Annotated in this window: 70 protein-coding genes and 3 pseudogenes; 26 read left to right on the top strand and 47 right to left on the bottom strand. The window is 60.7% G+C overall.

Annotated elements, in window-relative coordinates; all coding sequences use genetic code 11:
- Positions 1 to 1649 precede the first annotated feature (1649 nt).
- Positions 1650 to 1809: pseudogene (locus tag P3T20_RS32510) on the top strand (IS3 family transposase); the annotation flags it as partial.
- A gap of 156 nt (positions 1810 to 1965) precedes the next feature.
- On the opposite strand, the gene P3T20_RS32505 reads toward P3T20_RS32510, so the two are convergent.
- Positions 1966 to 2679, bottom strand: coding sequence for a GntR family transcriptional regulator (locus P3T20_RS32505; RefSeq protein ID WP_074267492.1), 714 nt, complete (start codon positions 2677 to 2679; stop codon positions 1966 to 1968).
- 662 nt (positions 2680 to 3341) lie between these two features.
- Here P3T20_RS32505 and P3T20_RS32500 point away from each other — a divergent pair.
- Entirely contained in the window at positions 3342 to 3674 is a 333-nt protein-coding gene (locus P3T20_RS32500; RefSeq protein ID WP_074296386.1) for an antibiotic biosynthesis monooxygenase family protein, read from the top strand.
- 223 nt (positions 3675 to 3897) lie between these two features.
- On the opposite strand, the pseudogene P3T20_RS32495 reads toward P3T20_RS32500, so the two are convergent.
- The 5 genes and pseudogenes from P3T20_RS32495 to P3T20_RS32475 form a co-directional block, all read right to left on the bottom strand.
- Positions 3898 to 4182: pseudogene (locus tag P3T20_RS32495) on the bottom strand (IS5 family transposase); the annotation flags it as partial.
- A gap of 196 nt (positions 4183 to 4378) precedes the next feature.
- Complete coding sequence (locus P3T20_RS32490) at positions 4379 to 5434, bottom strand: porin (protein ID WP_074267489.1); 1056 nt, start codon at positions 5432 to 5434, stop codon at positions 4379 to 4381.
- A 280-nt stretch (positions 5435 to 5714) separates the two neighbouring features.
- Entirely contained in the window at positions 5715 to 7013 is a 1299-nt protein-coding gene (locus P3T20_RS32485; protein ID WP_074267488.1) for an MFS transporter, read from the bottom strand.
- 91 nt (positions 7014 to 7104) lie between these two features.
- The gene (locus tag P3T20_RS32480; RefSeq protein WP_429288965.1) at positions 7105 to 7557 is read right to left on the bottom strand and encodes a cupin domain-containing protein; all 453 of its coding nucleotides are present in this window, start codon (positions 7555 to 7557) and stop codon (positions 7105 to 7107) included.
- Between the two features lie 120 nt (positions 7558 to 7677).
- Positions 7678 to 8454: a fumarylacetoacetate hydrolase family protein gene (locus P3T20_RS32475; RefSeq protein WP_253190080.1), complete on the bottom strand. Its 777-nt coding sequence runs from the start codon at positions 8452 to 8454 to the stop codon at positions 7678 to 7680.
- 161 nt (positions 8455 to 8615) lie between these two features.
- On the opposite strand from P3T20_RS32475, the gene P3T20_RS32470 reads away from it, so the two are divergent.
- Together P3T20_RS32470 and P3T20_RS32465 are read left to right on the top strand one after the other, a co-directional pair.
- Positions 8616 to 8891 carry a hypothetical protein gene (locus P3T20_RS32470; RefSeq protein ID WP_429288964.1) on the top strand — a complete coding sequence of 92 codons (276 nt, stop codon included), beginning with the start codon at positions 8616 to 8618 and terminating at the stop codon, positions 8889 to 8891.
- A gap of 63 nt (positions 8892 to 8954) precedes the next feature.
- On the top strand, positions 8955 to 9272 hold the full coding sequence (locus P3T20_RS32465) for a hypothetical protein (protein WP_074267484.1): 318 nt from the start codon (positions 8955 to 8957) through the stop codon (positions 9270 to 9272).
- A 151-nt stretch (positions 9273 to 9423) separates the two neighbouring features.
- Here the strand turns inward: P3T20_RS32465 and P3T20_RS32460 are convergent, their stop codons facing one another.
- Positions 9424 to 9888 (bottom strand): (2Fe-2S)-binding protein, encoded by a 465-nt coding sequence (locus P3T20_RS32460; protein ID WP_429288963.1) that lies wholly within the window; start codon positions 9886 to 9888, stop codon positions 9424 to 9426.
- 417 nt (positions 9889 to 10305) lie between these two features.
- On the opposite strand from P3T20_RS32460, the gene P3T20_RS32455 reads away from it, so the two are divergent.
- From P3T20_RS32455 to P3T20_RS32425, 7 genes and pseudogenes are all read left to right on the top strand, one after another.
- A complete protein-coding gene (locus tag P3T20_RS32455) occupies positions 10306 to 12567 on the top strand; it encodes a xanthine dehydrogenase family protein molybdopterin-binding subunit (protein WP_083611621.1) in 2262 nt (753 codons plus the stop codon).
- A 40-nt stretch (positions 12568 to 12607) separates the two neighbouring features.
- Positions 12608 to 13921: a c-type cytochrome gene (locus P3T20_RS32450; protein ID WP_074267482.1), complete on the top strand. Its 1314-nt coding sequence runs from the start codon at positions 12608 to 12610 to the stop codon at positions 13919 to 13921.
- Positions 13922 to 13995: 74 nt separating this feature from the next.
- Positions 13996 to 15279: an alpha/beta hydrolase gene (locus tag P3T20_RS32445; RefSeq protein WP_083611620.1), complete on the top strand. Its 1284-nt coding sequence runs from the start codon at positions 13996 to 13998 to the stop codon at positions 15277 to 15279.
- Positions 15280 to 15343: 64 nt separating this feature from the next.
- Positions 15344 to 15951: pseudogene (locus P3T20_RS32440) on the top strand (IS5 family transposase); the annotation flags it as partial.
- Positions 15952 to 16030: 79 nt separating this feature from the next.
- Complete coding sequence (locus tag P3T20_RS32435) at positions 16031 to 16768, top strand: gluconate 2-dehydrogenase subunit 3 family protein (protein ID WP_074267480.1); 738 nt, start codon at positions 16031 to 16033, stop codon at positions 16766 to 16768.
- A gap of 1 nt (position 16769) precedes the next feature.
- Positions 16770 to 18551, top strand: coding sequence for a GMC family oxidoreductase (locus tag P3T20_RS32430; RefSeq protein ID WP_074267479.1), 1782 nt, complete (start codon positions 16770 to 16772; stop codon positions 18549 to 18551).
- Between the two features lie 9 nt (positions 18552 to 18560).
- A complete protein-coding gene (locus tag P3T20_RS32425) occupies positions 18561 to 19937 on the top strand; it encodes a cytochrome c (protein ID WP_074267478.1) in 1377 nt (458 codons plus the stop codon).
- Positions 19938 to 21399: 1462 nt separating this feature from the next.
- Here P3T20_RS32425 and P3T20_RS32420 read toward each other — a convergent pair.
- From P3T20_RS32420 to P3T20_RS32390, 7 genes are all read right to left on the bottom strand, one after another.
- A complete protein-coding gene (locus P3T20_RS32420) occupies positions 21400 to 22086 on the bottom strand; it encodes a hypothetical protein (RefSeq protein WP_429288962.1) in 687 nt (228 codons plus the stop codon).
- A 340-nt stretch (positions 22087 to 22426) separates the two neighbouring features.
- Positions 22427 to 23047 carry a nucleoside/nucleotide kinase family protein gene (locus P3T20_RS32415; protein WP_429288961.1) on the bottom strand — a complete coding sequence of 207 codons (621 nt, stop codon included), beginning with the start codon at positions 23045 to 23047 and terminating at the stop codon, positions 22427 to 22429.
- A gap of 156 nt (positions 23048 to 23203) precedes the next feature.
- Positions 23204 to 24079 (bottom strand): sugar phosphate isomerase/epimerase family protein, encoded by an 876-nt coding sequence (locus P3T20_RS32410; RefSeq protein WP_429288960.1) that lies wholly within the window; start codon positions 24077 to 24079, stop codon positions 23204 to 23206.
- Entirely contained in the window at positions 24076 to 25107 is a 1032-nt protein-coding gene (locus P3T20_RS32405; RefSeq protein WP_429288959.1) for an ABC transporter permease, read from the bottom strand. Before P3T20_RS32405 ends, P3T20_RS32410 begins: the two co-directional genes overlap by 4 nt.
- On the bottom strand, positions 25104 to 26117 hold the full coding sequence (locus tag P3T20_RS32400; protein ID WP_429288958.1) for an ABC transporter permease: 1014 nt from the start codon (positions 26115 to 26117) through the stop codon (positions 25104 to 25106). The genes P3T20_RS32405 and P3T20_RS32400 overlap by 4 nt, the downstream gene beginning before the upstream one ends.
- A complete protein-coding gene (locus P3T20_RS32395; protein WP_429288957.1) occupies positions 26110 to 27648 on the bottom strand; it encodes a sugar ABC transporter ATP-binding protein in 1539 nt (512 codons plus the stop codon). The genes P3T20_RS32400 and P3T20_RS32395 overlap by 8 nt, the downstream gene beginning before the upstream one ends.
- A 70-nt stretch (positions 27649 to 27718) precedes the next feature.
- Positions 27719 to 28711 carry a substrate-binding domain-containing protein gene (locus tag P3T20_RS32390; protein WP_429288956.1) on the bottom strand — a complete coding sequence of 331 codons (993 nt, stop codon included), beginning with the start codon at positions 28709 to 28711 and terminating at the stop codon, positions 27719 to 27721.
- Between the two features lie 116 nt (positions 28712 to 28827).
- Between P3T20_RS32390 and P3T20_RS32385 the strand changes: the two genes are divergently transcribed.
- Positions 28828 to 30006 carry a LacI family DNA-binding transcriptional regulator gene (locus P3T20_RS32385; RefSeq protein WP_429288955.1) on the top strand — a complete coding sequence of 393 codons (1179 nt, stop codon included), beginning with the start codon at positions 28828 to 28830 and terminating at the stop codon, positions 30004 to 30006.
- A 95-nt stretch (positions 30007 to 30101) separates the two neighbouring features.
- On the opposite strand, the gene P3T20_RS32380 is transcribed toward P3T20_RS32385, so the two are convergent.
- Genes P3T20_RS32380 through P3T20_RS32365 form a run of 4 tightly spaced genes read right to left on the bottom strand, consistent with a single transcriptional unit; the run spans position 30102 to position 33024 of the window.
- Positions 30102 to 30938, bottom strand: a complete 837-nt coding sequence (locus P3T20_RS32380; protein WP_074267469.1) for an aldo/keto reductase — start codon at positions 30936 to 30938, stop codon at positions 30102 to 30104.
- 58 nt (positions 30939 to 30996) lie between these two features.
- On the bottom strand, positions 30997 to 31848 hold the full coding sequence (locus P3T20_RS32375) for a pirin family protein (RefSeq protein WP_074267468.1): 852 nt from the start codon (positions 31846 to 31848) through the stop codon (positions 30997 to 30999).
- 7 nt (positions 31849 to 31855) lie between these two features.
- Positions 31856 to 32278 carry a DoxX family protein gene (locus tag P3T20_RS32370; RefSeq protein WP_074267467.1) on the bottom strand — a complete coding sequence of 141 codons (423 nt, stop codon included), beginning with the start codon at positions 32276 to 32278 and terminating at the stop codon, positions 31856 to 31858.
- Between the two features lie 47 nt (positions 32279 to 32325).
- On the bottom strand, positions 32326 to 33024 hold the full coding sequence (locus P3T20_RS32365) for a pirin family protein (RefSeq protein ID WP_074267466.1): 699 nt from the start codon (positions 33022 to 33024) through the stop codon (positions 32326 to 32328).
- Positions 33025 to 33200: 176 nt separating this feature from the next.
- Between P3T20_RS32365 and P3T20_RS32360 the strand changes: the two genes are divergently transcribed.
- Positions 33201 to 34118 carry a LysR substrate-binding domain-containing protein gene (locus P3T20_RS32360; protein WP_074267465.1) on the top strand — a complete coding sequence of 306 codons (918 nt, stop codon included), beginning with the start codon at positions 33201 to 33203 and terminating at the stop codon, positions 34116 to 34118.
- Positions 34119 to 34147: 29 nt separating this feature from the next.
- Here the strand turns inward: P3T20_RS32360 and P3T20_RS32355 are convergent, their stop codons facing one another.
- Entirely contained in the window at positions 34148 to 34654 is a 507-nt protein-coding gene (locus P3T20_RS32355) for a TraR/DksA family transcriptional regulator (protein ID WP_254368975.1), read from the bottom strand.
- A 105-nt stretch (positions 34655 to 34759) separates the two neighbouring features.
- On the opposite strand from P3T20_RS32355, the gene P3T20_RS32350 reads away from it, so the two are divergent.
- The gene (locus P3T20_RS32350; protein ID WP_074267463.1) at positions 34760 to 35077 is read left to right on the top strand and encodes a DUF6566 family protein; all 318 of its coding nucleotides are present in this window, start codon (positions 34760 to 34762) and stop codon (positions 35075 to 35077) included.
- A gap of 130 nt (positions 35078 to 35207) precedes the next feature.
- On the opposite strand, the gene P3T20_RS32345 is transcribed toward P3T20_RS32350, so the two are convergent.
- The 15 genes from P3T20_RS32345 to P3T20_RS32275 all read right to left on the bottom strand — a co-directional run bounded on the left by P3T20_RS32345 (position 35208) and on the right by P3T20_RS32275 (position 84020).
- Positions 35208 to 36413 carry a porin gene (locus P3T20_RS32345; RefSeq protein WP_074267462.1) on the bottom strand — a complete coding sequence of 402 codons (1206 nt, stop codon included), beginning with the start codon at positions 36411 to 36413 and terminating at the stop codon, positions 35208 to 35210.
- A 704-nt stretch (positions 36414 to 37117) separates the two neighbouring features.
- Complete coding sequence (locus P3T20_RS32340; RefSeq protein WP_074267461.1) at positions 37118 to 38767, bottom strand: cyclic peptide export ABC transporter; 1650 nt, start codon at positions 38765 to 38767, stop codon at positions 37118 to 37120.
- 76 nt (positions 38768 to 38843) lie between these two features.
- Positions 38844 to 46883, bottom strand: a complete 8040-nt coding sequence (locus P3T20_RS32335) for a non-ribosomal peptide synthetase (RefSeq protein WP_074267460.1) — start codon at positions 46881 to 46883, stop codon at positions 38844 to 38846.
- 8 nt (positions 46884 to 46891) lie between these two features.
- Positions 46892 to 55447 carry an amino acid adenylation domain-containing protein gene (locus tag P3T20_RS32330; RefSeq protein ID WP_429288954.1) on the bottom strand — a complete coding sequence of 2852 codons (8556 nt, stop codon included), beginning with the start codon at positions 55445 to 55447 and terminating at the stop codon, positions 46892 to 46894.
- 116 nt (positions 55448 to 55563) lie between these two features.
- Complete coding sequence (locus P3T20_RS32325) at positions 55564 to 56427, bottom strand: YqcI/YcgG family protein (RefSeq protein WP_074267459.1); 864 nt, start codon at positions 56425 to 56427, stop codon at positions 55564 to 55566.
- Between the two features lie 216 nt (positions 56428 to 56643).
- Positions 56644 to 58074, bottom strand: coding sequence for a peptide synthetase (locus P3T20_RS32320; protein WP_429288953.1), 1431 nt, complete (start codon positions 58072 to 58074; stop codon positions 56644 to 56646).
- A gap of 378 nt (positions 58075 to 58452) precedes the next feature.
- Positions 58453 to 60582 carry a TonB-dependent siderophore receptor gene (locus P3T20_RS32315; RefSeq protein WP_429288952.1) on the bottom strand — a complete coding sequence of 710 codons (2130 nt, stop codon included), beginning with the start codon at positions 60580 to 60582 and terminating at the stop codon, positions 58453 to 58455.
- A gap of 382 nt (positions 60583 to 60964) precedes the next feature.
- Entirely contained in the window at positions 60965 to 62989 is a 2025-nt protein-coding gene (fhuB, locus tag P3T20_RS32310) for a Fe(3+)-hydroxamate ABC transporter permease FhuB (RefSeq protein WP_429288951.1), read from the bottom strand.
- Positions 62982 to 63992 carry an ABC transporter substrate-binding protein gene (locus P3T20_RS32305; RefSeq protein ID WP_143787660.1) on the bottom strand — a complete coding sequence of 337 codons (1011 nt, stop codon included), beginning with the start codon at positions 63990 to 63992 and terminating at the stop codon, positions 62982 to 62984. Before P3T20_RS32305 ends, fhuB begins: the two co-directional genes overlap by 8 nt.
- On the bottom strand, positions 63989 to 64780 hold the full coding sequence (locus P3T20_RS32300) for an ABC transporter ATP-binding protein (RefSeq protein WP_074267456.1): 792 nt from the start codon (positions 64778 to 64780) through the stop codon (positions 63989 to 63991). Before P3T20_RS32300 ends, P3T20_RS32305 begins: the two co-directional genes overlap by 4 nt.
- A gap of 29 nt (positions 64781 to 64809) precedes the next feature.
- On the bottom strand, positions 64810 to 70581 hold the full coding sequence (locus P3T20_RS32295; RefSeq protein WP_429288950.1) for an amino acid adenylation domain-containing protein: 5772 nt from the start codon (positions 70579 to 70581) through the stop codon (positions 64810 to 64812).
- Between the two features lie 118 nt (positions 70582 to 70699).
- On the bottom strand, positions 70700 to 81904 hold the full coding sequence (locus P3T20_RS32290) for an amino acid adenylation domain-containing protein (RefSeq protein WP_429288949.1): 11205 nt from the start codon (positions 81902 to 81904) through the stop codon (positions 70700 to 70702).
- A gap of 71 nt (positions 81905 to 81975) precedes the next feature.
- The gene (locus tag P3T20_RS32285; protein WP_429288948.1) at positions 81976 to 82950 is read right to left on the bottom strand and encodes a TauD/TfdA family dioxygenase; all 975 of its coding nucleotides are present in this window, start codon (positions 82948 to 82950) and stop codon (positions 81976 to 81978) included.
- Complete coding sequence (locus P3T20_RS32280) at positions 82938 to 83771, bottom strand: thioesterase II family protein (protein WP_429288947.1); 834 nt, start codon at positions 83769 to 83771, stop codon at positions 82938 to 82940. Before P3T20_RS32280 ends, P3T20_RS32285 begins: the two co-directional genes overlap by 13 nt.
- Before the next feature lie 3 nt (positions 83772 to 83774).
- Positions 83775 to 84020 (bottom strand): MbtH family protein, encoded by a 246-nt coding sequence (locus P3T20_RS32275; protein ID WP_074267452.1) that lies wholly within the window; start codon positions 84018 to 84020, stop codon positions 83775 to 83777.
- A gap of 404 nt (positions 84021 to 84424) precedes the next feature.
- On the opposite strand from P3T20_RS32275, the gene P3T20_RS32270 reads away from it, so the two are divergent.
- Entirely contained in the window at positions 84425 to 85078 is a 654-nt protein-coding gene (locus P3T20_RS32270) for a nitroreductase family protein (protein WP_074267451.1), read from the top strand.
- A gap of 135 nt (positions 85079 to 85213) precedes the next feature.
- On the top strand, positions 85214 to 85693 hold the full coding sequence (locus P3T20_RS32265; RefSeq protein ID WP_074267450.1) for a hypothetical protein: 480 nt from the start codon (positions 85214 to 85216) through the stop codon (positions 85691 to 85693).
- Between the two features lie 74 nt (positions 85694 to 85767).
- Here P3T20_RS32265 and kdgD read toward each other — a convergent pair whose 3' ends face one another.
- From kdgD to P3T20_RS32240, 5 genes are all read right to left on the bottom strand, one after another.
- On the bottom strand, positions 85768 to 86685 hold the full coding sequence (gene kdgD, locus P3T20_RS32260) for a 5-dehydro-4-deoxyglucarate dehydratase (protein WP_429288946.1): 918 nt from the start codon (positions 86683 to 86685) through the stop codon (positions 85768 to 85770).
- An 81-nt stretch (positions 86686 to 86766) separates the two neighbouring features.
- Positions 86767 to 88116: a glucarate dehydratase gene (gene gudD, locus P3T20_RS32255; RefSeq protein ID WP_429288945.1), complete on the bottom strand. Its 1350-nt coding sequence runs from the start codon at positions 88114 to 88116 to the stop codon at positions 86767 to 86769.
- A gap of 63 nt (positions 88117 to 88179) precedes the next feature.
- The gene (locus P3T20_RS32250) at positions 88180 to 89514 is read right to left on the bottom strand and encodes an MFS transporter (RefSeq protein ID WP_429288944.1); all 1335 of its coding nucleotides are present in this window, start codon (positions 89512 to 89514) and stop codon (positions 88180 to 88182) included.
- Positions 89515 to 89863: 349 nt separating this feature from the next.
- Positions 89864 to 90625, bottom strand: a complete 762-nt coding sequence (locus tag P3T20_RS32245; protein ID WP_429288943.1) for a FadR/GntR family transcriptional regulator — start codon at positions 90623 to 90625, stop codon at positions 89864 to 89866.
- A gap of 258 nt (positions 90626 to 90883) precedes the next feature.
- A complete protein-coding gene (locus P3T20_RS32240; RefSeq protein ID WP_429288942.1) occupies positions 90884 to 93172 on the bottom strand; it encodes an NADP-dependent malic enzyme in 2289 nt (762 codons plus the stop codon).
- Positions 93173 to 93309: 137 nt separating this feature from the next.
- On the opposite strand from P3T20_RS32240, the gene P3T20_RS32235 reads away from it, so the two are divergent.
- Positions 93310 to 94284, top strand: coding sequence for a LysR family transcriptional regulator (locus tag P3T20_RS32235; RefSeq protein ID WP_429288941.1), 975 nt, complete (start codon positions 93310 to 93312; stop codon positions 94282 to 94284).
- Between the two features lie 58 nt (positions 94285 to 94342).
- Here the strand turns inward: P3T20_RS32235 and P3T20_RS32230 are convergent, their stop codons facing one another.
- The 4 genes from P3T20_RS32230 to P3T20_RS32215 form a co-directional block, all read right to left on the bottom strand.
- A complete protein-coding gene (locus P3T20_RS32230) occupies positions 94343 to 95146 on the bottom strand; it encodes a phytochelatin synthase family protein (RefSeq protein ID WP_429288940.1) in 804 nt (267 codons plus the stop codon).
- A gap of 239 nt (positions 95147 to 95385) precedes the next feature.
- The gene (gene mmsB / locus P3T20_RS32225; protein WP_429288939.1) at positions 95386 to 96270 is read right to left on the bottom strand and encodes a 3-hydroxyisobutyrate dehydrogenase; all 885 of its coding nucleotides are present in this window, start codon (positions 96268 to 96270) and stop codon (positions 95386 to 95388) included.
- A gap of 45 nt (positions 96271 to 96315) precedes the next feature.
- Entirely contained in the window at positions 96316 to 97842 is a 1527-nt protein-coding gene (locus P3T20_RS32220) for a CoA-acylating methylmalonate-semialdehyde dehydrogenase (protein WP_074267442.1), read from the bottom strand.
- A 43-nt stretch (positions 97843 to 97885) separates the two neighbouring features.
- Positions 97886 to 99238 (bottom strand): MFS transporter, encoded by a 1353-nt coding sequence (locus tag P3T20_RS32215; protein ID WP_074267441.1) that lies wholly within the window; start codon positions 99236 to 99238, stop codon positions 97886 to 97888.
- Positions 99239 to 99462: 224 nt separating this feature from the next.
- Here P3T20_RS32215 and P3T20_RS32210 point away from each other — a divergent pair, with 224 nt between their 5' ends.
- The 4 genes from P3T20_RS32210 (at position 99463) to P3T20_RS32195 (ending at position 103072) form a co-directional block, all read left to right on the top strand.
- The gene (locus tag P3T20_RS32210; protein ID WP_074267440.1) at positions 99463 to 100392 is read left to right on the top strand and encodes a LysR family transcriptional regulator; all 930 of its coding nucleotides are present in this window, start codon (positions 99463 to 99465) and stop codon (positions 100390 to 100392) included.
- Between the two features lie 56 nt (positions 100393 to 100448).
- Positions 100449 to 100841: a nuclear transport factor 2 family protein gene (locus tag P3T20_RS32205; RefSeq protein WP_074267439.1), complete on the top strand. Its 393-nt coding sequence runs from the start codon at positions 100449 to 100451 to the stop codon at positions 100839 to 100841.
- Between the two features lie 134 nt (positions 100842 to 100975).
- Positions 100976 to 101440, top strand: a complete 465-nt coding sequence (locus tag P3T20_RS32200; protein ID WP_074267438.1) for a hypothetical protein — start codon at positions 100976 to 100978, stop codon at positions 101438 to 101440.
- A gap of 228 nt (positions 101441 to 101668) precedes the next feature.
- Positions 101669 to 103072, top strand: a complete 1404-nt coding sequence (locus P3T20_RS32195) for a tetratricopeptide repeat protein (protein ID WP_429288938.1) — start codon at positions 101669 to 101671, stop codon at positions 103070 to 103072.
- Between the two features lie 2 nt (positions 103073 to 103074).
- Here P3T20_RS32195 and P3T20_RS32190 read toward each other — a convergent pair whose 3' ends face one another.
- Positions 103075 to 103551: an OsmC family protein gene (locus tag P3T20_RS32190; RefSeq protein ID WP_429288968.1), complete on the bottom strand. Its 477-nt coding sequence runs from the start codon at positions 103549 to 103551 to the stop codon at positions 103075 to 103077.
- Positions 103552 to 103613: 62 nt separating this feature from the next.
- Positions 103614 to 104714, bottom strand: a complete 1101-nt coding sequence (gene dnaN / locus P3T20_RS32185) for a DNA polymerase III subunit beta (protein WP_429288937.1) — start codon at positions 104712 to 104714, stop codon at positions 103614 to 103616.
- 345 nt (positions 104715 to 105059) lie between these two features.
- Here dnaN and P3T20_RS32180 point away from each other — a divergent pair, with 345 nt between their 5' ends.
- Positions 105060 to 105923 carry an AraC family transcriptional regulator gene (locus P3T20_RS32180; RefSeq protein ID WP_429288936.1) on the top strand — a complete coding sequence of 288 codons (864 nt, stop codon included), beginning with the start codon at positions 105060 to 105062 and terminating at the stop codon, positions 105921 to 105923.
- Positions 105924 to 105947: 24 nt separating this feature from the next.
- Positions 105948 to 107408 (top strand): amidase, encoded by a 1461-nt coding sequence (locus tag P3T20_RS32175; protein ID WP_429288935.1) that lies wholly within the window; start codon positions 105948 to 105950, stop codon positions 107406 to 107408.
- A 42-nt stretch (positions 107409 to 107450) separates the two neighbouring features.
- On the opposite strand, the gene P3T20_RS32170 is transcribed toward P3T20_RS32175, so the two are convergent.
- Positions 107451 to 107903, bottom strand: a complete 453-nt coding sequence (locus P3T20_RS32170) for a MarR family winged helix-turn-helix transcriptional regulator (protein ID WP_254368971.1) — start codon at positions 107901 to 107903, stop codon at positions 107451 to 107453.
- 110 nt (positions 107904 to 108013) lie between these two features.
- On the opposite strand from P3T20_RS32170, the gene P3T20_RS32165 reads away from it, so the two are divergent.
- Entirely contained in the window at positions 108014 to 108973 is a 960-nt protein-coding gene (locus tag P3T20_RS32165) for a quinone oxidoreductase family protein (RefSeq protein ID WP_074267433.1), read from the top strand.
- A gap of 17 nt (positions 108974 to 108990) precedes the next feature.
- Here the strand turns inward: P3T20_RS32165 and P3T20_RS32160 are convergent, their stop codons facing one another.
- Positions 108991 to 109209, bottom strand: coding sequence for a GNAT family N-acetyltransferase (locus P3T20_RS32160; RefSeq protein ID WP_083611615.1), 219 nt, complete (start codon positions 109207 to 109209; stop codon positions 108991 to 108993).
- Positions 109210 to 109287: 78 nt separating this feature from the next.
- Here P3T20_RS32160 and P3T20_RS32155 point away from each other — a divergent pair, with 78 nt between their 5' ends.
- Both P3T20_RS32155 and P3T20_RS32150 read left to right on the top strand, forming a co-directional pair.
- Complete coding sequence (locus P3T20_RS32155) at positions 109288 to 109869, top strand: class I SAM-dependent methyltransferase (RefSeq protein ID WP_074267432.1); 582 nt, start codon at positions 109288 to 109290, stop codon at positions 109867 to 109869.
- Positions 109870 to 110027: 158 nt separating this feature from the next.
- A complete protein-coding gene (locus tag P3T20_RS32150; protein ID WP_074267431.1) occupies positions 110028 to 112025 on the top strand; it encodes a S9 family peptidase in 1998 nt (665 codons plus the stop codon).
- Positions 112026 to 112057: the final 32 nt, after the last annotated feature.

Genomic DNA, 112057 nt, shown 5'->3' with positions numbered 1-112057 from the left:
TCTGCTCGGTCCAAAAATTATAGATGCCCATCGTCGGTTTGCAAGAATTCGCGCAGAACGTATGGCAGCGAATCTTTGATGTTTGGATGCCGATAGCGCTGTCTTCAGTGAGTAACAAGCGGTTGATCGATTGCTTCACCGGTTACAGGTATGACATGTTCAGACGAACAGCTGACGTGCCGCCCATGCGGGATTTTCGAGCCGTCAGACGAACTACCGGTAGGTCTGGTGCATTGATGAACTTATCGTTTGCGGTGACCTACCAGGACAGCTCTCTTCAGCACAGCACCCAGTAAAAGATGGCATAAGCCATTTTGTGAGGACTCCGTGTGGCTTGTATTCCGATCCCCTTAAGTCAGATCTATGAACGACGATGGTGGCAGCGCAAACCGATTGCGGTAACAAGAGGGACCGCCGCCAGAAGAGGATTTCGCATTGGACTGCCAGCTAACAATATGATGATATCGACAAAAACACGTACCGATTCCGATGGATGATGGCGCGACGGGTATAGCTGGTATAACTGAACACTTCCCTCTCCCCATGTGCGCCCACCACCATAGGGGTGGCCGGACAAACAACTCCGTTGATTTCCGCGTAGACGAAAGGGGGGCGCTCACGCTCATGCCGCTCAGATACGAAACATCGCTCAGCGTCGCAATCGTGCTGCCGAAATCCTGCTGCAGTTGCGCCAGAGATGACGAGCCCGCGCTCGAACCTCGGTTCACCACAAGCATTGGCGTCGTGGTCGTCACCTCCATTGCGTAGCGGATCGAGCCGGCGGACATCGCGGAGGTGTCCCCCGTAAGCGTATGCCCAACGCCGCCAATGACATCATTGGCAACGCTACCGACTGGCTGTCCGGAAATGTCGGTCGAAGTCAATGTAGCCTGCAGCACTCCCGGTGATCCACCAAGGCCGAACATGAAACCGTTCACGCTTTGTGCCGCTAACTGCATGTCGTTGCCTGGATACAGCGTTCTGAAGGCCGCGGAACTCGTCACCAACGACATCTGTGTCAAGGTTGCGACGTACTGACCAATAGCCGCGCTGGTCTGTTCGTTGAATACCGTTCTGCTAACACTGGCGAGGGACAGTTAACTTCGCTAAAGCGCCCGAGAATAGCCGTTGCAGCTACACAGTGTTGCTCGAGGACAGCCTCTGGTTCGCACTCCTTGTGAGTCTGGAGACGGACCGGTCACCAGCCAATGACGACGCTTTCGTCGCCTTCACGCAAGCCCTCCAGACAAGCACTACTTAATATCTCATCAACCGGGGTAAGCGACGACGCGAACTCTCGCGATACAGTTTCCCCGAAAGCCGCCGTCGGCATTTCAAACGCTTGACTGCTTTCCCACGCGGGCTGTTCCCCCCGGCGACTCGGTGTGTAGGTTGTACCGGGTCTTACCCACGGCATGACGGTCGCGGCCAAGGAGGCGGCTGTGTTGCGCGAGGTGCTCAAGGCGCACGCTTCGAATTACGACCCACTCGACGGCGTCATCGTGGATACAAGGTGTCCATCATGCTTGAAGAATTGGGCGTACCTTACGATCTCGCCGCAAGCGTCGAACCTTATAATGCGCTAAACCTTTGACCTGCGAGATGTCGATCAAAACCTGCTTGCGCGCAGACGGAAAATGAGGTCATCAAACGAATGCTCTCCCGATAATGCGGCCTGCGAAGGTCTCTTTGGTCTGCTCAAGACGCAACTGTTCTATCCTCGTGACTGACGGCTACGACCGTTGATCAATTCATCGAAGGTAGTTGGCTCTTATCCAGTAGTACGACGCAAAGTGTATCGAGATCTAACTCGGTTCTCTCAGCCCACTTGAATACCGCGAGAGTCTTGAAATCACGGCGTAAGCCACTCCAGGATTTTAGCCGTCCTGCGTCACGATTCCTTGCAAATCAACAAGTTACGCTCTGCTTGGGCAGGAGCAACCGAGACACCGGCCAGCCGATGGATTAGCTATTTTCGCGAACGATTTGAGCCGTCAGCAAAACGTGTTGCTGGATAAGGCGAACAGCCTCTTCAACGTTTCTCGCGAGCGCCGCGTCCACCATGAGCTTGTGTTCATTTTCGCGCGGCAATACCACGGCATGCCGTGACAAATTACGGTATCGTTCGGCGTGGTCGAAAAGATGCATGCACGCGTCGATCATCCATTCTGACCCACATCCGGAAAACAGCGCCTTGTGAAATTCGCGGTGGGGACGGTCATATAGCGGGTTTACGACTCGAGGGTTCTCTGAACTATACCGATGGACTTTGGAAAGTCGATGATAGCTGAGAAGGACGCGCTCTTCCCATTCGTCGTCACCCCGCAGCACGGCTTCGCGCATGGCAACTTCCGATGTCCAGGCTCGCGCCTGCGCCAGATCCATAAGGCTTTTGGTACTGACGGGTGCTACCGCGAACCCCTTCTGATTTGAATAAACCACCAGCGCTTCGGCTGCCAGTCGACTAAGCGCCTCGCGGATAGGAATGGGGCCGCAGCCATATCGCTTGCTGATATCGTTCAGGCGCAGCTTGAATCCGGGAGGCAGTCCACAGGAAATAATGTCCACGCGAAGCCGCTCATATATGGCTCCAGCGGCGGTCTGCAGACCGAGACTTCCCGGTGTCCTAGCTTCGGCGTCGGCATTTTTGGAGCGATGGTTTTCGACAACTTCCTTCATATGTAACGTAGAACCCAGCGAGCGTCAGCTGACTATTTTTACACAGCAGCTCTTTATATACAAATTGATTTGTGAAGTCAGATATATATACTTTGTGGCGCAAGCTGTTTCCAAGAACCATGTAGAAACCGGACGGCCTGTTGGTCCCCATCGTCCCGAGTCGCTCGGACCAGAAAACTGCGACCTGGGGGCTAGTTCGGCGTAGCTGACGGCGAAAGCGTGAAGACTAAAGATCATCGCCTCCGTCGAGTCGCCCATGGGCTACCTGGTCAGCAAGTGCGTTGTAAGGAAACGGCAGATGTGCTGGATACGGTGTAGTACGTGCCAGCTACTTCAAACTCTCGTGCAGGTTCTGAACGGTGACTTGCTCGACATGTTCGAACGATGGTTTGCGAGGAACACGGCACCGGCGCAGGCGAACCCGAGGGAGGTCGCATAAAACTCCCCCTACGTCCTCCTGCTCTCCCAACAAGGGCGCCTGTAGTGGCCGTTCCTGACGAGGAGATTGAAGGAAAGAGTTAGAGGCGAATCGGGACTGCTGATCGACCACGTAAGGAGCACCGGGTCGAACAAGTCCAACATTCCATTTGCGAAAAAAGCGGATAAAGCGAAGCCTGTAGGCCCATGTTGAGAGTTCACTATCGCCTGTTGAAAAACTGATCATGACTACAATCTCTAAACATAACCAGCTTATTACGTTGATCAACGTATTCACCGTCGAGCCGTCCCGGCAACAGGAACTCCTCGATTTGCTTGACCGTGCAACCCAGATCGTGCGCCTGGAGCCCGGATTCATCTCATCAAGCCTTCACCGGGGCATAGATGGCAACAAGGTCACCATGTACGCGCAGTGGCGAAGTGTTGAGGCCTATCGGGCGATGCGTGAGAATCCCACCCCTTTAAGCTACTTTGAGCAGGCAGCAGCATTCACGGAATTCGAGACCGCAGTGTACGAGGTCGTCGAAACATATTCCCCCCCAGCCGGAGAGGCGTAGGGCGATCGGCGCACGAACGTGGGTAGAGAGAAGCTTCGTCGCCATAGCGTGTAGAAGTGACTTACAGAAATAGGCCCAATGCCCCTTCGGGGACGCGCGAAGCGGACCGGGGCGAAACTCGTTGTCGTCCGCGGGGGCCAGCTGACGAGCTTTGTTCTCATTTATTTGTCGCTGTGGTAAGTCTGCGATAAGTGCACCCCGTCACCGCACCGCGTTCGCACTACTGCTCCTGCGCCACGCGCAACACCGAGTGCGGATCGTTCACCATCTCCTCGAAACAGTCGGCAGTCAACCAGCGTTGCGTCTTCTGATAGACCCGTTCCCACGGCGCAAAGCTGATAGACAGCATTTGCGCGCCGGCTCGCACCCTCCAGCGCAGCGCGTCGAACACCACGCACAATTCGTATCGGCGTGGCGGCGCGTCTTCGTTCATCTGTGTCGGGCACGGAGCAACAAAACTCCATTTCTCATTCGAAACATGCGTTGGGTATCGCTTGCGACCTGGCATCCCGCCAGGTTACCAGGTCTGGCCAAGAATGTTCAACCCGCTTCAGGTATCCCGGTGTAAGGGCCGAGATGGCCTGCGCCTCTGCATTAACGCCGAAAGCAGGCGTATACGACCATACGTAACTCGTATCGCTGAACCGTGTGAGGTTCGCATAGCCGATATTGTTCAGCAGTGGCGCCCATCCGCCGCCGAGCCACTAAAAAAAGTGACGCATCCCGATATTTACACCGTACGTAGTCCCCGGTATTTCGGTAAGAATATCTTTGTACGTCAACGACAGGCCGGTGTCCATTGCTCCGTGGTTGTCGACACGTCCGAATTGCAAATAGACGGACGTGCGTCTCGAGAGGAAGTAGGTTGTACCCACCGCTGCCAATAGTGAGTGATTGGCGGTATCGTTGCGGTCACTAGTTACCCAAACGCCGCCGTTCAATTCAAGATCCGATCGGGCAAAGTAATCGACTCCCCCACCATAAACGTTCGAGTTAAATGCACCGGCCACCTTGTAATTGGTGAACGACACCTTGGTGGTCAGTGCCCCAAACCTGTACGCTACGCCTAGCATGCGACCCGTGAATTCTATATCGGTGGGAATAGGCGTGACCGCACCACCTGCATTGCTATCGTAGATCGCGGCGTCAACCATGAACGAGCCGTTGTCATATTTGAGGCCGCCCGACCACTGCCGTCCCGCTGAAAAATCACCGGCGACGCCGCCCGGAGCAAACATCACAGTGCCTGTGAGGCCAGCCAGGTTTGGGGTGGTGTACAACACAGCATTAGAGCTGATCATGCTTGTAAAGCGGACGTTGTTGTCATACGGCAAAATGGAGCTGCCAAACGTCGAGTGCCGTGGATCCAGATCGACCGCGGCTTGAAAGAATGGCGAGTGTTGTACGCCGAGCCTGATTTTGCCGAAATTGCCCTCGAGTCCGATCCATGCCTGGCGCCCCAGGAAATAGCCGTTCGAACTGACAATGCCTCCAGTGACCGTGCTGATCCCGCTTTCAAGATCAAATTCGGCCTTCATGCCGCCACCAAGATCCTCGCTCCCTCTCAGTCCGAAAACCGAAGGACCGAGGCCTCCATTATCAATCGCGAACGTAGGGCCGGCATTTTTCCCTGTCGAACCTGGGGTCCTGTTTGCATACAGGAACCCTGCGTCGAGCATGCCATAGAGCGTGACGCTACTTTGCGCGTGCGCGACACCAATTGGCACAAGAATCGCATTGACCACAACACACTTCCACATCGAGCGAAAAGATGATCTCACCCTGTCTCCTGCATAGTTAGTACTATTAATTTATTAAATTTATATTTTTTTCATTGCACTCAACACTTCATTCGGGCAAGTCGCTGCGCCGGTTAAGTTCATGCCGATCTGGTATGGCGGTCGCTTGATACGGGTAAGAACAACGTCATTTTCGTAACGCTTTACGCCGCTATGCTGCCTGGCCGGCGAACGTACGCCTGTAGCTCAGGTGCAGGCTGCCGGCGCCAGCAGGAGCACCTCCCCAACCTGTTCGGAAGAATCAGGCTTTCCGGATTCGAAGCATGACAAGGGCGCCCATGAAGGACGCGATTGCGAGCAGAAATAACCCATACTCTGGCCGCCCGCTTATCTCGCGCAGCCAGCCAATGCCAAAAGGGAAAACGTATCCACCCGCATTTCCTATCATCGAAATCATGCCGATACCGGCGGCGGCAGCCGTGCCCGACAGGATGCTCCCAGGCACGACGAACAGCACCGCATTCGCGCTGATCAAGCCAGCCGCAGCAAGCGTCAGACCGATCAGCGACAGCACCGGAATATGTGCAAACGCGCCGCTGAGCAGGAGGCCACTCGATCCGATTATGGCCGTGCAGGCTACGTGCCATCGTCGCTCGTTTACGCGGTCTGAATGCCGGCCGACAAAGATCATCGTCAACGCCGCGAAACCGAATGGGATGGCAGTTATCAGACCTGTGTGGAGCAAGCTGGCAACTCCGAGTTCGCGAATAATTTGCGGCAACCAGAAAGCAAGTCCGTAGATGCCGCCGATCTGAGTAAAATTCACGCAAGCCAGAGCCCAAACATCTAGATCCCTAAAGGCGTGCCCAAGTTTGTGGCCCATGCCAAGAGCATCCCGCGCAGCGCGCTCCTGAACTAGCGTGTCGATGACACGTTCTCGTTCGTTAGCCGTCAGCCATCGCGCTTTCGCCGGACCGTCATCAAGAAAGAAAATCGTTGCGATGCCAGCCATGACAGCTGGGATTCCCTCGATCAGAAACAACCATTGCCAGCCATGCAGGCCACCCTGTCTGTCTAATGTCTGCATCAACCATCCGGAGAAAGGACCTCCGATTACGCCAGCGAGTGCGATGCCCAGGAGAAAATAACTGATCGCCTGAGAGCGCTGACGAGTGGGAAACCAATATGTCAGGTACAGAATGATCCCTGGGAAAAAGCCTGCCTCCGCAACGCCAAGCAACACTCGCATCACATAAAATTCCACTGGCGATGTAACGAACATCATGCCTGCGGACACCAGCCCCCAGAGGAGCATGATTCGTGCAATCCATATTCGCGCGCCCACACGCGCGAGAATAAGATTACTCGGGATTTCACAGATACAGTAAGCGACAAAGAAAACGCCAGCGCCAAAACCGTAGGCAGCATCGCTTAGTCCAATGTCGGAGGCCATACGCAGTTTTGCAAAACCGATGTTGACCCGATCCAGAAACGAGATCACGTATAGCAGGATCATGAATGGCAGTAACCGGCTGGCTATCTTGTTATATAGTCGCCACTCTGATTCATCGCCGAACCCTGCACGCGCTAAAAGATTCACTGTCTCCTCCACTGCTTCTTATAATCGCGTGCGCAAGCACGCGCTGACTTTGCACGCCGCGAGCGGCGCCAAGAGTCACAGGATCATGCTGTCATCCAATGGCATTGAGCGATTTCGCGCCGACGCTGTACGGCTCGGCATCAATCAGTACAAAAGCGATCACGCACGGCTCGGTACCCCGGTTTATCCAATCGTGAATCGTGCCGCGTTGAACCAGCACATCGCCGGCCTTCAGGTGAACCTCGACGCCATCCACATCCATATCGATCTCTCCAGATATCACCACGGCGTAGTCGATCGAGTCCGTACGATGGTTTCGCGGTTTGACACCCGGTGCATATTCGATGACGCGGAACACCGTACCGTTGGAATGACTGGTTGCTACCTTGCGTTTGGCACCGTCGAAGTCGTCGTTGTTATCGATCGGGAAGCCTTCGGTAGTCCAGATGACGGTAGCCTGTGCCCCTTCGCGCAACGAAGCGACATTTTTCACAAGCTCGTCGATGGCGACAACTGCTTTTCCGTTGGCATCGTGACCGGTCACAACGCGGCGCACAGAGAGTGTCATAGCTGCTCTTCTCGTATATTAGGTAAGGTGATTTTCACATTCGCGACTGCAACGACGATGGGGCACACGTGTTGTGGGCGACCAGATCGTGGACCGTCAAGCGGCGGTGGCGATGAGATTACGCAACAGCCCCAGCCCCGCAACCTCTGTTTCCAGAACATCTCCAGGCTTCATAAATTCCGGAGGCGTACGGGCATGTCCCACGCCCGGTGGCGTACCGGTAGCAATCACATCGCCCGGTTCAAGCGTAAGTCCATGAGATAGCTCCGCAATGATCCTCGGAATCTTGAAGTACATGTGACGTGTGTTCGACGTCTGCTTGCTCTCACCGTTCACTCGACTGGAGAGATCGAGACTCTCAGGATCGATCTCATCTGCGCTGGTAATCCAGGGGCCCATGGGGCAGGTTCCATCGATGCTCTTTCCCTTGAACCATTGCTGCCCATGCCGACGTTGAACGTCGCGCCACGTCACGTCATTGAGTACCGTATAGCCGAAGACATACTCCATCGCGTTAGCTTCCGGGATGTCGCGGCCCGCGCGACCAACGACTACAGCGAGCTCGACTTCCCAGTCCAACTGGGCCGACAAACCGCCGAAGAAGGGTATCGGGTCAAACGGCCCAATCACCGTTGTCGGAGCCTTGGTAAAAAATGTCGGAAACGCAGGCATTTCTTTCACGTGCGGACGGATCTTTGCGCCTTCCTCGAAATGATCCTGGTAGTTCCAGCCGACACAAAAGATGTTCTTACGAGGCCGTGGAATAGGCGCGTTCACCTGCACGTCGGCAAGCAAAAAATCCGTCGAGGCATGGTTGACAATAGTCCGGATCACATCCAATCCTGGTTGACCCGCTGAGATGACCGAAATCATGTCCCTCGAGTCGAAAGGCGTCTCGAGACCCAATTCAGCGGCCGACCTTCCGATGTCGACCACGCGCCTGTCGGCGTCTCGTAGTGCTCCGACGCGGCTCGCCTGGTCTCCGGTGGTCGCAAAAGTAAGGAGTCGCATTGATATCTCTGTAAAAGTAAAATTTGAACCTATTTAGCTATGATACATATCTTTTCAACAAATCATATATTTTTTTGGTCGGCACATTGCCTGCATGTCGGAAAACGGTCACCTTGATGCCAGACCATGCGGCGACAATCGCCGACATGAGGCACATCCGGTTTCCGCCTGATACGATCAGCCGCGCGGTGCGGCCGTACTACCGCTTGCTGCCGAGCCTGCACATGGTCGAAGAACTGCTGGCCGCGCGGCATCCCACCCATGTACGAGACCAAGCGAAGTCGGTCGGTAAAGTTTGACCTGGACATTGCTCGACGTATCCGGCCCGCCGCACCGACACGAGGAGACGAAGTGGCACCTGGATGGAAGTCGTCACGATCAATGTCAGGAGGCACCGGTTGTGGCGCACGGTGGACCTGCATGGCGCCATGTTCGACGTGCTGATGCCGAGGTGGAGCGACCAACTCGGCCAGGCGCCTTATGCGCGAGCTGCTCAGGAAGCACGGGCGCACATCGCGGGTGTTGATCCCGCTTCAGATCAACGCGTCGCCAGCAACGTTTTCGCTTCGGTGCATGATCAGGTCACCAACCTCTTTCGGCATTGCATTGCCATTACCACACCGACGCAAAGCAAAAGCAGACGCTCCGAGGCGAGGTCTTCGAGGCGAAGGAAAGCTTGACGGGAGCGCCGATGCTGGGGCAATTGGCTCATTAAATAGGCATCCTCAAGCGCGGCGTGCCAAGGGCGTGCCGTTCGACAACTTGACACCACCTCTCTGCCTCATCGACAAAAATCGCGCTCAATCCGATGGAGCGCCCCTGAGAGGCTAGCTAGGATTTGCGCAGTGCGGCCGCGGCTGCGTGAATAGCCTCTCGAATCTGAATGTAGGTTCCACAACGACAAATGTTGCCGTTCATCGCATGGTCGATATCCTGATCAGAAGGTCGGGTGTTTTTCATTAGCAATGCCATCACGCTCATCATTTGTCCCGACTGGCAGTATCCGCATTGCGGTACTTCATGCTCGAGCCATGCCTTCTGAATTTCCCTGCCGATAACGCTCGCGCCCATCGCCTCCACCGTTGTGATCTCGTTGTCCTCAACTGCCGAAACGGGAATGCAGCAGGAACGAACTGCCTCTCCGTTCAGATGTATGGTGCAAGCTCCGCATAACCCAAGTCCGCAGCCAAAACGCGTTCCCGTCATGTCGAGCTCGTCACGAAGCACCCAAAGAACCGGGGTTTCAGGCGAGGCCGTTACCGGTTGTGTTCGTCCGTTGATCCTAAGCTTGTGCATAAAATTTTTGCCACGCTATCTGGTGAAAACGACGGGATGGTTGAATGCTCAGCTTCAAACCCGTGGAACCGACGATGCGCAAACACGGTTTGCGAACAGTCGATCAGTCAAGCACTCATTCAGGCTAAGACGTAGCCTGCTCCTTCTCCTTAGCCCATCCATCCGACTCGTCGCAAGGAACCTGCGACTGCGACTTCGTTTCATGCGCCTACAAACCGCAACTGAACGGTGTTGCGAGCCAATCGGACCAGAACGGCAGGGCGCAAAGCTCCTTGTGGGCGGAGTCCTTCTCTCGTGACCAGCGGAACATCAGAGCTACCGCGCGCGTCGCGTTTACAGCAATCTTAGGCCAATAATATATATTTTTCAATAAAACAAAATTTGATATATGATTCATACATTGCGCGGGGGAACTTGATGGAGTTCGAATGGCGGCCGGGCAGAGTGGCGAAGTTGTGCAGCGACATGAGGGAAGCCGGCAAAGGGACCGATATGAACAACAAGGGCGAAGGTATTTCGCGGCGGGGCTTTATCTTTGGAATCAGTGCTGCGGTTGGCGGTCTTGTCCTTACAGGCTTGCCTTCGCTCGCGGAGAGTACAGGGGTGGTGCAATCGCCATTGCTCACAAATGCCCCTGGCTCAGAGGTAGGGATCTGGGTTGTGATAGACGGCGAGACCACGACGATTCGTGTTGCGCGATCGGAGATGGGTCAAGGGAATTTCACGGCGTTACCGATGCTGGTAGCTGAAGAACTCGACTGTGACTGGAGTCATGTGACGGCCGAATATGTGTTGCCCGAAGCAAACCTTGCGCATGGTCACGCATGGGGCGACATGATGACTGCATCAAGCGCGTCCATCCGTATGTCTCACCTCTATCTGCGTAAGGCGGGTGCTCAGGCGCGTCATATGTTAGTGGACGAAGCCGCGGCGCGTTGGAAAGTCAGCGCGTTGGAGTGCACGGCACGCGACAGTGTCGTAACTCACGCTGCTAGTGGGCGTTCATTGACCTACGGGGAACTCGCGGAAAACGCAGCGCGGCGTCCTGTTCCACAAGAAGTGACGCTAAAAGACCCGAACCTATGGCGACTGATCGGGACACCGGTGAAACGGCTGGACCTCGAAGACAAAGTATTGGCGAAACCGATCTTCGCGACCGACGTGCGTCTTCCCGACATGCTTTACGCAACGGTTACGGCATGCCCAACTCTCGGCGGACGACTCAAAGATTTCGACGCGTCAAAGACGTTGGTCATGCCTGGCGTACGTCATGTGGTGCCGGTTGGGGATACAGCCGTCGCCATAGTCGCCGACTCGTGGTGGCAGGCCCACCATGCGCTTGATACGTTGTTGGTCCGATGGGACGCTGGCCCTGCTGCGGCGCTATCCAACGAATCCATCCGTGAGATTTTCCTGAAGGGTCTTGACGATCCGCATCCTGCAGTTGCCCAAAGGATCGGCAACGTGGACGAGGTCCTCGCAAATGCTACCAATGTAATACACGCCGATTATGAGGTTCCATATCTCGCACACACCACGATGGAGCCCCAAACCTGCACTGCTCACGTAACTCCCGAATTCGCCGAAGTTTGGGCGCCTACCCAGAATGGCGATGGGACGCTGCAAGTCGTAGCACACACACTCAAGATTGATCCGTCCCGCGTCAAGATTCACAAATGCCATCTTGGCGGCGGATTCGGGCGCCGCGGAGTATCTCAAGATTGGGCTCAACAGGCAGTCTTGATTGCCAGGGCTGTAGGTAAACCGGTGAAAATGCTATGGACCCGGGAAGAAGATGTCAGGCATGACTACTACCGCCCCATGTCCATTGCCCGACATGTAGCAGGATTCGACAGGAATGGAAAACTTCTCGCATGGAAAGTGCGGCTGTCGTGTACGTCTATTCTGGCCAACCTTATGCCCTCTCGGCTGAGGCATGGACAGGACTTCGACATGATGGGGGCATTTCTACCGGGTGACATGAGCTACCACATCCCCAATTTTGAAGTCGGCTACGCAATGCGGCAGTTGCCGATCCCAGTGGGCTTTTGGCGAGGTGTCAATCATAGTCAGAACGGATTTTTTAGAGAGTCCTTCGTTGATGAGATGGCGCATGCAAGTGGCCAGGATCCCTACGCTTTCCGGCGTGAGTTACTCGCGCATAGCCCGCGCTCGCTTGCCGTTGTGGATGAGGTAGCGACTCGCGCTCAGTGGGGGCACACTAAAGCCGGCACATACCAGGGAATGGCACTCGTCGAATGCTACGACTCAGTCTGCGCTCACGTCGTCGACCTATCGATCGATGACGAAGGACGGGTGAAAGTACATCGCGTCGTATGTGCGCTTGATTGCGGATATGTCGTGAACCCAAGCATCGTCAAAAAGCAACTACAGGGCGCCGTCGCATATGCGCTTAGTGCTGTGCTTTGGGGTCAGGTAACGATCAAAAATGGCGAGGTACAGCAGTCTAACTTCCACGACTATCCGGCGCTTCGGATCAGCGAGATGCCCGTGGTCGAAACCTATCTCATCCCAAGTGGCAACAAGTACATTGATCGCTGGGGAGGTGTTGGCGAGCCGGGTACGCCACCCGTCGCACCTGCCGTCGTTAATGCGATTTTCGCCGCAACCGGTAAGCGTATTCGACTGTTGCCGCTTGCCGGCCAAAAGCTGGTGTAGACGCTGCTCTCCTGGCTTCCTTTCGAAGCGAAATTCATCGATGAAGACTGCAATCTCAAGCAACCCGACGCGCATACGTAGATGGTTCGCGCTTGCGTCAATCCTGGCGATGGTGCTAACGGCAAGTCTACCAAGCCGGGCGGCTACGCCTGCGGATCGTTTGGTCGCTCGGGGCGGCTATCTGGCAAAAATCGGCGATTGCGCAGCATGCCACACGGTTCGAGGCGGTGCGGATTTTGTCGGCGGGCTGCCCATGCAAATGCCCGTCGGCACGATCTACACGACCAATATCACGCCCGACCCCGACACGGGAATCGGCCGATACACGCGGGACGATTTCGAGCGTGCGTTACGACACGGAGTCGCTAGAGATCATAACTTGTATCCGGCAATGCCGTATCCATCCTTTTCCAAGATCAGCGATGAGGATGTGGACGCGCTGTATGCCTATTTTATGAAGGGTGTGAAACCCATAAAACAGCGCAATCGACAATCGGATATTCCTTGGCCGCTTGATATGCGCTGGCCACTCAAGCTGTGGAACCTCCTTTTTCTTGACGATACGGTCTATCGGGCAAAGCCGAACAAAGACCCCATCTGGAACCGGGGTGCTTATCTTGTTCAGGGCCTCGCGCATTGCGGCGCTTGTCATACGCCGCGAGGCATGGCGATGCAAGAACTAGCGCTCGACGAGAAGAGTCAGACTTTCCTTTCCGGCGCATCTCTCGACGGATGGTTTGCATCGAATCTGACCGGTGATAACAATGCGGGACTCGGTAGATGGACGGAAAATGATCTGCACATGTTTCTGAAAACTGGAGCGAACGTTCATGCTTCCGCGTATGGTCCAATGACGGATGTCGTCAACAATAGTACTCAGTATTTGTCCGACGAAGACCAAGTCGCGATAGCACGGTATCTCCGTTCGTTGGTTCCGTCACACGCGGGTGACGTCAACGAGAGAGAGCCGTATCGATACGACGGTCAGATAACCTCCACCTTGGTCGCAGGAACGCCGTTACCGAACGGCGCACACGTCTACTTGACCTATTGTGCCAACTGCCACGGGGTTGATGGCCGAGGACGTGCACCCTTCATCGCTCCCCTGGCAGGAAACCCGGATGTGTTGGGCACTAATCCATTGTCGCTTATTAACGTGACGATCAATGGCGCCGCGAATCTTGTAGTCGGCGGCGTGCCCGCGGCCTATCCCATGCCCAGGTTCAGGCTAGGCCTCACGAACCAGGATATCGCCGACGTGTTGAGTTTTGTACGAAGCGGCTGGAATAACCGCGCTCCAGAAATCAAAGCACAGGATGTTGCGAAGGTGAGAGCCAGTACGAGCGGCAAGTGATAGGTGGATACACATTTTTTGAGCAAGCATCAAATACAACTAGATCTACTTTCTTGACGACCAAAGAGGGAATCATGCGCCACCCTGTCGATCACACTTTTTCTTCGAAGACGCGGCAGACTTTGCGGAACGATAGCAACAGAAAACATCGTCGCGTACATGGAGGCGGCACATTAATCGTGGTGTTGACCGCTCTAGCACTGTCGCATAACGCCGTGGCTCAAGAGTCACAGGACAAATGGCAAACGCGTTCCTGGCCTGAGCTTGCCGCCGAAACGCAGGCGCGTGCGGATCGAGGTGCCTATCCTTTGACTGGACTCAAGCCAGATGATGTTCGCGAAGCGCTCTCGCATATCCACTCCCTCGATCGCGACGAATGGGCTTCGGCCTGGATGGCGATTGGCGATCAATACGAACTGCGTGCAAAATCGGAGGAACCGACAGACTCTGGCGCCGCACGTGATGACTATCGGGCAGCATGGCTCAACTATTCGTTCGGTCGTTGGCCCTCCCCTAATTCGCCAGGCAAAGCGCAGTCGTATGCAAAAGCACAGGAAGCTTTCGCCAACTATGGGCGGCTTCTCAATCCACCGATCGAAACGATCAGCATTCCATTCGAAGGCAAGCAGATCGTTGCCTATCTGCAAAAACCGCCCGGTGTCACAAAGCCACCGATTGTCCTTGACCTCGGCGGCATGGATGAATGGAAGGACTCCGTCGCTGACCAGGGGCGCGGATTCCTGCAGGACGGCATTGCCGACGTCGCAGTCGACATGCCCGGCACTGGCGATGCACCTATGGCCCGCCCGGGAGCCGAGAGGGTCTATTCACGTCTGATCGACTATCTACTCACGCGAACCGACGTCGACGGTAGCCGCATCGTCGTACGCGGCACGAGTTGGGGCAGTTATTGGTCCGCGCGGCTCGCATTTGTTGAGGCGAATCGTCTAAAAGGTGCGGTGTATCAGAGTGGTCCGGTGGACAGTTATTTTCAGCGTGCATGGCAAGATAACTCTCTGCACACGAAGGAATACCTGTTTGATTTCGTTGCATCACGCTTATATGTTCTTGGGCAACCCTCGGTAGAAGCGCTCTTGAACTATATGCCGTCGATGTCGCTGAAGGCAGCCGGACTCCTGGGACAGCCGACGTCACCTATGCTTCTGATCGGTGGTGTACAGGACAGCCAAACGCCGTTCACCGATCTAATCGAGCTACTGCAGACCGGGACGCCAAAGGACGCATGGGTCAACCCAGAAGGCCGACACATGGGAGACTCTGGCAGTTGGACGCATAAAGCTATCTTCGACAAGGTTATCCGACCGTGGATACGGGCGCGTTTGATCGTTGGGCAATGATCCATTTCGCGCGTCTCGTGATTCAAAACTGATCAAACTATGGAGCCACCACTTGCCACTAGCGGAGATGCGTTTCGGCAGTGGCATGACGTGTTGGCGTCGACCGCGTGAATGGCAGGACAACGGCGTGTGGGCAGACTCGCATCGGGCGTTCCTTGTACGCCTGCGTGGATATGACGCGATTGACTGGAGTCGTGTGAGCATTTATAGGGCGAGCCGACCGGGCCAAACACGACCGACCGGAGCAAGCTAGGCAGCAAGCGGCATATTGCAGTAGACGCCCAGGGTATCCCGCTGGCCCCGGTGGTCACAGGCGCCAACCGGCACGACTCGACGGTGTTCGAAGCTGTACTCGATGCAATACCGCCCGTGTCGGGCGTGCCTGAGCGACCACGGCGGCGGCCGGACAAGGTCCATGCTGACAAGGGATACGACTATGCGCTCTGCCGGGAATCACTGCAACAACGAGGCATCACGGCACGCATTGCGCGTCGTGGTATCGAGAGCAGCGAAAGGCTCGGCCGTCATCGCTGGGTGGTCGAACGCACACATGCCTGGTTTGCCGGTTTCGGCAAACTGTGCATCCGTTTCGAACGGGCTCTCGATACTCATGTCGCGTTGCTCAATCTGGCTTGTGCTGTCGTCTGCTCAAGGTTGGTTGATCAGTTTTGTTGGCAACTCTTAACCAGATTACCAGAACACCTCATTGCGCCCCCCTCGATCACATGCTCAATCTCTTCGGAGAATCATAATGTCTCAAGAAAAAGAACCGCGCAGACGATTCTTGCGACAGATGTTCGCAATCGTACCGGCATCCGGCCTGGCCACAGGCGTCGCACTAACACAAACGGCCTGTTCCAAACCCCCACAGACGGGGAGTGCCAATGAACTGGGCGCTACCAGTCTCGGACTCTACGAACCAACCTATTTCACGAAAGAGGAATACACGTTCATTGAAGCGGCTGTCGATCACCTCATTCCATCGGATAAATTTGGTGCCGGCGCGCTTGAGTGTGACGTACCGGTCTTCATTGACCGCCAGATGGAAACGCCTTACGGGCACGGCAAGCTCTGGTATATGCAGGGACCGTTTCATCCGGATGAAAGCCCTGACATGGGCTACCAGATGAACCTGAACCCGCGCCAGATTTATCGCCACGGTGTTGCCGAGACCAACACGTACTGCGTGAAGCATCATGACAAGGTGTTTGTCGATTTGTCGAAGGGTCTTCAAGTCGAAGTCCTGAAAGCACTCGACGCCGGCACGCCGCAATTCGAATCTCTTCCCTCCAGGACCTTCTTTTCATATCTGTTGGCAAACACCAAGGAAGCTTATCTGGCCGATCCGATTTACGGTGGCAACAAGAACATGGGCGGTTGGAAAATGATCGGATTCCCGGGTGCCCGTGCGGATTTCATAGACTGGATCGACAAGCCAAACGTGAACTATCCGTACGGCCCGGTCTCGATCTCGGGAATGCGGGGATAACATGGCAATCCAAAAAGACAAGGTAGACGTCGTCCTGATCGGCTTTGGATGGACCGGGGCAATCATGGGAATCGAGTTGACGGCGGCCGGCCTTAACGTGCTGGCGCTCGAGCGCGGGGAGTTCCGCGATACACCGACGGACGCGGAATATCCGAAGGTCGCGGACGAACTGAAGTACTCCACACGCGGCGAGCTATTGCAGCACCTTGCCGACGAAACGGTGACCATTCGTCACGATATGACGAGGACAGCGGTGCCGTATCGTCAGCATGGCGCATTTCTGCTGGGAAATGGTGTCGGCGGTGCCGGCTTTCACTGGAACGGCATGATGTACCGCAACCTGCCGGAAGAACTCGAGATGCGCACGCGCTATACCGAGCGCTATGGCAAGAAATTCATTCCCGACAATATGTTGCTGCAAGATCATGGCGTGACTTACAAGGATCTCGAGCCGTTCTATGACTTTTCGGAAAAAGTCATGGCTGTTTCGGGTAGGGCCGGCAATATCAATGGCAAGCTAACTGGCGCCGAAGAAGGTAATCCGCTGGAGGGTCCACGAACCAACGAATTCCCGACAGCGCCGCTGCAAAAGCAATATAGCGGCATGTTGTTTGAAAAAGCCGCACGGGAAGTGGGTCTGCATCCGTACTCGGCACCGGCAGCGAATGCGTCCGCGCCATACACGAACCCCTATGGTGTGCGCATCGGACCGTGTAACTTTTGTGGTTTCTGCGATGGCTATGGCTGCTACATGTATTCGAAGGCATCGCCACAGACGACGATCATGCCGGTTCTGCTCAAGCGTGAGAACTTCGAGCTTCGGACCGAATCGCAGGTGATCAAGGTCAATATGGACTCCACGGGCACGAAGGCAACCGGGGTGACATATGTCGACCGGCAGGGGCGTGAGGTCGAGCAACCGGCGGACATGGTCATCCTGACAGCCTTTCAGATGCACAACGTGCGTCTGCTGCTGTTGTCCGGCATTGGTAAGCCGTATAACCCGTTGACGGGTGAAGGTGTGGTCGGCAAAAACTTCGCCTACCAGATGAACGGAAGCATTGGCATCCTGATGCCCAAGGGCACACATTTTAACCGCTTCGCGGCCGCGGGCGCAGGCGCTGTCGGCTTGGACGACTTCAATGGCGACCAGTTCGACCACGGGCCGCTCGGCTTCATAGGGGGGGCGAGCATTCGAAGTTTGAGCTCGGGCGGCCGACCGATCGGCCAGGCCCCGACGGTACCGGGGACGCCGTCATGGGGCTCGGGTTGGAAAGAGGGTGTCCAGGATGCATATCAGCGGTATATGAATATCGCGATCGCTGGCTCGGTCATGTCTTACAAGGACGCTTATCTCGATCTGGATCCGACCTATCGCGACAAGTTCGGTAAGCCATTGCTGCGCATGACGTTCGATTGGCATGACAACGAGTATGACATGCTGGGTTTCATGGGCGACCAGATGGAAAAGCTGGCCAATGTGATGGGCGGTGACAGGGTAGTTCGTGGCATCCGCAAGAAGGGAAAGCATTTCGATGTGCGCGAGTATCAAAGCACACACCTGACTGGCGGCGCCATCATGGGTACCAATCCGAAGGACAGCGTGGTCAACACGTATGGCCAAACCTGGGGTGTGTCGAACGTTTTCGTGATGGGCGCCTGTCTGTTTCCGCAGAACATGGGGTACAACCCGACAGGGCTGGTAACGGCAATCGCTTACCGTTCCGTGAAAGCGATCCGCGAACAGTACCTGAAGAACCCCGGCCCGCTGGTGCAGGCTTAGGCACGCACGATGACTAAATATACGAAGCGCGTGCTGCCGGCGCTGGCGTCGGTTGTCATGTCATCGCTCGCGCTTGGACTAGCGGCATTATCCACGACTGTGCGCGCGCAGGATGCAACTAGCGCGGATATGACCCAATTGATAAGGCAGGGGGCCTACCTCGCGCAAATCGGTGACTGTGTCGCCTGCCATACCGCGAAGGATGGAAAGCCGTTCGCTGGTGGCCTGCCGATGAGCATATCGATCGGCACGATCTGGTCGTCGAACATCACGCCCGACAAAGACACCGGGATTGGCAGTTACACCCTTGACGACTTTGATCGAGCGGTTCGCCACGGGATAGCGAAGAATGGCGAGACACTGTATCCGGCGATGCCTTATCCGTCGTATGCGAAGGTCAAGCCATCAAACATCAAGGCGCTCTATGCGTACTTTATGCACGGCGTGCAACCGGTCTCGCAGGCGAACAAGACCACGGACATCATGTGGCCGATGTCAATGCGATGGCCGCTGTCGGTCTGGCGTAAGCTGTATGCACCAGACGTGGTAACTGACGACACACCTGTAAGCGCTACTGATCCGGTGCTCCGTGGCCGGTATCTGGTGGAAGGTCTGGCGCATTGCTCCGCGTGTCACACGCCCCGTAAGGTGACGATGCAGGAAGCATCGCTGAGCGACGATGGATCGACGTTCCTGTCAGGTACGGTGATCGACGGTTATCTCGCAGAGAATCTGCGCGGAGACGTGAAGGACGGCCTCGGCAATTGGAGCGAGGGGGATATTGTCGCGTTCCTGAAGAGTGGCCGTAACGAGCACTCCGCTGCCTTTGGCGGCATGGCCGAGGTCGTACAGGACAGTACCCAATTCATGATGGACAGCGATCTCATGTCGATCGCCACGTATCTGAAAACGTTGGGACCGGCGCATCCGGACCAGACGTCGCTCACGTACGATAGCGCCACGGAGAAGATGTTCCACGACGGGAGCGCCAGCAGTAACGGCGCGATCCAGTTCCTGAATAATTGCGCAGCCTGCCACCGGACTACTGGCAACGGTTGGAATGGGACTTTCCCGCGACTGGCGTTGAGCACCACGGTCAACACGAAAGATCCGTCGTCGCTGATTCGTATCGTGTTGTCCGGGGCCCAGATGCCTTGGACGGCATCCGCGCCGACGCACTATGCGATGCCTGGCTTCGCTGATCGGCTAAGCGATCAGGATCTGGCGGATGTGTTGACGTTTGTGCGTAGTAGCTGGGGGAACACGGCACCTGCCGTTACATCGGAAATGGTGGCCGCCGTGCGCAAGAGCCTTCCCGAGAAGGCGCCGGCCACGGATCTTCAGACACGTCTCATCAACGGGATTTGTCGCAGTAAGACTCGATGAGTAGAGTCGAATCGATATGCAAAGTATTGCTTACGTTGCGAGTTCGTAGAATCGATCGGCGACGGGCGGATGATAAGCTCGAGCATGTTTCATCTGTCCTTTGCCGAACATATGCATCAGTTCGATGCCACTGTGATCGTCGATTAGCGCAACCCGTCAAGACGGGTTCCCGAGCCGCTTATGGTTCGTCTGCCATCATGCACAAGGATCGCTTCTACCAACGCGCCTTCCTGTCCTAGCACCGAGCTTACGGCTCATGGTTATGGACGCGATCGTTAAAGGTCGGAATCACGCAACTGATATCTGGTGACGACACGGCGCGCCTCCTCATCGCCACCATCGACGGACGTAAGCGGAGCCGGAACGACACCAACACAAGCATCTAGATCGAACGGAACATCCGTCGCCAAAGTGCTCAACAAGGTCCGTATCTTATGGCGTTGTGTCGAATAGTGCTCCTCGGCAATTTCTGCGAAGCTGGCGTCGAGCGTCGAACAGATGTCCAACCGACAGGGCATAACGGCAAGAAAACTAGCTTTCAGGCGCGGGGATTTCTACTTGACCGAGAAACTGATTCGCCTGCGCAAAATCTCTGCACGAAGACGAGGCCTAACTCGGAGGGAATTCGGGCGCCGCGGGAAGACGGCGCACGGGTACTGGGGCCGCCGCAAACTAGTTCGAGTCAGCGCAGGAGTCGGACGCCCTTTCTTATGACGAATCTGCTATCGGTGACACGCCGACTTGAGGGACTGCTAAGCGGGGCGGTGGTGCTGTCGGTAAATTTGTCTCGCCCCCCCAATTTAAGGTATGCGCAAGAGGCACTACAGCGATCGAAATACGCCCCAACTGACTGCTCGCGAACCGATTACTCCTGCTAATGCTGCATGGCAACACAGTTTTGAGACGTGCAGTAGGCTCTGCTGTATCTGAAATATCCAGAAGCGTTTGCTGCAGACTTTGTTGTGCTCCAATATCTGCATCAAAGAAAAAGCGATTCGAGAGCTTTCCCTTAGAAGTTTCTATCCAATCTCGGACCGCGCTTGAGACTCGCTCCGCTCCCTACCTTCAGCCTCTTACGGAAATATCCAACCCGCTCTGTGGACCCTCTTGGGTACACCACATTTTGATTAATAATCTGTTGGGCGGTTACCGTAGGCACGTGACGACCACGAAACGCTCAACATATGCTTCACCCCGCAATTCATTGACAAGAAATAATATTTAAAATCAATGCATTACATAAAAAATCAAACAATTTCAGCTTTTGCTTTATTTCTGCAAATAGTTGCGGGCTTTTGATTTATTCAGCGTCTGCTGCACCGATCCGCGTGCCCGATCTGACGTTCAACTTTTGGTTTATTTTTGATCAACTTTTGCTTAATTTGTCAGCGGGTGAAGGCAATAGACACCTTCTCCAGCACACTACTCTTCAAGGGATAGTGACCGCATGCGCGGAGCGCTTTCACACCGAACGCGCTGACAGCCGGTAGCTGACCGTGCGCGACACACCGGCACGAAACGCGAGACCCGTTCGGGCCGCCAGCGGATGGTCGGCCGGAGGCATCACTACACGGCCAAGGTCGAAAAAGCTTTGGGCCGGCTCAACGCCCAATGCAACGTTTCGTCCGGACCATGGGTCGTATGCACGTCCGCCATTGCTAATCCAGAGCAACGCGTCCGGAAGTTCCTCGGGATTCCAGTCGAGCAGGACATCGGCCTGCTGAGTGGAATATCGCAAGACAAACGGCGGCCGACACCCTGCGATCTGTAACAGCTCCTCGGTCTTGTCCAGCAGTGGCAATCGCGTCACGTCCATAGGGCCGGTTGCTGTCGCGATCTCTTTCAGAGAAGCGAAGGCATGGTTCGGCAAGCTCCGCGAAATGCCCGACTCCGGCGAGACCGGGTAGCTGTGAACCATTTGATACGGACATGCGAGTACCTCGACTCCCTCGTCCGGTATGGCGAATGTAGGGTGGAGAGCGAACGGCAAGACGACGTCTCTACGCGCGTGGACAGTAAGTGAGACGATAAGCGCCGGCGCTTCAGGGTCAACTTCAATGGTGCGCTCGAGGCTTTCGATTGCTTCCTCGGATGGGTAATCAATCCGCAGCGTGAGCCTGTCTGCAGTCTTCTCAACAAGGCGCCACATGTGATTCGCGCCGTATCCGTGGTTCCACGTATCAGTGGCGTTCCGTGTCTCGAAGCCTGGAGGCAGACCGGGTGGTGCCGCAACCGTTCCAAACGGCAGGCACGGCCATTCGCCGCGCAACGCGCGCAGGAGACCTGGCCAGCGAGCGTCGTCACCCCATGGAGCCACGTACAGCGGCGAAACGCTGCGGCCCCCGCCCAGTTCGAATCGCACAGGAGCAAGCATTCCGCCAAGCGACTGCGCAGTCGCTTCGCCATGGGCCCATTTCAACGTCCAACGTTCCATTGAATCCATCGTCCCGTCTTTCCAGGTTAGCTAGCAGTCGGATTCCGCCGGCCTTCTACGACGGCCACCGAAACACCAGGTCGGCACGATCTCGCGTCGAATCGATCAATACTGCATTGGGCTCGTCGGTCTGCTGGACCCACTTTCGAGCAGCGTCTTCATCGCGACCAAACCTGATGTGGCGATCGACAAGCCGTTGCCTGCGCAACTCCGGATCGACGTCGACATACCAGGCCTCGTCGAGAAGTGGGCGAACCGCCTTCCAGTGCCCGCGCTCCAGTAGCAGATAGTTTCCCTCGGTGACAACGAGCGGCACGTCGGGGCTGACAGGAATGGCCCCGGCGATGGGCTCTTCGATCTCCCGCCGAAAAGCCGGCGCATAGACCGTCTCGCCATGGCGCGGTGCCCGCAGACGGCTCAGCAGCGCGACGTAACCCGCACTGTCGAAGGTATCTTCGGCGCCCTTGCGGGACGCGCGCCCGAGCCGTTCGAGTTCGACGTTCGCAAGGTGAAAACCATCCATCGGCACAACCACGGCCCGGCCAGGCAGCGCTTCAAGGATCTGCTCCGCCAGCGTTGATTTGCCGGCTCCGGGCGCGCCCACCAGGCCGAGGATACGGCGCTGACCATCGGCGACAAGCTGTTTCAGCCGGGCGAGAAAGGGGTCTTCGATCATCGATACAATCCAGAGTTATTCGGGCAGGTAGATACTGTCAACGGGCCCAAAATACCGCATGCCATGCAATATGACAACGGGAAACCGCATGACGGCACCAATCCATACGGCATCCTAATTGTATCTGCCGCTCCTCTTTGCAACAGAACAGCACTCTCAGTGATGCGCCTTCGCTTTGGCCGCAGCATTGATCCCGCCGGCAATGAAACTCCTTGCGTGTGTGGCCAGATCCATACCGTCGTCCCACATGTTTCGCCAGATTGCCAGTGCGTTGGACAACTGTTCGTTCACGACCGCGGAAGAGAAACTCTCGAACGTGACCACACCCTTATAGTCGATCATGGCGAGTGCGTGGAAAAACTGCGCGAAGTCGATGGTTCCGGAACCCAGGTAACCGCGATTGCTTTCGCCGATATGGACGTAACCGAGCCTCTTTCCGCACTCCAGTACTGGTTGCATGAAGTCCGATTCCTCAATGTTCATGTGATAGGTGTCGAGGTGCACAACCACGTTGGGCGCATCGACTTCGTCCAGTATCCTGAGCGCCTGCGATGCCGTGTTAAGCAGGTTGCTCTCGTAACGATTCACCACTTCAAGCCCGAGGGTCACGTTTTTCTTCAAGGCGAAGTCTGCAATCCGCTTGAGCGAGTCGACCGCGTTCCTGCGTCCCTGCACGGTGACGGGCGCTGAATACTTGGCCATCGCGCCGTACAGGATGCCGCCGAAGTAGTTGCCCCCGAGCTCGGCGGTAATGGTGATGCCTTCTTCCAGCAGCGCCACGCCACGCGCAACCGTGGCCGGGTCGTCGCTGGAGACGTCCGCGTCGAAGGTCAGGCCACGCGAACAGCCGATTTGCAGCCCGTGCTCCTGCAACAGGTCGCGAGTGAGCGCCAGGTCCATTACCTTTGGCCCGTGTAACGACAGTTCAACGAGATCGAAGCCTGCGGCCCTGGTCTGGCTGATTACCTTGCGCGTCGACTCCGGCGTCAGATCGCCAGCCCATACCAATGCGTGAACACCAAGCGTATTCATTGTGCAACTCCTCCCGATGCGGTCGCGCGTCTGCGGACCAAGGACTGAAAAAAGCCGTTTGCCCACGCCCAACGGAGCAGCATCACGGCAAGCAAAAACACACCCCATAAGGCGGTGGCGAGATGTTGGTTCGCACCGAGCAGATTGAGGCCAGAGGCAATCACCTGCAGGATGACCAGCGCAATCACTACCGGCACGACACGCCCGAAGCCGCCGAACGGGTCGACTCGACCGAGGAAGCAGGCGAGTACGGAAATCAGCAGGAAAGCCTCGCCATGACCGACGCGCACCGAGTTGAAACTGGCCAGCATGACGATGCCGGCAACGCCGCACATGAGACCCGACAGCATGTAAATCCGCGTGACCGCGCGTGTGGTGGCAATGCCCGAGTAGCGCGTCGCCTCGAGATTCGAGCCGATCATGCGTGTGGCAAAGCCGAGTCGCGAGCGCGTCATGACGACGTGCCAGACGGCCGCGCAGCCGGCGAAGATCCATAGCGGAACCGGCACGCCAAGCAGTAGGCCGTTGCCCATCACCAGCACGGCGGGCGGGAAGCCGGAGATATCGCCACCGTGGGTCAGGAATTCGCCGAGGCCGCGCAGGAAGATCATCATCGAGAGGGAGACGAGGATCGGGCTTGCGCCGGTGCGCGCGATGATGGCGCCCATCACCCATCCGGACGCGGCACCTGTGGCGAGTGCCGCGGCAATGCCCAGCACGATGACGCCAGCGCCGGCATCTGCCCCGCCATAGGCGTGCAGCACCCAGGCCATGGCCAGTCCGGAAATATTGGCGGTGAAGGTTACGGCGAGATTGAAGCCGCCGGAGATCAGCGGCATCAGCATCGCCAGCGTGAACAGCCCCAGTTCCGGCAGCTGAAAGGCCACGGAGACAAACGTATCCGCAGAAAAAAAGCGGCTGGACGCAAGGCTCATTGCCAGGATCACGACAGCCAGAAAGCCGAGCAGACCGACGACGTCAGCAGGCACGAACGCTACAGCGGAACGTTGCGACGAAGAGGTTTTCATGAGAAGGCCTTGACGCGTTGCGACGCGAAGCGCGATCCGACGAGCTTGGCGAAGCCGCCGCTCGACAAGGTAATCGCGATCAGAATGACGGCGCCGATGATCATCTTGAACGCGTACGGAGAGACTCCTAGCAGGTTGAGTCCGTTCGCGGTGATGGCGGTGAGCAGAATGCCAAGGATCGCACCGAGGATCGTGCCGCGTCCGCCGCCCAGTCGTGCGCCGCCGAGCACCACGGCGGCGAGCACGTCCAGTTCGCGGCCATACAGCGCGTTGGGCACCACCTCCTGAACGTAGTGCGCCTGCATCAGCCCCGCGATCCCGGCCATCATCCCAAGCCAGCCAAAGGCAATGTAGTGCATGGCGCCGATATTGATGCCGACGCGCCGCGCCGCTTCCGGGTTGTCGCCCATGGCATAGAGCTGCCTGCCGGTGGTCGTGCGCCGCAGCAGGAACCAGGTGGCCACGACCGTGCAGAACATGACGGCGACAGGCAGCCCGAGGTCGGCAACGCCGCTTGATGTCTTCAGCGCGATCAGTGAAATGCGGTTCATCCACCAGTCCGGCAGATCGTAGAGGGATACGCCTCCGGTCAGAAACATCAGGCCGCCAAAGAACACGTTAAAGGTCGCGATGGTCACCACGATGGAGACGATGCGGAACCGGTAGATGAACGTGGCATTGATGGCGCCCAGCAGAAACCCGAACGCGGCCGACGCGAGGACGCCTAGCACCCAGTTGCCTCCGCCCAGGTGCATGACCGTCAAGGCGGTCAGGTACTGCACCACGGAAGCGCCCACTGCAAACGAGATGTCGATGCCGCCAGCGATAAGTACAACTAGCAGTCCGACGGCAAAGATGATGTTGACCGAACTCTGGTTTAGGAGGTCGAACAGATTGGGCAAGGTCAGGAAAGTCGAGGTCGTCGCGCCAAGGCCGATCACCATGACGGCGATGACGAGGATCAGCAGCGCCTCGATCGAACCGATTCCGAGTTTGCGCAGATCAGGCATGGACGTCTCGCTCGATTTGGTCGATGGATGTGGCACCCGGCACGTATTCCTTCACCATGCGGCCATTGCGCATATGCAGGATACGGTCGGCGTTGAAGTAGACCTCCGGGATCTCGTCGGAGATCAGCAGGATGGCCATGCCCTGGGCAGCCAGCTTATGGATGATGGCGAAGATGCCGGCTCGGGCGCCGACGTCCACGCCTACCGTGGGTGAATCGAGAATCAGCAGCTTCGGGTTCGTGGCGAGCCACTTGGCGAGCACGATGCGCTGCTGGTTGCCGCCGGACAGCGTGGAGACCGCATCCTCGGGCTTGCCGATCTTGACCGCCAGTTGCTGGATCCAGTCCTTGATCAGGCCGTCGCGCTTCCTGAGACTGATCAGCCGCGTGGCGTCGAGAAGATCGTCGAGCACCGCGGCCACGGTGTTGTCGCCGATCGATTGCGGCTGCACGAGGCCGAGCTGAAGGCGATCTTCGGAAACATAGGCGATACCCGCCCGTATCGCGTCGCGGTTCGAGCCCAGCGATAATTTCTTGCCGTCGAGGCTGATCGAGCCGGCGTCCGGACGCGTCATGCCGAACAACGACAACGCGAGTTCCGTTCGCCCCGCGCCAAGGCGACCCGTGACGCCGAGGATCTCGCCTTTCCTGACGGAGAACGAAACTGCGTCATATTCGCCCCGTCGGGTCAGGCTATCTACCTGCAGCACAGCGGGTGCGGCGGACAGGTCCGTCGTGCGCACGGCATAGTCGAAGGTGCGGCCCGTCATCAGTTCCGTGAGGCGGGTTTGCGTCATGCCGGCCGTGGGAAAAGTGCCGACGTACTGGCCGTCGCGCAACACCGTCACGCGCGTACAGACGTTGAGCACTTCGGCAAGCCTGTGACTGACGAACACCACGGCAATGCCGTCGGCCGAGAGACGACGCACGATCGTAAGGAGTGCCTCGGTTTCAGCATGACTGAGCGAGGCCGTCGGCTCGTCCATGAAAACGAGGCGCGCGTCGGCAACGAGCGCCCGGGCGATGGCGACGATCTGGCGCTGAGCGATCGACAACGAACGCACCGAACGGCCCAGATCGATTGAAACGCTGAGCCGCTCGAGGATGCGGCGCGCCGCCACTTTCATCTGGCGATAGTTGACGAGGCGCGGACGCGGCCCGAGGTTCTGTTCGAAAGCAATGTTCTCTGCGACCGTCATCTCGGGAAACAACGCGAGATCCTGCCAGATCACCTGGATGCCCAGCTCCCGCGCCTTGGCCGGATCCAACCCCTCGATCGACTGACCGTCCATCAGCATGACGGCATCAGGCTCCGGCTGATAGACCCCGCTGATCACCTTGATCAGCGTGCTCTTGCCGCAGCCGTTTTCGCCGGCGAGGCACAGCACCTCGCCGGGCAGCACGTCGAACCTGATAGCCTGCAGCGCTTTCACACCGCCGAATATCTTGGAGATATTGTCGAGCTTGAGCAGCGGCGTACGAGAGGTGTCGACGACCACGCCCGCTTCGCTCGTATGTCCCCGCTCAGGCACAGGACGATCCTTTGAGGCCGCTGAAATCATGGGAATGCTCCAATGCGACTGACAGGCAACCAAGGTCGCTTCAGAGACCTAACTTCGCGAGATCGTCAACGGTACTGGCATTGAGATCCACCAGCTGGTCGACGATCAGATCGTGACCCTGCGGATGCACGACGCCCAGACCCGGGATGTTCGTGCCGTCCTTGATCGGTTCACCCTTCGCGACCATCGTGCCGAGTGTGACGAATACCTCACCCGCCAGCTCCGGATTCCACATGTAGCCGCCGGTCAGGATGCCGTCATGCACGAGACGCTTGCCTTGTCCCGGCGAGAACGGTCCTAGCACCACGACCTGGCCTTTCTTATGCGTTTCGTCGACAGCGCGAGCCGCTCCGATCGGCCCCTGGCTGCCGAACGCCAGAATGCCCTTGAGATCGGGATGAGCCCGCATCAGATCAAGCGCCGTCTGGCGCGATGCGTCGACGTTCTCGGCCACGCCATAGCGGTCGCCGACCAGCTTCATGTCCGGATCATTGGCCTTCAGATAAGCAATCGCGGCGTCGGCCCATGCGTTGTGCAACGGCACGGTGAGCGAACCGACGAAGACCGCGTACTCTCCTTTGCCGCCCATGGCGGTCGCGAGGCGCTTGCCATACGCTTCGCCGAAGCCTTTGACCGAGGCCAGTTCGAAGTCCCAATCCGTATTCTCCTGGTTCGGAGATTCATGCGTAATGACCTTGATGCCCGCGGCTCTCGCCCGCTGCAGGACGGGCTCCAGTACCTTGGCATCGTTCGGCACCACGCCGATCACGTCGACGTGCTGCGCAATCAGATCCTCGATCGCCCGGACCTGCAACGCCGGGTCCGCGCTGGTCGGGCCAACCATAAACGCCTTGACGCCCAGTTGATCCGCGCGTTTCTTGATCCCCGCCTCCATGGCGTTGAACCATGGGATGCCGCCAATCTTCACGACGATGCCGATGACTGGCTTGTCGGGCGACGCCGAAGCCAGGCTTGTCGCGAGTGCAAACGCGGCGATGCCTGCGCACAGTGTGCGCACGAAGTTCTTTGACATGTCTCCTCCGTTGGACCTCGGCAAGCTTCGCCAAACGCCCGGATAGGTAATGGAAATGAGCCGATCCGCTAACCTCAGCAACGTTTGCTGAATCCATTCAGCAAATCGGTGAGCAAATGCTGAATCCATTCAGCGAGGGGGTCAATCGGGTAGATACCCTAATATGGCTTCCGGTGGCAGAAGGTCTACCGTCTGCACAACATGGACGATGGTGCTTTGGGAGTAAAAGGCAGATGGCCCGCAGCAGTTCAGGACGCAAGTCGACTATTTATGACATCGCCAAAGCGACGGGTTCTTCGACGTCGGCGGTGAGCATGGTGCTGAACGGCACCTGGGCCCGCTATCGCATCAAGGAAGAAACCGCCAACCGGATCCTCGCGAGCGCCGCGCAACTTGGCTACAACGTGAACATGAAAGCACGCGGACTGCGCCTGTCTCGCTCGGGACTGGCCGGCATGATCCTTCCGCACTATCGCAACCGCTTTTTTGCGGGGCTCGCGGAGAACTTCGAGGAGCATGCGAGGAGTCGCGGGCTGTGTCCAATCGTGGTCAGTACCCAACGCGACCCGGCGGTAGAAATGAGCGTGACGGAGACGCTCATCTCGCAGCAGGTGGAGTTGCTGTTCATCGTCGGCGTGCGCAATCCCACGCCTCTTGACGCACTGTGCTCGGCGGCAGGTATTCCATGCATCAACGTCGACCTGCCCGGCCCAGGTGCACCATCGGTGGTGTCGGACAATCGCGGCGGCGCGCGGGCGCTGACAGAGGCCCTGATGGAGAAGATGATCGCCGCCGGCAGTTCGCCCGGCGAACTACTTTTTCTGGGTGGCATCGTGGACGAATATGCGACCGAAATGCGCATTGCCGGCTACCGCGACGCGTTCGAGGCTCGCGGGATCAGCCCCGCGGCAGATGCCGTGGAATGCTTCGGATACGGCGCGTCGTCTTCGCGGCGCGCGCTGGCGAGCCGTTATGAAAGTCTCGGCAGACTTCCCACAGGATTACTGATGAATTCGATCACCGCGTTCGAGGGCCTGGTTCAATTCGCGTCGAAATTGCCGCGCGAGGCCTGGCAATCCACGGTGGTCGGTTGCTTCGACTGGGATCCTTTTGCTGTGCATCTGCCGTTTGAAGTAACCATGATGCGCCAGGACGTGCAGAAGATAATCCTCGAAGCCTTCGCGCTGGCGGACAGCCACGACGCAATCGACCATCCTCTCGTTATGGTGCCGACGGGCTTCGGAGAAATGGTCGAGGAAGACGAACTGACGATCAAGATCGGACGCGAATGCTGACACGTGCGTTCATCTGATCGCCTCATCAACGTATCTGAGAGATGCGAATCGCCCGTAAGTCACTTCAAGCGCAGGGGTATCGAGGGCACGCGTAATCAGCCGCTTGTTCTGTCCCACTTTGGCGCAAGCCCAGGTGGATTGACGATCCGGCTGTCCGCCGTCGCCAACGAATGTATTGCCGTCATATCCTCGCTCTCCAGTTCGAAGTCGAATACCGCGAGGTTCTGCGCCAGCCGCTCAAGCTTGGCGGTCCTCGAAAGCGCGACAACTCCGCGCTGTTGTACAAGCCACCGCAAGACTATCTGAGCGATGGTTTTGTCGTAACGGGCCGCGATCTCCTCAAGCGTTGGCTCCAAGAACACACGGCCAATCGCCATGCCGCAGTATCCCGTCACGGCAAGCCCCGCCTGCAACGTGCTTTCAATCAGCAAGGACTGGTTCAGATACGGGTGATATTCGAACTGGTTCGTCACGAGAGGAACCGCAGAGAGCCGCACAGATTCCGCCATCAATGCGCGATTGAAATTGCTCACGCCGATGTGTCGAACCTTGCCGGCGCGCGCGACTGCATTGAGGCCCGCGATCTGTTCCGCCAGCGGTACGTTCGATCCCGGCCAGTGCAGCAAAAGCAGATCGATATAGTCTGTCTTGAGCCTTCGGAGGCTCTCGTTCACTGACGCTTCGAAGTTTCTCACTGCATAATTGCTCACCCAGACCTTGGTCGTCAGAAAGATTTCGCTTCTTGGGATGCCGGACGCTGCGACGCAGTCGCCGATTTCGCCTTCGTTACCGTAGATTTGCGCGGTATCGATATGGCGGAAGCCGGCACGAAGCGCTGCGGGGATCAGTCGATAGATCTCCGCAGCGCTCATTCCGTAAGTGCCGAAGCCGATCGCCGGAATGGCGGCGTTACCAACATGGACGTTTTGCATGAGGTGTTCCCGAAAGAGTCTTCGCACACTGCCTGAACCGCAAACCGCTTTAAGCGGACTATCCGATGCGCCCGCTGCGACGCAGTTGTACCCCGATCTCCCTGATCCTGGCCTCACCCGCACGCAACGTTTCCGACGACGTATGAACCGAGTAATAGCCAAGCACGAGATCGTGCGGATGAGGGATCGCGGAGCCGAGGACGAACTCTGTGTCTTCATCGGCAGTGAATGCCAGGACGTCTTCGGACTCGTCAAACACAACGAGCTCGTCGGCGACGGATTCATCTGCAATGCGCAGTGCGCCACGCTGTACACAAACCCAGGCGACCTCGTGACCAGCCGGTGGCGTGTATTCCCAACGCTCTCCAGCCGCAAGCCGCACGAACAGATAGTTGATGCCTGCCGGTGCGGCTACCGGGCTTTCGGCGTTTCCATAACGACCCAGGACAACGCGCGCCGGACCGATGCGAGGCACTTCGCTCACCGACAAATACTGGCTACGGGGCTCGCCTAGTTCGATCTCGGGCGGCAACGCGACCCACAGTTGAAAGCCGCGCACCGGTCCATCGCCTCGGGCGCGACCATCGTGCCACACGCCTCGCCCCGCGTTCATCCACTCGACGCTGCCAGCCGGCATGATCCCCGACGCGCCTGTCGTGTCTTCATACTCAACTTCACCTTCCAGCAGCACGGTCGTCGTGGCGAGGCCCGAATGGGGATGCATGGAAAAGCGCATGTTGGCTTCCACCGAGCTATCGAAATAGTCGAGAAAGACAAACGGCTTCAACACTTCTCCAAGGTCGGACGGACTGACCAGCCGCTTGACGGCACCGTGTTGCCGGCCGGCTGTCCGTGTGACTATCGCTCTTCCGGCCCTCAGCGGGCCGGAGGTATGGGCAGTAGTTTGCATGGCAGGCCTAGCTTGCGTTCAGAGGCGAAAGACGTGAAGCGATGCGTCCGAGCCGGGCATCCAGGCTGAACGCGCCCGCACCGAAGTAAGTGATCTGCAGGAGGCCGCCAGCCATCATCACGTTCTTGAGGAAGTGAATCATCTGGTTTTGGTCTGCCCAGTTGTGGTGGAAGAAAAGCGCCGTGACCACACAGAACACCGCCATTGCCACTGACACAACACGGGCGCGGTAGCCCGACAGCAGCAGCAAACCGCCGCCCAGTTCGGTCAGCACGGCAAGAACGAACGCGAGAGGCGGTACTGGCAGACCCATGGCTGCGATATAACCAACTGTCGCACCGTACGCCGCAAGCTTGCCGAGACCACTCATGACAAACGGCCCACCAATCAGGATGCGGCCCAACAGCGGAAGAAATTTAAAGCGTTCCATTACGATCTCCTAAATTAAATTACGGAGGTGGATGACAAGAAAGGGAATCAGCCGGCGTCCACCATCACCAGTTCTGAATCTTCAAGTGCTGAAATCTGCGCCGTGGCGATCGTCGTAATCGCCACACCGTCAAGCGGTCCAACCGGCTCGCCGTTCACTTCGATGCGCCCCGACGCCACCACGAGATAGGCGCGACGCGCTGGCGCCAATTCGTATCGAACGCTTTCGCCTGCCTTAAGCAGCGCGCCAAGTACACGCGCATCGGCTCGAATGGGAAGCGCACCTTCGTCGCCGCCAAACCCGCTGGCAAGGACTACGAAGCGCCCGGATCGGTCGCCTTTTGGGAAAGGCTTCGTATCCCACGCTGGTTCTCCACCGCTTTCACGAGGTCGCAGCCAGATCTGATAGAGCTTGAGCGGCACCTCGCCCCGATTGAACTCGGCGTGGCGTATTCCCTTGCCTGCGCTCATGACCTGGACATCGCCTGCGTTGATCACTCCCTCGGATCCCAACGTGTCCCGATGCCCGAGCAGCCCCTGACGCACGTAGGTGATGATCTCCATGTCACGATGTCCGTGCATCGGAAACCCGCTGCCAGCGGCGATCTCGTCGTCGTTCCAGACAATCAGGGGTCCCAGGGGAGCATGCGCAGGATTGCCGTCGGCGCTGACCGCGAAATGGTGTTTCGCACGCAGCCAGCCGTGGTCCGCCCTGTCCAATGATTCCCAACGCCTGTGTGTGAGCATGTCCGCCTCCGTTTCCCGCCACCGCGAATGCGGTGCAGGCCGCCTGTATGACCGGCCGGTTTCGGCGCGGGTACAGTTGATGAGGCACATGCTATATTTGCAACGAACCCGTGCATATCTCCTGTATTGGAATGCATCGTTGCCCAGGATAGAACGATAAAAGCGAGCTTGTGCCTATGAATGCGATCACCGACCTCAACGATCTTCGGCTCTTCGCAGAGGTGGTCGAGCACGGCAGCTACACGGCGGCCGCGCGCAACCTCGGCCTGCAGACGTCGAAGCTCAGCCGGCGCATTCGTGCTCTGGAAGAAGAACTTGGCGTCCGCCTGCTCAATCGCACCAGCCGGAGCCTGTCTTTGACGGAAACGGGGCGGCAGTTCCACCAGCATTGCCTCGCGCTCGTAGCGGAAGCCAACGCTGCCAAAGATATCGTGGACCGCACGCGCGCCAGGCCGCAGGGCACCGTCCGCATCGCCTGCCCCGTCGCCTTGCTTGAGTCCGGCATCTCCACGATCATCGCGCGATACGTCGAGGAGAATCCTGATGTCCAGGTTCTGCTGGATGCAACCAACCGCCGCGTAGATGTCGTCGAGGAAGGCCTGGACTTTGCGATCCGGGTCAGGCTTCCGCCGTTGGAGAACACCGATCTCGCGGTGCGCCAGTTGGGACTGTCGATCCGCATTCTGGTTGCCAGTCCGGCCTTGGCGGCGCGCTATCCGGCGCCCAGTTCGATCGAATCGGTGAAGGAATGGCCCACCGTTTCCATGGCCAGCAGCGGCGGGCGGTTTGTCTGGGACCTCGTCGACGCCGAGGGACACGCGACATCATGGGCGCATCGACCGCGCCTCGCCACCGACGACCTGGCCAGCCTCCGGGTCGCGGCGATATCAGGTGTCGGGGTGGCCATGCTGCCGAGGGAGCAGGTCGAGGCCGATATTCAGGCAGGCCGCCTGCAGCACCTGCTGCCAGGTCTGGCCAGCACGCCGGGTCTCGTGCATGCGATCTTCCCCACGCGCCGAGGCATGGTTCCGGCGGTGCGTCACCTGCTCGACGCACTCGTTTCGGGGTGCGAAGGTTTGAACCCGGCGCACTAGAGTGGCAAGTCAACCTCCTGCGCCACGACTCAGTTGCCGGCCTCCCGGCGCCCCTGTTCCTCAACCGTATAGATCGCCTCCGGCATCACCTCTAGCCGGCCTTTCGGAATCGGGTCGCCGCTTTTGTCCGAAAAGCCGTAGGTGCCCTCATCGATCTTCTGCAGGGCACGCTCGATGTCGCCGATGCGCAGGTCATTCGTGTTACGCAGCGACTGGTTGATTTCATCCTGCGCCATTCCTTGCGCGTCGTCCTCGAATTCTTCGGCCTCGTCGCCGTGCTCCTCCTGGGACGCACGCTCATCGGCAATCGTGCCCTCTTCTGTACCGAGCAATTGCCGACGCAGCGCCTCGAGACGCGTGCGTTGTTGCGCGATAAACGCCTCACTCAAGCCACCTGATTGATCCGGCATGGTGTTCTCCCTTACGGCAATAGACGGAACGCAGCGTGATCCGCGTTTCGCGATTTCGTCACATGAACGACCATCATCGCGCCGAAAGCATGCGGCCGCAATGCCTATACCGACGACGAATGCCATGAGCATGTCACGAACACGCGGAAGTGGCATGATTGGGCTCGGTCAGCGAGAAGCAACCGCGCAACCGCAAACGGGTTTCAATCAGGAACGTAAAAGGAGAACACGATGGCAGAGAGCACCGTTTCTTACGGCGGATATGAAATCGTTATATCCCCTGAGACCAACAAGTTCGGCGCCTGGGTCACAAGCGTGAGCCTGAAAGATAGCGCGGGAAAAGTTGTCGAACATCGTCCCATGACCGTTCAACCCGAATGGCGGACTGAAGCGGAAGCGATTAGAGACGCAGTCGAGTGGGGGAGCCGGTTCATCGAGCGTGAACTCAACACGCCGCGGTCGCACTCATGGGTGGTCGACCGGTCCCGTGCGGAAATCTGGTTTCGCGATGTGCAGGAAAAATCGCGTGGCCCCGAAATCGACGCGTAAAGCCAGAAGGCCGAGGAGTGCAACAGAACCCGGCGAGGCGGGTTCTGTTCGCGTTCAGAGGATTTTTGCGGGATTTTCATCCTGCAAAAATCCTCAAACGATAGGTCCTCGACGGTGCAACAATGCCCTATCAGAACTGGTGATTGATACCGATAGTCGCGCCGAACTGGCTACGGGACGACGCAGCAGATTGCTCAGCGATGGCCGCCGTCGCGGTAACCACCTTGCCGTTATCGATCGTCTGGCCGTTAGCCCGCTGGAACGCCTCCAGCACATAGATGCGAGTTCTCTTGGAAAGGTTATAGAGCTCGGTCAGGTTGATCTGCTGATAACTCGCGGCGTCCTGGACACCGTTGGCCTGGGTAGCACGCGTGTAGCTGTAGCCAACGGCCAGATCCCACGACACCACCGGCCGGTAATGGAGAACCGCGCCGCCCGTGTTGAAGATCGCGGTCGTCGAGAAGCCTGAGTTCGGACCCACGATATATTGCACATTCGAATAGGATGCCGAAACATCCCATTGCGGATTGAACTGATAGCCGCCGGTCACAGCGAAGCGTTGCTGCGCTGCCGCGTTCTGATAGCCGTTCGTGATGCTCGATTCACCCTGTTCGCCGGTGCCCGAGTAGGCGGTCGAACTCGAGCTCCAGGCACCACCGCCGCTCGTTGCATTGTCAAAGCGCGCAAAGCCGACGCCTATGCCCGCGCCGCCAGCCACGTATTGCGCACCGACGCTCCACGATGCGCCCGAATTGAAGGCGCCCGCTACTCCGCCCAACGCGTACATGCCGCTTATCTTCAACCCGGCGAATGACGGCGACGTGTAGACGAGGGCATTGTTGACGCGATAATCGGTATCGAGCGCGTCGAGGTCGCCCGGATGGGCGCCGAAGGCACCTGTCAGCCACGGCGTCGGACCGTATTGCGCGAGCATGTTGTAGTAAGGCGTGTACTGGCGCCCTGCCGTGAACGTACCGTAGGTATCGTTGGTCAGGCCCACCCAGGAAGCGCGGCTAAACATCAGGCCGGCCTTGCTCAATGCGCCGGTGTCGGCATTGAAACCCTCTTCGAGCTGAAAGATCGCCCTGGTGCCGCCGCCCAGGTCCTCAACGCCCTTGAAGCCGAAGCGCTCGCCACCCCACACCCCTTCAACCAGCTTGACCACCGATTGTCCACCCTTGGTCGCGCCAGTCGACGGAGCCTGGCTGCTCAGGTAACCCACCCCCGTGTCCACAATCCCGTACAGCGTGACGCTGCTTTGCGCAAACACCGTCCCTGTCGCAAGCATGGCCGTCATGCCAGCGAGTACAAACCCGGCTTCCTTGTAGCGTTTCATCTGATCATCCTTTGTTGTCGTTGGAGTTATGGCGGCATGTCATGCCGCACGAAATTGTCCGGCTGCCATCCCGGCACCCAGTTATCGCTCTCGTCGTCACGCATCTCCAGAAATGCCGTTCATGACGATAAGTTATCCTTATCACGTGTTTCGAACCCTGGTCTCCTGTCGGAAAGCGCGTTCGGATGTCGCAGGCTGGGACCGATGAAGCTTTCTTTGCTGTGTGAGCTTGTGTTCGTGCGGACGGGCGCTAGCGTTCAAAGCGTGGGTTGAAGTCGCACTGAGCCGGAGGCCGAGTCGTCGCTTCGAGCGACATCCACGGCGCGACATTTGACTGACAACCGCACCAAATTGAACGCGCTAACTCACTAAAATCCTGTTATTTGGGATTTTTCGCGGATTAGCGCCCTGACAACTTTACTGTCCCAGAAACTATCCGTAAGCGAACATACCGAACCACAGGCAATGATGTCAAGCAACTTGAGGTGAGCAGCAGATGTCGCTGCTTAGGGAGAAATGACGTAACTATTTGTTTTAATTTTAATATTTTATATACGTAAGGAAAACCCGAATGTGGTGATTCCGCATACGCTTAACATCATGAAGAAAAATATCGACTCGTAATACAACTATATTCTTACATCGGTCAGTGAGCCCGCATAGCCAGCAGCGCCGTTGTCCGGCCTTCTGCTGGCCCCGCGATCTCACTCCACCGCCGACCTTACCGGCTGATGGACGAGATCAGCGCCAGCACCTTCCTCCACAACCTGGCCGTAATCGAGCTTGATATAGCGATCCGCGAGTCCAAAGTAGCGATCGTCATGGGTGATCACCAGAACGGTTTTGCCTTTGACCTTGAGATCCGGCAGCAGGCGGCGATAAAACACATCCTTGAAGGTCGGATCCTGATCTGCGGCCCACTCGTCGAACACATAGAACGGACGGTCCTCGAGATACGCAACCATTAGCGCGAGACGTTTGCGCTGCCCCTGCGACAGATTGATCGTCGACAGCTTGCCGTCGCGAATCGTCACCTTATGCTCCAGATGCAGCAGTTCGAGCAGCTCCTGTGCATGAGCGTCCAGCCCCTCCAGATGCAGGCCATGCAACTGGTCGAACAGGAAGAAATCGTTGAAAACGACTGAAAAATGCTGACGGTAGATGTCGCGCTCGGCCTCGCCGACCGCCTGGCCATTCAGCAGGATTTCACCGCCTTCCGGCGCATAGAGGCCCACCAGCATCTTCGCAAGCGTCGTCTTGCCGCTGCCGTTGCCGCCAATCAGGTACACCAGCTCGCCCGGTTTGAACGCCAGGCTAACCGGCCCGAGCGTGAACACCTCGTTTTCTTTCTCGCGGAAATAGCGGTGCGTGACACCCTTCAGCGCGATGCTATCGAACGCGCGAGCCGATTCTGCGGGCAGCACGTTCTCACGAGGAAGGTCGCGGTTCACCTTGTCGACACGTTCTAGCGCCACCTTCGCCGAACCCAGCGAGGGAATCGACGACAGCAGGCTCTCGATTGCCGTGCTCATGTAGAGGAAGATCACCACGTAGCCCGACAGCACATGTCCTTGCACCGGATAGATGCGTGTCAGCAGAAACAGCACGCAGCCGATGAAGGCGAGGAAAATCATGCTGCCCCAGCTCGCGGCAGCCGTGTACAGCACATAGCCGTGCGTGCGCTGCACGCGCACCGCCTCGACACTCGTAGCGAGCGAGTCGTCGACGAACGCTTGTCTGCGGCGGCGATGTAGTTTGAGTTCTTTTGCCCCATCGAAGAGCGAGCGGAAGTCGCCCACCAGATCATCTTCCCGCTGACGCGAACTGCGCAGATGAAACATGGCACGTGTATTGGCCAGATGAAATCCCAGCGATCCGATCAGGATCGTCACCAGCGCAAACAGCAGGATTTGCCACGACAGATAGCCCAGATACGCGAGACAGCCCAGCACAATCGAAGTGTTCATCGCGAGTGTCGGCACGCTCAGGAAGAACACGACGATAGTGTCGAGATCCTGCGTCAGTACCGTCAACGCCTTTGCGCCGCCCTGGCGTTCGAGGTTCTGATAGGAAGCCTCAGTAACGCTGCGGATCGTCCTCATGCGTAGCGCCGCTTTGGTTGCCTGGCCGAGCCGCACGAAGAAGGTCTGCGACAGCGTTCGCGTGACGAGCACGGCGAGCGCCAGCAGCAGAAAGCGCCAGCCAAGCTCCGACAACTGGTCGGCCGAAGCGCCGAGCGCCTGATTGATGATCGCGATGAGCGCGGCATTGCTCAGACCGCCGACAACACTCGTTATCAGCGCGAGCAGTAGAATCCAGCGGGATTGCCGGACCAGGGTCAGTAGCAGGGACATGAAAACCTTGTTTTGAAGTAGTTGAAAACGTCCAGCGTATCGGTCAATGCGTTGCCAGTCAGATGCGAGGCCACCGTCATAGCTCCGCGAGAATGTCCTGCATTTCAGCCGCCATTGCATCATCGTCCTGCGCCACCCGGTTCGCGGACGCGAGCGTCTGCGCGAGGTGATACAGCGGCTGATTGTTCATCAGATCCGCCAATTGCGCTTCGATGCCTAACGTACTCCGGATTGCCGACTGCACCTGCATCGCCGCCAGCGAGTGGCCGCCGAGTTCGAAGAAGCGATCGCTACGGCCTACCTGCTGTACCTCGAGGACACTGGCCCAGATCGCGGCAAGCGCCTCTTCAAGCTGGCCTTGTGGCGGGTCGGCCGGTTCCGCGTCTGCCTGCATCAGCTCATGCGAACCGGGCATGGGCAGCGCGAGCCGGTCGATCTTGCCATTCGGGTTCAGCGGCAACGCGTCGAGCACGATCACCGCTGACGGCACCATGTAGTCCGGCAGCGTAGCAGCGAGGCCGGCGCGTAACGCGCGAACGTCGAGTTGCGCGCCCGGCACCGCTGCGACATAGGCCAGCACGCGCGCGCCGCCCGCGCCTTCGCGCACCACCGCCACTGCCTCGCGCACTTCACGCTGACACAATAGCGCCGATTCGATCTCGCCGAGTTCGATGCGGAAGCCGCGCACCTTCACCTGATGATCGATGCGGCCCAGATAGTCGAGCGTGCCACGAGCGTTCCAGCGCACCACATCGCCAGTTCGATACAACCGGCCACCAGGGGACGCCGCATGAGGATCGGCGATGAAACGTTCCGCCGTCAAGCCTGGGCGTCCATGGTAGCCACGTGCCAGCAGCGTGCCGCCGATGCACAACTCGCCGGCCACGCCGACCGGCACGGGATTAAGCTGTGCATCAAGGACCTGCAGCGAACGGCCGTCGAGCGGACCCCCAATCGAAATATGCGGCGGGATCTCAACACCTGTGCGCAGATAGGGCGAGCAATCGAATGCGCTCGCCGTGACCGTAGCCTCACTCGGCCCGTAGGTGTTCGCGAGCTCAACGTGTGCGAGGCCCGCCGTGCGCCAGGCGAGTACGCCGTCAGCGGGCATCGCCTCGCCGCCGGCATGCACCCTGCGCAGGCTCGCACAAGCGACGCGTGCACGCGGATTACTGGCGAAGTCCTGGGCCAGTGCGTTCCAGTAGGCAGTGGTGAGATCGGCAACCGTGATGCGTTGTTGTTCGACCTCATCGAGAAAGCGCTCGCTGCTCCATAGCTGCGGTCCACGCAGGATCAATGCAGCGCCTGCGCTCAGCGTCGCAAACACCTGTTCGACAAAGCCATCGAAATTGAACGTAGAGAACTGCAGGACGCGGTCGCTCGAAGTGACACCGAACAGATCGATCGATACCTGGGTATGCTGAGCAAGCGCACCATGCGTAATCCCGACGCCTTTCGGGCGGCCGGTCGAGCCTGAGGTATAGATCACGTAGGCGAGGTTGTCGCGCGATACGGTGCACGCAGGAGCGCGGTCCATCTCCTCATCCTCAGGACGGGCACCCGCCAGCGCCGACGCCTGCTGCACGTCGATGCTGGCTACGCCAAGCTCTGCGAGAGCGTCAGTGGACGCCCCGCCAGTCAGTGCCAGCTTGATCCCGCTATCCTCGATCATGAACGCGAGCCGCTCGGCCGGGTAGGACGGATCGAGCGGCACATAAGCGCCGCTCGCCTTCAGCACGGCAAGCACCGCGATGATCATCTCGAACGAGCGCTCAAGCGCAATGCCGACACGCGATTCCGCCCCGACGCCGGCCGCGCGCAGACGATGCGCGAGACGGTTGGCACGGCGTTCGAGCGTCGCATAGTCGAGCGATTCGCCGTCGAGCATAAGCGCCTGCCCGGCGCCCCGCATGGCTACCTGACGGCTGATGCGTTCGTGCACCAGCGGTGCCTGCTCAAGCCTGCCGCCCGCTCCCCGTTGCCGCAATTGCGCGAATTCGGCATCAGGCAACATTGTCAGCGCACCGAGCGGAGCCGCCGGATTCGCAACGAACGCGTCGATTAGCGCTACCAGGTGCGACGCCAGATGTTCGACCTGCGACGCATCGAAAGCGCTACACGTGTAGGCGAATTCGATCCGCAAAGTCTCGCCGTCCCGTTGCGCGCCGCTATGTTGTGCGTGTCGTCCGTGGGTAACCGACAGTGTCAGCGGATAACTCGTGCGATCCTCGCTACGCAGCCCGGAGAACTGCAACTCACGCGATGTCGCTGCTTCAAGGATCTCGTCGACCGGATAGTTCTCGAACACGACGATGCTGTCGAACAACGCCTGCCCGCCTTCCAGTTTCGCCCAGCGCTGGATGTCGTACAGTGCGACGTGCTCGTGTTCGCGTGCCGCTACGCCGTGCTGCTGAATCTGTTCGAGCCATGCACCGACGCTCAGCGAAGGTTGCGGCACGGCGATCACTGGGATCGTATTGATGAACAGACCGAGGGTGCGGTGCGCACTGGCCAACGCTTCGGGGCGACCGGCGACGGTCGCCCCGAAGCTTACCGTGCGCTGCCCCGTGTAACGCTGAAGCAACAGGAGCCAGGCCGCCTGCACCAAAGTGTTCAGCGTTACGTGCTGTGCTTTCGCGAAAGCGCTTAGCTGTGCGGTGTGCTCGGCATCCCAGATCCGCAACGTTGAAGCATGTGACTCCGCGCGTATAGTGCTGGTCGACTCGGGTGAATCGGCCCGGCTGGTCGCTGCGGCGGCAGCGTCCACGGCCTCTGGCTTCGGCAACGCGCTAGCCAGCAACGTCGAACCGTCGAGGCGGCCGGTCTGCGCTCGCCACCACGCCTCACTTGCATTCTGATCGCGGGACTGCAGCCACGCGATAAACTCGCGATAACGTCCGGGCGGCCCAACCTGCTTGCGGCCTTCATACTCACCCAGAACTTCCGCGAGCAATTGCGCGGCACTCCAGCCGTCGAGCAGCGCGTGATGAAAGGTCCAGACGAAGTGATAACGCGATGCGGCCGTACGGATCAGCGTCACGCGCCACAACGGTGGACGGCCCAGATCGAAACCGCTCTCGACCTGCGCGGCCGCATAGGCATCCAGCCGCGTTGCAAGCTCTGGCTCTTGCGCATCGCGCCAGTCTTCGATGAAGAACGGTAGCTCGATGTGGCGCGCCACCCACTGGCGAGGCGCATCCTCAAACGAAAGAAAGCCAGTGCGCAGAATGTCATGGCGCGCAGCAGCCGATTCCCACGCTGCCTGAAAGCGCACGCAGTCAAGTCGTTCGATGTCGACACGCAACTGGTTCACATACGCGCCGGACTGCTGCCCCAGCAGACTGTGAAACACAATGCCCGTCTGCATCGGCGCCAGCGGATACAGGTCTGCGATTTCGCCGGCGCCCACCGGCAAGTTGTCGAGCTGCGCCTGATCGAGCATGGCGATCGGAACATCCGATGGCGTCAGGCCGCACGCACCGCTTTCACAATGCGCGAGCACCGCCAGCAGTTCACGACGAATATCTTCCGCGAGCGTGTCGAGCGTGCTCGCATCGTAACGGTCGCCACGTGCGTGCAGTAGCGTCAACGACAACTCGCCACCGTGCACCTGGCCTGCGATTTCGAGCGCGTGCGTACTGCCACTGCGTTCGTCGTGCGTGTGGCCGGTGCCTTCGCTCGCCAGTTGCCAGCCACCGTCGCCAGCGAGCGTGCCGTCGAACTGGCCGAGGTAGTTGAACAGCACCTCTGCATGACCGACTTCCGATAGCGCCGCACGTTGTTCTGGAGTTCCCAGATATTTAAGCATACCGAAGCTCATTCCGCCGTGCGGTACTTCACGGCGCGCTTCCTTCACGCGCTTTAACGCAGCGCCGATCTCGCCACTAGGGTCGAGCCGGAATGGATAGACCGCCGTGAACCAGCCCGTGGTGCGGCTCAGGTCTGCCGCGCCGAAATGTGTCTCACGGCCATGTCCTTCGAGATCGATACGCAACACGTCCCGTTTGGCGAAGCGACACAAGGCACGACCGCTTGCCAATAGCAACAGATCGGCGAGCTGGGTTCGATAGGCCACCGACGCATCGCGCATCAAGCGGCCCGTCGTGGCAGCGTCGAAGCGCACGGTGGAGCTGACTGGAGCAAAGGATTGTGGCCCGACGCCGCCACTATCGCCTATCGAACCCGCGGGCAGCGCGACCGGAACATCGGCCAGCGCCTGCCACCTGGCGCTGTATCGTTCAATCTCCGGCTGACGTGCAGCGTGCTGCAACTGGCGGGCGAACGCCTGATACGAGGTGGTACGCGCGGGCAACGACACTGCCTCGCCCGCAACCAGTTGCGTGTATGCGCGCCGCAGATCATCGAGCAGGATGCGCCACGACACGGTATCGATGACGAGGTGATGGATCGCGATGAACAGACGCCAACTGCCGTCCTCGATACGCATGGCAAGTGCTCGCAACAGCGGCCCGCGTGTCAGATCAAGCGTGCGCTGCGCGGCGTCGCAGAGTGTCTCGATGGCGGATGTACGCACGCTGCTCTCAACCTGCAGCATGGGCGCTGACTCCACGGGCGCGTATTGCTGACGCCAGCTAAAGCCGTCCGATTGCGCCGGCTCGCACGGCACGAAGCGCAGACGCAACGAATCATGATGTGCGACGACAGCGTGCAATGCCTGTTCGAGACGATCGGTGTCGACGGCCTCATCGAGGCGCAGCAACACCGCCTGGTTCCAATGATGACGTTCCGGCAGCGGCTCCGCAAAAAAACGCGCCTGAATCGGCAGCAACGGAGCCGGTGCTTGCGGATCTATTGTGGTGGATGCATTGCGGTCGTCCGGCAGCGCTTCGTCTGGAGCGACTGCGCAGGCCGCGAGTTGCGCAATCGTCTGCTGTTCGAAGATCTGCCGGGCGGTCAAAAGAAGTCCGGCCTGACGCGCACGCGCAACGATCTGCAGTCCCATGATCGAATCGCCGCCCAGCTCGAAGAAATTCTCATGACGCCCGATCCGCTCACGCCGCAGCAACTGTGCCCAGATATCCGCCAGGCGCTCTTCGACAGTGCCCTGCGGAGCGTCGTCGTTCGCCGGCGCGCATGCTTGCGTGGGGGTAGGCAATGCATGCCGGTCCACCTTGCCGTTCGCGTTGAGCGGCAACGCGTCGAGCACCATCACGACGCTGGGCACCATGTAGTCGGGCAGCGTCGCGGCCAGTCCCGCGCGCAGCGCGGCCGTATCCAGCGAGTAGCCCGGTAGCCCGCTCACATAGCCCACCAGCCGCGTGCCACCCGGTCCCTCCTGCGCGTCCACCACGGCGTCGCGCACACCGGGCTGGGCGCGCAATTGCGCTTCCACTTCCCCCAGCTCGATACGAAAACCGCGCACCTTGACCTGATGATCGATGCGTCCGATGTACTCCAGCTCGCCGTCGCTGCGCCAGCGCACCAGATCGCCGGTCCTGTAGAGCCGCGCGCCCGGGTCGCCGGAAAACGGATCGGGCACGAAGCGTTCGGCCGTCAGTCCCGGCCGGCCCAGATAGCCGCGCGCCATACCGGTGCCACCCAGATATAACTCGCCAGGCAGACCTGACGGTACCCGGTTCATCTGCGCGTCGAGAACCCAGGCGCTGCGCTCGCCGACTGGCCGGCCAATCGGTGCGTACGCGCTGTCGAACCGGGCGTCGGCGTCAGGCTGCCAGAGCGTCGGTGTCACCACGGTTTCCGATGGCCCGTAGGCGTTGTAAATCCGCTGCGGATTCAGGTGCGTGCGCACTGCCTCGAAGCCCGCCCTCGACCATGCTTCGCCGCCCGCGATGCAGGCCCGCAGGCTCACCGCGCCGGTCTCCGTGACCCGGGCAAACGCGTCGAGATACGCAGGCGGCAGATAGAGCACTGAGACGTTCTTCGAGCGAATCTCGTGGACGAGCCGCTGCGCCGACCACACCTCGTCGTCGCGTAGTACGATTGCCGCCCCGTTCATCAGGGGCACGAGGAACTGCTCTGCGGCAGCGTCGAAACTGACCGAAGCAAAATGCAGAAGGCGGTCCGCGGCACTCATGCCGTAGCATTTCCCGACGGCATGGCAATGCGCCGCAAGTGCTCCGTGTGCAACCGCGACGCCCTTCGGCCGCCCGGTCGAGCCGGATGTGTAGACGACGTACGCGAGATTGTCGGCATGCGGCGTGAGCAGCGGATTCCCCGCAGGTTCGTTCGAGACATCGAGGGTATCGAGATCGAGCATCCGTCCCGCGCCGGATACAGGCAGGTGCGCGACGGACGCCCGATGCGTCTGCACGAGCAGCAGTTCGATACCGCTATGGTCGATCATGTAAGCGAGGCGCTCTGCCGGATACGCCAGATCGAGCGGCACATAGACGCCGCCCGCTTTCAGGATCGCGAGCTGCGCAACCAGCATCTCAGGCGAACGTGCCATTGCAAAGCCGACCCGAACCTCCGGTCCAACACCCTCGTGGATCAGACGTGCGGCGAGCCGGTTGGCGCGCTCGTTCAATTCGCTGTAGCTGAGTTGCACGTCGCCACACAGCAAGGCCACTGCATCGGGCTGCGCCTCTACATGCATTTCGAATGACCGGTGCACTAGCGGCATGCCAGCGGCCACGTCAACCCGGTGCGCCAGGAATTGCGATGGCTGGCACTCCGCGGGATCTGATAACTCAATGTCTATGAGCGCCTGGGCGGGATTCTCTGCCAACCCGCTCAGCACCTTCACATAGTGACGGCCGAAACGTTCGATCGTCTCTTTATTGAACAGATCCCTCGCATAAATCAGTTGTGCCGATAAATTCCCGTCGGAGGCCTCGACGATATTGAGCGTTAATTCGAAAGCCGCAGCACCGTCGGTCAGTTCGTACCATTCGACAGTCAGCCCGGGCAGCGCGTCGAGCACCCGGTAGTCACTGTGCAGATGACTGAACATCACCTGAAACAGCGGGTTATGGCTCAGACTGCGCTCCGGCTGCAGCGCATCCACCAGTACATCGAACGGTAAATCCTGGTGCGCCTGTGCGCCAACCGTCGCCTGCCGGGTACGCTCGAGCAGTTCACCTAGCGTGTCGCGGCCGGCGATCTCGGCGCGCAGCACCTGCGTATTGACGAAGAAGCCGATCAGCGGCTCCGTTTCGACGCGGTTGCGGTTCGCGACCGGAACGCCTACACGGATGTCGCGCTCGCCTGTGTAGCGGTGCAGCAGCGCCTGGAATGCGGCCAGCAACACCATGAACGGTGTCGTCGAACTGCGCTGCGCGCGCTCGCGGACGGCCTGCGCCAGTTCGGGCGGCAGCGTCACGCCATGGCGGCCTGCCGTGTACGACGCGTGCGCCTGGCGCGGTGCGTCCGTCGGTAATGCCAGCACGGGATGCGTCGTGCCCAGCGTATCGCGCCAGTAAGCGAGCTGCTTTTCCTGCTCGCCTGCTTCGAGCCACTCGCGTTGCCAAGCCGCGTAGTCTGCGTATTGCACGGGCAACGCATGTGCGGTCAACGGTTCGCTCATTACTGCTGCGCGGTAATGCTCCACCAGTTCTTCCAGCAGAACCTGTATCGACCAGCCGTCCGAGACGATGTGATGCAGCGACAGAACCAGCAGGCTGCGGCCTGCTTCGCCTTCGCTGCGGTACAGGGCGGCACGCAACAATGGACCGGCCGCCAGATCGAACGGCTCGCTCGCCAGTGCGCGCGCAGCCGTGTTGATCTGTGTGGCCGGCAAAGTAACTTCGCGCCAGTTGAGCTGAGCATGTGCATCTATCTGTTGTTCGACCCGGCCTGCTTCGTTTGCTACGAAGCGTGTGCGCAGCACTTCATGACGCGCCACGATTGCTTCAAAACTCGCGCGCAACGCAACCGCATCGACCTCGCCGGTCAGCCACAGCCCACCTGCCACGTGATACGCACTGCTCTCACGATCAAGCTGCCACAAGAACCATTGCCGCTGCTGAGCGTATGAAACCGGCAGTTTTTGTTCGGACACCCGCGCCCGCGCAAGAATCGGTAACTGCGCTGGCGTTACGCCCTGCTCGTTCATCCTCTGCCAGAACAGACGACGCTTGTCCGGCGACAACTCGATGAAGCGCTCGGCAATGCGTCGCGCGGTGTCTTTTTCCATGAATCTGCTCAAAGGGTGTCGATAAAGAGATCGAGGCCACGCAGCGCCTCGTCATTGTTCTCACCTTGACGCGTACGATCGATAGCCGCCGCCTGCTCATGCAGCGTCGCCGCTTCGAACAACGTGGCGAGCGGCAGGTTCGCGTTCAGTTCGAGCGCGATCCGCGCGTTCAAACGCACCGCGAGCAGCGAATGGCCGCCCAGCGCGAAGAAATCATCGTGACGTCCGACGCGTGCAGCGCCTAACAACATCGACCAGATCGCCGCGAGTTGCGCCTCGACGCCCTCACGCGGCGCCTCCCAGGTCACCTCGCTCGCGGCCTCCGAAGAAGGCTGCGGCAAAGCGCGCCGGTCCACCTTGCCGTTCGCATTCAGCGGCATCGCCGCGAGCGGTATGATCCGCCAGGGCACCATATAGTCGGGCAAACGTCGCGCAAGCTGCACCCGCAACGCGGCAGCGTCAAGCGACTCGCCCACCGCGTACGCAATCAGTCGGCCATCGTGCGCAACGACCACGGCTTCGCGAACACCGGTCTGTGCAGTCAACGCCGCCTCGATCTCGCCTAACTCGATGCGAAAGCCACGGATCTTTACCTGGTGATCGAGCCGCCCCAGATAGTCGAGCGCGCCATCGGCACGCCAGCGTACCAGGTCTCCGGTACGGTAGAGGCGCGCGCCGGGCGTACCGCCAAGCGGGTCCGGCACGAAGCGTTCCGCCGTCAGCCCCGGCCGGCCCAGATAACCACGCGCCAGTCCGGCGCCGCCAAGGTATAACTCACCGGGCACACCCTGCGGCACAGGCTGCATCCGCGCATCCAGCACCCAGGTTTGCGTAGCCGCAATTGGTCGGCCGATCGGCACCGGACGCCCGGCTTCTGCGATGCAAGTCCACGCGGTGACATCGATCGCTGCTTCGGTTGGCCCATACAGGTTGTGCAAAACCACCTGTGGCATTGCTTCGGAGACCTTTGCTTGCAGATCGGCCGGGAGCGCTTCGCCGCTGCATACGATTCTCGCAAGTGTCTCGCCGCAGCGTGATGCCTCTCCGCTCGCGATGAACGCCTGCAGCATCGACGGTACGAAATGCAGCGTGCTCACCCGGTAATCGCGGATGGCTGCCGCCAGCCGTTGAGGATCGCGATGCGCGTCCGGCGCCGCGATAGCGAGTCGTGCCCCCACCATCAGCGGCCAGAAGAATTCCCAAACGGAGACGTCGAAGCTGAACGGTGTCTTTTGCAGCACCGTTTCACCACGTTTCAGGCCGTAGGTCTGCTGCATCCAGACCAGACGGTTCCATAACGCGTCGTGACGGTTGCCCACGCCCTTCGGACGGCCGGTCGAACCCGACGTATAGATCACGTAGGCGAGATTCGCGCCGTGCAACGGGATGTCGTTGAGATCGGATGTTGCGTACGCAGCGGCGTCGATCGATTCCAGTTCGACGCGGCGCACGCCGTCTACCTCTGGCAACGAGATGCCGCCGTGGGTCAGCAACAGGTCAATGCCGCTATCGTCGATCATGTACGCGAGGCGCTCGGCCGGGTACGAGGGATCGAGCGGCACGTAGGCCGCGCCTGCCTTCATGATGGCGTAGAGCGCGACGACCATCTCCAGCGAGCGATGCGCTGCCACACCGACACGCGATTCGACGCCAACGCCCTGCGCACGCAGCCAGCGCGCAAGCTGGTTAGCTTGCGCGTTCAGTTCGCCATAACTCAGGACCTGCTCGCCAAAGAGCAAAGCGGCCGCGTCCGGATGTACGGTGGCATGATGTTCGAAGGCACGGAACACCGGCTCGTAGCCCACGTAACGAGTCGAATTGCGGCTCCAGTCTGCGAGGATGGAACGTTCCGTGTCGTCGGCTAGCACGATCGCGTCGACCGTTTCGTTTAGTCCGTCGGTGCGTCGCGAGAACGCTTCGAGCAGCCGCTGGTAATGGCGAGTCAGACGCTGCACAGTCGGCTCGTGGAACAACTCCTGCGCGTAGGTGAATTCGAGCGTCAGCGTGCCGTCTTCCTCTTCGCGCGTATCGAGCATCAACTCGAACTGCGCCATCGTGCCCGGAAGCCGGTAAGGCTCGATGGTTAGATCAGGCAGTTGCTGCAGCACACGCCAGTCGCGTCGCTGATGATTGAACATCACCTGGAACAACGGGCTGTGGCTCAGACTGCGCTCGGGGCGCAGCGCGTCCACCAGGACATCGAACGGGAGTTCCTGATGGGCTTGCGCGCCTTCGGCTGCGTTGCGTACCTGGGTCAGCAGAGTCCCTAATGTGGTCGCGCCGTCGATCTGGCTGCGCAGCACCTGCGTGTTCGCGAAGAAGCCGATCAGCGGCTCCGTTTCGACGCGGTTGCGGTTCGCGACCGGAACGCCTATGCGGATGTCGCGCTCGCCTGTGTAGCGGTGCAGGAGCGCCTGGAATGCGGCTAGCAACACCATGAACGGTGTCGTCGAACTGCGCTGCGCGCATTCGCGGACCGCCTGCGCCAGTTCGGGCGGCAGCGTCACGCCATGGCGGCCTGCCGTGTACGACGCGTGCGCCTGGCGCGGTGCGTCCGTCGGTAATGCCAGCACGGGATGCGTCGGGCCCAGCGTCTCGCGCCAGTAGGCGAGCTGCTTTTCCTGCTCGCCTGCTTCGAGCCACTCCCGTTGCCATGCCGCGTAGTCTGCGTATTGCACGGGCAACGCGTGTGCGATCAACGGTTCGCTCAGTACTGCTGCGCGGTAATGCGCCACCAGTTCTTCCAGCAGCACCTGTATCGACCAGCCGTCCGAGACGATATGATGCAGCGTCAGGACCAGCAGGCTGCGGTTTGCTTCGCCTTCGCTACGGTACAGGGCGGCACGCAACAATGGACCTGCTGCCAGATCGAACGGCTCGCTCGCAAACGCGCGCGCTGCCATATCAATCTGTGCGGCCGGCAAAGTAGCTTCGCGCCAGTCGAGCTGAGCATGCGCATCTATCTGTTGTTCAACCCTGCCTGCTTCGTCTGCTACGAAGCGCGTACGCAGCACTTCATGGCGCGTCACGATCGCTTCAAGACTCTTGCGCAACGCAACCGCGTTGAGTTCGCCCCCCAGCCACAGCCCACCTGCCACGTGATACGCACTACTCTCGGGGGCTAGCTGCCATAAGAACCACTGTCGCCGCTGCGCAAAGGACGCTTCCGTGCGCGCCCTCACTGTATCGGGCACACGCTTGATCGAAGGCTGTCGATGAGCATCCTGCTTAGCCGCTCCACCCTTCGACTCCGTGTGAAGCGCAAGTTCGGCCAGAGTCCGCCGCTCGAACAACTGCTTCGGCGTGAGCCACGATCCAGCCTTACGCGCTTTCGCAACGACCTTGAGGCCAAGAATCGAATCGCCGCCGACTTCGAAGAAATTCTGTCCCCGGCCGATCCGGCCCGGTTCGATACCGAGCACTTCCGCCCAGATCTGCGCGAGTGTGAGTTCGGTTGCCGTGCGAGGTGCATCGACGTTAATGGTATCGGGGCCTGCGGTCGGCTCAAACCGCCCTTGCCGATGTTCGTCGAACGCCATTCGCAGCGCGGCGCGGTCGAGCTTGCCGTTGGCGTTCAGCGGCAGCGCATCGCGCGCGATGGTCTCTGCCGGCATCATGTAGTCGGGCAGCGCGCGGGCCGCGTCGACCATCACAGCATCGAGTGCGCGGCTCGTCACGACAAACGCCGCCAGGCGTTTTCCCGACGACGCGTCGTATGTCAGAACCGCGACATCTTGCACGCCATCCACGCGAAGGATCTCGCGCTCGACCTCGCGCGGTTCGACGCGATAGCCGCGAATCTTCACCTGATCGTCCACTCGACCGAGGTATTCGAGCAGGCCGTCGGCGCCGCGACGTCCTCGATCGCCGGAGCGATAGAGGCGAGCACCGGGCACTAGCGGATCGGGCACGAAGCGTTCAGCCGTGAGGCCAGCGCGACCATGATAGCCGCGCGCGACACCCGGTCCACCGAGGTACAACTCACCCTCAGCGCCTCGCGCCACTGGCTCCATCCGATCATCGAGCAGGTAGATGTGGGCGTTGGGCAGCGGCGCACCCAAGGGCAAATCGCGGCCTGATTGCGACGCTTTCGGGAGAGCGTGCATCGCGATGCCAATCGTCGTTTCCGTTGGCCCGTAGTGATTGAAGATTCGACAGGTCGGCTGGAGCGCACTGAGACGTTCGAGCAACGCGGCGGGCGTCGCCTCGCCGCCGGCAATCAGCGCATGTGTCGGCAGAACATCGCGAGGACGCGCTGCGGACAGCAATGCGGCCAGGTGGCTCGGCACGATCTTCAGTACACCGATCCGGTGCTCGGCCATATAGTGCGCGAATCCATCGGGGTTGAATGCGAGGTCCTGTGCAAGCAGATGCAGCGTGCGTCCTGAGCACAGCGCGCCAAATAGCACCGTATGGCCGAGATCGGCGGCAGGGGTAGACACCATCGCAAACGACGCGTCCGCGTCGACCTGCAATGTCGTGAGCATCCCGTTCACGTAGTTTGCGAGACCACCATGGGTAACGACGACGCCCTTCGGTTCACCCGTCGAACCTGAGGTGTAGATCATGTACGCCGCTCGGTCTGCGTGCGGTGGGCGGCGTGAACGTGGTGCCGGTTCGGTGGAAGCGATCTGGTACGCTGACGAAGCCGTTAGGTCGTGTTGCAGCGCGAGCGTTGAGATGCTCGACGCGATACTAGTCAGGGCCGCCGGCAAGGCGCCTGCATGGAGCAACACAACTGCGCCGCTGTCCGCGATCTGCGTGGCGATCCGTGCGGGCGGCATCTGCGGATCGAATGGCACCCAGGTTGCGCCGGCCTTGAACGCCGCCAGCATGCCAAGCACCTGTTCGATCGAGCGGCTGGCCAGCACGCCAACGCGCGCTTCATCGCCTACACCGAGAACGTCAAGTTGGGCCGCGAGCGCTTCTGCTGCGGCGTCCAGTGCACCGAATGTCACACTGCGCTTGCCGTCGTAAAGAGCGATGCGTTCGGGGTGACGTGCGACGCTGGCATCCCACAGCGCCAGCACGTCTTGCGTAGTGTACGCGTCCTGTGGATTGGTGATGTTCTGAACGTTGCTTGCGCGTCGCCCGGTAGTCGCGCCGCAATGCATCAGCTCCGTAACTGAGCTCGCTACATGTCGCTCCAAAGGCGTATCGGGCGCCCCGCCGAGTCGCTCCGCCAACTCAGTAAACAAGCCCGCAAAGCGTTCAGCAAACGCGGTGTCGAACACCGTATCGTCATACGCGAGCAAGCAGTCAATCGCTTCACCGGTGCGGGTGAAATCAAGTGCAAGGTCGAAATGAGGTGCGTCATTCAACAACACATGAAGCCGCGCGTCGAGTGGCGCGAACGCGGCTTCGGCGAATGGCTGCTGTTCGGTCAGCTTGACCTGGAACAGCGCGGCCCCGCTTGCGCGGTTCGGCAGCAGCGCGCTGACGAGCCGATCGAATGGCACATCCTGATGTTCCTGCGCAGCCAGCACGGTTTCGCGTACGGCATCGACGAGCGCGCCGAAATCGCGATGCGCGTTCATGCGCGTGCGCATTACCTGCAGATTGACGAAGTAGCCAATCATCGACTGCGCTTCGGGAAGCTTGCGCAGTGACATCGGCGCGCCAACGCGAATGTCGTGCCGGCCGCTCAGACGTTGCAGGGTGACATTCAGGACTGCGAGCATCGTCATGAAGAGCGACGCGTGCCGAGTTGCGCCAACGCGTTTTAGCGTCGCTGCGGTACGGGCAGGAAGCGAGAAGGTCAAACTGCGTTGATGCCCTGCAAGGCTCGTAACATCTGCGACTGAAATCGCAGCACTTGAAGCGGGTCGTGCAAAGAGTTGCGCTGCGGCAGCGGGATCCCCGTCCGCAGCGAGTTGAGTACGCCAGTACTCGAGCTGGCGCGCAAGCGCAGCGGAATCGAGCGTGGCACGCTCCCACGCGACATAATCCACGTGCTGTAGCTGAGGCTCGATGCTCGATACCACTGAAACCGCGCCGGCCAGTTGCGCACGATAGGCGTCCGCCAGCGACGTCAGCAACACGTTCACCGACCCGCCATCTGCGATGATGTGGTGGAGTGCAAGCAACAGGCGATGCTCACGTCCACCGATGCTGACCAGGTGAGCGCGCAATAGCGGCCCGTGTTCGAGATCGAAGGGCTGTCGGGCCACCTGCTCGACCAGTGCATCGAGCGTAGCCTCACGTTGTGCGGCAGGCGAGCCGGTTTCAAGCCGCGTCACGGGTAACAGCACGCGCATGCCGCCCTCGATGACCTGCACGGGCTCACCGTCGTCGCCAAGCGTGAAATGGGCGCGTAGGATTTCATGGCGTCGTACCACGTCGTCAAACGCACGCTGCAGGGCGCCCAGATCCAGTTCACCTGTTAAATGCAACTCGCCGCTCATGTTGTAAGCGGCACTCGCGGGGTCATGGTGCCACGTCAACCAGAGGCCTCGTTGGGCATCGGAGGCGCGTGTCTGCGTCCGCTGGTCGTCAGAGAGACGCGCTACCACCAACTCCGGCGACACCGCTCCTTGCGCGCTCCTCTGCTCGATTAGTGCAGCAGCGTCCCTGAAAACGGGCGCACCAAAGACATCGCGCGGCGTGTAATCGATCGCCCAGCGCGCCCGCGCAGAAGCAGCCAGTTGCACCGCCGCGAGCGAGCTGCCGCCGAGTGCAAAGAAGCTGTCTTCGCGAGCAGGGCGCTCCTGCGGCAAGCTCAATGCATCACGCCACAGCGCGGCAAGCTCCTGTTCAAATCCGGCCAGCGGCGCTAACAATGCAGACTCGGCCACAGTAGCGCCACCATCACGCAAGGCATTCGATTCAACCCGACGTCCCTGCTCAAAATAAGCATAGGCGTCGAGCGAACGCTGCTGCCAACCGCGCACACAGGCCGCTCGCTGTACCTTACCGCTCGACGTCTTCGGCAACCCACCTGGATTCAGCAGCACAACGACACCCGCCGGTTCACCGCAAGCAAGTGCGACTGCTTCGCTCAGCGCAGCCGAAATCGCCTCCGCCGGCGCGAGCTTCTGCATGTTGCGCGAGACTTCCGCAGCGATGCCAATGCCTTCCTGACCATCGATCTCAACTGCAAACGCCGCGACGCGACCACGACGCACCAGTTCGACCTCGCGCTCGATCGCGAGCTCAAGATCCTGTGGATACACGTTGCGACCACGCACGATCAGCAGATCCTTGATGCGCCCGGCGACGTAGAGTTCGCCCTCGTGCAGAAAGCCCAGGTCGCCCGTGCGCAGCCAACGTGAGCCGTCGCGCTCGACGAACGTACGAGCGCTGTCCTCGGGCCGACGCCAATAGCCAGCCGCCACGCTCGGACCTCGCACGAGAATCTCGCCGATCTGCCCTGCACCCAGCTCAATGCCACTCTCGCTATCGACGATTGCCAACGCATGGCCGTTCACAGGCTTGCCGCATGAAACGATGGGTATGCCATCGCCATCCCCGGCGCCTTCGCCTTCGGCACGACCGGCTGCGAGTCCAGTCGCAGAAAATGACGGCGCACGAGGACCACTCCCCGGCGCAATGCCGCTGACATAGAGCGTAGCCTCAGCCAGTCCATAACACGGAAACAACGCATGCGGATCGAACCCGACGCCAGCGAAGCGTCCAGCAAAAACCTCCAGAGTGGCCTTTCGAACCGGCTCCGAGCCAGAGAATGCGAGCCGCCACGAGGACAGATCTAAAGCTGCACGCTGCTCTTCGCTGACGCGATCGGCGCACAACCGGTACGCGAAGTCAGGACCACCCGAGATCGTGCCGCGATGACGCGCGATTGCTTCGAGCCATCTCACCGGCCGTTCGAGAAAATACTGCGGCGACATCAGCACCAGTGGAATCCCGCTAAACACAGGCTGCGATAGCGTTCCGATCAGACCCATGTCGTGATACAGCGGCAGCCAACTCACAAACACGTCGTTCTCGCGAACACCAAGGCCTTCGCGGATGGCCAGCTCATTGGCCCACAAACTGCCATGTGTAACCATCACACCCTTGGGTGCCGATGTCGAACCTGAGGTGTACTGCAGAAATGCGATGTCGGACGGCACGGCGCGATGCGGCTCGAAGGAACTCGATGCGTCGCTGCCCAGATCGAGCGTGTCCACCATTATGATTTCAGCGCGTGGTGCGATCTTCTCAAACGCATCGCGAAGTTTGCCGGCAAGCGCGGCAGTCGTCAGGATGAAGCTAGCTCCCGCATCTGCGGCGATCGACTCGAGGCGCGAGAGATGTTGTCCGCGCAACGACTCGGGCGGATAAGCCGGCACTGCGATAACGCCTGCGTAGAGGCAGCCGAAAAACGCTGCTACGTAATCGACACCGCTGTCCATCAACAGAAGCGCACGCGGTGGCATATGGGCTGCTTCCGCATCCGCCTCGCCATCCACCCCGTGCAAGACTGCGCCAATTGCCCGTGCGCGCCGGTCCAGGCCCGCATAGTCATAGCGCTTCTCACCGCTGGCATCCAGCGTCACCAGCGCGGTGCCGGTCGCGCGCGATACGCTCAATGCGCGCAAGCGTTCGATCATGTTCTCAGTCATTTCACCATCTCGTGTGGCAGGCCGCGCCCGTTGCGGCGATTCGGGCAATGCGTCACCCACTCGCTCAATCTTCGCCGCGTTCACGACGCGCACGGCGTTCGCGTTCGTGCTCGGTCTCAGTCGGGTGCCGATGTTCTGCGCCATGCCACATCGGCAAGCGCGTGGGCTGCAGCCTTCTCGCGTTGACGCTTGAGAAATGGACAACGATCGTCGGCGGGCAAGTTGGTGTCGTCGAGGAAGTATTGCTTCCATTCCAGATTGCCTGGGTCGCCGTAAAAGCCGAGGTCGGGGTGTGCGGGAATCGTGTCCCAAGTTTCGATGCGTTTGCGCACCTGATTGCGCGCCTCACGCCCGATCACCTTGTTGGTAATGGTGTCGACGAACACGCTGCGTGGCTGAAACAGCAGCACCATGCCGGGTCCAAGATTGCGACTATGTCTCTGCCGGAACGACGGGCACGCGCAAACCACGAAGGTCTCCACGCCGGCAAACGAAAACTCCCAGTCTTCGTGCGACGGGTCCGGCTGGGCATCGGCATGCGGATGGGGGTCAACGTCGTGCAGGTGCTGCAGAATGCTCCAGAACAAGTCGTGATACGCCGCGTGCGTAAGCGGCTCGCGATCGGGTTCGAAGAACACTGCAATGTTGTTCTTGCGATATTGCGGCAGCGAGACGAGCTCGGCGAACGTTTGCATCGTTGCGGGCAAATCGCGAATGTCCCTGCCGTTCACATACGAATAGAACATTTCGCCGCGTTTCTCGGCCATCGTGCCGAAGAAGCACGGATACGCCGGGTCCATCACATGCCCGCACATCGTGCCATACGACGCATCCAGCCATGCGGGCGGATTCGCTGCCGCGCCAGTCGCGCGTCCTGCGATGATCCGGCTTTTCCAGTCGCCGGGATCGAATCCTTCGCTGGGCAGCGCGTCTTCGTGTGGGTTTGGCGCAGGCGGTTCGGCGAACTGCACGGCATCCATCACGGTTCCCTCGTTTGAGCGCATCTTCAATGTCCTTTGTCGTCACACATCTGCATCGCGCAGTGGCGAGCGGGCCGGCACACGCCCTCGCGGACGTGCGTCAACTGCGATATCGGTTTGCGGGGGAACCGGCGCCCTTGTCCCAGGCTTTCCGGTGTTCACGGCGCTCGGCAACGATACGGCCACAAAAGAACCGCAAGTGCCCGCGCGCGATGCTCAGGCCTCGGCCTTCGCGTCCAGTTCGGTGACCAGCGCCTGCACCCAATCGTCGGGGATGATCGGCTGATGATAGGTGCACTCGCCGGAGACGACGGTCGAGCCATGCAGGCGTCCATCGGGGATCAGCACCATGTCGCCCTCGTTCATCTTGAGCTGCATGCCGACGTTGCCCCAGAAAAGCATTTCGCCATCCTGAATGGTCACGAGACGATGGTCGTTGTGAACGTGCGTGGTCGAGCACATCTCATGCGGCTCGACGAAGGTCTCACGGTCGATGCCGGGGCATTCCGCATCGATACGCGTGCTGATGCGATGCGCGAAATCGACGTAGCGGCGAATCGACGAAAGCCACAGCAGTTGTTCGCCAAGATCCCAACGGGCCCGCTCGGCGAGACGCTCGGCAGCCGCGACGCCTTGCACAGCCTGCGTGAAGGCAGCGGCGCCGAACTGGCGCTCGATGCTCTGCAACGCCTGCGTGAAGCGCGCCACCAGTTCGGTCTTTCGCTCAGCTGCGTCGCCGCGACGGCGTCCGGCAGGCTGCAGATGCGCACAAGCGCGCTCGAGTGCGAGACCGAAAGCGAGCCACTCGGCTTGCGCCGCGAAGGCGGCGCCGACGAGTGCGAACGCGCGATCCGGCCGGCGTCCCAGCGCGTACAGCAGATTGCACTTCGCCATGCTGGTGGGCAGGTAGAACTGCCAGTACGCATGTTGCTGGCGAGTGACACCACACGCACCGGCTACACGTTGCAGCAAAGCGTCGTCAGGAAGATCGCCTTCGAGCGTCGGACGCAACTCGGCAGGGAGCATATCGAACAGGCCGCTTGCGGCAGCCTTCGCCAACGCGCGGCGCTTCGACGGCGCCAGCGCCCAGCGCTGGACCATGATGAAGCGCAACCCTTCCTCGAGATAATCGTTGCGCATCAGGCGCTCGAATGTCCCGCTCCAGAATGCGGTTTCGTCGTCGACAATCCGCGCAAGGCGTCCCGCCGCCGCGGCGGCATCCGTTTCGATGCCCTGGTCCTGAGCGAGATATTCAAATGCATACGACTCGAGGAACGGCGCGAGTTGTGCGCCACGCACCTGGACGTCGTCACGATAGAACCCGCTGAAATGTTGCCACTCCGCCGCCTCTGCGCTGCGCGGCAGGCGCGCGATGCCTAGCTCATAGATCGATAGCAGCGTACGGTTTGCAGCCAGCGACGGCAGACGGCTCACGTTATGTTGACGGACCGGCTTGGCGAACTTGAGGAACTCGAAGTCTTCGGGGCGCAACGGACGCCGGTGGTAGTCGTCATCGAGTAGCAACTCGTCGACGGTGGCGCTGCGAAACGATTGGGCGGCGGCGAACTGCTTGATCAGCTCTACGTACTGTTCGCTTTTGCCGGCGAACGGCGCAAAGTCGAATAGCAACGGCGTAGCTTGCGTCATGGCGATATTTCCTGTGAGTGACTCGGGAGTGCGCTGCACGACAGCGTCGGCATAGCATGCACAGCACACCTCACGAATGGCTGGCGGATAACAAATGCGGCAAACGCGACAAACCCGGCAGACACACCGCCGGCTCGACATGCTGAATACAAATACGAATGATTATCATTTATACAAAATTAGACATGATGCCCAGTCTTGTCAAGTTCTTTCAGGTCAAGCTGGCTCCGAGGCGGCGCGTTTCCACAAGCGCTACGAACGCGCGGCGCTGTGCGTGAGGTCCAGAGACCAGCGCGCGGCCACGCCGTAAAGCGGAGCCGCGCATTTCATGCAGCCGCATGCGCGAAGGAATTCCCGCGCATGCCTCGATTTGCCACGTTAGAAATCTGTGCGCACCGTCAACATCAGGTTGCGCCGGTCCCCGAACTGGCTAAAGTACGTTCCGGGCGGACGCACGTAGTACTCGCGATTGAACATGTTGTTCAGCGTCAGCGAGGTATCCACGTGCTTGTTGATGCGATAGCCCACCTGCGCATTGAAGATCGCATAGCCGCCCTGCTCTACACCACGGGTAATCTCGCTTTGAGCCAGCATCCCGCCGCCCACCGTCACACCCTTCAGGAGTCCTTGCGAGAGGCGGTAGCTCGTCCACAGCTTGAACAGATGTTTCGGGTCCGTGCCGTCCGAGTAATTGGCCGTCTGGTTCGTAAAGCTTTCGTTCAGCAGGGTGTAGCCCGCATACACATTCCAGTTCGGCAGCGGCTCCCCGGTGACTTCGAACTCGAAGCCCTGGTCACGCGCCGCGCCGCCGGCGATCGAACCCGTCGGATTGTCGGGGTCCGTGATCGCGACGTTGTTGGTGTTGATGCGGAACAGAGCGGCCGTCGCACCAAGGCGTCCGTTCAGGAACGTGCCTTTCAGGCCGGTTTCGTACTGGTCACCCGTTGCTGGCGGCAACGCCGCACCCGTATAAGTGGTCGCCGTCTGCGGCTCGAAAATCTTCGAATAGCTGACATATGCGCTCAACCAGGGAACGATGTCATAGACGAGTGCCGCCGACGGCAGGAACTTGCCATTCATCCGCGCTTCCGTGCTCCAGTCGGATACGCTCGGCAAGATGGTCTGCGACTCTTCATTGAAGAACGTTTCGCGCGCACCGAGCACGAGTGTCAGCGGCTTGGCGAGATGAATCCTGGCCTGTGCGTAGACCCCGTATTCCTCGGTCCGGATGTTGGAACCATACGTGAACGGCACGTTGACGCTCGGCACCGAGTCCGCATCGAAGACGTTGTAGTCGCCGTCAGCGAATGGCCCCGTGAGGGAGACAAAGCCGGACTTCGTAGTCTCGTTCTGCAGCGAGTAGTTTGCCCCGACGGTCAGCGTATGAGTCTGGCCGAACAGATTGATCGGGCCCGACACATGGGTATCGGCGCCGAACCAGTCGTAGGTAATGCGCTGCCGCTGATCGCCGTAGGCCGAGAGGCCGTCGTCGGTGACGCCCGGGCCGGAATAGGCGTAATTTGTCGACTGCAGTTCATGGCGATAGAAGACCGTGGTCGACGACTGCCAGTCGTTCTCGAAGCGGTGCGTCAGGTTGAGATTGGTTTCCGCCAGCGACGTATAGCTGTAATTCCAGCTCGGGCTGAAGTTTTGCGAGTACGAACTCGGCAGCCGCGTGCCGGAGGCCGTTTCGCCGATACCATAGTCGAAGCCCGACACCGGATTGACCTCATAGGCCGCCGACAACGACAGCGTCGTGCGCGGATTGAAGTCGTAGTCGAGCGCGCCGTACACCATGAACTTTTTTTCGCGCACGCCGTCGACCGATTGCAGTCCATCGCTGCCCACAATCACCGCGCGGCCACGCAACGAGCCGTCCTTGTTGAGCGGCCCGGTCACGTCGACCATCTGGCGCACAGCGCCGAACGAGTCGATCTGCGTCTCGGTTTCCAGATGGAACGTGTTCTGCGGACGTTTGCGCACGAGGTTGACCGTACCGCCGGCATCGGTCGGATCGGCTGCACCCGTCATCACACCTTCCGGACCGCGGAACACTTCGATGCGGTCGTACATGGCCAGATCGAACTGGGTCTGATACTGCAACCCGCTGACAACCGACACGCCGTCGAATTCGACACCAAGGTAATTGCCGCGCGACCTGTAATAGGCCGTGCCATCGCCGTAATTCAACGCTTCGACGCCCGTGACATAGAGCAGCGCATCCTGAATCTGCGTCATGTTCTGGTCGTCCATGCGCTGACGCGTTACCACCGAGACCGAGGCCGGAATCTCCTGCAGCGGTTGTGCTACACCGCCCGCGACCGTCGCGTTGCGGGCCCGGTAGGAGCCGCTGTCCTCGGTGGTGGCATCGCTGTCGCTCGTCACCGTAACGGCCGGCAGCACACTGCTGTCGCCTGTCGTGCTTGCTGGCGTCGATTGCGCCCGGGCGTGCCCGGCCCACATCGCAATCAGCGAAATCGCCACCGGCGTCAGCCGGGACTGGAACAAGCGAGCTTTGGCTCGCCGCTTACTACGGCTATGGTCCATGGTTGTTTTCATCGTGGCTGGCAAATTCTCGGCGTGAAGACACAAACCCGTCGGGTCCTTTGAAAAGGACAACTAACGAGGCATGTCAGGATGATGTATTCGTAGCGAAAGTGAATCGCGGCTTTGCACTTTCCCCAGCACCGCGAACAGCAATAGACCACTCTCGCGCAGTGGATGCCTCACGCGGACGCGCTATGCGCCAGACATCTCGTTATCGCGAATAAGATGTTAATCGATAACGATTCTCATTTGCAAATACATTTTGAGTTTTGTCTGTTGTTTGTGACCTGTGGTCCGTATAGAGGGCGAAAGCCCGGCGTGAAGCACCGGGCTTTCGGAGCGCTCAGGTGGACGCAACTGTCTTCCGCAGAGTCAGCGCAATCAGATAAGGACCGCCTATTAACGTCGCGACAAGGCCAGCCGGCATCTCCTGAGGGAACATGACCTGGCGACCAAGCCAATCCGCGAAGCCCATCAGCAACGCGCCGACGATCGACGCCACGAACATCTGCACTGCAGGCCGGCGCGCGCCCGAATAGCGGGCGATATGCGGCGCGATCAGCCCGACAAACGAAAGCGGGCCGACCAGCAACGTGGCCGTGGCGGTGAGCAACGCCGCTAGCAGCAGGATCGCCAGACGTGCTCGCGCGACGGGCACGCCGAGGCTGCCTGCCATCGGCGCGCCCAGGCTCAGCGTTTCGATCCAGCGTGCCATCAACGGGCCGAGCACCAGTCCCGCTAGCGCGACGGCAGCGGCCGCATAAGAAGCCGCGGGTTCGATGTAATAAGTCGAGCCGACCACGAGATCCATTAGCAGACCTGCACGTGGATCGCCGCTAGCCAGCGTCGCGCTGACGATAGCCTCGAACAGCGCGCTGATCCCGACACCGATCAGCAGCAGCCGGTCCGGCGCGAACGAGGCGCGGCCGCCCAGCCACAATAGCAGCGCAAGCGTCGTCATAGCGCCGGCGAGGCAGCCCGCGAACAGGATCCCAGGTGTTGGATCGAGTCCTGCGAACAGGATGATGACGATGCCGAGGGCGCCACCAGAACTCACGCCGAGCAGATCGGGGCTCGCCATCGGATTGGCGGTGACGCGCTGGATCAGCGTACCGGCGACCGCCAGCAGCACACCTGCCGACATCGCCGCGATGGCGTGCGGCAGCCGCCAGAACAGCAGCGCGCCGATCTGCGCAGGACTGGCAACGTGCCAGCCGTGGACACCGCGCGATATGCCGAAGGTCAGCACCAGCACCACGACAAGGCCGACCACTGCCCACGGCAAGCGTCTACCAAGACTGGCTACCGGTGCATGCGCGATGGCGCTCGCATGCAGGTCAGGCTGGCTGCGCAAACGCGGCAGCAACAGCATCAGCAAGGGAACGCCGAGCAACGAGGTGACCGTTCCGGTGGGCACCAGATGCGCCGAGAACAGTTCCGTTGAAGACACCATCTGGACGATTTCATCAGTTGCCCACAACAACGCCGCGCCAAGCAAAGGCGCCCAGATCAGGCGCTGTCTGAGTCGCCTTGCGCCAGCGAGGCGCGCCAGCGTGGGTGCAGCAAGGCCGACAAAGCCGATCACGCCGACCGTCGACACGACGCAGGCCGTCAGGACTACCGAGATCAGCAGCGCGGCAAAGCGCGTGCGTTGCAACGAGATGCCAAGGCTCTGCACGGTCGAATCGCCGGCCTCGAATACGCCCAATGGACGGCGCAGCAGCACAGTCGCGACGACACAAGCGAGCACACCCCACAGAAGTTGCCGGCTCTCCTGCCAGCCGCTCTGATCGAGCGCCCCGCCGCCCCAGATCATCAGCCCGCGCAGCAGGTCGAAATGGGACATGCAGATGGCGAGACTGATGGCGCCGCAGTACAGGTTGACGATCATCCCTGAAAGGATCACCGAAAGCGAAGACATCCGTTGCCGCCACGCGAGCCCGAACACGAGCAGCATTGCGATGCCGCCACCGGCGAGCGCCACTATGGTACGGCCACCGGCGACCCAGGATGGCGCCCACAACTCGGCGATCATCAACGCGAGGTACGAACCGGGGAAAATGCCAAGCGTCATCGGCTCGGCGAGCGGATTGCGCAGCACCTGTTGCGCCAGCGTGCCCGCCAGTGCCAGTGCCGCGCCGCACAGCAAGGTCATGGCGATACGCGGCAGCAGGCTGTCGCGCACGAGCACCTGATGCAAGTCAGTGCGGTTCGGTGCAAAAAGCGTCGTCCAGAACGAAGCGCCGTTCAGTTGGACATGGATACCGACGATCGCGAGAATCAGGGCAACCGCCCCAAGCACGCCGACGAGCGCCGCCCGAAAATCGCGCGGTGCAGCGGGCACAGATGCAGCAGCAAGGTTACGCAACGCCGCCTCCGCCGTTGTCGATTGTGGCGAGCGCCGTCGCCACTGCCTGCGCGAAACGCTGCATCGAAACCAGTCCTCCATACGGGGCGATCACAGGCAGGATGGCAATGCGGCGCTCGCGCACCATGGGCAGCGCCTGCCAGATCGCATTCTTCCTGACGCCGGCACGTGCGGAGGCCTCCAGCGGACCCACCAGCAGCAGGCTTGCCTGCTGGACATCGGCAAGGCGCTGCACCGGCACCATCGCGAAGCCCTGTTCCGTACGCCATGGCTGGCTTCCCGCGCCGGGATTGGCAGCATTCTGGACTCCTAGCTTCCGCAACATCTCGTCGAACAGGCTGCCTTGCGCATAAACGCGCAGATGGCGGTCGTCGACCAGATCCGCGACGAGAACCGGCGCGCGCAGCAGCGCAGGACGCACGCCGAGTTGCGCCCGCACGTTAGCGGTGTTGCGATCCGTCGCGGCGATCAGGTCGGTTGCGCGCTGCGGTCTCTGCAGTTTTGCGGCGAGTTCGCCCGTCTCGTTCAGCAGCGCTGGATAAGGCGTATCGCTCGACATGTAAGCGCCGAGCGTGAGCGTCGGCGCGATACGCTCGAGCCAGCGTTTGGCGGGGGCATGTCCCGGCGTAATGATCATCAGATCCGGCGCCAGCGCCTGCAGCATCTCGAAGCTCGGCTGATACAGTAGCCCCACATCGGCCACACTCGCGGGCAGCGGCGGCTCGACAATCGTATTGCGATACCAGTCGGGCAACGGTGTGCCGACCGGTGCAACGCCGAGTGCGAGCAGCGTCTCGGTCAATTCCCAGTTCAGGGTGACGATGCGGTGAGGCGCGGGCTCGGACGAAGTGCTCTGTGTCTGCGTAGCAGCCCAGGCGCTCGCCGAACCAAACGCGTCAAGCATGCTGAACGCACCGAGCGCGCCGAATCCTGCAAGCAGCCTGCGGCGTAGCGGGTCCGTGCGCGGAATCCTGCTCGCAGGTCGAATGACGGGTTTGGTCATCGCGGAAATCCAATCGCATAGCCGCTCTGCGGATCGGTCAGCACACCCATCGGCACCCCGTAGATGGCTTCGAGGCTATCCGGACGCATGATCTCCGCAGGACTCGCCTGCATCAGCACCTTGCCGCCGCGCAGCGAAATCAGCTCATTGCAGAAGCGCGTCGCCATGTTCACGTCGTGCAGCACGACGATAGCGGTCATGCCGCGCTTTTCGCACAGCGAACGGATCAGCCCGAGCACTTCGATCTGGTGACTGATATCGAGCGCCGAGGTCGGTTCATCGAGCAGCACGCAGCGACTGTTCTGCGCGATCAGCATGGCCAGCCAGACACGCTGACGCTCGCCTCCCGAGAGACTGTCGACGGCGCGGTCCGCGTAACGCGCGACGTCGGTCCATGCCATTGCTTCCTCGACGCGCGCGTCATCATCTGCCGTGACGCGGCCCAGCGCGCCATGCCATGGATAGCGGCCCAGTGCGACCAGTTCGCGCACCTGCAGGCCATCCGTAGATGGTGTGTATTGCGGCAAATGCGCTACTTGCTGCGCGAAGCGACGGTGCGGCCAATTCTCGAGCGGGGTACCGTCGAAGTAAATCGTGCCGCGCGTCGGCTGATGCAGGCGTGCCAGCAGCCGCATCAGCGACGTCTTGCCCGAACCGTTGTGGCCGATCAGACCCACCACCTGGCCCGGTGCGATATGGAGCGAAATGGATTGCAGCAGCGGCCGGTCGCCGATTGAAAAATCGACGTCGGAGAGCTGGTAAAGCGAGGAACCGCCTGATGACTGCATGACGAAAGCTGTGGTCCGGTTTTAGGTTGTCAGGATGAGGTATCTGTGCCGCTTGTACTTGTGCGTGTCCGCGCCTCTTGCATGCTCCGCAGCTTTTGCAGTTGGGCTTTTACGCTGGCATGCAGCGCCGGATGATGCACGATTCCGGTGTGGCTCGCTTCGATTTGGACTGCTTCGACTGCCGCGGTTGTATACGGACGCCAGTCGCGCTCGCGGCCCGGTACTTTGTCGCGGGCGGCGTGCCAGAAAGTAATCGGTACGTCCAGGGTCGGCAATGTATGGGCGAGGCGCAAGCGGTAGTGCAATGCGTCCAGTCCGGCTGCCCGTGTGAAGAGCGCTTGCAGTTGTGCGCCGTCCGTCTGCTGTTCCAGCCATGCGGACAGATCGCCCTGCGCATGCTCCTCGTCCGGTGCTGCGTCAGCGGTACGCGTCGCCGTGTCGAGCAGTCCGAGGAAATCGACCTGATGGCCGCGTGCGCGCAACTGCCCGGCAACCGCCACCGCCAGGCGCCCGCCGAATGACCAGCCAAGCAGCCTGAATGGCCCTTCGGCTTGCGCCTTCAACACGCGCTCGACGCATGCTTGCGCAAGTGCTTCGAAACTGGCAGGTTGATCGTGACGTGCGAGTGCTGTTGCATCGAGCGCCTCACTCGTTGAATCCCCCGCATCAATCGCGAAACCCGGCGAACGCAACGCGAGTACGCTGGCGGTCCCTTGTAGCGCAGCGGCAAGAAAGCGGTATTCGCCGACAAGTCCAAAGCCTGGGTAAAAGCAGAACAGCGTGAGCGGCGCACCGGTGGCGTTCAGCGGCTGCATGTCGATATCGTTTGCCGTGCCGTAAGGCGGGCACAGCAACGCCTCGGTGTAAAAGCGCTGACGCCACAGTTCGAACGCATCAAGTTGCCCGGATTCGGTTGTAGCGGATACGGACGTTTGCGAAGCCATCGTCAGGCCATTGAACAGATGCCGCTTAGGTGTTCCAAGTCCCGGTTCATCGATCGCCGTGGCGGCCGTGTGCGATGAGTCCGCGCTTTGTGATGCACCGGCCAACGGATCCACCGGTTGAGCCAATGCCCGCACATATGTTTCGAACGCGCCGATCAGCCTGCCAAGCTGGGCCAAATCAAGCGCATCTGAAGCGACGCTCCACTCGAGTTTCAGGCAACCGCCTGCGATCAGGCCATTCAGGTCCAGCACGTGACGTGGCCCGTTGGCTATGTTCGTGCCGATGCCGTTGCCGCTGTCTTCGGGAGCAAACGTAAAGTAGCCTTCGCTGAGCCGCTCTTCGAAACGTCCGAGGTAGTTAAAGCCAATCGTCGTGGGAGGCAAAGCCGCCAGCGCGGCGCGCGTCGAGGCCGAGCCACCGTAGCGGAACAGGTTGAAATGCATGCCTTCCGCGGGCACCGTCTGCAGCAGGTTAGCAATTTCGCGGCGCGTCGACTCGAGTTGCGGTGCGGCACTAAGGCGTAGTGGGTACTGCGTGGTAAACCAACCCACCGTGCGGCTCAAATCGAGCCCAGGGATGCAATCGCGGCGACCATGCCCCTCCAGTTCGACGATCACGGGCAGCTGCGGCAAATGCTCGGCACATGCCTGGGTTAGCGCAGTCAGCAGCACTTCGTCGATACGCCTGCCAGAGTCGGTGAGCTGACGCGTTGTCTGCGCATCGAGTGTCCAGTTGCGATGCTGCGTGTGGCCTTGGGTGGTGGATGAAGCGATCGCGCGTTGGCGTGACGGAGCGGCATCCGTGGTCGTCCCCAGTTGTTTCTGCCACCATGCTAGTTCGCTCAGATGCTCGGGCAAACTGGCGTATTCGGCGAGACGTCGAGTCCATTCGCTCCATGCGGTACTCGCTCGCGGCAGCAGCGTCTGCGTGCCGGACAAACGTGCCGCCTCGTACGCATTCAGCAGATCGTCGAGCAGGATGCGCCACGACACGCCATCGACTACCAGATGATGGACGACGACCAGCAGTCGTGCGCCATCCGCTGTGCTCATATAAGCCGCGTGGAGTAGCTTGCCGGCAGCGAGGTCGACACTGTCGTGCACTTTGTCTGCGACTGCTTCGATTGCCACCACTGGGTCAACGGAGGCTCGCAGATCTACGATGCGCAATACGTCGTTGGAAGACTTCGGCGGCAAAATGGTCTGCGACCACTCACCCGTCTGCGGATCGCGCCGAAAGCTCGCACGCAGCGCGTCATGCGTGCCAAGCACGGCATCGAACGCCGCTCGCAGTGCTTCGACGTCGAGCGCCTCGGCACTACGCAGCAGTACCGCCTGATTCCACCGTGCAGGGGCGTCCGGATAGTGCTCGAAGAACCAATGCTGCATCGACGCGAGTGGTGCCTCGAACGGGACGTTCACAAGCGGTTCATCCGCTGCTGGCGCGACACTCGCCCGCGCAACACGCGCCAGACCACGCACCGTGGGATGCTCGAATACCTGGCGGGGTGAGACGACCCAACCCGCGGCGCGCGCCTGCGCAATCACCCGCAGGCTGGAAATCGAATCCCCGCCGAGCGTAAAGAAGTTATCGGTTACGCCGAAGTCAGTGCGGCCGAGCACAGTCTGCCAGACTGCCAGCAGCGCCGTTTCGATCGGCCCTGCCGACGGTATCGCGGCACCCTGCACCGCATCGTCCGGCTCGGGCAACGCACGCCGGTCGAGCTTGCCGTTAGGCAGCGTCGGCAACGTATCGAGCGCGATGCAAATCGAGGGCACATGCGAGGCTGGCAGCGTCCGCGTCAGCTCTTCGCGCACGGCATCTGGATTGGCGGACCCGGTGAAGTAGGCGACAAGGCGTTTGCGCTCTCCTTCCCCCTTCAATTCGACGATAGCCTCGCGGACCTGAGCGACGCGCCGCAGTGCGACTTCGATTTCGCCAAGCTCGATGCGGTGCCCGCGCAGTTTCACCTGCTGATCGATCCGCCCGAGGAAATCGATGATACCGTCGGCACGCGCACGGCACAGATCGCCGCTGCGATAGACGCGCGAACCCGGTGCCCCATGCGGATCCGGCACGAAGCGTTCGGCAGTAAGCGCAGGCCGCGCCAGATAGCCCCGCGCGAGGGTCGCACCGCCGATGCACAACTCGCCCAGCGCGCCGTCCGGCGCACGATTACCGTCGAGATCGGCGACATATGCGTGACGCGCCGGATAGCAGCGGCCAATTGCGACAATGGCGTGCTGCGCATCGTCGCGCGAGACCGGATGATGCAATGCCGCCACGGTGGTCTCGGTCGGACCATACAGATTGTCGATCGCGACGTGCGCTAGCGGGCCTTCGTACCATCGCTGCAATGCGTCGCCAGGCAACGCTTCGCCGCCTACTGTGATCTGTCGCAGCGCGATATCCTCCGCCGGCGGCAACGCGATGCGCCATTGTTGCCAGAGCGCAGTCGGAATCCGCGCGAACGTCACGTGCTCGTCGCAAAGCGTGCGGTTCAGCGAGGCGAGCTCCCAGGCCTGCGGCCCGCGCATCACGACGCGGCCACCCACCATGAGCGCCGGCAAGAGCTCATGCAAGGCCACGTCGAAATTGATGGTCGACGACTGCAGCACGATGTCGGACTCGACGATCCGATGGTCGTGCAGGAAGTCTTCCAGATGCAGCGCGAGCGCGCGGTGCGTGATTGCCACGCCCTTCGGCGTGCCTGTTGAGCCAGAGGTGTAGATGGCATAGGCGAGCGCATCGGGGTGCACGGGCCATGCGGCATCATCGCAATTCGCGGTGCTATCGGAGGCATCAGGCCGTACCGCGGATGCAAGCACCGTACGCAGCGGAGCGAGCAATGCGCGGCAATTGCTCCGAGTCGTTTCGTCGATGATCACACGTGTCACGCCTGCATCGGCGATCATCGCCTGCAGTCGCGCTGGTGGGTAATCAGGATCGAGCGGAACAAACGCGCCACCCACCTTGAACACGCCGAGCAACGCTGCAGGCAGAGCCAGCGAGCGCCCCAGCAGCAGGCCAACGCGTTCGCCCGTGGCGATGCCGTCCGCGCGCAACGCAAGCGCGACGCGCTCCGCCCACGCGTCGAGCGCAGCGTACGTTAGCGCCTCGCCCTCGCAACGCAGGGCGACACGCGTCGGGCATTGGCGCGCACGTTGAGCTATCCGCTGGTGTGCCGCGATAAACGAACCGCGAGGGATGTCCGGTGCGGTTCCATCCCCTGTCTCTCGTTCGATATCGGTCGGAGTGCTGACTTCACCGCTGCGCGCATCGTACCGCACATGCTCGCCAATTCCCCGGCGCACAGCCAGATCCCCCACGTTGCGCTGCGGTTCCGCCGCGACCTGTTCAAGCAGTTCGACATAGTCGTCGAGCATGCGCTGCGCGGTCCCTTCGACAAAGCGGTCGCGTGAATAGGTCAATGCAAGCTGTAACGTGCCACCCGCTCCGCGATCCTGAGCATTCAACGCGAGATCGAAGCGTGCGGTCGGCGCAACGTCGAGTATCGATTCGACCGCAAGAGGGCTGCTCCCAGCGGTCCTGGCAGACTGCGCCTGCGTCGTATCAGCGGCATTAGCAGCATTAGCGGCATCGGTCGCAAGATCGAACATCACCTGAAACAGCGGTGAGCTATCGAGGTTGCGCTCGATTGCAAGCGCCTCGACCAGCCGCACGAACGGCACATCCTGATGAGCCTGCGCTTCTAGCACGCGCTCATGGACGGTGCGTAACAGCGTATCGAACGGCTGTCCGCCAGCGAGGTCCGCGCGGACGATCAACGTGTTGACGAAAAAGCCCACCAGCCCTTCCAGTTCGGTACGTCCACGCCCTGCAGTGGGCACGCCGACCACAATCGTGCGCTGCCCCGAATAGCGGTACAACAGCACGTCGAACACGGCCAGCATCACCGTAAAGAGCGTCGTACGCCGGCTACGCGCGATCTCACGTAGCGGCTCGGCCAGCGCGGCGGGAATCGACAGCCGGACGAGGCCGCCGTCGTGGGAACGGGTCGCGCGCGGCGGCACGTCGCGCGGCAGCGTGAGCGCAGCAGGAACACCGTCGAGCCGTTCGCGCCAATAGCCGATCTGCCGCTCGAGCAGATCGTTGGCCGACCACTCCCGCTGCCACACTGCGACGTCTGCCAGTTGCACCGGCAACGGCGACAGGTTATCCGCACCGCGATAAAACGCCAGCAGATCACGGAACAGCACATTCATCGACCACGCATCGGCGACGATGTGATGCACTACGAACTGCAGAACACACCCCTGCCCCCCCGTCTCGAACAAAGCGACCCGCAGCACCGGACCATTGACGAGATCGAACGGTTCGCAGGCGAAATCGCGTAGCGCCTCGGCGAGCGTCGCCTCGTCGTCCGCGAGGGTATGCTGTACGAAACCGTAGCTGGCATCAGGTGCCGGATATTGTGTCGGCACGCCCTCGTCCGCATCGAAACGCAGCGTCAGCGCTTCGTGCCGGCGCACCAGTTGGCGCAATGCGCGATGCAACGCGTCAACATCGAGAGCATTTGTCAGCCGCAGCGTGTGCGTGATGTGATAACCCGCGTGATGCGGATCGAGACACCACAGAAACCATAACCGCTCCTGTGCAAACAGCAGCGGAAAGCGAGCGGGTCTCGGCGAAAGCGGAACAACCGGTAGCGTGTCTACGTCAAGCCCTTGAGCCCTCGCGCGGGCGCGAAACAGTGCTCGCTTGTCTTCAGGAAGCGCCGCGTACTGCTGAGCGAGGCGTAACGCGCCGGACGGCCGGCGAACCGCGTCCGGCGATGTATCGGACGTTACGGATGCGTCTTTTACACCGGACGCAGAGAAAGAGTGATCCGTCACCTTCATCGTTTCCTGTCTGTCTGCGAATGCGGCGAGTTCTGTGAATCCTGCGCTTCCCGCATTTCGTGCCAGGCGAGCTGCGCGAGGACGCCGACTATTGCGCTCGTGATCAATCGGTTCATAAGGAATCCATCAGATCTTGCAATGCATCGAGCGTGTCTGCTCCATCGCCATTCGCGGCGGCACTGTGATCCAGTTGTGCGGCCATCTCGACGGGCGATGGATGCGCAAACAGCAATCCGAGTTCGATCTTCCGGCCGAGCGCCTCGCCAACACGCGATGCCACCCGCACAGCGAGCAGCGAATGTCCGCCTAGCGCAAAAAAATCGTCGTCAAGCCCGACCTGTGCCGCGCCCAGCACCTCGCTCCAGATCCGGCATAAGAGAACCTGGGTAGGTGTGACAGGCGGGCGATATGCGTCAGACGTCGCTGATGTCAGCAACGGCAGCGCCTTGCGGTTCAGCTTCCCGTTCGATGTCAGCGGCAACAGCTCTAGCCGAGCAATTTGCGCAGGTACCTGCTGCGCGGGCAGACGGCTTGCCAGCAGCGGACGCATTGCTGCTGGATCGGCGTCGCCAGTTATGAATGCAACGAGGCGCCGCGACGTGCCATCGCCCTGGATCTGGCATACCGCGTCGGCGACACCGTCAAGCGCGCGCAATGCCGCTTCGGTTTCTCCCAGTTCGATCCGGAAGCCGCGCAGCTTCACCTGCTGATCGGCACGGCCCAGGTACTCCAGTTGTCCGTCGCCGCGTACCCGGCACAAATCGCCGGTTCGGTATAGACGTGCGCCCGGTGCGCCATGCGGGTCTGGCAAGAAGCCTTCGGCGGTCAGTCCGGCGCGCCGCGTATAACCGCGTGCGAGATTGGCACCTCCGATGCACAACTCGCCTATGCCGTTGTCCGGTACCGGATTGCCGTCGGCGTCGAGCACCATCAGCGTCGTATGTTCGAGTGGTTCGCCGAGCGTAATCGGTGCGCCAGCGGCGTCGAGCCGCGCGGCGCTCGACCAGATCGTCGTTTCGGTCGGGCCATACATATTCCATAGCTGGACGCCACGCGTCTGCAACGCGTCGGCGAGGTCCACCGGTAGCGCCTCGCCGCCGCACAAGGCGCGTATCGGTGCGCCCGTTCCCCGTCTACCCTGCCAGCCACCATCAAGCAGAACGCGCCAGCCCATCGGCGTCGCCTGCATGACGCTCGCACGCGACGCGTCGACGAGCGCTGCAAGGCGGCGACCATCGGCGACGGTCTCGCGCGTAGCAAGTTCGATCGTGGCACCTGCAAGTAACGGGAGATACAGCTCAAGCGCCGCGATATCGAAAGACAGTGTGGTGACAGCGAGCCAGACGTCATCGGTATTGAGGGCGAGGCGAGCCTGCATGCTGTGAAGGAAACGCATCAGCGCGCCGTGTGTGACTGCAACGCCCTTGGGTTTGCCTGTCGATCCCGAGGTGTAAATCACGTAGGCGAGCTGATCGGCTCGAACCGGTGCAAACGACAGGGGGCAAGCGAGTTGTCCGGTTGCATCCGCGTCTGCAAACGCGGCATCGTCTTCCGCTTCGGTTTGATCCTGGCGGTCTGCATCGCCGTCGACCTCGACGAAGACATGATCTCCGGCGATATCCGCCAGACGCTCGCGTCCCACCACATCGACGAGTGTGCATGTCAGCAGCGCGTCGTCGATCATGCCGGCGAGATGCGCCGATGGATAGGCCGGATCGAGCGGCACATAGGCGGCACCGGCCTTCAGCACAGCGAGTATCGCCACGACCATCTGAGGCGAACGGGAAACGCACACACCTACGCGCGCTTCCGTCATAACGCCACAACGAAGAAGCCGCTGCGCGAGTCGTGTTGCGCGCTGGTCGAGTTGCTGATAGCTGAGCGTGGCACCGTCGCAGCGCAGCGCGATAGCATCGGGAGAGTCCAGCGCCTGCTCGGCAATGCGAGCGTGCACCGGCAAAAACGGCACCGTCAAAACAGACGATTCGCTCGCGCCGCGTTGCGCGACGGGCCGCGCCTCGAGCGTAAAATCTCGCACCCGTGCCACGCTTGCCTTGTCCTCGCGCACCAGCTGCGTCAACATGCCCACGTAATCGCGCATCAAACGCTCGACTGTGGCGTGCTCGAACAGATCCTTTGCATAGCTGAAGGACAGGCTGAGCTGATCCGCAATCGTTACATTGAGCGTCAGATCGAATTGCGCAGCCGTGCGTTGATCACTGAGCGGCCGCAACTGCAGCGCCGGTCCTGCGTGCTGGTCGAGCGGCGCCGCCGGAACGTCCAGATTGAACATCGCCTGGAAGAGCGGCGTTTGATTTGCCGCGCGTACCGGTTGCAGCGCATCGACGATCTGTGCGAATGGAACATCCTGATTAACCTGCGCCTCCAGTACCCGCTGCTTCACTTGCGCGAGCAACGCGTCAAACGGCAATGAGCCCGTGAGGTCCGCACGGATCACCGCCGTGTTGACGAAGAAACCGATCAGCGGTTCGATCTCCAGCTGCTCGCGTCCCGAAAGCGGTATCCCAACGCGGATGTCGCGCTGGCCGCTATAGCGATGCAGCAACGCATGGAACGTCGCGAGCAGCGTCATAAACACCGTCGCGTCGTGCCGGCGGGCAAAGCCCTGCAATGCATCGGCGAGTGGCTGATCAAGCACGCCTCCGACCTGTCCGCCGTCCGAACTGCGCAGCGCGGGACGCGCGCGATCTGTCGGCAATTCGAGCACCGGCTGCTCGTCACCGAGGCGCATGCGCCAATAGTCGAGCTGCTGTTCGAGCGCGGTGGCGCCGAGCGTCTCGCGCTGCCAGACGGCGAAGTCCGCGTACTGGACTGGCAGCGGCGCAAACGCCGGTGCGCGACCGGCGCGATGCGCCGCATAGGCGCTCAGCAATTCATCGATCAACAGATTCATCGACCAACCGTCGGCGGCAATGTGATGCACCACCAAGCCGAACACGTGGGAGCCACCGGCGAGACGTGCTAGTTGTGCGCGCAGCGCCGGGCCACGCGCGAGATCAAATGCTCTGGAGGCACCATTGCGCAACCACGCAGCGACGACTGGACCGGCTGCGCCGTTCGCGTCCTCGAAGACCGTCTCGGACCACTCGCAGCCCAGATGCTCGTCGACGATCAGCCACGGCGCGCCGTCGCGTTCCTCAAAGCGGCTATGCAGTATCTCGTGACGCTGCACCACGGAGTCAAGCGCCTTACGCAATGCCGGAACGTCGAGTTCGCCGTTAATCTGCACAGCCAAGGAAAGATGGTAAGCCGGGTTGTCGGGCGCCAGACGCCAGAGGAACCATAAGCGCTCCTGTCCATGTGTCGGCAGCGTCTCGCGCCGCCCCAGGCGTCGCACGGGCTGCAGCCCGCGTGCATGACGGGTTTCACTTGCTCCCTCGTCAAGGGCGGCCGCAAGTGATCGCAACACCGGATTTTCAAACAACGTCCGCAGCGCGATCTCACGGTCGAGCGCACGTTGCAAACGTGCCGCCACCTGCAACGCAAGCAGGGAATGTCCGCCAAGGGTGAAGAAATCATCGAGTGCGCCGACCCGGTCAATACCAAGCACCGCCTGCCAGATATCCGCAAGCATCATTTCGAGCGGGGTTTCAGGCGCTATGTAATCCGTATTATCTCCATCCGCGTCGGGCAACGCCTTGCGGTCGAGCTTGCCGTTCGGCAGAGTCGGAAGCACGTCGAGCGTCACGATTGACGCCGGCACCATATACGGCGGCAACGTGCGCGTCAGCGCCTCGCGGAGTGCACTTCCAGTGACTGCGGCCACGTTGTCCGCGAGAACGACATAACCCAGCAGGCGTTTCGCCTCATGATCGCCACGTGCGATCACCACCGCCTCCTTCACGCCGGCCTGCGCGCACAGGGCGCGCTCTATCTCGCCGAGTTCAATCCGATAGCCGCGCACCTTCACCTGATCGTCGAGCCGGCCCAGATACGCGACGCTACCGTCCGCGAGCCAGCGGCACAAATCGCCGGTTCGATATACACGCGAGCCGCGGGGACCCAACGGGTCGGGCACGAAACGTTCGGCGGTCTGCGCAGCGCGGCCAAGATAGCCGCGCGCCAGGGTCGCACCGCCGATGCACAATTCGCCCAGGCCGCCTTCGGGCACCGGCTCGCCGTCTGAATCGAGGATGCGGTAGATGCGCGAGGCCCACGGCGCCCCCACCGGCACCGCGATATTTTCAGCATGCCCGGCTATGACGAGTTGACCCGACGCGGTGACGGTTGCTTCGGTCGGACCATAGGTATTCACGAGGACGATATCCGCAAGCGGACCATCGAACCATTGCGCGACCGCGTTACCGGGCAAAACTTCGCCTCCTACCGTGACACGACGCAACGCGAGCCCGGCGGTATCGTCAGGCAGTTGCTGTGCCCACTGCTTCCAATATCCGGTCGGCAAGTCCGCGACCGTGACGCGGCGCTCTTGCAGAACACGGGTGAATTCAGCACCGCTCCACAGCGCTGGCCCACGCAATTCAAGTGATGCGCCCACCGCGAGCGAAGCAAAAATGTGCTCCACCGCCGAGTCGAAATTGACGGTGGAAAATTGCAGCACGCGATCTGCCGCGCACAAACCGTTCTCTGCGATGAAGTCGTCAAGATGCAAGCTCAGCGCGCCGTGAGTGATAGCGACGCCCTTGGGCTTGCCGGTCGAACCGGATGTATAGATCACGTATGCAAGTTGCTCAGCGTGCAGCGCATGCTCAGGATCGTGGTCCAGTTCCGCCGCAGTCTCGTCTACCCGGACCTCTGCGCAGACAGTCGAGGCAAACAGTTCGGCATGCGTTGCACGAGTGACCGCGTCGGTCAGCAGCGTCGTCAATTGCGCATCGTCGATCATGTCGCGCAACCGTTCGCGCGGATAGGCGGGATCGAGCGGCACGTACGCACCACCTGCCTTCATCACGCCCAGCAACGCTGCGATCAAGGCAGGCGAACGCTCGACGCAAACGCCGACGCGGGCCTCCCGCGCTACGCCCACGGCGACCAGACGGCGAGCAATCCGGTTCGCCCACTGGTTCAGTTCGAAGTAGCTCAGCGTCACGCCATCGCAATGCACTGCGAGCGCATCCGGCTGCTGCCGCACCACGGTATCAAAACGCGCGACAAACGGACGATAGGCGTGCGCCGCAGCACCGGTCGCCGCGCCGCTCAACGCGTTTGGGCCGGCCACGCGTAACGCGGCCAGCGAGACGTTCTGAGTCTGAACTCGCGCCAACTGCGCGAGCAGGTCCACATAAGCGCTCTGCAATACAGAGAGTGTCGTCTCCGGGATACGTTCCGCGTCCCAACTCCACTCCAGCGCAATGCGCTCGCCCGGCACGATACCCAGTGTCAACGGATAGTGCGTGCGCTCGAACGACTCGGAAGACGCGACGCTCAAACCCAGCGAACCATCGTTCAACGCAGGATCGACCGGGTAGTTTTCGAACACCAGCAGCGAGTCGAAGAGGGTGCCGAAGCTCGGTCCCGCCCATTGCTGGATAGACGAAAGCGGTGCATGACCGGCCTGGCGCAACTCGACGTTGTAAGTCTGCAGTTCGCCTAACCACTCGGCGACGGGCTGCTGTGCCGGCACATCGACCCACAGCGGCAGGCTATTGATAAACAGTCCCTGGATAGAAGCTGATCCCGGAAGGTCCGCGGGACGCCCCGCCACCGTCACGCCGAAGCCGACCTGACGGCGATTGCCGAAACGCGCCAGTACTAACGCCCAGGCGCCCTGAATCAGCGTATTAAGCGTCACGCCGTAACTTTTCGCGGCCTGCGCGAGCGCAGCGCCGAGTGCGACGTCGAGCGTCTGTGCACGATGGCCGAATGCGGCGCGTGCGTGTACGCCGCGCGACGTACGCGTCGCCGGCAGCGACGGCACGCTATCGAGCAGCAGCGCGGGACGGTCGACGCGTGCCAGTCGGGTGCGCCACCACGTGCTTGCGTCCGGTTGCTCGCGCAGCCATTCGAGGTACGAGCGATACGGTACGACGGGATCGAGTAGCGGCGTTTCACCGCGGCTGGCAGCGTGGTAGACGCGACTCAGTTCGCCAAGCAACTGTGCACTGCTCCAGCCGTCGGAGAGCGCGTGGTGATTGATCCATGCCAGATCGTGCGCACCGTCGGGCCGTTTGATCAGCGCGACATGCATCAAGGGCGCCGCGTCGAGATCGATCAGATGCGGCGCTTCGAACTCGAACCAGCGCGCAAACGCTTCTTCGTAGTCGTCGCGGTCGCTCCAGTCGTGCACGACAAATGGTTCCGGTACCTCGGCATACACGGCCTGCAGCATCGCGCCACCGTGGGCGCGCACGAAACGCGTACGCAAGACCGCGTGACGCGCGACAACCGTGCGCCACGCAGAACGCATTGCGTCGACGTCGAGCGCGCCGCGCAGCGTCATGCGCTTACGGTTCAGATACGCCCCCGGCTCCATCAGACTGTGGAAAATCAGGCCCTGCTGTAGCGGCGTGGCGGGATAGAGGTCTTCGATCGTCGCAAGCGGCAAGCCGAGCGCGTCGAGTTCACTCTGCGTGAGCGCTGCGAGCGGGACGTCCGAAGCGCTCACGCGCGGCGTCGCCATGGCGCAATGTGCAACAAGGTTCGCGACTTCGCGATCGAACGTGGCCAGCAATGCTTCGACGTCCGCTTGCGCGAGCACCTCTGGATCGTAGCGCCAGCTGAACGACAGGCAGTCGCCGACAATCATCCCGTTCAGATCGAGCGCGTAGCCGAGCGGCTCGTCGTCAGGTTGCGGGTTGCCCGCTGCTTCGCTCGCAAAACCGAACGGGCCATCGGCGCCGAGACTTTGGTCGAACTGGCCCAGGTAGTTGAAACTGATGCGCGGCGTGGGCAAACCGGCGAGGGCATCACGTACGGCTGCCGTTCCATAGGCGTGCAGCCAGCCCCAAGAAACGCCATCGTCCGGCAGCGAACGTAGTTGTTCCTTGGTGGAGATGAGCGCGGTCTGGTTGTCCGCTTCGGGTTGCGCGGACAACCAGACCGGATAGCGCGTCGTGAACCAGCCGACTGTACGGCTCAGGTCCGTGCTTGCTACACCGCGCTCGCTCGTGCCCAATACAATCTGCGATTCGCGACCATGACCCTCCAGCGCGAGCAGCACGCCGCTGCTACCCAACGCGTTAGCCAGCGTGCGAGTGAGCGCGGTCAACAACAGTTCGTCGATGCCAAGCCGGTAAGCGCGTGGTGCAGCATGGCGCAACGCTGCGGTCGCATCGGCGTCAAGGCGCCAATCGATCTGACGACTCGACGCAGATGTGCCACGTGGTGCTGGCAGCCCCGGCGTGGCGTTGGCCAACACGTTTTGCCATGCTTGCAATGCAGCGGTCACCCGGCTATCGCCAACTGCTTTGCGCTGGGCGTCCGCCCAGACACTCCATGACGTACTCCGACCGAGCACCGGCAGCTCGCGCGCGAGTGTCGCCGCATAGGCCTCCTGAAGATCGGCTAACAGGATGCGCCACGACACCCCGTCGACGACGAGGTGGTGAATGACCAGCAGCAAACGGCCTGACGCCGTGGTTCGCGCCGCGTCCTTCGCCGTCGGGGGCACCTTGAAGTACACCGCTTTCAAAAGACGCCCAGCCTGCGGATCGAGGCTCTGTTGCGCAATCTGACCTTGCGTGGCCAATGCCGCTTGCCAAGCTCCCGGCGTGTGGGACGCGTCACGCAGATCATTGACGCTCAGCAGCCCCGGTGGCGCATCGGCCAGCACCCGCTGGCTCCAGCCGTCCGGATGCCGCTCGAAACGTAGACGCAGCGCATCGTGACGCGCCACCACGGCGCTCAGCGCACGCTCCAGCGCGTCCGCCTCCAGTTCGCCGCGCACTTCCAGCAGAACTGACTGATTCCAATGCGGTTCGCCGTCCGGATAGCGGCTGAAAAACCATGCCTGAACCGGCGTCAGCGGCAACGCGTCGCGTATCTCAACCAGCGCTTCACCGCTACCATCTTCGAGTGGACGTATCACCATCGCAAGACGCGCGATGGTGGGATGCTCGAATACCTGACGCGGCGTCAGCAGCCAGCCCTGCGCGCGAGCCCGGGCAATCAGTTGCAGACTCAGAATGGAGTCACCGCCAGCGGCGAAGAAATCGTCCTCGACACTCAGGCCATCGCGTCCCAGAACGGCCTCCCAAAGCGTCAGCAACAGGCGTTCGCCATCGTTGCGCGGCGCGATCTGTTGTTCGTTCTCCTCTGCGACAATTGCCGGCAGCGCCGCGCGATCGACCTTGCCATTGCGCATCAGCGGCAACGCCTCGAGCAGTGCAATCGCCGAGGGCACCATGTGGGCCGGCAACTGCTGCGCGAGTCCGTGCTGCAACGCGGCGCTCTGTACGGACTCGCCGTGTTTCGCGACCACGTAAGCAACGAGGCGCGGCGCACCCAGGTCCTTTGCGAGGACGACCACTGCATCGGCGACGCCCGATTGACGACGCAGCGCCGCCTCGATTTCCCCTGGTTCAATGCGCAGGCCACGCAGCTTGACCTGTTGATCAAGACGGCCGAGGAAGTCGATCGCGCCGTCGGCGCGGCGGCGACACAGATCGCCAGTGCGATACAGACGCGCACCTGGATGCGATGGATCGGGGACGAAGCGGTCGGCTGTCAGCGATGGCCGGTCCAGATAGCCGCGCGCGAGCGTGTGACCGCCAATGCAGAGTTCGCCTAACGCACCGACCGGTGCTTCGTTGCCATCGCTATCGAGCACGCGGGCGGTGCGCGACGCGTAGGGCTTGCCGATGGAGACGATCGGTTGCGAGGCGTCGTCGGCGGTGGTTGCGCGATACATGCAGGCCACCGTCGTTTCCGTCGGGCCATATAGATTCGCAAGGCCAATATGGCCGAGCGGTCCATTGCGCCATTGCGCAAGCGCGTCGCCCGGCAAGCCTTCACCGCCGACTGTGATCTGCCGCAGCGCCGCGAGGGCCTCCGCCGGCGGCGGCGTGCGCAGCCACTGTTGCCAATAGGCCGTAGGCAGGCGCGAAAAGGTCACGCGTGCATCGATCAGATGCCGGCTCGTCGTCTCGATGTCCCAAGGCTCCGGGCCGCGCATTTCGACCTTTCCGCCGCGCAACAGCGCCGGCAGAAGTTCGTGCAACGCGACGTCGAAGTTGATCGTTGAGGACTGCAGGACGGTGTCGTTTTCAGTGATCTGATGAGCAGCGATGAAGTCGTCGAGGTGGGCGGCAAACGCTGCGTGCGTGATCGCGACGCCCTTGGGCCGTCCGGTCGACCCCGAGGTGTAGATCACATAGGCGAGTTGCTCAGGATGCGGCGCGTACACAGGCGCTGCGGCTGCGGTTGCCCTTGCGCTTACGGCTTCGTTGGAGATTGCATCTGCCGCTTCACACGAATCATCATCGAGCGCGTCAACGTCAATCACCGTACGGCCGGCGAACAACTCACCGCATTGCTCCCGCGTCGCACGATCGCTCAACAGCACGCGCACGCCCGCATCGTCCATCATCAGCGCGAGACGCTCTGCCGGATACGTGGGATCAAGCGGCACGAATGCACCCGGCGATCTGAGCGTCCCGAGCAGCGACGCCACCATACCGATGGAACGAGTCATGCAGATGCCGACCCGCTCGTCAGCGCGTACACCAGCCGCGACAAGACGCATTGCAATCCGCCCGGCCCATGCATCGAGCGCACCATAAGTCACGCGCTCCCCTTCGCAATGCACGGCAAGGGCCTGCGGCTGCCGTGCAGCGCTCGCCACAAAGCGCGCCGGCACTGACTCGAAAGCCTTTTGCGCAGGCATGGCCGGAATTTCTCGCACCAGTTCGAAGCTGGCAAGCGGCGCGGCGGCGTTGCGTGCGATCTGCTCCAGCAGCACAACGTAGTGATCGAGCATCTGTTCGATCACCGAAGCATCGAAAAGATCTTCAGCGTAGGTCATGGCAACTTCGAGGCCGTTCGTACGGTCACGCGCAGCGAGCACCAGATCGAAACGCGCGGTCTGCGTGCCGACTTCATGATTGGACACTTCGAGGCCAGGCAGATGCGGCATATCGCGATCCGCGCCGAGATAGTTGAACATCGCCTGGAAAAGCGGCGTGTGCCCCAGGCTGCGTTGCGGCTGCAGGGCGTCCACCACCTTCGTGAACGGCAGGTCGGCGCAGTCGTGTGCTTCGAGCACGCGTTCATGCACCTGAGCCAGCAGATCCACGAAGGTCGTAAGGCCCGCGAATTCGGCGCGCACCACCAGCGTGTTGACGAAAAAGCCGATTGCGCGCACCACTTCATGCCGGTCGCGGCCGGCGACCGGCACACCGACGCGGATGTCGCGTTGCCCGCTATAACGGGCGAGCAACAGATCGAAGGCCGCGAGTAGCACCATGAATAAGGTAGCGTCGTGAGCCTCTCCAAGCTGCCCAAGTGCCGTGCGCAACGTGGCTGGCAGCAACCGCACCACGCTTGCTCCGGCGCCGCTGCGCAAACCAGAGCGTGAACGCACGTGTGGTAGTTCCAGAACCGGATGCTCCGTGCCGAGACGGTTGCGCCAGTAGTCGAGTAGTCGTTCCAACGCGGACTCGTCGAACCATTCGCGCTGCCATTGCGCGTAGTCGCCGTACTGGATCTGCGGCGCGAGCACAGACGCACGTGCCGCGTCAGGCGCGCCCACCGCCATCGCGCAGGGAGCCGCAACGCAGGCACGGTAAGCCGCCGCAAACTCGGCCACGAACACCTCAATCGACAAGCCATCTGCGACGATGTGATGCACAGAGATGTGCAGCAGATGATCGTCCGCTGCTCGCCGGATCAGCGCCACGCGCAGCAGCGGCCCGCGTTCGAGATCGAAGGGCAGCGCGGACCGGCTAGCCAGCAGCGCTTCGAGTGCCGCGTCCGTATCGCGAGCGCCGTCGAGGTCGAATTCATCCCAGCCATACTGTGTCGATCCGGCGATCTGGAACGGCACGCCGTCGACCTCGTTGAAACGCTGCCGCAAGCTCTCATGCGCATCGACGACCTGATCGAGCGCCGCGCGCAGCGCCCTTACATCAAGGCTGCCGCGCAAGCGCACCGCGCCGGTCACGTTGTACGCGGCGCTCGCGGGATCGAGGCGCCAGAGGAACCATAAGCGCTCCTGAGCATGCGATAACGCAAAGCGTCGTTCGCTACCGGGGAACGGGACGATCGGCAAGCGCGATGGATCGATGCCGCGCTGTTTTACACGGGCGCGGAATGCTGCACGTTTCTCGGGCGATAACGCGACATAGGCCATCGAAATCGACAGCAGTTCCTTCGACACTTCGCTCGCAGTTTCACTCATGGATGGTCTTGATTCGAGAGGGGTTCGGCGGCCAGCGGAGCCAGGCGCGCTGCGGCCGAAGATCAGATCGTTCAGGCGGTCATCGCAACCAGCACGCGGCGCTTGCCGGCGAACGGCGCGCGGCCATGCGACATCAGCAGGTTGTCGAGGATCAGCGTGTCGGCGGCTTGCCAGTCGAACGAGAGCATGGTGTCGCGGTACACCGCGCGGATTTCGTCGAGCATCGCGGCGTCGATCGGCGTGCCGTCGCCGAAGAAGGTGTTACGCGGCAGGCGGTCGTCATCGACGACTTCAAGCAACGCTTCCTGTACCGCGAGCGGCAGATTCGAAACATGAAAAAGGTGCGCCTGGTTGAACCACACGGTCTCGCCCGTCACCGGATGACGCAGCTCCGACTGGCAAACCTGGCGCGTGCGCAGCGCCTCGCCATCGTCGAGCCATTCGTAGTCGATCCGGTTGGCGCGGCAGTACTGCTCGACCTCGTCTCGCTCTTCCGTGCCGAACACCTGTTGCCACGGCAGATCGAGACCGTTGCCGTAGTTACGCACGTACATCACCTGCTTGTCGGCGAACCGTCGGCGCAGTGCAGGGTCGAGCCGTTCGTAGACGCGGCGGCTGTCGGCGATCGGTGTCGCGCCACCCTGCTCCGCGGCGATGTCGCAGTAGAACCAGATCGACGCCGGCCAGCTGAGCGTGTAGGACTGCTCGTTATGTTGATCGATCCATTGATCGGCCGGATACTCGGTCGAGGAGTAGACGCCTTTTTCGATTTTGCTGCGAGGCGTCGAGCCGAATTCGTAGGTCAACGTCGGTCGGCCAAAGCTTGTGACGAGACGGTCGAAACCCGACGCACCGAGAGCGTCGAAACCGCGCAGCAGCACGCCGCCGTAGATTGGCCTTGCACGCGCTACTAGCGTCTGCAACTGCGGCAGAAGTGCCTCGATATTTGTTGCGTCATTTGGGCTCAACGCCAGCACGCGGGTGCCGTTTCGCTCGATCACCTGTTCATTGAGTGCCGCGTCGATACCGCTGATCAGTGTGTCCATGCTTCGCCTTTCGTCGCGACCGGCTTAGGTGCGGCCGGCTTAGGTGCGGCCGGCCGCGCAAGTGCATCCGCGAGAGATGTGGCGACGCACGCCATCACGGAATCGGGCGTGCCGTCGAGATAGAAATGGCCGCCGTCGAAACGATGCAGCGTGCACGTCCCGCGAGTTTCGTCACGCCAGGCCGCGACGTCTTCAGCGCACGCAGTGGCGCGATCGTCACAGCCGGTGAAAACGCCGACTGGGCAAACAAGCGGCTCGCGCACGGTGCTCTCCTCAGCCGTTGCAAGCGGCGCATAAGTGCCACACAGATGAAAGTCAGCCCGTAGCACCGGCAGCACGAAATCGATAAAGTCCCGATCGTCGAGCAATGCAGCAGGTGTGCCGCCGAGCTCGCGCAACCTCGCGACCATCGCCTCATGTGTGCAATTGAGCCAATGCGTCTCCCGGTTGCGGCGCGACGGTGCGACCGACGCCGAAGCGCCAAACCAGACTGGCTCGAGCCCATGACGCGCACGGAGCGCGTGGATCAGTTCGAAGCCGACGAGCGCGCCCATGCTGTGACCGAACACCGCGAACGGCACGTCGTCATCGAGCTGTTCGGCGAGTTCGACTATCAGCATCTCGATCAGCGCCGGCCACTCGGTATGGGCGCGCAGCCTGCAACGTGAACCGTGCCCCGGCAACTCCAGCGGCATCACCTGCACGCCGTGTGGCAGACGCTGCGCCCAGCGGCGGTACAGCATCGCGCTTCCGCCCGCATGCGCAAGACAAACGAGGCGCACGGGCGGCAGCGCTGCAGGCACCGCGACGAATCCACTCATCGGTCAGGTCGCCGAACCCGCGCGCGCCGCGGTCTCTTTCGCCGCATCCTCCGCCATCGCCTTACGGAGGCTGAGCGGTCGCATATCGGTCCAGACCTCGTCGACCCATGCAAGGCATTCCGCCCGCTTGCCCGACTTGCCGGCCTGACGCCACCCTGCCGGAATCGCCTTGTAGTCCGGCCAGATCGAGTACTGCTCTTCGTCGTTGACCACTACGTGGAAGTTCGTGTCTTCATCGCCCCAGCTCATTGAACGCTCCGGTGTAGATTGTTGAGTACTTAAATACGTATCATTCCCATTTACGTCGACCATGCGGCGTTTGATGCTGCCTGGCACGGCCACCATGATCCAGTCAACGCGGCATCCTCTTCATCGGAAGAGAGCAGCGCCAACGAACTTCGCAAATGAGAATCATTTCTGTTTAGAGGCGTAAATTAGAGGGCACGCTACCCTTTGTCAAGCAATTTTGGCGGAGCTGAGACGCGCCCGGAGCTTGGCGAAACCGCGGTCAAGCCCGTCAATTGGCACATGCAGGCGAACTTCTGGCAGTTATCGCGCAACTCCGAGATCAATTTATCAAATGAGAATCATTTGCATTTGAGGTCAAACTGTGTCATCATAGGCGCCATCGAACACGTCAATTCTCTGCGCCCATGGACTCACTTCTCGCCGTTGAACCTCTCGATGTCACAACCGCCCCGGACCCGCAAGATCGCGCGGAAACCGTATTGCAAGCGCTACTGTCGCGCCAGTCGCACTGGCCGTTGACGAGTCCCGGTCCCGGCGACAAGGAACTGGCGTCAATTTTCGACGCCGCTTTGCGCGCACCGGATCACGGCAATCTGCGGCCGTGGCGCTTCGTGGTCGTGCGCGGTGCGGCGCGCGCCGCATTGGGTGAGGTGCTGGTCGATATCGCCTGCGCACGTTCACCGGGCGAGCCGCGCTCCGCGCATGCGCATCGCGCCCAGAAGGCGCAGGCCGCACCGGTGATCATCGCTCTAGGCGCCGCCGTGGATCCGAGTTCGACGGTGCCTGAGGTCGAGCAGTTACTCGCTGTCGGCGCGGCAACGATGAATATGCTCAACGCCATCCACGTGCTCGGCTACGGCGGGTTCTGGGCCACCGGCGCGGACTCGTACGAGCCTGCGATGCATTCGGCACTCGGCTTCGAGCCATCGGAACGGCTGCTTGGCTTCCTGTTCGTCGGCACGCCGCCCGCGAATCAACGTCCCGCTAAACGGCCTGCACGCGCCGCTTTCGTGCGCGAATGGACCGGTCCGTCGTCGCAACGAACATCGGCCAATTGAGCGGATGCGCGGCGCTTGGGCCCGACGGCCCAAACGCTACGCAACACACGATCCAGGCGAAGCGCTGTACGCCAACCCGGCCAGCGGCAGGCAGCATTGGGCGCAGCGCGTCTCCCATTTCCGGTTGGAGGTCCCATGTATTTTCATAGTCCATCCGCGCAGCCGTACACGCTGCTCGACGAATCGCTCGCGCAGCATCCCGACGTCGCGGAGCAGACGCTCCTCTCTGCACTTCGGACATGGATGCGTCCGCAGTGCGATTCCGTGCGCAAGAATGAGAGCTGGCGTGCCGTGCTATCCGAGGCCGGCCTGTCCGCCGACTGCATGACCTGTTTCAATCTGCTGATGCATGCGCTCACCGACCCGTCGTGCCGGCCGCTCGATACACGCTGCCGCTGCGCGAGCGAACTCGCCAAGGATGAAGCCGCTCTGCTGCAAGCCATCGCACTACTGCAGCGGATGCGCAGCGATGCAGCGGTCGAATTGCTCGACGGGTGGTTGCCACGGCCGGCCTTGGGTGTCGTACTGAAGCTTGGCCGCTGGTTTGCATTCTCGCTGCTCGAGGCGGGACTCGAGATCCCGGTGCGCGAGCGCCGCGTCACGTACATGCATTAATGGCATTGATGGCGCTTTGTGATGCCCTTCCTTCTGGTCACCACAAAGCGCTAAAGACCCGCAACGCCCAGCATTTACTGCGCGCCGAGCTTCTTGATCAGCACATCCAGTTGCGCCATCTCGTCAGCAGTCAAATCGGTGAGCGGAGCGCGCACCGGACCCGCGTCGCGGCCCACCAGTTTTGCACCCGCCTTCACGATGCTCACCGCGTAGCCCTGGCGGCGATTGCGAATCGCCAGATACGGCAGGAAAAACTCGTCGAGCAGCTTGCCGACCGTCACGTGATCGTCAGCGGCAATCGCCCGGTAAAACTGCATCGCCGTCTTCGGAATGAAGTTGAACACCGCCGACGAGTACACGGGAACGCCCAGCGCCTTATAGGCAGCGGCGTAAACTTCCGCCGTCGGCAGGCCGCCGAGATACGAAAAGCGGTCGCCCAGGCGGCGGCGAATCGTTACCATTGCTTCGATTTCGCCGACGCCGTCCTTGAAACCGATCAGGTTCGGACAACTATCCGCCAGACGTTCGAGCATGTCCGCATTGAGCTTCGAATTGGCGCGGTTATAGACGATCACGCCCATATTCTTCACTGACTTGCACACCTGCTCGACATGCGCGGCAATACCTTCCTGCGACGCTTCGGTCAGATAGTGCGGCATCAGCAGCACGCCCTTTGCGCCCAGGCGCTCCGCTTCCTGCGCATACTCGATCGCCACGCGCGTAGGGCCGCCGGCGCCAGCCAGAATCGGCACTTTGCCCTTGCAGGTTTCCGTGGCAGTGCGAATCACATTCGAGTAATCGTCCTTGGTCAACGAAAAGAATTCGCCGGTGCCGCCTGCGGCGAACAGCGCCGTCGCACCGTAAGGTGCGAGCCATTCGAGGCGCGCCGCGTAGGTGTCGGCGCGGAAATCGCCGTTCACGTCGAAGTCGGTCACGGGAAAGGACAGCAGTCCTTCGGAAACAATCGCTTTGAGTTCTTGAGGGGTCGTCATGGTCGGATGAGGTTCAAGTTTTGGGTAAAAGTGAACGGCCGCGACGGCCGCTGCCGAGTTGAGATCGGGTTGAAGTCGGGCTTAGCGCACCAGGCACGGGCGCTTGTTGTCGAACTTCCAGTTCGGAATCAGGTACTGCATAGCGACGCCGTCGTCGCGCGCGCCCAGGCCGTGCTGCTGATATAGCGCGTGCGCCTTCTCCAGCGCATCCATATCGAGCTCGATGCCCAGACCCGCTGCTTCCGGAACCTTGACCTTGCCGCCGACGATCTGCAGCGGATCGCGCGTCAGGTGCTGACCGTCCTGCCAGATCCAGTGCGTGTCGATGGCGGTGATCTTGCCGGGAGCCGCCGCGGCGACGTGCGTGAACATCGCGAGCGAGATATCGAAGTGATTGTTCGAATGCGAGCCCCACGTCAGGCCCCAATCGTTGCACATCTGCGCGACGCGCACCGAGCCCTGCATGGTCCAGAAGTGCGGATCGGCAAGCGGGATGTCGACGGACTGCAACTGGATAGCATGGCCCATCTGACGCCAGTCGGTAGCGATCATGTTGGTCGCCGTCGGCAGACCGGTCGCGCGGCGGAATTCAGCCATCACCTCGCGACCCGAATAACCGTTCTCCGCGCCGCAGGGATCTTCGGCATAGGCCAGCACATCGTGCTGGTCGCGGCACAGACGCACAGCTTCCGCCAACGACCACGCTCCGTTCGGATCGAGCGTGACGCGTGCATTCGGAAAACGCTCTGCCAGCGCGGTAACCGCTTCGATCTCAGCGTCGCCAGCCAATACGCCACCCTTGAGCTTGAAGTCATTGAAGCCGTAGCGTGCCTGAGCAGCCTCGGCCAGTCGCACCACGGCCTCTGGCGTCATCGCCTCTTCGGTGCGCACGCGCTCCCAGGCGTCGCGACCCTCGGCGCCGCTCGCGTACGGCAGGTCAGTCTTCTTGCGATCGCCGATGTAGAACAGGTAACCGAGCATCTCGACCTCGTCGCGCTGCTGGCCTTCGCCCAGCAACGCGGCAACCGGCACGCCAAGATGTTGTCCGAGCAGATCGAGCAACGCTGCTTCGAGTGCGGTCACCGCATGTATCGTGGTGCGCAGGTCGAAGGTCTGCAAGCCGCGTCCGCCCGCGTCGCGGTCGGCAAACTGCGTGCGCGCCCGGTTCAGCACGGCCTGCAGGTTGCCGATCGATTGACCGACGACGAGCGGCCGCGCGTCGTCGATGGTCTTGCGGATGTTTTCGCCGCCCGGCACTTCGCCGACGCCGGTATTGCCTGCGCTATCGCGCAGAATCACGACGTTGCGGGTAAAGAACGGCCCATGCGCGCCGCTCAGGTTCAATAGCATGCTGTCACGGCCGGCAACCGGCACGACGCGCAACTCGGTGACGATCGGTGTGGCATTCGTCTGGATGGGTTTCGTAGACATTAAAGTAGGACCCTTGAAGTGATGGAGCCAACGGGCAGAGTAGTTCGAGTATGGTTCAGATGCTTAGTTGGCCTTGCTATGCAGCGGCTGCACCAGGCCGTCGGTAGGCGGCGCGCGGCGATTGCGCGTCAGGAATGCCGCGGCAGCAGCGATGAGCGACGCGACACCCAGCCCATACAACCCGCCGCTAATCGAACCGGTATGTTGCTGCAGATAGCCAAACGTCGCGGGCGCGAAAAATCCGCCGAGGTTGCCCACCGAATTGATCAGCGCGATCACGGCAGCGGCCACCCGCGCATCCAGGTAGCCCTGCGGAATCGGCCAGAACAGCGACGAGGCAGCCTTGAAGCCGATCGCGGAGAAGCAGATTGCGACGAACGAGAACACCGGATCGGCAGAGGTCGAGGCGAACAATCCACATGCAGCAATCACCAACGCACCAGCCAGCCACGCTTGCTGAAAACGCCACCTGGCCGATAGCACGGCGAAACAGTACATGGCGACCATCGCGATGAGCCAGGGGATGGTGTTGAACATGCCAACCTGGAAATCCGAGAGTGCGCCCATCTTGCGAATGATGGTGGGCAACCAGAACGTGGCAGCATAAATGGTCAATTGAATCGCGAAGTACAGGAAGCAGAACAGCGCGATTTGCGGGTCTTTCAGCAGCTTCAAGGCCGGCAAGTGGGCGCCGCCGAGTGCGTCGCGCTCGGCCTGTTCTTTCGCAATGGACGTTTGCAGCACCCGCTGCTCTTCAGCCGTCAGCCAGGTAGCGTCACGGATATGCGATTTCAGCAGGACCCAGCTCACGCCACACAACACGATTGAAAACCCGCCTTCGATCAGAAACATCCACTGCCAGCTCTGCAGGCCAAGCCCGTGCACGGATAGCAAACTGCCGGTGATCGGACCAGACAGCACCGACGCGAGCGCCGAGCCCGAGAGAAACACCGCCACCGCCTTACCCCGCTCTTTCTGCGGCAGCCATTGTGTGAAGTAAAACACCACGCCCGGAAAAAAACCCGCCTCTGCAACACCGAGCAGAAAGCGCAGCACGTAGAACGAGGTGTCGTTCCAGACAAACGCCATCGCACCGGCGACCAGACCCCACGTCCCCATGATGCGCGTGAGCCACGCGCGCGCCCCGTACTTTTGCATCAGGACGTTCGACGGTACTTCGAACAGCGCGTATCCGACGAAGAACAGGCCGCTGCCCAAACCGTAGGCCGCCGCACCGATCCCCAGATCCGCCTGCATGTGCGAATTGACGAAACCGATGTTCACGCGGTCGATGTAATTCGCGATGAACATGATCAGGAAGAGCGGCAGGATGTGCCGCTTCACCTTCGAAACCGCTGACTCGAGCGGGTCGATCGCCGCGGTGGGAATAGATGTCAAGGTTTGTCTCCTGGCTCCAGACGCAACGCGGGCTGCTTTGCGACGAGCGCGGTCGCGCTCGCTTCCCAGCCCCGGCTATGTTGTCTGACGACAGTCTACTTTTTATAGAACCAAATTCCCATTGGGGGTTTACCCTTTGAATCAGGTGCACAACCTTGATGGACAAGGGATTATTACTACCGTAAGTCCTTAAGATGAGGATTCTCGCAGCAAGACTCGACGCCTAAGCGACTGTTTTTTAGGCATAACATCGCTTGTTATACGATGACTGATATTGGAACCCTGAGCAGGGGCAGAGGCAACAAAAAAGCGGCCCGCAGGCCGCTTTCTGACTTCGCGCGGGGCCGTCTCAGGCCGTGCGCTCGACACCCTCTTCCGACGCGCCCACACTCAAGCGTCGCAGCCGTTCGCGGCTACTCGACAAATGCATCCGCATGGCCGCACGCGCACCCTCCGGGTCGCGCCGGGCAATGGCGTCGAGAATGCTCTCGTGCTCGACATTGACCCGCGCCATGTATGCGGCGGGATCGCTGTGGGCAAGACTCGGCGAATCGACACGATGCCGGGGAATCAACGCGGTGCCCATCTGCGTGAGAATGTCCACGAAATAGCGGTTGCCCGTGGCGCTCGCCACCGCGACGTGAAACCGCAGATCTGCGGCTGCGCTGTCACCGCCGGCGCGGCTGGTGGCTCCGATAGCGTCCAGCGCGGCGCGAATATTAGCCAGGTCGCGCTCGCTCGCGCGCTGCGCGGCGAGCCCTGCACACTCGGTTTCGAGGCTGATACGCAGTTCCATGACCGAGAGCAGATCCGCTAACGTCGTGGCGGGCACCATCTCGAGACCCAACGGCTCACGGCGCGGCTCAAGCACAAAGCTGCCGATGCCATGACGCGTCTCGATCACCGCATTGGCCTGCAGTCGCGAGATAGCCTCGCGCACCACCGTCCGGCTGACGCCAAGCAGCGACATCAAGGTCGTCTCGGTGGGAAGCTTGTCGCCCGGCTTCAGCGTATGCGCCGCGACCTGTTCGTTGATGTAGTTCACCACCCGGTCAGCAAGACTTCCACGCGCGCGCGCAGGCGGCGTAGTGAGGGCTGGGGACGCGGTCATCAAGGACCTCCTGTTGGTTTGCTGACCCGCTCATTATACGTTGTCCTACAACGCGGGACGGCTGATTTCAGCAATGAACGCAACCGGAGGGATTAGGCGCAAATCCTTGTCGGACGGCGCAGAGGAGCGGATTTGCCGGAGACTTGAAGCAGCGTTATCGACGACGTCAGATGACCATCGATAACGCGCGTTGGGTGTTGGGTCCGGGACGCCGCGCGCACCTCACACAGACGCCCCCGAATCCCGCGACACCCAGCTTCAAACTTCCCGGTTCGCGTCGATCACCGTCAACGCCGCCATATTGATGATTCGGCGCACCGTCGAGCTCGACGTCAGCACATGCACCGGCGCATTGGCGCCCAACAGGAAGGGCCCCACCGCAACATTGCTGCCTGCCGCGGTCTTCAACAGGTTGTAGGCAATGTTCCCCGAGTCCACGTTCGGGCACACCAGCAGGTTCGCCGCGCCCTTCAGGCGCGACATCGGCAGGATGCGTGAGCGCAGCGCTTCGTCGAGCGCGCAATCGCCGTGCATTTCACCGTCGACTTCCAGCGTCGGTGCCTGCTGCGTCACCAGTTCGAGCGCACGACGCATCTTCGCGCCGGACGCCGAACTGCCAGAGCCGAAGTTCGAGCGCGACAACAACGCCACCTTCGGCACCAGATTCAACCCAGCCATGCTCTTCGCAGCGGCAATCGTGAATTCGGCAATCTGCTCGGCTGTCGGGTCGTCGTTGACGTGCGTATCGACCAGAGCGATGGTGCGATCGTCGAGCAGCAGGATATTCATCGCCGCATAGGTCTGCGCTCCGGCCTTCTTGCCGATCACCTGATCCACGAAACGCAGATGGTCGTGATACGCGCCAACCGTCCCGCACACCATGCCGTCGGCGTCACCGAGCTTCACCATCATCGCGCCGATCAGCGTCAAACGCCGGCGCATTTCCACACGCGCCATTTCCTTGGTGATGCCGTCGCGGCACATCAATTCCCAGTACGTCGTCCAGTATTGATGGAATCGTTCGTCATACTCAGGATTTGTCACTTCGACGTCCTGACCGAGGCGCAGACGCAGGCCGTACTTTTCGATCCGCGCCATCAGCACTTCAGGACGGCCGACCAGAATCGGACGCGCAAGCTTTTCATCGACGATCACCTGGACCGCGCGCAGCACGCGCTCTTCCTCACCTTCGGTAAACACGATGCGCGACTTGCCGCCTTCACGGACGATCTGCCGCGCCGCTGCGAACAGCGGCTTCATGAAGGCGCCCGAGCGGTAGACGAACTGCTGCAGTTGCTCCGTGTACGCATCCAGATCCTGCAACGGACGCGTGGCAACGCCACTGTCCATCGCGGCCTTCGCAACAGCCGGCGCGATACGCACGATCAGGCGCGGATCGAACGGCTTCGGGATGATGTATTCAGGACCGAAGTCGACGCCATATGCCCCGTACGCAGCGGCGACCACTTCGTTCTGCTCTTCCTCGGCGAGCGCGGCAATCGCGTAGACGGCCGCCTTTTCCATTTCCGGCGTGATGGTGGTCGCGCCCACGTCCAGCGCCCCGCGGAAAATATAGGGGAAACACAGGACGTTGTTGACCTGGTTCGGATAATCGGAGCGGCCCGTCGCGATGACCGCGTCGTCGCGCACGGCCTTCACTTCGGCCGGTGAGATTTCTGGCGTGGGATTGGCCAAGGCGAGAATCAGCGGGCGCGCCGCCATGCGCTTCACCATCTCGGGCTTTAGCACGCCGCCGGCGGACAGTCCGAGAAACACGTCGGCACCCTCGATGACTTCGGCCAGCGTACGTGCCGAGGTGTCCTTCGCGAAGCGCGCCTTCTGCGGGTCCATCAACGTGGTGCGGCCTTCGTACACCACGCCTTCGATGTCGGTTGCCCAGATGTTCTCGATAGGCAAGCCGAGGTCCACCATCAGTTCGAGGCAAGCCAGCGCTGCCGCGCCTGCGCCGGATGTGACGACCTTGACTTCCTTGATGCTCTTGCCCACCACCTTCAAACCATTGATAAAGGCCGCGGACACGGTGATGGCGGTGCCATGCTGATCGTCGTGGAAGACCGGAATCTTCATCCGCTCGCGCAGTTTGCGCTCTACGGTGAAGCATTCCGGTGCCTTGATGTCCTCGAGGTTGATACCGCCGAAGGTCGCTTCCAGGCCCGCGATGATATCGACCAGCTTGTCGGGATCGGTCTCGTTGATCTCGATGTCGAACACGTCGATGCCGGCAAACTTCTTGAACAGTACCGCCTTGCCTTCCATCACCGGCTTCGAGGCCAGCGCGCCGATATTGCCCAGTCCCAGCACGGCGGTGCCATTCGTGATGACGCCGACCAGATTTCCACGGCCGGTAAAGCGGAACGCGTTGAGCGGATCGGCGGCGATCTCTTCGCACGCTGCGGCCACGCCCGGCGTGTATGCCAGGGCAAGGTCGCGCTGCGTCACGAGCGGCTTGGTGGCGGTAACCGCCGTTTTTCCCGGAACCGGGAATTCGTGATAGTCGAGAGCGGCCTGACGATCCGTCGTGTTCATTCTTGTTGAGCCCCTATGGTTGGGCGCCTTGCGCGGCGCAAATCAAAAGTGATGGGCTCATTCTAGGCACGCGCCATAAGGATAATATTTAGAGTTAATATGCCCCCATCATATTTTTCTAATGGCTCGCGGCTTTTATGGCGGCATTCGATCCCAACGCGGTGGTCCGCAAGCTGTCATCGCGCCTAAAAATGCGGCACCTCACCTTGCTGCTGCAAATCCAGCAACACGGCTCTCTGACGCGCGCTGCCGAGCGCATGGCAAGCAGCCAGCCCGCAGTCACCAATATGCTGGCGGAACTGGAGGACATGTTCGGGGCGCCGCTGTTCGACCGCTCCGCGCGCGGCATGGCGCCGACGGCGTTGGGCCAGGTGGTCCTGGCGCGAGCGCGGGCCATGACCGAGGATCTCGATCATCTCGTCAGGGAAATGGAGTCGGTGGCGTCGGGGCATGCGGCGCATCTGCATATCGGCGTGATCCCGTTCATCCCGGGCCAGATGGTGTCGACGGCAATTCAGCGTACTCGCCCCGAAGGCAACCGGCGTCTGACCGTTACAATTCACGAGGGTACGAGCGAGCAGTTGCTCGCCCAGTTGCGCGACCATACCGTCGACATCGTGCTCGGCCGTGCATCCGCCTCGCTCGATTTGCAGCAGGTCAGCGTCGAGGTGTTATATCGTCAGCCGCCGCGGTTGATCGCGAGCCGCCGCCTCGCGGCGCACCTCGCGCGCGGACAGATCGACTGGCAGAAACTCGCGGAACTGGACTGGATTCTCGGCGCCCCGAACACGCCGATGCGCGAACAGGTCGCCGATATCTTCCTCGGCGCGGGTCTGACGCCGCCGACGCCGATCGTCGAGAGCTATTCATCCAAGCTGATTGGCGAGATGATCGTCGCGGGCGAGCAATCGGTGTCCATCGTCCCCGCGGATATCGCCGAGGAGCTGGTGCGCATTGCTGGTGTCGCGATCGTGCCTTATTCGTTCGAATGGACGTTGTCGCCGATCGCGCTGTTCACGCGTTTGAACGAACCTGAGAGGATGTCCAATCGACTGTTCGCAGAGTCACTCCGTCAGGTCTGCCAGGAAATTTATAAACGAGTCGCTTCTTGAGAAAACCTTATGTCGTCATCCTGCGCGATGGGCAATTGGGGGGATCTTTTGCACGCCATTAATTCACCCGCTTGCTCACGATCACCACGCCGCGTGAAATTCCGCTAACGTTATCAACCGATTGCGAGGCTGCGTACAGTTGCGCCATTGGAACCCAAACGGCGGGGTACTTGTACCGCGCAACGTCGAGAAGTAGCGCGCTATCTGTGTCTGCGTCATATGCCGCAAGCGGCGACCAATGGCCCCCGCCCGTCTCGCCGATCTCCGGACGCCTGAAATTCAGCAGCGCAAAGCGGTCGGATTGCGCCGTGGTATCGCGAATCAGATCGCGAAACTGCGCGAGCGTCAGGTCACTGGAATGGAATTTCTTCACGTCCACCGGAAATTCGCTCAAGACCGAACTGAGCTGGTCAAGCGTCATGCCCTCTCTCGATACCCGCGCCGCGTTGGCGACCTGCGGATCGACGCTACGGAAAAAGTCCTCTTGCGAAAAGTACGGGAAGTCGGGGTATTGCGTCGACTCCGGACGCTTGATGCCCAACGCATTCAGTGTCATGACGGAACTCGCCACTGAACAGTAGGCCTCGTTCCTCTGCGTTTCGAAGTACTGGGAGAGCGGCCAATACGACTGCTTGTCCACGCTGGACAGGAGCCGTTTCTGTCCTTCGGGCTGCATCAATGCAACGAGGTTGGGCGGGACGGGTAAGGGACCGTCGGCGGAATGGATCGCCGGAGGCGGAGCGGATTGAGCTTCCGCAGATGGCGAGGCCGCACAGCCCGACAACGAAAAAGCAACACCAGCGGCTATCAGCACGCCGAGGCTCTTGAATCGACCGGAGCATAGAAATGAATTAGTGGGCATCGAATCCTTCTCACGCAGATGATTTCCGGGCGGTGACTGCCAGGCCGCTATGCATGCACCCGATAAGCGACTTCGTTTTTTAACACGAAACAAAGCCGCGCGTGAGATTGGTGCCCGCGCCGGCCGGATGACGTCCGGGGCGGCGCGAGGCACTCAGGTTCGTTGGGAAGACTGCAGACCATCACGATCGATCGGCGCCGCTGACGCGCGCCGATCGATCGCTTCCAGGTCGACTGTAATCAATCCGCCTTATACAGCTTGATGACGGCCGAAAAGTCCAGACGCCCCGCGCCTTTGGTGCTCATCGTCTGATACAACTGCTGCGCCAGCGCGCCGAGATAGACGGGCTGACGCACCTGCTTCGCCGCATCCGTAGCGAGACCGAGATCCTTCAGCATCAGATCCGTGCCGAAGCCGCCGGTGTAGCCCCGCGACGAAGGCGCCGTCTCGATCACACCAGGGAACGGATTGTACGTATCCGAACTCCAGCAGCGTCCCGTAGACGTATTGATGATCGTCCCCAGCACCTTCGGATCGATACCGAGCGCTGCGCCCAGCGACATCGCTTCCGCAACGCCGGCCATCGTGATACCGAGCACCAGGTTGTTGCAAATCTTCGCGACCTGCCCCGTGCCAGTGTCCCCACAATGGACGATGTTCTTGCCCATTCCCGAAAGCACCGGCTTGACCTGCTCATAGACGGCCGCGCTGCCGCCCACCATAAACGTCAACGTACCCGCCGCCGCGCCGCCCGTGCCACCCGACACGGGCGCATCCACGAACGTGTTGCCGTGCTGGGCCGCGAGTTCGGCGAACGCCTTGACGCTCGCCGGATCGATCGTGCTCGAATCGATTATCGTCACGCCGCGCGCAATCCCCGCCAGCACGCCGTCCTCCGCCGTCAGCACACTGCGCACATGGGCGGCCGCCGGCAGCATCGTGATGACGCATTCGACATCCGTCACCGCAGCCTTCGGCGAAGCCGCCGCTTTCGCCCCCGCATCGACCAATGCCTGCACCGCCTGCGCACTTAGGTCGAACACGTTCACCGTATGGCCAGCTTTCAGCAGGTTCTGCGCCATCGGCGCACCCATATTGCCGAGTCCGATAAAACCGATCTTCATGATTACGTCTCCACTTCGTGATCCATAGGTCTCGGCGCTAAACGACTAGCGCAGGCTGATCGTCGTATTGACGCCATCGTTGACGGTTGCGTCGTCGAACCAGCGCGCCGTCACTGTCTTGGTCTGCGTGTAAAACTGCACGACCTGCTTGCCGTACGGTCCAAGATCGCCCAGCTTCGAACCGCGCGAACCCGTGAAGCTAAAGAACGGCACCGGCACCGGAATCGGAATATTGATCCCCACCTGCCCCACGTCGATATCGCTCTGGAACTTGCGTGCTGCCGCGCCGCTTTGCGTGAAAAGCCCCACGCCATTGCCCATCGGATTGCGGTTGACGAGCGCAATCGCTTCATCAAGCGTCGGCACGCTCAGCACCACCAGCACCGGCCCGAAAATTTCGGTGCGGTAGATTTCCATTTCGGTTGTCACGTCGGTGAAAATCGTCGGGCCGATAAAGTTGCCTTCCTCGTAGCCCGCCACCTTGACGTCGCGGCCGTCCAGCGCAAGCGTTGCGCCCTCTTTCACACCCGCTTCGATCAAGCCAAGGATACGCTGCTTCGCGGCGCGTGAGACCACCGGACCGATGTCCGTGCCAGCCTCGTTGCCTGCATTGACCTTCAACGTCTTCGCTTTCTCAACCAGATCCGGCAACCACTGCTGCGACGCGCCCACCAGCACCACTACCGAGGTCGCCATGCAACGCTGGCCCGCTGCGCCGAAGCCGGCGCCCGCAAGCGCATTCAAGGTCTGCTCGCGGTTCGCATCCGGCAGCACCACTGCATGATTCTTCGCACCCATCATCGACTGCACGCGCTTGCCGTGTTCGCTGCCGAGGCGATACACATGCGTCCCCACCGCCGTCGAGCCGACGAATGAAATCGCCTTCACCAGTTCATGCGTGCACAGCGCATCCACGACTTCCTTGCCGCCATGCACGACATTCAGCACGCCCTTAGGCACGCCGGCTTCGATCGCCAGTTCGACCAGTTGCATCGTCGAGAGCGGATCCTGCTCCGACGGCTTCAGCACGAAAGTGTTGCCGCAGACAATCGCCATCGGGAACATCCACAACGGAATCATGGCGGGGAAGTTGAACGGCGTGATGCCGGCGCACACGCCGATCGGTTGACGTAACGTGTACGTATCGACGCTGCCCGCAACGTTCTCAGCGAACTCGCCCTGCTGCAACGTGCCGATCGAGCACGCATGTTCGACCACTTCAAGTCCGCGGAAGATATCGCCTTCCGCATCGGGAATCGTCTTGCCCTGTTCGGCTGACAGCGTCTTTGCAATGCGCGGCATGTGTTCACGGACGAGCGCCTGATACTTCAGCATGATGCGCATCCGTGCGCCGATCGGCGTGTTCTTCCACGTGGCGAACGCGGCGTGCGCAGAACGAATGGCCTGATCGACTTCAGCGGCGGTTGCAAACGGCACACGTGCGAGCACTTCCTGGGTCGCCGGATTGACGATATCGCGCCATTCGCGCGTGCCCGATTCGACGAACTCGCCGTTGATCAGCAGTTTCACCGTACTGACATTTGCGTTGGACGCCTGAGTAACAGCATTCATGATCGACTCTCTTGGTTAGGTTCGGATAGCTAAGTTCAGTGGTTTATTGGTGGGCAAGCGATGGGCTTTCGGCCGGCTGAGACTCGTCAGCATGCGGTCGCATCAACACCGTGCAGAACAACGCGACAATGCCCATTGCCACCATATAAGCGACCACGTATTTCGGACGGCCGGCACCCAAGGCAAGCAGCGCGGTAGCGATGATCGGCGCGATACCGCCGCCGATCACGCCGGCAATCTGCACGGACAACGAGATGCCGCTATAGCGAATCTCAGCCGGAAACTGCGAGGCGAACAATTGCGACTCGGGGGCGTACAGAATCGGAAATACGACGCCCACGCCAAGCACCATCGCCCACCACACGGTGACCGGATCGCGCGTGCCGAGCATTGCAAAGAACGGCGCAGCGAACAGGCACATGATGACGAGGCCGATCAGGAACAGACGCCGTTGGCCGATGCGATCGCTGAGGTGGCCGCAAAACGGCATCGTGACCAGCGACAGCACGGCGCCAGCGGTGATCGCATGCAGGATGGAGGCCTTGGGAATCTTCAACTGATTGGCGGCATAAGCGAGCGCAAAAGCAACGACCAGATAGAACCAGGTGTTTTCCGCAGCCCGTGCGCCGATGATGATGAGCAGTTCGCGCGGATGCCGGCGCATGGCCTCGAGGATCGGCGCCTTGACCGGCTCGCCCTGCGCTTTCACCCGTTCGAAGTCGGGCGATTCAGGCACGCGTACCCGGATCACCCAGCCGATCACGACCAGCGCGATGCTGGCAAGAAACGGAACGCGCCAGCCCCATGCAAGCAGATCGGCTTCCGGCAGTGCGGTGACAGCGGCCATCGCCAGCGAAGAGAGAATCAGCCCGAAGCCCACGCCAGTTTGCGGCAGGCTGCCGAAGAAACCCTTGCGGCCAGGCGGCGCGTGCTCCACCGCCATCAGAACAGCGCCGCCCCATTCACCGCCGACAGCCATCCCCTGCAGAAAGCGCATCGCCACCAGCAGCGCCGCGGCCCAGTAACCGATGCTCTGATAAGAAGGAATCAGGCCGATCACCATGCTCGGAATGCCCATCATCAGCAGCGTGACCAGCAGCATCGCCTTGCGGCCGATGCGGTCGCCGAAGTGGCCAAACACGATGCCGCCCATCGGACGCCCGATAAAGCCAACGCCGTACGTTGCGAACGCGGCAAGCGTGCCGAGAATCGGGTCGAGCGTCGGAAAGAAGATCTTGTTGAATACCAGCGCGGCGGCCGTGCCGTAGAGGAAGAAGTCGTACCACTCGATCGTGGTGCCGGCCATGCTGGCCCAACCGGCGATCAGGTAATCCCGGGCGCGCCTGGGAACCGGTGCGGCAACTGCCGCCCGGTCGGGGGTCGATTGCATCTGCATCCTGTTTGTCTCCGATATCTTTATAGGCTCGCCAGTCGCGCGGATGACGCAGGCGTCCATGCCGTGGTTGTTCCAGCGGCTTGCATCCGAGTATAGTTATTCGAATATCCACGGCATAGAGATGAAAAAGCCCATCTGATATGCAAAAAAACACAACGCAAGCCAGCTGGCATGGGCTCGGAGTAGCGCATTGAAGCGCTAACTCCGAATCGACGGGAGACTAGATGCAAAGCGTGAACTGGGATGATCTGCGCTACTTCCTCGAGGTCGCGCGGACCCAACGGGCCAGCGGTGCGGCAAAGCGGCTGGGCGTCGACCACACCACCGTGGCACGCCGGGTGAGAGAACTGGAGGCGTCGCTGGGCACCGTGTTGTTCGATAAATCGCGGGCGGACGGCTTCGTGCTGACAGCCGACGGCCAACGCCTGCTCGCCTACGCCGACGCCGTGGAAACCACGGTGCAATCCGCCGCCGAGCAGTTCACGGGTGGTGCGCACTCGCTGTCGGGGCACGTGCGGGTCGGCTCCACCGAGGGCTTCGGATGCTTTTTTCTCGCGCCGCAGCTGGCGCGCTTCGCGGGTAAACATCCGGATATTTCGATCGACCTGCTACCCGTTCCGCATTTCGTCAGCCTGTCCAAACGCGAGGCGGATCTCGCCATCATGCTGGAGCGGCCCGAGCGCGGCCAATACGTCTATACCAAACTGTGCGACTACCGGCTCAAGCTGTATGGCACGCGCGAGTATCTGGATCGTCATGCGCCGGTGAACACCGTTGCCGATTTGCGCGACCACGCCTTTATCAGCTACGTCGGCGAACTCGCCTTCAGCCGCGAACTGCTCTATCTCGACCGGACCATCCCTAACGCCGCGGCCAATCTATGCAGCACGAGTGTGATCGCCCAGTATCATGCTGCGCTGCAAGGCAACGCGCTCGCGATCCTCCCATGCTTTATGGCGGAGCCGAATCCCCTGCTCGAAGCCGTCTTGCCGCATGAAGTCGTCGTGACACGGCATTTCTGGCTCTGCTGCCGGGAGGACCTGCGCAAGCTGCGACGCATCACTTCGTTGTGGGACTATCTGCGCGCTGCGGCCGATGCCAACCGGGAACTGCTAATGGGGGAATCGGCTGACATGCTGTATGTGGAAGCCTAAGGGTCGCGCCGATGCCGCGCTCGTACCCGCAGACTCTGATAACTAACACCACGCCTATGACCGATTCTTTCGCAGCAACGTCACACGTTGTTCACGAGTTCTGGCGGCTCATGGCCACCAACGATTTTCACGCCACTGCTTCGGTGCTGGCAGCGGAGTTTGTCCTCGAGTGGCCGCAGTCCAATGAACGAATCAGAGGCGCGACGAATTTCGCGCTGCTCAATACGGACTACCCGGCCCACGGGCCATGGACGTTCACGATCAACCGCATCGTGGCCGGCGAGCGGGACGCGGTGTCGGACGTGTCGATAACCGACGGAGTGCTGCGAGCCCGGGCCATCTCGTTCTTTACGATTGCGGACGGCAAAATCGCGCGGATGGTCGAGTTCTGGCCGGAGCCCTACGAAGCACCGTTTGACCGCAAGAAATATGTCGAACCGCTTATCTGAGCGGCTGCATGGGACCGAGCGTTGGAACCGCCGCCACCGCCGGCAGATCGCGCAGGCGAACCATGACGCAGAAGAGGCTTAAGCTTTTGGCGGAGAGGCCGTTATTGCAACTGCCACCTTCTAACGACCCGCTCATGGCCAAGACAATTCCGTTTTCCGGCAACACCCAGGCAGCCCGCGCGCGGGCAGCAAAGGCCATGCTGTTGCCACTTCCGAGGGACACCGCGGATGAACTCGCCCTCCAGGTCCACCTGGCGCTCGACAGCCTGCGGCGTGGGGACGGGAACGTCGAAGCGGCCCAGACGGTGACGCAGGCGATGTTGCTCGTCGCCTTCATCGTCGAAGCAGGTTACGGCAAGCTGACACCCGAAGCGCTGCGGACGGCAGATGCTTTGAGCGCCGCCTGCTTCGAGCGCGGTCGCGCCAGCGGCGAATGGATGCTCGATCGGGCCGGCTACGACATCTTCGCGTCGATTGTGACGATTTACGACCAGCAATTGCAGAAAGCCCCTTTATGGGCGATTACCGAAGCCAGCGACCGGCTGACCCGGTTCAAAGCCGGCGAACCGTATCAGGCAGTGCAGCGGAAACGCGCATAAGCACAGAGTATTTCATTACCGAAACTTACATCAGACACCCCTCGTAATGATCCGTAAGCCTTCGGGCTCGAAGTTCAAATCGGCGCAAGTATTGCGCTGCTATTCTCCAACGGTTCGTCTCCTCTGATTGCGTTTCATCCGCGCGGCCGGATGTGAGACCCGCTGAACCATCGCTCGACCTGCCGCGCGCGTCGCCTCACGTGCCACGCCTGGCGGCGCTCTTCAACCATGTCCATCGACTCTCATCTTTCCCTCGCCTCCTCGTATCAGCAGGAGGGACGCCTCGACCTCGCCGAAAGCCATTTTCGTCAGGCGACCGGTATCGAGCCCGGTCATTGGGACGCCTGCTTTGGACTCGCCCAGGTATTGATCCGAAGGGATCGATTCGAAGAAGCGATTGGCCTGCTCGCTCAACTGCTGGCGCGGCCCGGTGACCATGCCGCCGTGCATCGGCAGCTTGGCCTTGCCGAAGCATGCACGGGACGACGGCAACGTGCGCTGAGTCATTTCAAGCGCGCCCTCGAACACGAACCGGATGACGCCGCGACGCTGCACATCGTCGCCAATTTTCAGCAGGCACTCGGTCTCGACGACGAGGCCGACGCCAGCTATCGCCGCGCGCTGAAACTGAAGCCGTTGATCACCATCCCGGCCAGCGTCGCACCGCCTGCATTCCGCGTGCTGTTTGTATTTGGACCGAATGCGGGCAATACCCCGATCGAATATCTGATCGAGCGGGCCCGCTTCGAGACCAACATCATCACCCTGTTGCCGGACGTGGAGTACGACATCGACCGCCTGCGGATCTATGCTGATGTAGTCGTGAATCTCATTTCCGATGTCGATCGCGGTCACGCCTTTCTCGCACCGGCGCAAGCATTGGTGGACGGCGTGGGCAGCCCGGTTATCAACCCGCCACAACTGATTGCGGGAACGGGCCGGGATGCGGTTGCGAAGCGGCTCGCGCAACTACCGGGTTGCTGTGTCCCGCAGACACGGCTTTATTCAGCGGCCGAACTGGCTGCGATGGTTAAAGGAACGTCACAGGAGTCCTTAACTTTTCCGGTTCTGGTAAGGCCTGCTGGCGCACACGGTGGTGATCACTTCGAGAAATTCGAGGATCCAGCGCAGCTAGAGGCATTCCTGAGCCGACTCAATGCCAGCAGCTACTATCTGACATCGTTCGTCGACTACCGGTCCAACGACGGCTATTTCCGCAAATACCGCTTCGTCTGCGTGGGCGACGAGATCCTGCCGTACCATCTCGCGATTGACGACAAGTGGAAGGTCCATCACGTGACCACCAGCATGGCGACCCACGCATGGATGCAGAACGAGGAACAAGCGTTCCTCGAAGATCCGTGGCGCGTCTTCGGCGCCACTCAGCGCGTCGCATTGCAATCGATTCGTGACGCTATCGGTCTGGACTACTTCGGCATCGACTGCGGACTAGCACGCGATGGCGCCATCGTCGTGTTCGAAGTCAATGCGAGTATGCTCGTACACGGGAATAACCAGCGCTTCCCGTACAAGACAAAGGCCGTTGAGCGCATCAAGCAGGCATTTCAGGCTTTGCTCGAACGACGGGCGCGTCGCCCGGGCAAAACCTCTGCGCAAGAGTACGGCACCTGATATCAGGCCGGCGCGACTTCGATCGTCGGCTCGCAAACGATCGGGAAATTGACCGAGTTTGCGACGTAACATTTTTCATGCGCCGCATGATGCAGATGCTCCGCGAGATCACGATCGCCGCCCGCGCGAATCGTTACATGCGGGCGCAAAACGATCTGCGTAAACTGGCCACGCTGGGCGCTATCGACCATCGTCCCTTCTGCGTGATCCAGATATTCGAGCACCGCGATGCCCGCGTCAGAGCAAAGATGCAGATACCAAAGCTTGTGACACGCCGAAGCAGAGGCGACCAGCAGATCTTCGGGATTCCAGCGCGCTGCGTCACCGAGAAACGCCGCATCCGACGACCCTGGAATATCGGGCTTGCTGCCAGCGCGAATAGTATGGTCGCGGCCATATTCGCGGTAGCCAGACGTTCCAGTGCCACGGTTACCGGTCCATTCCACCGAGACCCGATATTTATGCTCGCCATGTGCCACGCCAATCTCCTTCAAGTTGAACATGCTGGGCCCGCGAGGCTGTCAGCAGCTACGCGGGCCGCTCACTTGCGCAATGCCATCACCACGTAGCGGAACGCCTCATCGCCGGGAGCGACAATCAGCGCGGCCAGTTTCGCGGCGCTCAAACGGACCTCGAGGGTATCGGCCCGAAGCGTTGCCAGTGCATCCATCCAATAACGGATGTTAAAGCTGAGGTCTACGGGCGTTCCCGCGTAGTCTATCTCAACCTCCTCCACCGATTCCTCGTCTTCAGGGTTGCTGACGCTCACCTGCAGCCGGCCCTCTCCTGCAACCCATTGGACACTTTTGAATTTCTCGGTTGTGAGCACGGCCGCACGCTGCAAGCAGGCGTAAAACGATTTCCGGTCAATCGTGAATTCCGCCTCGAATCCGGAAGGGATCACGCGCTTGAAGTCGGGATAACGGCCCGCAATCAGCTTGCAGGTGAAGAATATCTTCCCAAAGGCGAAACTCGCGTATCCCGCGGCAGTGGTTAGCATGACCGTCGAATCGTCTTCCGGAAGCAGGCGTATCAGTTCGATGATCGCCTTTCGTGGCACGATGATCTCGCGCACTTCGTGCTCGCTTTGCGACGCAATGCGCGCGGTCGCCAATCGGTGTCCGTCGGTGGCCACCGCGGTCAGCTCACGTCCCGTGATCAGCAACGCCCCGTTGAGGAAGTAGCGAATGTCGTTGTCCCCCATGGCGAAATGCACCATGTGCAAAAGCCGCTTCAGGCTCCCGGCGTTGACGCAAAGCGATAGTTCCGGTTCTGAGCTTTGCCTGATCTGAGGGAAATCCTCAGCGCTTCCTGCATGCAGGGATATCCGGCTGCCCGGGCCCTCAATGATGAGACGGTTGCCTGAAGACGAAAGGCTGATGGGTGCATCGGGCATGGCTCGCACGACATCCAGAAGTTTGCGGGCGTTGACCGTCAGGGACGTACTGGACTCGCAGGATTCGATCGTTTCCGTCGCCCTCAGATCCAGTTCCAGGTCGGTACTACGGAAACTCAATTCGTTTCCTGCGGTGGACACAAGCACGCTGGAAAGAACAGGCAGGGTACTGCGCCGCTCCACGATGCCGCAGACAATTTGCAAGGGCTGAATCAGGGCATCACGTGGCGCTTTGAGAAACTTCATGGTGTTTCCTTATGGTTTGACGATGATGCGATTTGTCGATTCGTTCTAACACCATCATTTAATTCGCCATCCTAAATGCATAGGAGCGAGCAATGCATTTCTGCCGGTGGCTCACGACGTCGCATTTGCGCGGACGAAATCCCCCGACACCTGCCCGCGATGGGCGAGGTTTAGTCTTGCAATGGGTGCACGATAGCTGCCCAATCGGCTTTCGTCAACTGACAAGCTTCACTTGTCAGTCACCCGATGCACCCAAGCGGGGGCATGAACCGCCCCTCGCAAGAACGATCAAATGCGGCTCCCGGCAATGCCCTATATTTGCTCGAAACCCTCGTCAGGAAACCCATGGATGTAGTTGCAAAAGCGCTGTGGTTCATTGAAATTGAAATGGGCCGGGAGCTGACCCTCGACCGGATCGCCAGCATCTGCGAAGTCTCACGCTTCGGTCTTGCTCGCAGCTTCGCAATCAGCACAGGATGGCCGGTAATGCGCTACGTCCGGGCTCGACGGCTCAGCCGGGCGGCACGCGAGCTTGCGCAGGGCGCACCGGACATTCTCAGCGTGGCGCTGGACACGGGATATGGGTCGCACGAGGCGTTTACGCGCGCCTTCCACGATCTGTTCGGCATCACGCCCGAACGGGTGCGAGCCGGGCGCAATCTTGATGGCATGTCTCTTGTGGAGCCACTACGCATGAAAGAAACCAGAATTGTCGATCTCGCCGGGCCACGCTTCGAGGCGGGCGGGACGCTTTTGATTGGCGGCATGGGCGGCCGGTTTACGTTCGACACCAACGAAGGCATCCCTACGCTCTGGCAAGCCTTCATTCCGTACATCGGCAATCTCGCCGATCAGGTCGGCGGTGTGACCTATGGAGTTTGCTGCAACCCGGATAGTGAAGGCGGGTTTGAATATATCGCCGGTGTGGAGGTGAAAAGCCGCGACCGGTTGCCTCCATCGTTTCGCTGCATTGAAATCAAACCCCAGCGCTACGCCGTCTTTGTGCATCAAGGACACGTCACCACGCTGCATCAGACCTTCTACAGCATCTGGAATCATTGGCTGCCGCAGTCGGGAATGGAGGCCGCGGAGGCGCCCGAACTCGAACGCTATAGCGAAGATTTCAATCCGGTTGCGGGAACCGGTTTCGTTGAGGTTTGGCTGCCTGTAAAGGACCGCTCAGAGCCAGCTGACGAGTCAAGGAAGTGACTTATCAATGATCAGGAGAACGACTTGAGCTTCAGTACCGCCCGCGACATGATCGCTGCGTTGCAGTCGCGCGAGGTATCGGCCGTCGAACTGTTTGAAGACGCCGTGGCTCGCATCGAACGTTACGATGGGCAAATCAATGCCGTCGTGATACGGGACTTCGAACGCGCGCGCCGCGCAGCCAAAGAGGCGGATGACGCGCTCGGTCGTGGCGAACGTCGTCCGCTCCTCGGTGTGCCCATGACGGTGAAGGAGTCCTTTAACGTGGCTGGGCTGCCTAAAACGTGGGGAGTACCAGGCACCGAGAACCTCGAGGTCACAGAAGACGCGGTCGCCGTGCGGCGTCTCAAACAGGCAGGCGCCGTGATTCTGGGGAAGACCAATGTCCCGACCATGCTGAACGACTGGCAGACCTACAATCGCATTTACGGCGTGACCAACAACCCCTGGGACCTCACCCGCACGCCAGGCGGCTCGTCTGGCGGCTCCGCTGCCGCGTTGGCGGCTGGGTTCGTGCCGCTCGAACTGGGTAGCGACATCGGCGGCTCGCTGCGCGTTCCCGCTCACTGCTGCGGCATCTATGCGCACAAGCCCACTCACGGCCTGATACCGATGCGGGGCATGGCACCCCCAGGCATTCCGATGCTTTCAGTAAGCGCCGATCCCGACCTCGCCGTGGTCGGTCCAATGGCGCGCAGCGCCGGCGATCTCGCATTGGCTCTAGACGTGCTAGCCGGCCCCGACGATATGCAAGCGACAGGCTACCGACTGGATCTTCCCCCCTCTCGCCATACCCGGCTCGCCGACTTCAGGGTGTTGATGCTCGAGGATCACCCTGATGCGACGCTCTCCAACGATGTGCGCTCGGCGATGCAACGTTTCCGCAAGCGTCTTGAGGGAACCGGCTGCGTTGTTGCAACGGGGAGCGCCTTGTTACCCGATCTCAGTCTGATATTGCGCACGTTCGGACAGTTACTTCTGTCATTCTCGGGTGCAGGGCTGCCGCTTGAGGAATATCGCTCGCTCCAGGGGCTTGTCGCCGGTCTATCGAGCGACGACACGAGTCCAGCGGCCGTCGAGTTGCGCAATGTCGTGCTTGGTCATCGGGACTGGATTGACGCCGATCGCACGCGCGTTGCGCAGATGCACCGGTGGCGCCAGTTCTTTCGCGAGTGGGATCTCGTCGTTTGTCCCGTGCTTACCGTAGCGGCTTTCGTCCATGATCATGCCGACATGCGCTCGCGTCACATCGAAGTGGACGGCAAACGAGTCGCCTACACTGAGCAGGCGGCATGGCAGAGTCTCGCGAACATGGCTGGATTGCCGGCGACCACGTTCCCAATCGGCCTTGGAGACTCCGGCTTGCCGATCGGGCTCCAGGCAATCGGCCCTTATCTGGAAGACCGCACGCCTATCGCCTTTGCCAACCTTGTGGAACGCGAGTTCGGAGGCTTTATGCCACCACCCGCGTTCTCCGGTCCATGATGTCGCGCATGGCACCTGAATCATCCCGAGGCAAACCGCTACCTACAGCGTCTTGACCCACCCAAGCGCATCGTCAGCGAACCTGCGAAGAAGACGTACGAGGTCGCGTACGTCTTCCTTGTCCCAATCCGCCAGCAATCCTTCAACGATCTTCTGGCGCGCGGCGTCAAGTGCCGTCGTAATCGCCCGCCCCTGATCCGTAATGACCGCCGCGCGAACCCGTCCGTCTTCCGGACTGGGGCAACGCGCAATAAGCCCAAGGCTCTCCAGTTTTGCGATCTGCCGGCTGACCGTTGTGTAGTCGCGTCCAACTAACTCGGCCAGTTCCACGATGCCAAGCGGCCCGCGCCGCTCTACCCGGGCCAGTAGCGGGAAAAGCGCGCGGTCCAGGTCGACGCCGGCGGCTTCGATCAAGGCAGCGTCGGGCTGCGGTCGATTCAAAATACCCGTCAGATCCAGCAGGGCTTCCCGCAGTTCGCGGACTTCTCTTTTCATCGCCATTGGATTCCTTGCGCATGTTCAATATGCGTGTATTATACATATATATCGAGTTCTCTAGCCGAGGACGAAACCGATACTTTTATACTCGTCAAAGGAAAGCAAACATGAAAGCGGCACTCGTTAAAGGACCTGGCGCAACGCCAGTTTATGCAGACTTCACAGAGCCGACCGTCACCGAAGGCACGGCTCGCATCGCAGTTGCAGCGTCAGCTCTAAGCCACATTACGAGGAGCCGGGCATCTGGCAACCACTATAGCTCCTCGGGAGAGTTTCCCCTCGTCCCAGGCATGGACGGTGTCGGGACGCTCGAGGACGGAAAGCGCGTCTATTTTGTGCTTCCCGAAGCGCCCTTCGGCGGCATGGCCGACTATTGCCTCGTCAAGCAGCAACGGTGCATCCCGTTGCCGCCTGAACTGGACGATGTCACGGCAGCCGCGATCGCGATTCCAGGCATGTCGTCGTGGGCTGCGTTCGTTGAACGTGCAAAGCTGGTCAAGGGAGAAACAGTGCTGATCAACGGCGCAACCGGTTCCTCGGGTAGTCTGGCCGTGCAGATCGCGAAGTACCTGGGCGCCGGCAAGGTCATCGCGACCGGACGCAATGCGCTGACATTACAGACTTTGCAGACGCTCGGCGCTGACGTCACGATCAACCTCACGCAGGATGCGGCAGCAATTGAAAGCGAATTTCAAACTCACTTTCGTGACGGTGTAGGCGTGGTTCTCGACTATCTTTGGGGGCAAAGCGCGGAACAGTTACTGGCGGCCGCCGCCCATGTTGCTCCGGATGCGGTGCCAATCCGCTTCATCCAGATCGGCGCTATTAGTGGATCAACCATTAGCCTGCCCAGCGCAATACTTCGATCGACGGCGATCGAACTCATGGGCAGCGGGATCGGCAGCATTCCGATGCCGCGCATCTTCCATGCGATTACGCAGGTGCTCCGTGCCGCTGTGCCCGGTGGCTTAAAGATCGCAACGAAAACCGTTCCTCTGTCTGAGGTGGAAAAGCATTGGGCAGACGTCGATGACCGCGCGCGGACCGTATTTACGATGAGCTCATGATCGCAGATCAGTGGCGCTCAGAGCGCCTTGCGGAAAAAATAGCGCTCATGCACGCCAGCCATTTCGGTCAGGCGTCCCCATTCGGAATAACCCAGCTTCCGGTAAAAGTCCGGTGCCTGAAAGCTGAAGGTATCGACGATCACTTTCTTGCAACCGCGGCGCTTCGCTTCCGCCTCAGCGGCTAATATCAGTGCCGTTGCGTGACCACGCTTGCGGTATCGCGGCGATTGTCGCAGATAATCGCATGTTCAACCCTTCGACGTCGCATGAACTGGCTTGCGACATGACAGGCGAAAACAGAAGGCAAATCGTTCATGCTCGATCTCCCCTCCCTCGTCTTGCTGCTGGTCGTTTTCTCGCTTTGCTTATCGTTGATCGTGTTTCAGGCCATTACCGGCGTGCCGCCAATGTCGTCAAGCGCACCTGAAGCGGCGGATGTCGTGGCACTACTGAAGCAGGCAAGTTTGCCGAACCAGGCCATCGTGTACGAGCTGGGTAGTGGGTGGGGCTCGCTCGTCATGGCGCTAGCGCGGGCGTTTCCCGATGCGAAAATCCACGGTATCGAGGCTTCACCGCTACCGTACTGGGTAGCCCGCTTTCGAACCCGCAGGATGCCTAATGTATTTTTGCAGCGACGCAATTTCTACGCCTGCGATCTGCGCGATGCGCATGCGGTAACGTGCTATCTGATGATCAAGCCGATGCCTAAGCTGGCCGCGCATCTCGATCGCATGCTCAAGCCTGGCACGCCCGTCGTATCGCTCACATTCTGGTTTCGCGATCGGGAAGTCGCGGCGGTCCGCCAGGGCCCCGGACTGCGCGGAGCGGCCGCCCTGTATTTCTGGCCCGCGCACAAAGCCAAAGCCACTGAGGAAACATGGTCAACGAACACATGATCTTCCCCGTGATACGCTAGCGAACGTCTGTGCGACTGCAGTTGCAACGTATGTCTAACGCAATCAGTCCGGCCTCATACCCGGACAAAGATTGCACGCAACAAACGATCAACGGTTAGCCAAACGCTCACGCCCTTACTCCTACCTTTCGCGCCCCCATGAACTTCACCGAATCGTCCTCCTCGCCGAAAGCAGCATCCCCCATTTACGCTGCATTCGGCAGTTGGAAGTCGCCGATTACCGCTGCGCTGGTCGTCGGCGAATCGATCCGGCTAGGACAGCCGCGCATCGGTGCCGATGGCATTTACTGGACCGAGGGACGTCCGCAGGAAAAGGGCAGGAATGCGCTGGTCCGGCTTCGCGCCGATGGCGAAGTGGAGGACCTGATAGCAGCGCCGTTTGACGCCGCAACGCGCGCGCACGAATATGGCGGCGGCTCATTTGCCGTGACTGCTGCCGGCGTCTTCTTCAGCAACTTCAAGGATCAACAGGTCTACACGCTCGATGCCTCCGGCCAGCCGAAAGCCGTGACGCAAACCGAGGGCCTCCGCTATGCGGACCTGATCGCAGATCCGGCTCGCGGGCGTCTGATCGGAGTTTGCGAAGATCATCGCCAGGGCGGCCATGAACCGGTCAACACGTTGGTCAGCATCGATCTGGCAACCGGAAAAGCCACAGTGATCGCGGACGGTCACGATTTCTTTTCTTCGCCCTGCATCAGCCCCGACGGAACGCGGCTTGCATGGTTGAGCTGGGACCACCCAAACATGCCGTGGGATGGCACCGAACTTTGGGTGGCTGAGATTGCAGCCGATGGCGCGCTGGGTACGCCGCGCCGTGCAGCGGGGAGCAACAGCGAATCGCTGTTTCAGCCCGCCTGGTCGCCGGCTGGCGATCTGCACGTTGTATCGGATCGTAGCGGCTGGTGGAACCTCTATCGGGTGCGAGGTGCTTCATCCGTTGTACCCGACGTGAACGCCTCAGACGACACACTCGAAGCCCTTCGCCCCATGGATGCCGAATTCGGCAAGCCGCAGTGGGTGTTCGGTATGAGCACCTACGGCTTCACGGATGACGGCCGGATTGCCTGTCTTTACGAACAGAATGGCATTACGCATCTGGCCGTGTACGATCCGTCAACGGGTGCATTCGATGAAATCCCCACGCCATACAGCACAATGCGCGACCTGCAGGTCGACGCTCAACGGGTGGCCTTCGTCGGCAGTTCGCCGACCGCAGGCGAAGCGATCGTCGAGCTTGATCTCGGGACTCGGACTAGCCGCATCGTGCGCAAGTCCGATCGTGCAGAAGTCGACGCCCACTATGTATCGATTGCCGAGCCGATCCGTTTCCCGACTGAAGGCGGCCTCCACGCACACGCTTTCTTTTATGCACCGACCAACCCCGACTTCAACGGGCCCGACGGCACGCTGCCCCCACTGATCGTGATCGCTCACGGCGGCCCGACCTCGGCGACCCATTCCGGATTCAAGTGGCAAATCCAGTACTGGACCAGTCGCGGCTTTGGCGTGGTCGACGTCAACTATGGCGGCAGCAGCGGTCATGGCCGTGCATACCGGCAACGTCTCAATGGCCAATGGGGAATCGTCGATATCAACGACGCGATCAATGCAGCGCGTTACCTGATAGGCCAGAAGCGCGTGAACGAGAACGCACTCGCCGTTCGCGGGGGCAGCGCCGGCGGCTATCTGGTGTTGTGCGCGTTGGCCTTCCATGATTTTTTCAAAGCGGGTACAAGCTATTACGGTGTGGCAGATCTCGAAGCCTTGATGCAAGACACCCACAAGTTCGAATCGCGCTACATGATCCGGCTGGTCGGTCCTTACCCTGAGGAGCGCGCTCTTTACCAGGCACGTTCGCCGATCCATTTCGTGGATCGCATGTCGAGCGCGATGATCCTTTTCCAGGGCGCAGACGACAAGGTCGTGCCACCGAATCAGGCCGAATCGATCTATCAGGCGGTGCGCGCGAAGGGCCTGCCGGTTGCTCACGTGCTGTATCAAGGGGAAGGCCATGGTTTCAAGCGGGCCGAGAACATCACGCATTCGCTCGAAGCCGAGTTGTATTTTTATGGCAAGGTCTTCGGCTTCGAACCCGCCGACAAGATCGAACCCGTGGCGATCGACAACATCTGATGCGCCGGCTAGCTGAGACGCGTAGGCCCTAA

It is taken from the genome of Paraburkholderia sp. GAS206C, assembly GCF_050435645.1.
In the GTDB taxonomy this organism is placed as follows: Bacteria; Pseudomonadota; Gammaproteobacteria; order Burkholderiales; family Burkholderiaceae; genus Paraburkholderia; species Paraburkholderia phenazinium_B.
The sequence above is the reverse complement of the archived record's forward strand: the minus strand, read 5'-3'. Positions and strand labels throughout refer to the sequence as shown.

Bases quoted from the DNA above. Each gene is read 5' to 3' on its own strand.
- P3T20_RS32500 (WP_074296386.1), top strand. From the start codon at position 3,342: ATGACTACAATCTCTAAACATAACCAGCTTATTACGTTGATCAACGTA.
- P3T20_RS32380 (WP_074267469.1), bottom strand. From the start codon at position 30,938: ATGCAAAACGTCCATGTTGGTAACGCCGCCATTCCGGCGATCGGCTTC.
- P3T20_RS32265 (WP_074267450.1), top strand. From the start codon at position 85,214: ATGTATTTTCATAGTCCATCCGCGCAGCCGTACACGCTGCTCGACGAA.
- P3T20_RS32435 (WP_074267480.1), top strand. From the start codon at position 16,031: ATGTCTCAAGAAAAAGAACCGCGCAGACGATTCTTGCGACAGATGTTC.
- kdgD (WP_429288946.1), bottom strand. From the start codon at position 86,685: ATGACGACCCCTCAAGAACTCAAAGCGATTGTTTCCGAAGGACTGCTG.
- P3T20_RS32155 (WP_074267432.1), top strand. From the start codon at position 109,288: ATGCTCGATCTCCCCTCCCTCGTCTTGCTGCTGGTCGTTTTCTCGCTT.
- P3T20_RS32475 (WP_253190080.1), bottom strand. From the start codon at position 8,454: ATGATTTCGGTCATCTCAGCGGGTCAACCAGGATTGGATGTGATCCGG.
- P3T20_RS32345 (WP_074267462.1), bottom strand. From the start codon at position 36,413: ATGAAACGCTACAAGGAAGCCGGGTTTGTACTCGCTGGCATGACGGCC.
- P3T20_RS32455 (WP_083611621.1), top strand. From the start codon at position 10,306: ATGGAGTTCGAATGGCGGCCGGGCAGAGTGGCGAAGTTGTGCAGCGAC.
- P3T20_RS32285 (WP_429288948.1), bottom strand. From the start codon at position 82,950: ATGGACACACTGATCAGCGGTATCGACGCGGCACTCAATGAACAGGTG.
- P3T20_RS32195 (WP_429288938.1), top strand. From the start codon at position 101,669: ATGTCCATCGACTCTCATCTTTCCCTCGCCTCCTCGTATCAGCAGGAG.
- P3T20_RS32270 (WP_074267451.1), top strand. From the start codon at position 84,425: ATGGACTCACTTCTCGCCGTTGAACCTCTCGATGTCACAACCGCCCCG.
- P3T20_RS32415 (WP_429288961.1), bottom strand. From the start codon at position 23,047: ATGATCGAAGACCCCTTTCTCGCCCGGCTGAAACAGCTTGTCGCCGAT.
- P3T20_RS32390 (WP_429288956.1), bottom strand. From the start codon at position 28,711: ATGTCAAAGAACTTCGTGCGCACACTGTGCGCAGGCATCGCCGCGTTT.
- P3T20_RS32460 (WP_429288963.1), bottom strand. From the start codon at position 9,888: ATGCACAAGCTTAGGATCAACGGACGAACACAACCGGTAACGGCCTCG.
- P3T20_RS32490 (WP_074267489.1), bottom strand. From the start codon at position 5,434: ATGTGGAAGTGTGTTGTGGTCAATGCGATTCTTGTGCCAATTGGTGTC.
- P3T20_RS32335 (WP_074267460.1), bottom strand. From the start codon at position 46,883: ATGGAAAAAGACACCGCGCGACGCATTGCCGAGCGCTTCATCGAGTTG.
- P3T20_RS32200 (WP_074267438.1), top strand. From the start codon at position 100,976: ATGGCCAAGACAATTCCGTTTTCCGGCAACACCCAGGCAGCCCGCGCG.
- P3T20_RS32215 (WP_074267441.1), bottom strand. From the start codon at position 99,238: ATGCAGATGCAATCGACCCCCGACCGGGCGGCAGTTGCCGCACCGGTT.
- P3T20_RS32400 (WP_429288958.1), bottom strand. From the start codon at position 26,117: ATGCCTGATCTGCGCAAACTCGGAATCGGTTCGATCGAGGCGCTGCTG.
- P3T20_RS32330 (WP_429288954.1), bottom strand. From the start codon at position 55,447: ATGACTGAGAACATGATCGAACGCTTGCGCGCATTGAGCGTATCGCGC.
- P3T20_RS32245 (WP_429288943.1), bottom strand. From the start codon at position 90,625: ATGACCGCGTCCCCAGCCCTCACTACGCCGCCTGCGCGCGCGCGTGGA.
- P3T20_RS32235 (WP_429288941.1), top strand. From the start codon at position 93,310: ATGGCGGCATTCGATCCCAACGCGGTGGTCCGCAAGCTGTCATCGCGC.
- P3T20_RS32355 (WP_254368975.1), bottom strand. From the start codon at position 34,654: ATGGCATTCGTCGTCGGTATAGGCATTGCGGCCGCATGCTTTCGGCGC.
- P3T20_RS32370 (WP_074267467.1), bottom strand. From the start codon at position 32,278: ATGGAACGCTTTAAATTTCTTCCGCTGTTGGGCCGCATCCTGATTGGT.
- P3T20_RS32505 (WP_074267492.1), bottom strand. From the start codon at position 2,679: ATGAAGGAAGTTGTCGAAAACCATCGCTCCAAAAATGCCGACGCCGAA.
- P3T20_RS32375 (WP_074267468.1), bottom strand. From the start codon at position 31,848: ATGCAAACTACTGCCCATACCTCCGGCCCGCTGAGGGCCGGAAGAGCG.
- P3T20_RS32305 (WP_143787660.1), bottom strand. From the start codon at position 63,992: ATGACCAAACCCGTCATTCGACCTGCGAGCAGGATTCCGCGCACGGAC.
- P3T20_RS32275 (WP_074267452.1), bottom strand. From the start codon at position 84,020: ATGAGCTGGGGCGATGAAGACACGAACTTCCACGTAGTGGTCAACGAC.
- P3T20_RS32340 (WP_074267461.1), bottom strand. From the start codon at position 38,767: ATGTCCCTGCTACTGACCCTGGTCCGGCAATCCCGCTGGATTCTACTG.
- P3T20_RS32220 (WP_074267442.1), bottom strand. From the start codon at position 97,842: ATGAATGCTGTTACTCAGGCGTCCAACGCAAATGTCAGTACGGTGAAA.
- P3T20_RS32410 (WP_429288960.1), bottom strand. From the start codon at position 24,079: ATGAATACGCTTGGTGTTCACGCATTGGTATGGGCTGGCGATCTGACG.
- P3T20_RS32170 (WP_254368971.1), bottom strand. From the start codon at position 107,903: ATGAAAAGAGAAGTCCGCGAACTGCGGGAAGCCCTGCTGGATCTGACG.
- P3T20_RS32385 (WP_429288955.1), top strand. From the start codon at position 28,828: ATGCTGAATCCATTCAGCGAGGGGGTCAATCGGGTAGATACCCTAATA.
- P3T20_RS32425 (WP_074267478.1), top strand. From the start codon at position 18,561: ATGACTAAATATACGAAGCGCGTGCTGCCGGCGCTGGCGTCGGTTGTC.
- P3T20_RS32210 (WP_074267440.1), top strand. From the start codon at position 99,463: ATGCAAAGCGTGAACTGGGATGATCTGCGCTACTTCCTCGAGGTCGCG.
- P3T20_RS32280 (WP_429288947.1), bottom strand. From the start codon at position 83,771: ATGAGTGGATTCGTCGCGGTGCCTGCAGCGCTGCCGCCCGTGCGCCTC.
- P3T20_RS32445 (WP_083611620.1), top strand. From the start codon at position 13,996: ATGCGCCACCCTGTCGATCACACTTTTTCTTCGAAGACGCGGCAGACT.
- P3T20_RS32420 (WP_429288962.1), bottom strand. From the start codon at position 22,086: ATGTGGCGCCTTGTTGAGAAGACTGCAGACAGGCTCACGCTGCGGATT.
- P3T20_RS32360 (WP_074267465.1), top strand. From the start codon at position 33,201: ATGAATGCGATCACCGACCTCAACGATCTTCGGCTCTTCGCAGAGGTG.
- P3T20_RS32300 (WP_074267456.1), bottom strand. From the start codon at position 64,780: ATGCAGTCATCAGGCGGTTCCTCGCTTTACCAGCTCTCCGACGTCGAT.
- P3T20_RS32290 (WP_429288949.1), bottom strand. From the start codon at position 81,904: ATGAGTGAAACTGCGAGCGAAGTGTCGAAGGAACTGCTGTCGATTTCG.
- P3T20_RS32365 (WP_074267466.1), bottom strand. From the start codon at position 33,024: ATGCTCACACACAGGCGTTGGGAATCATTGGACAGGGCGGACCACGGC.
- P3T20_RS32465 (WP_074267484.1), top strand. From the start codon at position 8,955: ATGGAAGTCGTCACGATCAATGTCAGGAGGCACCGGTTGTGGCGCACG.
- P3T20_RS32180 (WP_429288936.1), top strand. From the start codon at position 105,060: ATGGATGTAGTTGCAAAAGCGCTGTGGTTCATTGAAATTGAAATGGGC.
- P3T20_RS32150 (WP_074267431.1), top strand. From the start codon at position 110,028: ATGAACTTCACCGAATCGTCCTCCTCGCCGAAAGCAGCATCCCCCATT.
- P3T20_RS32165 (WP_074267433.1), top strand. From the start codon at position 108,014: ATGAAAGCGGCACTCGTTAAAGGACCTGGCGCAACGCCAGTTTATGCA.
- P3T20_RS32325 (WP_074267459.1), bottom strand. From the start codon at position 56,427: ATGGATGCCGTGCAGTTCGCCGAACCGCCTGCGCCAAACCCACACGAA.
- P3T20_RS32240 (WP_429288942.1), bottom strand. From the start codon at position 93,172: ATGAACACGACGGATCGTCAGGCCGCTCTCGACTATCACGAATTCCCG.
- P3T20_RS32430 (WP_074267479.1), top strand. From the start codon at position 16,770: ATGGCAATCCAAAAAGACAAGGTAGACGTCGTCCTGATCGGCTTTGGA.
- P3T20_RS32230 (WP_429288940.1), bottom strand. From the start codon at position 95,146: ATGCCCACTAATTCATTTCTATGCTCCGGTCGATTCAAGAGCCTCGGC.
- P3T20_RS32320 (WP_429288953.1), bottom strand. From the start codon at position 58,074: ATGACGCAAGCTACGCCGTTGCTATTCGACTTTGCGCCGTTCGCCGGC.
- P3T20_RS32205 (WP_074267439.1), top strand. From the start codon at position 100,449: ATGACCGATTCTTTCGCAGCAACGTCACACGTTGTTCACGAGTTCTGG.
- P3T20_RS32350 (WP_074267463.1), top strand. From the start codon at position 34,760: ATGGCAGAGAGCACCGTTTCTTACGGCGGATATGAAATCGTTATATCC.
- dnaN (WP_429288937.1), bottom strand. From the start codon at position 104,714: ATGAAGTTTCTCAAAGCGCCACGTGATGCCCTGATTCAGCCCTTGCAA.
- mmsB (WP_429288939.1), bottom strand. From the start codon at position 96,270: ATGAAGATCGGTTTTATCGGACTCGGCAATATGGGTGCGCCGATGGCG.
- gudD (WP_429288945.1), bottom strand. From the start codon at position 88,116: ATGTCTACGAAACCCATCCAGACGAATGCCACACCGATCGTCACCGAG.
- P3T20_RS32405 (WP_429288959.1), bottom strand. From the start codon at position 25,107: ATGAAAACCTCTTCGTCGCAACGTTCCGCTGTAGCGTTCGTGCCTGCT.
- P3T20_RS32450 (WP_074267482.1), top strand. From the start codon at position 12,608: ATGAAGACTGCAATCTCAAGCAACCCGACGCGCATACGTAGATGGTTC.